Annotated in this window: 101 protein-coding genes, 5 tRNA genes, 1 other RNA gene and 1 pseudogene (2 of these 108 cut by a window edge); 57 read left to right on the top strand and 51 right to left on the bottom strand. The window is 58.3% G+C overall.

Annotation, left to right across the window (positions count from 1 at the left end):
- The 4 genes from moaC to NW808_RS02895 all read left to right on the top strand — a co-directional run.
- On the top strand, positions 1-246 hold the end of the coding sequence (moaC, locus tag NW808_RS02910; RefSeq protein ID WP_011429090.1) for a cyclic pyranopterin monophosphate synthase MoaC. It extends 849 nt beyond the left edge of the window; the window shows 246 of its 1,095 coding nt (coding positions 850-1,095); its start codon lies off the left edge, out of view; its stop codon occupies positions 244-246.
- Positions 185-484 carry a MoaD/ThiS family protein gene (locus NW808_RS02905; protein WP_346426097.1) on the top strand — a complete coding sequence of 100 codons (300 nt, stop codon included), beginning with the start codon at positions 185-187 and terminating at the stop codon, positions 482-484. The genes moaC and NW808_RS02905 overlap by 62 nt, the downstream gene beginning before the upstream one ends.
- Positions 485-970 carry a molybdopterin synthase catalytic subunit gene (locus tag NW808_RS02900; RefSeq protein ID WP_011429088.1) on the top strand — a complete coding sequence of 162 codons (486 nt, stop codon included), beginning with the start codon at positions 485-487 and terminating at the stop codon, positions 968-970. It abuts the gene before it with no gap.
- 33 nt (positions 971-1,003) lie between these two features.
- Positions 1,004-1,078: transfer RNA gene (locus NW808_RS02895), tRNA-Arg, on the top strand.
- A 44-nt stretch (positions 1,079-1,122) separates the two neighbouring features.
- Here the strand turns inward: NW808_RS02895 and NW808_RS02890 are convergent.
- On the bottom strand, positions 1,123-2,628 hold the full coding sequence (locus tag NW808_RS02890) for a DUF697 domain-containing protein (protein ID WP_414420224.1): 1,506 nt from the start codon (positions 2,626-2,628) through the stop codon (positions 1,123-1,125).
- Between the two features lie 101 nt (positions 2,629-2,729).
- Complete coding sequence (locus NW808_RS02885) at positions 2,730-2,903, bottom strand: hypothetical protein (protein ID WP_414393095.1); 174 nt, start codon at positions 2,901-2,903, stop codon at positions 2,730-2,732.
- Positions 2,904-3,066: 163 nt separating this feature from the next.
- Between NW808_RS02885 and NW808_RS02880 the strand changes: the two genes are divergently transcribed.
- Both NW808_RS02880 and NW808_RS02875 read left to right on the top strand, forming a co-directional pair.
- Positions 3,067-4,800, top strand: a complete 1,734-nt coding sequence (locus NW808_RS02880) for a phospholipase D-like domain-containing protein (protein ID WP_414420223.1) — start codon at positions 3,067-3,069, stop codon at positions 4,798-4,800.
- 33 nt (positions 4,801-4,833) lie between these two features.
- Positions 4,834-5,715, top strand: coding sequence for an arginase family protein (locus NW808_RS02875; RefSeq protein ID WP_414420222.1), 882 nt, complete (start codon positions 4,834-4,836; stop codon positions 5,713-5,715).
- 121 nt (positions 5,716-5,836) lie between these two features.
- Here NW808_RS02875 and NW808_RS02870 read toward each other — a convergent pair whose 3' ends face one another.
- The 3 genes from NW808_RS02870 to NW808_RS02860 all read right to left on the bottom strand — a co-directional run bounded on the left by NW808_RS02870 (position 5,837) and on the right by NW808_RS02860 (position 9,152).
- Positions 5,837-6,463: a GerMN domain-containing protein gene (locus tag NW808_RS02870; protein WP_414420221.1), complete on the bottom strand. Its 627-nt coding sequence runs from the start codon at positions 6,461-6,463 to the stop codon at positions 5,837-5,839.
- A gap of 257 nt (positions 6,464-6,720) precedes the next feature.
- A complete protein-coding gene (locus NW808_RS02865) occupies positions 6,721-8,529 on the bottom strand; it encodes a hypothetical protein (protein ID WP_414420220.1) in 1,809 nt (602 codons plus the stop codon).
- Between the two features lie 131 nt (positions 8,530-8,660).
- A complete protein-coding gene (locus tag NW808_RS02860; protein WP_414420219.1) occupies positions 8,661-9,152 on the bottom strand; it encodes a Tic20 family protein in 492 nt (163 codons plus the stop codon).
- Between the two features lie 266 nt (positions 9,153-9,418).
- Here NW808_RS02860 and NW808_RS02855 point away from each other — a divergent pair, with 266 nt between their 5' ends.
- From NW808_RS02855 to NW808_RS02845, 3 genes are all read left to right on the top strand, one after another.
- Positions 9,419-9,877: a hypothetical protein gene (locus NW808_RS02855; RefSeq protein WP_414420218.1), complete on the top strand. Its 459-nt coding sequence runs from the start codon at positions 9,419-9,421 to the stop codon at positions 9,875-9,877.
- Between the two features lie 124 nt (positions 9,878-10,001).
- Positions 10,002-11,027 (top strand): ferrochelatase, encoded by a 1,026-nt coding sequence (gene hemH, locus NW808_RS02850; protein ID WP_414420217.1) that lies wholly within the window; start codon positions 10,002-10,004, stop codon positions 11,025-11,027.
- Between the two features lie 140 nt (positions 11,028-11,167).
- Positions 11,168-12,505, top strand: coding sequence for a CCA tRNA nucleotidyltransferase (locus NW808_RS02845; RefSeq protein WP_414420216.1), 1,338 nt, complete (start codon positions 11,168-11,170; stop codon positions 12,503-12,505).
- Here the strand turns inward: NW808_RS02845 and NW808_RS02840 are convergent.
- Positions 12,502-13,263 (bottom strand): response regulator, encoded by a 762-nt coding sequence (locus tag NW808_RS02840; protein ID WP_414406028.1) that lies wholly within the window; start codon positions 13,261-13,263, stop codon positions 12,502-12,504. The genes NW808_RS02845 and NW808_RS02840 overlap by 4 nt on opposite strands.
- A 174-nt stretch (positions 13,264-13,437) precedes the next feature.
- On the opposite strand from NW808_RS02840, the gene NW808_RS02835 reads away from it, so the two are divergent.
- Complete coding sequence (locus tag NW808_RS02835; RefSeq protein ID WP_414420215.1) at positions 13,438-14,340, top strand: 4-hydroxybenzoate solanesyltransferase; 903 nt, start codon at positions 13,438-13,440, stop codon at positions 14,338-14,340.
- Here NW808_RS02835 and NW808_RS02830 read toward each other — a convergent pair.
- From NW808_RS02830 to ndhN, 3 genes are all read right to left on the bottom strand, one after another.
- Positions 14,337-16,139: a R3H domain-containing nucleic acid-binding protein gene (locus NW808_RS02830; protein ID WP_414420214.1), complete on the bottom strand. Its 1,803-nt coding sequence runs from the start codon at positions 16,137-16,139 to the stop codon at positions 14,337-14,339. The two genes, NW808_RS02835 and NW808_RS02830, sit on opposite strands and share 4 nt — an antisense overlap.
- A 15-nt stretch (positions 16,140-16,154) precedes the next feature.
- Positions 16,155-17,159, bottom strand: coding sequence for an LdpA C-terminal domain-containing domain (locus NW808_RS02825; protein WP_414406005.1), 1,005 nt, complete (start codon positions 17,157-17,159; stop codon positions 16,155-16,157).
- Positions 17,160-17,223: 64 nt separating this feature from the next.
- Positions 17,224-17,679, bottom strand: coding sequence for an NAD(P)H-quinone oxidoreductase subunit N (gene ndhN / locus NW808_RS02820; protein WP_414393074.1), 456 nt, complete (start codon positions 17,677-17,679; stop codon positions 17,224-17,226).
- Between the two features lie 171 nt (positions 17,680-17,850).
- Here ndhN and msrB point away from each other — a divergent pair, with 171 nt between their 5' ends.
- Positions 17,851-18,261, top strand: coding sequence for a peptide-methionine (R)-S-oxide reductase MsrB (gene msrB, locus NW808_RS02815; RefSeq protein WP_414410563.1), 411 nt, complete (start codon positions 17,851-17,853; stop codon positions 18,259-18,261).
- Between the two features lie 26 nt (positions 18,262-18,287).
- The gene (locus NW808_RS02810; RefSeq protein WP_414420213.1) at positions 18,288-19,091 is read left to right on the top strand and encodes an FTR1 family protein; all 804 of its coding nucleotides are present in this window, start codon (positions 18,288-18,290) and stop codon (positions 19,089-19,091) included.
- Positions 19,092-19,149: 58 nt separating this feature from the next.
- Here the strand turns inward: NW808_RS02810 and NW808_RS02805 are convergent, their stop codons facing one another.
- The 8 genes from NW808_RS02805 to NW808_RS02770 all read right to left on the bottom strand — a co-directional run bounded on the left by NW808_RS02805 (position 19,150) and on the right by NW808_RS02770 (position 26,880).
- Positions 19,150-19,362 carry a CP12 domain-containing protein gene (locus NW808_RS02805; RefSeq protein ID WP_011429904.1) on the bottom strand — a complete coding sequence of 71 codons (213 nt, stop codon included), beginning with the start codon at positions 19,360-19,362 and terminating at the stop codon, positions 19,150-19,152.
- 177 nt (positions 19,363-19,539) lie between these two features.
- Positions 19,540-20,247 (bottom strand): energy-coupling factor ABC transporter ATP-binding protein, encoded by a 708-nt coding sequence (locus tag NW808_RS02800; RefSeq protein WP_414420212.1) that lies wholly within the window; start codon positions 20,245-20,247, stop codon positions 19,540-19,542.
- Between the two features lie 20 nt (positions 20,248-20,267).
- A complete protein-coding gene (locus NW808_RS02795; protein WP_414420211.1) occupies positions 20,268-20,534 on the bottom strand; it encodes a hypothetical protein in 267 nt (88 codons plus the stop codon).
- Positions 20,535-20,612: 78 nt separating this feature from the next.
- The gene (locus tag NW808_RS02790) at positions 20,613-21,503 is read right to left on the bottom strand and encodes a hypothetical protein (RefSeq protein WP_414420210.1); all 891 of its coding nucleotides are present in this window, start codon (positions 21,501-21,503) and stop codon (positions 20,613-20,615) included.
- A 206-nt stretch (positions 21,504-21,709) separates the two neighbouring features.
- A complete protein-coding gene (locus tag NW808_RS02785) occupies positions 21,710-24,976 on the bottom strand; it encodes a helicase HerA domain-containing protein (protein WP_414420209.1) in 3,267 nt (1,088 codons plus the stop codon).
- Positions 24,977-24,978: 2 nt separating this feature from the next.
- A complete protein-coding gene (locus NW808_RS02780) occupies positions 24,979-25,698 on the bottom strand; it encodes a hypothetical protein (RefSeq protein WP_414420208.1) in 720 nt (239 codons plus the stop codon).
- A 22-nt stretch (positions 25,699-25,720) separates the two neighbouring features.
- Entirely contained in the window at positions 25,721-26,740 is a 1,020-nt protein-coding gene (locus tag NW808_RS02775) for an endonuclease domain-containing protein (protein WP_414420207.1), read from the bottom strand.
- Positions 26,741-26,808: 68 nt separating this feature from the next.
- Positions 26,809-26,880, bottom strand: a tRNA-Lys gene (locus NW808_RS02770).
- A 100-nt stretch (positions 26,881-26,980) separates the two neighbouring features.
- Here NW808_RS02770 and ssrA point away from each other — a divergent pair.
- From ssrA to NW808_RS02750, 4 genes are all read left to right on the top strand, one after another.
- Positions 26,981-27,376: a transfer-messenger RNA gene (ssrA, locus tag NW808_RS02765) on the top strand.
- 126 nt (positions 27,377-27,502) lie between these two features.
- Positions 27,503-28,021, top strand: coding sequence for a DUF4330 domain-containing protein (locus tag NW808_RS02760; RefSeq protein WP_414410555.1), 519 nt, complete (start codon positions 27,503-27,505; stop codon positions 28,019-28,021).
- A 15-nt stretch (positions 28,022-28,036) separates the two neighbouring features.
- A complete protein-coding gene (gene lpxD / locus NW808_RS02755) occupies positions 28,037-29,068 on the top strand; it encodes a UDP-3-O-(3-hydroxymyristoyl)glucosamine N-acyltransferase (protein WP_414420206.1) in 1,032 nt (343 codons plus the stop codon).
- Between the two features lie 117 nt (positions 29,069-29,185).
- Positions 29,186-29,857 (top strand): Uma2 family endonuclease, encoded by a 672-nt coding sequence (locus NW808_RS02750; protein WP_414420205.1) that lies wholly within the window; start codon positions 29,186-29,188, stop codon positions 29,855-29,857.
- A 38-nt stretch (positions 29,858-29,895) separates the two neighbouring features.
- Here NW808_RS02750 and NW808_RS02745 read toward each other — a convergent pair whose 3' ends face one another.
- From NW808_RS02745 to NW808_RS02735, 3 genes are all read right to left on the bottom strand, one after another.
- The gene (locus NW808_RS02745) at positions 29,896-32,637 is read right to left on the bottom strand and encodes a class I SAM-dependent methyltransferase (RefSeq protein WP_414420204.1); all 2,742 of its coding nucleotides are present in this window, start codon (positions 32,635-32,637) and stop codon (positions 29,896-29,898) included.
- 4 nt (positions 32,638-32,641) lie between these two features.
- A complete protein-coding gene (locus NW808_RS02740; protein ID WP_414420203.1) occupies positions 32,642-34,123 on the bottom strand; it encodes a glycosyltransferase in 1,482 nt (493 codons plus the stop codon).
- 596 nt (positions 34,124-34,719) lie between these two features.
- Positions 34,720-36,798 (bottom strand): glycosyltransferase, encoded by a 2,079-nt coding sequence (locus NW808_RS02735; protein WP_414420202.1) that lies wholly within the window; start codon positions 36,796-36,798, stop codon positions 34,720-34,722.
- A 171-nt stretch (positions 36,799-36,969) separates the two neighbouring features.
- Here NW808_RS02735 and NW808_RS02730 point away from each other — a divergent pair, with 171 nt between their 5' ends.
- From NW808_RS02730 to NW808_RS02720, 3 genes are all read left to right on the top strand, one after another.
- On the top strand, positions 36,970-37,113 hold the full coding sequence (locus NW808_RS02730) for a hypothetical protein (RefSeq protein WP_414329082.1): 144 nt from the start codon (positions 36,970-36,972) through the stop codon (positions 37,111-37,113).
- 159 nt (positions 37,114-37,272) lie between these two features.
- Positions 37,273-38,592, top strand: a complete 1,320-nt coding sequence (locus NW808_RS02725; protein ID WP_414420201.1) for a 2OG-Fe(II) oxygenase — start codon at positions 37,273-37,275, stop codon at positions 38,590-38,592.
- Entirely contained in the window at positions 38,565-39,560 is a 996-nt protein-coding gene (locus NW808_RS02720) for a glycosyltransferase family 2 protein (protein WP_414420200.1), read from the top strand. The genes NW808_RS02725 and NW808_RS02720 overlap by 28 nt, the downstream gene beginning before the upstream one ends.
- 109 nt (positions 39,561-39,669) lie before the next feature.
- Here NW808_RS02720 and NW808_RS02715 read toward each other — a convergent pair whose 3' ends face one another.
- Positions 39,670-40,203 carry a type IV pilin protein gene (locus NW808_RS02715; protein ID WP_414420199.1) on the bottom strand — a complete coding sequence of 178 codons (534 nt, stop codon included), beginning with the start codon at positions 40,201-40,203 and terminating at the stop codon, positions 39,670-39,672.
- A 284-nt stretch (positions 40,204-40,487) separates the two neighbouring features.
- Between NW808_RS02715 and NW808_RS02710 the strand changes: the two genes are divergently transcribed.
- Complete coding sequence (locus NW808_RS02710) at positions 40,488-43,343, top strand: methyltransferase domain-containing protein (protein WP_414420198.1); 2,856 nt, start codon at positions 40,488-40,490, stop codon at positions 43,341-43,343.
- 81 nt (positions 43,344-43,424) lie between these two features.
- On the opposite strand, the gene NW808_RS02705 is transcribed toward NW808_RS02710, so the two are convergent.
- Positions 43,425-43,943, bottom strand: coding sequence for a phosphoribosyltransferase (locus NW808_RS02705; protein ID WP_414410548.1), 519 nt, complete (start codon positions 43,941-43,943; stop codon positions 43,425-43,427).
- A 59-nt stretch (positions 43,944-44,002) separates the two neighbouring features.
- Positions 44,003-44,917, bottom strand: a complete 915-nt coding sequence (locus tag NW808_RS02700; RefSeq protein ID WP_414393039.1) for a branched-chain amino acid transaminase — start codon at positions 44,915-44,917, stop codon at positions 44,003-44,005.
- Between the two features lie 162 nt (positions 44,918-45,079).
- Between NW808_RS02700 and NW808_RS02695 the strand changes: the two genes are divergently transcribed.
- Positions 45,080-46,513: a hemolysin family protein gene (locus NW808_RS02695; protein WP_414420197.1), complete on the top strand. Its 1,434-nt coding sequence runs from the start codon at positions 45,080-45,082 to the stop codon at positions 46,511-46,513.
- A gap of 4 nt (positions 46,514-46,517) precedes the next feature.
- Here NW808_RS02695 and NW808_RS02690 read toward each other — a convergent pair whose 3' ends face one another.
- Complete coding sequence (locus NW808_RS02690) at positions 46,518-48,053, bottom strand: aminotransferase class I/II-fold pyridoxal phosphate-dependent enzyme (protein WP_414420196.1); 1,536 nt, start codon at positions 48,051-48,053, stop codon at positions 46,518-46,520.
- 122 nt (positions 48,054-48,175) lie between these two features.
- On the opposite strand from NW808_RS02690, the gene NW808_RS02685 reads away from it, so the two are divergent.
- On the top strand, positions 48,176-48,742 hold the full coding sequence (locus NW808_RS02685) for a DUF2854 domain-containing protein (RefSeq protein ID WP_414420195.1): 567 nt from the start codon (positions 48,176-48,178) through the stop codon (positions 48,740-48,742).
- Between the two features lie 177 nt (positions 48,743-48,919).
- Here NW808_RS02685 and NW808_RS02680 read toward each other — a convergent pair whose 3' ends face one another.
- The 6 genes from NW808_RS02680 to pilM form a co-directional block, all read right to left on the bottom strand.
- Complete coding sequence (locus NW808_RS02680; protein ID WP_414329093.1) at positions 48,920-49,297, bottom strand: hypothetical protein; 378 nt, start codon at positions 49,295-49,297, stop codon at positions 48,920-48,922.
- A 319-nt stretch (positions 49,298-49,616) separates the two neighbouring features.
- Entirely contained in the window at positions 49,617-50,555 is a 939-nt protein-coding gene (locus NW808_RS02675) for an Ig-like domain-containing protein (RefSeq protein ID WP_414420194.1), read from the bottom strand.
- 70 nt (positions 50,556-50,625) lie between these two features.
- The gene (locus NW808_RS02670) at positions 50,626-52,794 is read right to left on the bottom strand and encodes an AMIN domain-containing protein (RefSeq protein WP_414420193.1); all 2,169 of its coding nucleotides are present in this window, start codon (positions 52,792-52,794) and stop codon (positions 50,626-50,628) included.
- 233 nt (positions 52,795-53,027) lie between these two features.
- Positions 53,028-53,780, bottom strand: coding sequence for a type 4a pilus biogenesis protein PilO (locus tag NW808_RS02665; protein ID WP_414420192.1), 753 nt, complete (start codon positions 53,778-53,780; stop codon positions 53,028-53,030).
- Positions 53,780-54,487: a PilN domain-containing protein gene (locus NW808_RS02660; protein WP_414420191.1), complete on the bottom strand. Its 708-nt coding sequence runs from the start codon at positions 54,485-54,487 to the stop codon at positions 53,780-53,782. The genes NW808_RS02665 and NW808_RS02660 overlap by 1 nt, the downstream gene beginning before the upstream one ends.
- Before the next feature lie 26 nt (positions 54,488-54,513).
- Positions 54,514-55,674, bottom strand: coding sequence for a type IV pilus biogenesis protein PilM (pilM, locus tag NW808_RS02655; protein ID WP_414420190.1), 1,161 nt, complete (start codon positions 55,672-55,674; stop codon positions 54,514-54,516).
- A gap of 179 nt (positions 55,675-55,853) precedes the next feature.
- Here pilM and NW808_RS02650 point away from each other — a divergent pair, with 179 nt between their 5' ends.
- Positions 55,854-56,972 (top strand): iron-containing alcohol dehydrogenase family protein, encoded by a 1,119-nt coding sequence (locus NW808_RS02650; RefSeq protein WP_414420189.1) that lies wholly within the window; start codon positions 55,854-55,856, stop codon positions 56,970-56,972.
- Between the two features lies 1 nt (position 56,973).
- Here NW808_RS02650 and NW808_RS02645 read toward each other — a convergent pair whose 3' ends face one another.
- From NW808_RS02645 to NW808_RS02635, 3 genes are all read right to left on the bottom strand, one after another.
- The gene (locus NW808_RS02645) at positions 56,974-57,906 is read right to left on the bottom strand and encodes a DMT family transporter (RefSeq protein WP_414420188.1); all 933 of its coding nucleotides are present in this window, start codon (positions 57,904-57,906) and stop codon (positions 56,974-56,976) included.
- Between the two features lie 142 nt (positions 57,907-58,048).
- A complete protein-coding gene (locus NW808_RS02640; RefSeq protein WP_414420187.1) occupies positions 58,049-59,167 on the bottom strand; it encodes a glycosyltransferase family 9 protein in 1,119 nt (372 codons plus the stop codon).
- Positions 59,168-59,263: 96 nt separating this feature from the next.
- Positions 59,264-60,055 (bottom strand): hypothetical protein, encoded by a 792-nt coding sequence (locus NW808_RS02635; protein ID WP_414420186.1) that lies wholly within the window; start codon positions 60,053-60,055, stop codon positions 59,264-59,266.
- On the opposite strand from NW808_RS02635, the gene NW808_RS02630 reads away from it, so the two are divergent.
- The 4 genes from NW808_RS02630 to NW808_RS02615 all read left to right on the top strand — a co-directional run bounded on the left by NW808_RS02630 (position 60,054) and on the right by NW808_RS02615 (position 62,192).
- Positions 60,054-60,191 (top strand): hypothetical protein, encoded by a 138-nt coding sequence (locus tag NW808_RS02630; protein ID WP_414410537.1) that lies wholly within the window; start codon positions 60,054-60,056, stop codon positions 60,189-60,191. The genes NW808_RS02635 and NW808_RS02630 overlap by 2 nt on opposite strands.
- Positions 60,192-60,393: 202 nt before the next feature.
- On the top strand, positions 60,394-61,653 hold the full coding sequence (locus NW808_RS02625) for a DUF4912 domain-containing protein (RefSeq protein WP_414420185.1): 1,260 nt from the start codon (positions 60,394-60,396) through the stop codon (positions 61,651-61,653).
- A gap of 103 nt (positions 61,654-61,756) precedes the next feature.
- Positions 61,757-61,830: transfer RNA gene (locus NW808_RS02620), tRNA-Met, on the top strand.
- A 65-nt stretch (positions 61,831-61,895) separates the two neighbouring features.
- Complete coding sequence (locus NW808_RS02615) at positions 61,896-62,192, top strand: BolA family protein (RefSeq protein WP_414393014.1); 297 nt, start codon at positions 61,896-61,898, stop codon at positions 62,190-62,192.
- Positions 62,193-62,196: 4 nt separating this feature from the next.
- Here NW808_RS02615 and NW808_RS02610 read toward each other — a convergent pair whose 3' ends face one another.
- A complete protein-coding gene (locus NW808_RS02610; protein ID WP_414420184.1) occupies positions 62,197-63,324 on the bottom strand; it encodes a PP2C family protein-serine/threonine phosphatase in 1,128 nt (375 codons plus the stop codon).
- A 396-nt stretch (positions 63,325-63,720) separates the two neighbouring features.
- Between NW808_RS02610 and NW808_RS02605 the strand changes: the two genes are divergently transcribed.
- The 17 genes and pseudogenes from NW808_RS02605 to NW808_RS02525 all read left to right on the top strand — a co-directional run bounded on the left by NW808_RS02605 (position 63,721) and on the right by NW808_RS02525 (position 82,209).
- A complete protein-coding gene (locus NW808_RS02605; RefSeq protein ID WP_414420183.1) occupies positions 63,721-65,559 on the top strand; it encodes a hypothetical protein in 1,839 nt (612 codons plus the stop codon).
- A 34-nt stretch (positions 65,560-65,593) separates the two neighbouring features.
- The gene (locus NW808_RS02600; protein WP_414420182.1) at positions 65,594-66,634 is read left to right on the top strand and encodes an NADP(H)-dependent aldo-keto reductase; all 1,041 of its coding nucleotides are present in this window, start codon (positions 65,594-65,596) and stop codon (positions 66,632-66,634) included.
- A gap of 121 nt (positions 66,635-66,755) precedes the next feature.
- Positions 66,756-66,833 (top strand): annotated as a pseudogene (locus NW808_RS02595) (S-layer homology domain-containing protein); the annotation flags it as partial.
- 18 nt (positions 66,834-66,851) lie between these two features.
- Positions 66,852-66,989, top strand: a complete 138-nt coding sequence (locus NW808_RS02590; protein WP_414410533.1) for a hypothetical protein — start codon at positions 66,852-66,854, stop codon at positions 66,987-66,989.
- A 122-nt stretch (positions 66,990-67,111) separates the two neighbouring features.
- Complete coding sequence (locus NW808_RS02585; protein ID WP_414420181.1) at positions 67,112-68,038, top strand: hypothetical protein; 927 nt, start codon at positions 67,112-67,114, stop codon at positions 68,036-68,038.
- A gap of 84 nt (positions 68,039-68,122) precedes the next feature.
- Entirely contained in the window at positions 68,123-69,343 is a 1,221-nt protein-coding gene (locus NW808_RS02580) for a DUF445 domain-containing protein (protein WP_414420180.1), read from the top strand.
- 27 nt (positions 69,344-69,370) lie between these two features.
- Positions 69,371-71,032, top strand: coding sequence for a bifunctional metallophosphatase/5'-nucleotidase (locus NW808_RS02575; RefSeq protein WP_414420179.1), 1,662 nt, complete (start codon positions 69,371-69,373; stop codon positions 71,030-71,032).
- Between the two features lie 135 nt (positions 71,033-71,167).
- Positions 71,168-71,896 carry a nucleotide exchange factor GrpE gene (gene grpE, locus NW808_RS02570; RefSeq protein ID WP_414410529.1) on the top strand — a complete coding sequence of 243 codons (729 nt, stop codon included), beginning with the start codon at positions 71,168-71,170 and terminating at the stop codon, positions 71,894-71,896.
- A 147-nt stretch (positions 71,897-72,043) separates the two neighbouring features.
- Positions 72,044-73,852, top strand: a complete 1,809-nt coding sequence (gene dnaK / locus NW808_RS02565; protein WP_414420178.1) for a molecular chaperone DnaK — start codon at positions 72,044-72,046, stop codon at positions 73,850-73,852.
- A gap of 74 nt (positions 73,853-73,926) precedes the next feature.
- Positions 73,927-75,108, top strand: coding sequence for a molecular chaperone DnaJ (gene dnaJ, locus NW808_RS02560; RefSeq protein WP_414411886.1), 1,182 nt, complete (start codon positions 73,927-73,929; stop codon positions 75,106-75,108).
- Positions 75,105-75,368, top strand: coding sequence for a sulfurtransferase TusA family protein (locus tag NW808_RS02555; RefSeq protein ID WP_414406188.1), 264 nt, complete (start codon positions 75,105-75,107; stop codon positions 75,366-75,368). Before dnaJ ends, NW808_RS02555 begins: the two co-directional genes overlap by 4 nt.
- Positions 75,365-76,423, top strand: coding sequence for a ribosome small subunit-dependent GTPase A (gene rsgA, locus NW808_RS02550; RefSeq protein WP_414420177.1), 1,059 nt, complete (start codon positions 75,365-75,367; stop codon positions 76,421-76,423). Before NW808_RS02555 ends, rsgA begins: the two co-directional genes overlap by 4 nt.
- Positions 76,424-76,550: 127 nt before the next feature.
- Positions 76,551-77,987: a hypothetical protein gene (locus tag NW808_RS02545; protein WP_414420176.1), complete on the top strand. Its 1,437-nt coding sequence runs from the start codon at positions 76,551-76,553 to the stop codon at positions 77,985-77,987.
- 45 nt (positions 77,988-78,032) lie between these two features.
- The gene (locus NW808_RS02540; RefSeq protein WP_414420175.1) at positions 78,033-79,019 is read left to right on the top strand and encodes a pentapeptide repeat-containing protein; all 987 of its coding nucleotides are present in this window, start codon (positions 78,033-78,035) and stop codon (positions 79,017-79,019) included.
- Positions 79,020-79,114: 95 nt separating this feature from the next.
- Positions 79,115-80,575, top strand: a complete 1,461-nt coding sequence (locus tag NW808_RS02535; RefSeq protein ID WP_414420174.1) for a sensor histidine kinase — start codon at positions 79,115-79,117, stop codon at positions 80,573-80,575.
- A 43-nt stretch (positions 80,576-80,618) separates the two neighbouring features.
- On the top strand, positions 80,619-81,422 hold the full coding sequence (locus NW808_RS02530) for a sensor histidine kinase (RefSeq protein WP_414420173.1): 804 nt from the start codon (positions 80,619-80,621) through the stop codon (positions 81,420-81,422).
- Positions 81,423-81,468: 46 nt separating this feature from the next.
- Complete coding sequence (locus tag NW808_RS02525; protein ID WP_414420172.1) at positions 81,469-82,209, top strand: response regulator; 741 nt, start codon at positions 81,469-81,471, stop codon at positions 82,207-82,209.
- Here NW808_RS02525 and NW808_RS02520 read toward each other — a convergent pair.
- Complete coding sequence (locus tag NW808_RS02520; RefSeq protein ID WP_414420171.1) at positions 82,188-82,406, bottom strand: hypothetical protein; 219 nt, start codon at positions 82,404-82,406, stop codon at positions 82,188-82,190. The genes NW808_RS02525 and NW808_RS02520 overlap by 22 nt on opposite strands.
- Positions 82,407-82,960: 554 nt before the next feature.
- On the opposite strand from NW808_RS02520, the gene NW808_RS02515 reads away from it, so the two are divergent.
- Positions 82,961-84,091, top strand: a complete 1,131-nt coding sequence (locus NW808_RS02515; RefSeq protein WP_414420170.1) for a hypothetical protein — start codon at positions 82,961-82,963, stop codon at positions 84,089-84,091.
- Positions 84,031-85,827, top strand: a complete 1,797-nt coding sequence (locus NW808_RS02510; RefSeq protein WP_414420169.1) for a glycosyltransferase — start codon at positions 84,031-84,033, stop codon at positions 85,825-85,827. The genes NW808_RS02515 and NW808_RS02510 overlap by 61 nt, the downstream gene beginning before the upstream one ends.
- Before the next feature lies 1 nt (position 85,828).
- Here NW808_RS02510 and NW808_RS02505 read toward each other — a convergent pair whose 3' ends face one another.
- From NW808_RS02505 to rnc, 7 genes are all read right to left on the bottom strand, one after another.
- Complete coding sequence (locus tag NW808_RS02505) at positions 85,829-86,329, bottom strand: ribonuclease H family protein (RefSeq protein ID WP_414420168.1); 501 nt, start codon at positions 86,327-86,329, stop codon at positions 85,829-85,831.
- A gap of 26 nt (positions 86,330-86,355) precedes the next feature.
- Positions 86,356-87,432, bottom strand: coding sequence for a phosphotransacetylase family protein (locus tag NW808_RS02500; protein ID WP_414420167.1), 1,077 nt, complete (start codon positions 87,430-87,432; stop codon positions 86,356-86,358).
- A 174-nt stretch (positions 87,433-87,606) separates the two neighbouring features.
- Positions 87,607-89,040 (bottom strand): TrkH family potassium uptake protein, encoded by a 1,434-nt coding sequence (locus tag NW808_RS02495; protein WP_414420166.1) that lies wholly within the window; start codon positions 89,038-89,040, stop codon positions 87,607-87,609.
- A 13-nt stretch (positions 89,041-89,053) separates the two neighbouring features.
- Positions 89,054-89,761, bottom strand: coding sequence for a potassium channel family protein (locus NW808_RS02490; RefSeq protein WP_414410719.1), 708 nt, complete (start codon positions 89,759-89,761; stop codon positions 89,054-89,056).
- 27 nt (positions 89,762-89,788) lie between these two features.
- Positions 89,789-91,135, bottom strand: coding sequence for an ATP-dependent protease ATP-binding subunit ClpX (gene clpX / locus NW808_RS02485; protein ID WP_414392971.1), 1,347 nt, complete (start codon positions 91,133-91,135; stop codon positions 89,789-89,791).
- 514 nt (positions 91,136-91,649) lie between these two features.
- Positions 91,650-93,683 carry an NAD-dependent DNA ligase LigA gene (gene ligA / locus NW808_RS02480; protein WP_414420165.1) on the bottom strand — a complete coding sequence of 678 codons (2,034 nt, stop codon included), beginning with the start codon at positions 93,681-93,683 and terminating at the stop codon, positions 91,650-91,652.
- A gap of 43 nt (positions 93,684-93,726) precedes the next feature.
- Positions 93,727-94,473: a ribonuclease III gene (rnc, locus tag NW808_RS02475; RefSeq protein WP_414392967.1), complete on the bottom strand. Its 747-nt coding sequence runs from the start codon at positions 94,471-94,473 to the stop codon at positions 93,727-93,729.
- Between the two features lie 173 nt (positions 94,474-94,646).
- Between rnc and NW808_RS02470 the strand changes: the two genes are divergently transcribed.
- The gene (locus tag NW808_RS02470) at positions 94,647-97,202 is read left to right on the top strand and encodes a DUF3536 domain-containing protein (RefSeq protein ID WP_414420164.1); all 2,556 of its coding nucleotides are present in this window, start codon (positions 94,647-94,649) and stop codon (positions 97,200-97,202) included.
- An 11-nt stretch (positions 97,203-97,213) separates the two neighbouring features.
- Here NW808_RS02470 and NW808_RS02465 read toward each other — a convergent pair.
- Positions 97,214-97,287: transfer RNA gene (locus tag NW808_RS02465), tRNA-Pro, on the bottom strand.
- Between the two features lie 108 nt (positions 97,288-97,395).
- Here NW808_RS02465 and NW808_RS02460 point away from each other — a divergent pair.
- Complete coding sequence (locus tag NW808_RS02460) at positions 97,396-97,857, top strand: HHL1-like protein (RefSeq protein ID WP_414411875.1); 462 nt, start codon at positions 97,396-97,398, stop codon at positions 97,855-97,857.
- A 69-nt stretch (positions 97,858-97,926) separates the two neighbouring features.
- Here the strand turns inward: NW808_RS02460 and NW808_RS02455 are convergent, their stop codons facing one another.
- From NW808_RS02455 to NW808_RS02440, 4 genes are all read right to left on the bottom strand, one after another.
- Positions 97,927-99,558 carry an alpha-D-glucose phosphate-specific phosphoglucomutase gene (locus NW808_RS02455; protein ID WP_414420163.1) on the bottom strand — a complete coding sequence of 544 codons (1,632 nt, stop codon included), beginning with the start codon at positions 99,556-99,558 and terminating at the stop codon, positions 97,927-97,929.
- A gap of 66 nt (positions 99,559-99,624) precedes the next feature.
- A complete protein-coding gene (locus tag NW808_RS02450) occupies positions 99,625-100,851 on the bottom strand; it encodes a type II secretion system F family protein (RefSeq protein WP_414420162.1) in 1,227 nt (408 codons plus the stop codon).
- Between the two features lie 157 nt (positions 100,852-101,008).
- Complete coding sequence (locus tag NW808_RS02445) at positions 101,009-102,151, bottom strand: type IV pilus twitching motility protein PilT (protein WP_414420161.1); 1,143 nt, start codon at positions 102,149-102,151, stop codon at positions 101,009-101,011.
- A gap of 59 nt (positions 102,152-102,210) precedes the next feature.
- Positions 102,211-104,271, bottom strand: coding sequence for a GspE/PulE family protein (locus tag NW808_RS02440; protein ID WP_414420160.1), 2,061 nt, complete (start codon positions 104,269-104,271; stop codon positions 102,211-102,213).
- A 148-nt stretch (positions 104,272-104,419) separates the two neighbouring features.
- Between NW808_RS02440 and NW808_RS02435 the strand changes: the two genes are divergently transcribed.
- Together NW808_RS02435 and NW808_RS02430 are read left to right on the top strand one after the other, a co-directional pair.
- Entirely contained in the window at positions 104,420-105,472 is a 1,053-nt protein-coding gene (locus NW808_RS02435) for a dipeptide epimerase (RefSeq protein ID WP_414420159.1), read from the top strand.
- 4 nt (positions 105,473-105,476) lie between these two features.
- The gene (locus NW808_RS02430) at positions 105,477-106,523 is read left to right on the top strand and encodes a DUF1611 domain-containing protein (protein WP_414410709.1); all 1,047 of its coding nucleotides are present in this window, start codon (positions 105,477-105,479) and stop codon (positions 106,521-106,523) included.
- On the opposite strand, the gene lpxB is transcribed toward NW808_RS02430, so the two are convergent.
- Positions 106,520-107,728 (bottom strand): lipid-A-disaccharide synthase, encoded by a 1,209-nt coding sequence (lpxB, locus tag NW808_RS02425; protein WP_414420158.1) that lies wholly within the window; start codon positions 107,726-107,728, stop codon positions 106,520-106,522. The two genes, NW808_RS02430 and lpxB, sit on opposite strands and share 4 nt — an antisense overlap.
- Positions 107,725-108,669, bottom strand: a complete 945-nt coding sequence (gene lpxA / locus NW808_RS02420; RefSeq protein ID WP_414420157.1) for an acyl-ACP--UDP-N-acetylglucosamine O-acyltransferase — start codon at positions 108,667-108,669, stop codon at positions 107,725-107,727. The genes lpxB and lpxA overlap by 4 nt, the downstream gene beginning before the upstream one ends.
- A 165-nt stretch (positions 108,670-108,834) precedes the next feature.
- On the opposite strand from lpxA, the gene NW808_RS02415 reads away from it, so the two are divergent.
- From NW808_RS02415 to NW808_RS02400, 4 genes are all read left to right on the top strand, one after another.
- Complete coding sequence (locus NW808_RS02415) at positions 108,835-109,080, top strand: hypothetical protein (protein ID WP_414392946.1); 246 nt, start codon at positions 108,835-108,837, stop codon at positions 109,078-109,080.
- A 92-nt stretch (positions 109,081-109,172) separates the two neighbouring features.
- A complete protein-coding gene (locus NW808_RS02410) occupies positions 109,173-109,736 on the top strand; it encodes an SRPBCC family protein (RefSeq protein ID WP_414420156.1) in 564 nt (187 codons plus the stop codon).
- A gap of 76 nt (positions 109,737-109,812) precedes the next feature.
- Positions 109,813-110,256 (top strand): 2TM domain-containing protein, encoded by a 444-nt coding sequence (locus tag NW808_RS02405; protein ID WP_414420155.1) that lies wholly within the window; start codon positions 109,813-109,815, stop codon positions 110,254-110,256.
- Between the two features lie 83 nt (positions 110,257-110,339).
- Positions 110,340-110,410, top strand: a tRNA-Gly gene (locus NW808_RS02400).
- 69 nt (positions 110,411-110,479) lie between these two features.
- Here NW808_RS02400 and hisN read toward each other — a convergent pair.
- Positions 110,480-111,331, bottom strand: a complete 852-nt coding sequence (hisN, locus tag NW808_RS02395; protein WP_414420154.1) for a histidinol-phosphatase — start codon at positions 111,329-111,331, stop codon at positions 110,480-110,482.
- A gap of 13 nt (positions 111,332-111,344) precedes the next feature.
- On the opposite strand from hisN, the gene NW808_RS02390 reads away from it, so the two are divergent.
- On the top strand, positions 111,345-111,938 hold the full coding sequence (locus NW808_RS02390; protein ID WP_414420153.1) for a biotin transporter BioY: 594 nt from the start codon (positions 111,345-111,347) through the stop codon (positions 111,936-111,938).
- A gap of 113 nt (positions 111,939-112,051) precedes the next feature.
- Positions 112,052-112,492 (top strand): hypothetical protein, encoded by a 441-nt coding sequence (locus NW808_RS02385; protein WP_414420152.1) that lies wholly within the window; start codon positions 112,052-112,054, stop codon positions 112,490-112,492.
- A gap of 72 nt (positions 112,493-112,564) precedes the next feature.
- On the opposite strand, the gene NW808_RS02380 is transcribed toward NW808_RS02385, so the two are convergent.
- Positions 112,565-112,681: a photosystem II reaction center protein I gene (locus tag NW808_RS02380; RefSeq protein WP_414362630.1), complete on the bottom strand. Its 117-nt coding sequence runs from the start codon at positions 112,679-112,681 to the stop codon at positions 112,565-112,567.
- Positions 112,682-113,080: 399 nt separating this feature from the next.
- Between NW808_RS02380 and NW808_RS02375 the strand changes: the two genes are divergently transcribed.
- Positions 113,081-113,402, top strand: the 5' end (the start) of a protein-coding gene (locus NW808_RS02375) for a lysophospholipase (RefSeq protein WP_414420151.1). It continues 590 nt past the right edge of the window; only the first 322 of its 912 coding nucleotides appear in the window; its start codon is at positions 113,081-113,083; the stop codon falls past the right edge of the window.

The raw sequence follows: 113,402 nt of genomic DNA, 5'->3' as shown, positions 1-113,402 counted from the left end.
AACCCCGAGCGCGGCTTCCCGGAAGCTCTTTGCGCCATCTATACTCCTCAAGCTGCAGCGGTACTAGAAAGGGCTTACGCGGAAGGGGTGTACTGCCCTGTGGAAATCCTCAGCAGGCAGCCCTGCACCCTAGTTACCCCCAACCATGAGGTCGAGCTCATGAACGTCAATACCGCCGAGGAGTATGCCACTTTCCAATCAGTTTGGGGTAGTTGCAGCCATGGTAACTCAATCTGTCCTAAGTAAGACCGTAACAATTCAATATGTAGCAGTGCTGCGGGAACAGGCTCAGCGGAGCAGCGAAGTGCTGCAAACCAGTGCAGCAAACTACCTAGAGCTCTATCAGCAGCTGCAAGCAAAGTATGGATTTTCGCTAGCAGCGGAGGACGTTAAGGTTGCTGTCAATCATGAGTTCTGTGACTTGACTAGGCCGATAGATGAAGGTGCCTTGGTAGTTTTCATTCCACCAGTTTGTGGGGGCTAAATGCTGCGTTTTCTAATTGTGGATAGCACCATCCAGCCAGCTGAACTCAGTCGTTTGCTCGTCAATAACACAGCGGGTGCCTTAGTAACCTTCGAGGGCTGGGTACGCAACCACAGCCAGGGCAAACCTGTTCTCAGCTTGGAGTACGAAGTCTACGAGATCCTTGCCCAGAAGGAGGGCGAGAAGATCCTCCGAGAAGCCCACGCCAAGTTTGGCCTCTGCGGTGCTGTTGCCTGTCACCGCCAGGGTCATCTTGCAATTGGTGATATTGCGGTTTGGGTTGGTGCTACAGCTGAACATCGCGGCGCCGCTTTTGCTGGAGCACGTTACATCATTGATGCAATCAAGGAGCGCTTGCCCATTTGGAAAAAAGAGTACTACTGGGGTGAGCCGCCGCGTTGGGTTTTATGTCAGAAAGCAAAGCCTTTGTTCCAGCAATTCCATAAGAACGCTATTGCTCGGCAGCCTTGCGGCGATACCCCCTAGCCTCTCTGCTAGTATCAGTGAGGTACCTGACCTGGGGCTGTAGCTCAGCCTGGATAGAGCAAGCGCCTCCTAAGCGCTAGGTCGGCGGTTCAAATCCGCCCAGTCCCGTCAGCCCTGCTGGTTTCCTAGCGGGTTCTTGGAAAAGTCTTCGGCTAGCTGCTGGAGCTGGAGGGGGCCTGGCGAGCTAACTGTCTGAGGAAAGCCAGGGGATGGCCGTTCTGGAGCTGCTGCCTCAGCCGCTCTTGCAGGAGCTCCTCCTGCCAGGGATCCCCTGACTGCAGCCACTCCAGGTAGCTGAGCCCCGCCACCCGCGTCAGATAGGCCCCGCTAGCTGCCTGCAGAGGGATCCCCATGAGCATCCAGGGGCTGGCTTTGAGGGCAGAGCTGAAGGCATGGGTAGCTAGCTCCAGTCCGCCCAGTTGCACAATCATTTGGGCCAAGCGGTGAGCAATTGCCTGAGCCTGCTGCAGGGTAATGCGGCGATCGAAGACCTGGTGCAGCTCTCCAATCATGCGGGCCTGAATGGCCACCCCCGCCAGGACATCCAAGGCAGGGAGGGGGGTTACCGCCAGAGCTGCAGCCGTTGCCCACTGCATCCGCTCCACGATCTGGCGGCCCCGTTGGCGGCGCTCTTCCCGCAGGGCTTGCTGGACAGCCTCGCTCAAGGTTCGGGTTTGCAGCAGGGCGTTGGCTAGGCGCAGATGGGATCCCTTTTGCTGCAGTAGGCGGGCCATCTGCTGGATGAGGGCGGCGGTATCAGGGGGCTGGGGCTCCCAGGTCTCCTGACGGGATCCGTCCGGGAAGCAGTAGCGGACTTTCAAGGGCTCGGGGTCAGCGGCAATGGCCACCACCTGCTCAGGAGGGATGACACCGGCAGTGCGGCGGCGCAGGTGGGTTAGGACGGTCTCCACATCTTCCGGCAGCATTTGATCCGTCTTGTTGAGGGCCAGGATAGTGGCTTTTCCCAACCGAGCCAACTCCAGCAGCTCCGCGTATTCTGAAGCCAGCAGATCCCCGGCCACCACCACAATCAACAGATCCGCTTTCTGGGCGAGGGCGCGGGCCTCTGCTTCGCCGGCACCGCCGATGGTCAATAGCCCAGGGGTATCGGTGAGGTAAATGGGGCTGTTCCAACCTTCCAGTTGATAGGTGTGAATGGAGCCCTGCTGGGTGGTGCCCAGAGTGGGGGCAGTTTCCCCAACCGGCCGCCCCAGCAGAGCGTTGATGAGAGAGGTTTTGCCAGCAGAAGCCGTGCCAAACACCACTAGGTGCAATGCCTCCTCAGCCAGCCGCCGATCGATCTCCTGTTTCTTGGCTTGCAGGGCACGGCGGCTGATGTCGTTTTGCAACTTCTGGATAAGGGAATCGACATCCTGCAGATCTGCCTGCACCTGAGCCCGCGTCAACTTAACCCGCCGCCGCGGCTTGGCCCCTGGGGTGGGCTCCCTTTGTCCTCGGCAAACCTGCTGCCACCAGTGGCGGACCACCAGCCCCGTAGTCACCGTTCCTCCCAGAATGCCGGCCACGGTCAGGTCGGCCAGCGGTTCCGAGTAGGAGGCGATAGAGCTGTGGATGCCGCCAACCCACTGCAGGTACTGGCTCAAGGCCACTAGTCCTAGCCCTGTCAATAGCCACAGCCAAGTGGAGCGCGACAACACTATGCCAACTCCCCGTCTGCCCAAATGTTTCCCTATCTCCCCCCAGCCGCTTCTTGAGCAGGGAGCGTGCTGTAGCTGAGCATACAGTCAATCGCTCTCAGCTAATTCAGGCCAGGGATCCCTGCCAAGACGCTCAAGACCCCTGGTGGCTCCGACGGCGCTGGCAAGAACTTACCCCCGCGGTAATCCAATAGCTGCGTCAGCAACAAATAGCCCACCCCCAAAGCAATGGCCAGAACTCCCGTAATAATGGCTACCCACTTGGGCCGTTCCACGCCGGGCCTCCTCAATCAACCGCTAGACTTATCTTATTGCCCCAAAGCTCTGGCGATGACGTAGATGAGGCCGTTGACGGCTCGAATGTAGGACGGGGCTTTATGCCCAGTTTTTCGGCAAAGTTCGGTATTCTGAAGGGGGTTGCTGCAAGGGGAAAAGGGGATGAACCGGATCCCGTCTTGGTGGCGGCAACTGCGCCGTTGGCTGCCCTGGGCCGCCCTGCTGTTGATCCTGGTAGCAGCTGGCTACGGGGTAGGCCCTCGGCCCTCTCCCCAAGAGCCAGAGCTGCCCACCCTGGCCCCTCTGCCGCAGCACCCTCGCATCCGGGTGGCGTTTAACCAAAGCCGCGAGAGCACTTATCGGGATCCCTATCGCCAGATCCACCGCTACGGCTACAACCTGGAGGAGTTGATTATCTCCCAGATTCGTTCTGCTCGGCGGTCGGTGGATGTGGCGGTACAGGAGCTAAACTTGCCCCTCATCGCCCAGGCCCTTGCAGAGCGGCGGCAGGCCGGGATCCCAGTGCGCGTGATTACCGAAAACACCTACGTGCGGGCCTGGCACCGGCTGACCCCTGCCGAAGTGCAGGCGCTGGACGAGCGCAGCCGTCAAAAGTTCGAAGAGTATCGCCGTCTGGTGGATGTAAACCGGGACGGGCGGTTTTCCCCCGAGGAGGTTGCTAGCCGGGATGTGTACGCCTTGCTGGATAGAGGCCAGGTGCCCTGGCTGGACGACACCGCCGACGGCTCCAAGGGCAGCGGCCTGATGCATCACAAGTTTGTAGTTATCGACGGGCAGCGGGTGCTGACTGGCTCAGCCAATTTCACCCTCTCCGATATCCATGGGGATTTCGATGCTCCTGGCAGCGTGGGCAATGCCAACCACCTGCTGCTACTGGATAGCCCCGAGCTGGCCCGCATCTATACGGAGGAGTTCAACCTCATGTGGGGGGACGGGCCGGGAGGGCTGCCCGATAGCCGCTTTGGCGTGCAAAAGCGCAAGCGACCCCTGCAGACGGTGTTGATTGACGACGCCGTCGTGGAGGTGCATTTTTCCCCCGCCAGCCGTTCCCTGCCCTATGAGGCTACTTCTAACGGCATTATTGCGACCACCCTGGCCCAAGCGCAGAAGCGGGTGGATCTGGCTCTGTTTGTCTTTACCGACTCTGGCATTGCCAACCAGCTCCGGCAACTGCACCAGGAGCGCAAGGTGGAGATCCGCGGCCTGTTTGATCCTGGCTTTGCCTTCCGCGACTACAGCCGCACCCTGGAGATGTGGGGGTTGGCGCTCCCGGACGAAAACTGCCGCCTGGATCCGGCCCGCCTGCCCTGGCAGCAGCCCCCCCAAGCCATAGGCATACCCAACCTCGCCCCCGGCGACAAGCTACACCACAAGTTCGCTATTCTCGATCCCGGCACCCCCCAGGCCACGGTGATCACCGGCTCCCACAACTGGTCAGTCTCGGCCAACCACCTCAACGACGAAAACCTCTTGATTATCCGCAATAGGCAGGTGGTGGATCACTTTGTGCGAGAGTTCGAGCGGCTCCTGGCCGAGGCCCGCTTTGGCCCCAGCCGTCGCTTGCGGGAGGAAGTAGAGGAAGCAGCCCGCCGCTGCCCCAACCCCCTTCCGCTTGCCCCTACTTCCCCCACAGTAGAGCCGGAGCTGCTAGAGGCCACCTCGAGGTCCTCCCCTTCGCTAGCTACCCCCAGTCCCCCTCGCGTTAACTTGAACACAGCCACGGCAGCCGAACTGGAGCAGTTGCCTGGCATCGGCCCAGACCTGGCGCAACGGATTATCGAGGCCCGCCCCTTTTCTTCTTTGGAGGATCTGCAGCGCGTTAAGGGCATCGGCCCAGCCAAGATGGAGCAATTGCGGGGTCGAGTAACTTGGTAGGGATCCCCCCTTTGGCAAGCAGAAACGCCGCCTATGGCCCAGTGGTCCCTCCATCCCTGCTCCCAGTCCAGCGCCAGGGTTCTCCTCATTCCCACTGCCTTTGGCCCGGATACCCAAGCTCCGTTGACCATCCTCAATGCAGGCGCAGAACTGTGTGCTTTTGAGCCGCGCTTGGGGATCGATGTGGATCAGCTGGCGGTGGCGCAGTTGCCGGGGCTGATGGATGAGCCACCCTATGGCCTGTGTGAGGCAGCAGTGACCCAGGCCTGGCGACGACAACAGTGGCCGGTCTTGTTGCCTTCGGTTCTAGCAGCCAGTTGGGGGGCCATTCGTGCCCTTTGGAAGCACTACTTGAGTCTCAGTGTGGTGCATTGCAGCGCTCATGCCAACTTCATGCCCCCCATAGAGATGACCCAGCCAGATCAAGATATGAGCTACGGCAACGGCGCTTGGGTAGAGCTGCTCTACCAGCACGGCCTGCCGGTAGTGCACGTGGGGCTGCGCAGCAGCAGTGCCCGCGCCTATGCTTGGCTAAGAGACCACCACAGCCCCATTTTCTGGGCTCAAGAGGCCTGGGATCCGCAGCAGGTCGTCGAGGCTTTGCCGGAGCAGCCAGTGTTTTTGGTGGTGGACTGTAGCGTGCTGGATCCCTCGCTAGCACCAGCAGTGCACCACCCAGAGCCAGGGGGGCTGAGCTGGTTTCGGTTGTTACAAACTTGTGAGGCCATCTTCGCTGCTCGTCCTGTGGTCGGCGTTTCCCTGGGAGGGGTGGCGGTAAGCTCGGCAACGCGACCAACTGCCCGCATTGCAGCTCGTCTTCTCAATTGGCTGCTGGCCTGTTACGGCCTCTACTCTCTGAAGCTGGATCCCAACCCCGCTAGTCTCGAGCGGCTGGAAAATGAGTCTGGCATATGAAGTCTTTCGCAGGTGTTCTTCCGGAGTTGGGGTCTACCAGCAGCACCTTTTGGCCCAGCTTCACCGTTGGTTGGCCAAGGGCGGACGCTGGAGATAGCTTCACCCCCGAGAGCATGGCTGCTTAAGAGGCCGATGCGGCTGACGGCTCTGCCTTGGATTCTGCCGGAAGCGGGAAACTGGGCAAGAACGAGGCCCGCGTCAAGGGTTGGTCAAGAATCAGCCCTTCTCCCCCTAGCACTTCGAGGGCCTGTCCCTCCACGGAGATCCAAACCCGTGCATTAGGGTTTTGGCTAGTAACCGTGTAGAGTACCTGGGCAATCCGACCCATCATTGCGGTGGATCCCCCCCCTTGCGTAAATTCGGGGGAGAAGTTCAAAAAGATATCGTCGCCTTCCACCCGTACATCCAGCACCCGCGTCTGGGGAGGAATAGCGGTGGTGAGGCGGGGATCCTTGGGTCCAGCGATCAACTCCTCTAGAGCCCTACGAATAGCCTCTTGGGCATCCAAGGCGCGAAGGGAGCGCTCCTGCTGCACGTAGTGGATAGAGTTGTCAACCGTGGTCAGCCAATACAGGGAAAAAGTTTGCCGCGGCCCCCTGCTGTACCACCAGGCTCCTCCCACAAGCCCCAATCCCACCAAGAAGCCAAGCACTCCCACCTGCAAGGCCTGGCCACGTCGTCGGCGGGGGCGTTGCTCTCCCTCCTTGAGGAAGCCGAGTTGGGCAGGACGCCCTTCGTAGTGGCTCATTGCTGCCAATCCCCCTGCTTACCTAGCTAGCTCCAGGGTAGCGAAGAAAAGCTTCCTCTGCCGGGAGACAGGCCCAAGAGAAACTCAATTGACGTTCTCCGCAGGCCTAGAGGGGGATCCTTTCCCAGCTTGCTCTCTCAAGAGCAAGGGGCAACTACCGTCAGCTCGAGCCGGGGGAGATCCCTCTGGGGGGTAGTAGCCGGTTGTGGAAGCAGGAAGAAAGAAAAGTCCGCTCCAGAAGAGTGGCACGGCAGGGCCTACGCCGCCTTGGTCAACCTCAACCAACGCACAAGCCGCCGCAGCTCTACTAGCAGCACACCAGCTACACCGGTCAGGATCCAGCCCAGCCACTCGGCTGCCGTGCCCAGGTAGCGCACTTCCACGCGATGCTCTCCCGGGGGAATCCGTACCTGCAACAGCCCCCACCCGTCGTGTTCGGCAGCCCTAAACTGTCCATCAATTTGAACTCGCCAAGCGGGATAGTAAAACGTGCGCAAGACTACGGGCTGCTCTTGAGTCGTGGGATTGATGGCGCGAAAGCGGCGATAGCCATAGCGCCACTCTTCCACCTGTAGCCGCGCGGCCGGATCCCCCAGCTCGCCTTGCCACTGGAGCAGCGGATCCACCTGCGGGGGCGGCATAGGCAGCGTGGCCTGGCGGGGCCGGTATTCCTGCACATCCACCAGCGCCAGCCCATCGGGAAAGCGCCAGTGCAGGTGCAAGAAAGCAATGCCGGGCCTCTCTTGGGGCTCCTTGGGAAACTGCTTAGCTGTAGCCAGCTCTTGAAAAGTTTGAACAAGCTGCGGATCAAAGCCGGCCTTGGACAAGAGTTGAAAGCCCTGCCAAGTTTGCACCCCCATAGCTAGTCCGATCCCCACCAGCAAGAGAAGCCGCAGGCGCCTTTGCCCCCATCCCCAACCCGCTAGAGATCCCAAAAGCCAGGGCACGGTTACCGCCGTCACTGCCATCCAGCGCCAGGAAAATTGAATGCGTTGCAGGGGCAGAAACCACTCGTAGAGCCAAGCCAGCAGATCCGTCGTCATCAGCAGCGCCACTAGGCTAGCCCCAAAGCTGTAGAGCAAGGTAGCTCTGGCAAGGGATCCAGCCGCATCAAAACTCCTCCCCGGCCGGCGGACCAGCCATTCTAGAAAAACTAAGATCCCAACGCCCACCACAACCGCTGCCATCCAGACCCAGTACCCCACCAGGTTGCTCTCAAACCAGTGCTCTGTCCAGCGCGGCTGAAGCTGAGTTAGCCCGCTCAGCATTAAGCGATGCTGGGGCATGTATTCCTCGGCAAAGTTGACAAAATCCACCTGGACATGGCGCTGATCCCAGAAAGCCGGCAGCAAATAAAAAGCCGCCCACCCCAGTCCCAGACCAAATCCCAGGTAGCAGCGTCCCACTCTGGGCCAGAAGGGATCCCTTCCCCCCACCACCCACGGTAGGGGCAGCCAAACCAGAGTAAAAATCAGCAAAGTGGGCAAATGGGACAGGGCCAGTAGGCCATAGCTAACGGCCAACGCTCCAATTGGCCAAAGGGACTGAGGCCGGCAAATCACCTGTAGCGAGGCCCAGAAAACCCAGGGGGAGACGGCAATGGCCCACACTTCTCCAATTGCACCCCGTTGGTAGATATCTACCAACCAATAGGGGCCGGCCATGCTCAGCAGGGCCAAGACCAGCGCCAAAGCCCAAGGAAGCACCTGCCGCAGCAGAACGTATAGCCCCAGCCCAAAGACCGCCATCGCTAGACCCATGCTGGCCACCAAAGAGCCGGGCAGGTCCAGCCCCAGGGCGCGAAAGGGCAGGGTGGCTACCATACACAAAGGCGGGTAGAAGGCAAAGGTGGGATTGCCGTAGCCGAAGTTGGAGTACTCCAGCCAGCGGGGGTAAAACTGCCCGCCGAAAAACTGGCGCTGATACTGAAAGGCCCAACTGAGGTTGAAGTGGGTGGAGTGAGTCATGGGATAGCCTTGCTGCAGCATTGGCCAGAGCAGGGCCAACACTCCGGCCAGCAGCGCAAGCCCGACCAACAGCCCCGGTTGGCGCAACGCTTTCACCATTTCCAAGAGCCCGCCTTTCGCGCACCGGGCGGATGTTTTCGATAGCTCCAGGCTGCAGGGCAGCTTCCGGCTTCTGTGGCAGGCGTTAGCCAAACAGACAGCCTTGGGCCCACCTCCCTCTTGGCCAGGAATTAATAGCGAATCCAAGCATAGGCAGCCTCAGAGAGCACTGGCACCTCAGCGTAGCGGCCACGCAGGTTCTGGGACCAAGCGTAGAGAGTAACAGCCATCACTCCCAGAAGGGCAGTGTTGGCCAAAATGCTGCCCACTGCCCCTAGCGCTAGGCTGCCAAGGAGCCTACCCAACACCTGCAGCAGCACTTGCACCAAGAACAGGGCAATGTTGAGCAGCAGCGCCTGCATGGTATTGAAGCGAACAAAGTGGGCGATGCGGCCGTTGCGGATGACGAAAAAGAGGAGGGCAAAGAACAGCCCCATCCCCAGCCAGCCTGTGACCAGAGGCAACAAATGCAGTAGCGGTAGAAAGATAGGGATCAGTCCTGGCAGGGATTGAAACAGCCCCAAGGGGACAAAGCCCAAGGGCAAAGCCGATACCAAAGGCAGAAGGTAAGGAAGGGATCCCCACAGCCGATCGCTGGGAGTGATGGTGCCGCGCCAGGTCATGTCCTCGAGTCCCTCAGCTCACTGCAGTGGTCGCTAGAGTCTGCTTGTTTGGGCAATGCCGCTCCCTTGCCAGAGGAAAAGGGCAGACAAGCCTTGGGCCCATTGTAGTCGATGGGTTTGGGGGGCTCCACGGGCTGGCTCGAAAGCCAGCTTCCCTTTTTTTGCGGCAAGACGTTCAGGGCGAGCATTCCAGCCGTTCGCGCAGCGGGACAGAGTCCTTTCTGGACTGGTATAATCGACGCCAACTCTCGGCTGTGCAGAGGTCTATGAAAATCTCATCCTCTCCCCCTACTCGCCTCGTCGCCGCCTTGCTCTGGAAGGCCTGGTCTGGGCTCATCGGCTTTCTCAACGACCGTCTGTTGCCGGAGCGCTTCCACGTTCGGCCTGAGGCTTTGCCGGAGTGGCTGGCACAACTCTGGGGTCGCTATCTGCGTTACCGACAAGCCTCTCGTCCAGGGAAGATCCAGTTTCGCGGCCTGACGGTGGATCCCAGCCAAGGGGAATCCTCAGCTTCCCTGGTCGGGTCTAGCTTGCTCCGCTACCGTGGCTGCCCTCTGGAGAGGGTTGCCCACCCCCTCCCCTCTCAACCCATTCCCGAAACCCCTTTTGTGCCCCCCTACTGGAGGCTGCTCAATACGCTGCGCTTGAAGTTGAGCCTGGCCGATGTCGATAGCTATTCGGTCACGCCGGCCCTACAGCGGGTTTACCGCGGCCAAGAGTTCTAACGCCAGCCCAAGAGCAGCGGAGTAGAGGGCGGGGATACGCTTCGACCCACGGAAAGCTGAGAATTCCTTTCTCGCTAGGGGCTAAGACCTTCTACAGTGGATAAGGAAGGTCGTTGAGCTTGTTATGTCCAAATGCGGCGTGCTCCTGCTGAACTTGGGGGGGCCAGAAACGCAGGCTGATGTGCAGCCCTTTCTCTACAACCTCTTTGCCGATCCGGAGCTCATCCGGCTGCCCTTTCCCTTTTTGCAGGGGGCATTTGCCTGGGCCATCTCCATCCTGCGAGCGCCCAAATCCCGGCGCAACTACGCTGCCATCGGGGGGGGATCTCCTTTGCGGCGCATCACCGCTGAACAGGCCCGAAAGCTGCAGGCCCAACTGGTGGCGGCGGGCTACGACGTGCCAGTGTATGTCGCCATGCGCTACTGGCACCCGCTCATTGAGTCTGTGGTGCAGCAGATCAAGTCGGACGGGATCACCCGCCTGGTGGTGCTGCCGCTGTACCCGCAGTACTCCATCAGCACAACTGGCTCCAGCTTCAAGCTCCTGGATCGCCTCTGGGCCGAAGACCCAGAGCTGGCCCGCATCGAGCGCCGCCAGATCTGTTCCTGGTACGATCAGCCCCAGTATGTCCAGGCCATGGCTAGGGCCATCCGGGAGCAGTTGGACGCCTTCGAGGATCCCCTAGAAGTGCATGTGCTCTTTAGCGCTCACGGCATTCCCGAAAGCTACGTCACCCAGGCCGGGGATCCCTACCAGCAAGAGATGGAGGCCTGCGTCGAGCTCATCTGGCGCCAGGTGGGACGCCCAAATGGCTACACGCTCTCCTACCAGAGCCGGGTGGGCTCGCTGCGCTGGCTGCAGCCCTACACCGAGAGAGTAATCCCAGAGCTAGGCGCGCGGGGAGTAAAGCAACTGCTGGTGGTGCCGATTAGCTTTGTCTCAGAGCACATCGAGACCCTGCAAGAGATCGACATCGAGTATCGAGAGCTGGCCCACCGGGCTGGGATCCGCGATTTTCGCCGTGTGCCCGCCTTGAACGCCGACCCGCTATTTATTGCTGGCCTGGCAGCTCTGGTGCAGCCCCATCTGGTTCCTTCAGCACCTGCTTTTGTGCCGGCTGCGGCGGGCAGCTCGCTGCTGGAGCGTTAGGCAAAAGGACTCTAGGCGGGGGGCAGGCCACAGTTAGCACCTGTTTTTGCCCAGCGGTTAGGTACAGGCACGGCCTGGCCAAGTACTTGTGCTCTGGGGATCCTAGCCTTTAAATCAAAGTTTCCCCCTGTGCAAAATCGATGAGCGAAGCCCTGCTGACCGAGTGGCTGCTGACCTATTTCCGCCAGCGGCTGCCCTTTCCCAAAGAGTGGCTGCCCCAGGGGAGCTACTGGGTGGGGGGATCCCTGCGGGATGCCTACCTGGCTTGGCTGCGAGGCCAGTCTGGAGACTCCAAGGGGCCAGTGGATTTGGATTTAATGTGTCCGGCGGATCCGGTGGGGTGGGCAGCAGGGGTGGCGCGGCGGCTGAAAGCCGGCTTTGTGGTGCTGGATGTGGAGCGACAGATTGCCCGCATCGTGCTGGGCCAAGGAGGGGCTTCCCCTCCCACAGCGGCGACGGTGGACGTAGCCCTGCAGGCGGGCCCCACCCCGGCGGCGGATCTGTGGCAACGGGACTTCACCTGCAATGCCCTGGCCCTGGAGCTGCGGGAGGGGCAACTGTTGGATCCCACAGGGGGGCGGGCGGACATTCAGCAGGGGTGTCTGCGCATGGTTCACCCCGACAACCTCAGCGCCGATCCGGTGCGGCTGTTGCGGGCCTATCGCCAAGCAGCCCAACTGGGGTTTGCGCTGGATCCGGCCACGGCAGAGGCGATTCGCCAGCGGGCTCCCCTCTTGGCCAATGTGGCAGCAGAACGGGTGCGGGCCGAGGTGGTGACCCTGTTGGAGACGGGGATCCCGGGCCTGGCCCACCTGCAGGCAGCCGTGGCGGCAGGTCTGCTGGCGGCTTGGCTGCCCCGCCTAGCCCCCCAGAGCCCTGGCTTTGCCCAGGCCCAAGCCGTCTGGCAATGGGCCGAGATCTGGCAACCCCAGTACCCCCGCACTCTGGCGGAGCTGGCTCAGCCTTTGGCGGATCGGCGCAGCAGCCTGTTGGCGACGGTGTTGGCAGCCCTGCTGTGGGATCCGGCAGGCACCCCTGCCGAGACGGTGGAAACCGAACTGGAACGGCTGCGCTTTAGCCGGGCCGAGATGCGGGCCGTCCAAAGGCTGCACCAGCTTCTGCCCCACTTCCAGAAGCTTTTGGCCAGCTCCCCCACCCCTCCCCAGCAGTGGCGGCTCTACCAGCAGGCGGGATCCCTCTTTGGCGGCCTAGCCCTGCTGGCTGCAGCCACCGGCAGCTCGGCAGAGACGATCCAGCTTTGGCTTAGCCGCTACGAAGATCCCCAGGATCCCCTGGCCCATCTGGTGCCCCTGCTGGATGGCCGCGACCTACTGCACACCCTAGGCGGTCAACCCGGCCCCTGGGTAGGCCAGCTGTTGCAAGAGCTCCAGGAGGCCCAAGCTTGGGGCCAGATCCAAACCCGCGCCGAGGCCCTTTCCTTTGCCCGCCGCTGGCGCGAGAGAAGCTCCCAAACCTAGCCAAAGCGATAGCCAAAGCCGCGCACCGTTACCAAATACTCGGGGTTACTGGGATCCACCTCCAGCTTTTCTCGCAGCCAGCGGATGTGGACATCCACGGTTTTGCTGTCGCCCATGTAGTCGGATCCCCAGACCCGCTCCAGAAGCTGTTCCCGCGTCCAGACGCGGCGGGGATGGGACATGAACAGCTCCAACAGGCGGAACTCTTTAGGCGAGAAACTGACCTCCACCCCCCGCACCAACACGCGGCACTCCTGGGTAAACAGGCAAATATCCCCGTAGCGGAGCACTGTGGCCTCGCTGGTGTAAGCCTGCTGCCGACGGCGCAACACAGAGCGACAGCGGGCAATCAGCTCCCGCATGCCAAAGGGTTTAGTTAGGTAGTCGTCGGCCCCCAGCTCCAGGCCCACCACCCGGTCAGTCTCGCTGCTTTTGGCCGTCAGCATCAAAATAGGAAGGGTGTTACCCTCCCTACGCAACAGCCGGCACAGATCCAAGCCATTCAAACTGGGCAGCATCAGATCGAGGATCATCAAGTCCAGCCGCTCGGCTGTATGCACCAGCTCTAGTGCCTCCCGGCCGTCGGCAGCTTGCAAGACTCTGTACCCCTGTTCTTCCAGAGCAAGGGCAACGGTTTCCCGGATCGCATCCTCATCCTCCACCACCAGCAGAGTCTCCTGAAGGGGGGAAGCTTCCTTGGCTTGGGGAAGTTGACTGGTCATGGAAAGCAAACTCCGCCTCGCTTCATCACCCTCAATGGCAGCCGCCCGCTAGGATATCAAACTTCAGGGTTGGCCAACAGAGAGGAGAAAAGGTGTCAAATCGCGATTCGAGGTTCCAAGACGTCAGGTTGAACCCCGAAGGTTCCAACATCGGTTGGTTCAGGATGATTTAAGATTGGGGTGGAGCCGAAGCCACTGGCGCGGCCGGGCATGCTTGCTTCTCTTTCTGCACTCTGGACTACTGGCGGAGCAATTTTACGGTTGCTGCGCTGGCACAAGCCGGCAGGACGCTTGATTTTGATGATCCCTGCTCTGTGGGGAGCTTTCCTAGCCGGACGCGGAGCGCCGCCTTGGCCATTGGTCGGGATTCTCGTTCTAGGCAGTTTGGCCGCTAGCGGGGCAGGCTGTGTAATCAACGACCTCTGGGATCGGGACTTGGATCCGTTGGTGGAGCGCACCCGCACCCGCCCCCTAGCCAGCCGCGAATTGAGTGTTGGCGTCGGCATCGCAATGGCGTTGCTCTGCTTGGCCTGTGCGGGAGGGCTGGCGCTGTTGCTCAACCCCGTTAGCTTTGCCCTCTGTGTGGCAGCGGTGCCGGTGATTTTGCTCTACCCAGGGGCCAAGCGGGTTTTTCCAGTGCCCCAACTGATCCTGGCGTTGGCCTGGGGATTTGCCGTGCTCATCAGTTGGACAGCGGTGAGAGGTCAGGATCCCCAACTACCCCTGTGGGAGGAGGGGCTGGGCTGGCTGTGGCTGGCCACGGTGCTGTGGACCCTTGGGTTTGATACGGTTTATGCTCTCTCAGATCGCGAGGACGACGAGCGAGCTGGGATCCACTCCAGCGCCCGTTTCTTTGGCCGGCAAACCCCAAGGGCGGTGGGGCTCTTTTTCCTAGGCACCACCATTGCCCTCTTGGGGGTGGGGCTTAGCCTGCAGTTGCACGCGATCTATTTCCTCAGCCTGGCAGTTGCCGCCGGCCTCTGGGCTCGGCAAACCTGGCAGCTTCACCGGGTCCATTCCTCCCCCGGCCTCTACCCAGCTATCTTTGGCGAGAACGTGGTGCAAGGCTTTATCCTGCTGGCGGGGATGATTGCCGGCTGCCGGCTAGCCTAGTTGGGATAGATGCGCAGGCGGCGGTTGGGCTCTTCGCCAAAGCTCTGAGCGCGCAAGTGATAGGACTCAACCAGCTGATGCTGCAGCTTGCGGATGTGGGCAGAGCGGGGTAGGAGCTCCACTGGCTGCGACTTGGGGATGACGATTTGCTCCACCGCCAGGCGAGCTTCTTCCAGAGCTTCTGCTTCTTCTGCGGTGCTAGCCTGAATAAACAGCTCCAGGTCTGACTGGGCCCCCTCCTCACTTTCAATGTTGAGGATGCGGCGCAGGGCGCCGGCCAGAGCAATCAGGGTATTGGCCTTGACGGTATGAATGGGGATCTGGCGGGAGTGGGCCAGTTGCTGAATCTTGGAGCGGCTGCGCACCTGGGATCGCAAAGCCAAGACAATATCGGCCTCATCCAGGTCTTTGGTAACCTGCGCCGGCAGCTGCAGGGTCCGGATGACCTGCTCTAGGTGGAAACGGCTAACCCCATAGGGGTAGATCCTCAAGGGCCCCTCTGGGTCTTGCGGGAGCTCCGCCTCCTCCTCAGATTTGGACTCTGACTGGGAGTTAGCTAGCGGCTCCGCCGAGGAGTCTTCCTCCTTCGCTAAGGGCGAGCTAGGCTGCTGCAGACGGGTTGCAACCGGTTCCAAAGGTAAAGGCTCCAGGCGGCCGGAGGATCCCCAAGTGCCCCCCCCAGCAAACAGGGCAGTGTCGGCAGGGGGCCACTGGGGTCGCAAGAGGCTTGAGCGTCCGTTCATGCCAGTGGTACTGCGCACAATCACCACTTGGCCGCGTTCGTCCAGGCTGCGTATTTGGATTGACGCCTCGCGGTTACGTAGGAGGCAATCCACTGTGGCTGCCACATCTTCGTGGATGACCCAGCGATGCCGCTCTAGCATCTCCACCGCAATCTCAAAAGTCGGGGGAGCCTTGCGCTCCAGGACACTCTTCTGACAGCCCCGCCGCCGTGCCTCCTCGTCCCCCAGCGTGACGGATTGGATCCCGCCTATTAGATCCGAGAGGGTGGGGTTTTTAATCAGGTTTTCGATGCGGTTGCCATGGGCAGTGGCCACCAGTTGCACCCCTCGCTCGGCAATGGTGCGGGAGGCTAAAGCTTCCAACTCTGTGCCAATCTCGTCGATGATCACCACTTCCGGCATGTGGTTTTCCACCGCCTCGATCATCACCTTGTGCTGCAACTCTGGGCTGGCCACCTGCATGCGTCTAGCCCGACCGATCCCTGGGTGGGGCACGTCGCCATCCCCGGCAATCTCGTTAGAGGTGTCGATGATGATGACCCGTTTGTGCAGCTCGTCTGCCAAAACGCGGGCAATTTCCCGCAGGGCAGTGGTTTTGCCTACTCCTGGCCGGCCTAGCAACAGCATTGAGCGGCCCTGCTCCACCAGATCCCGGATCATGTTGATGACACCGACCACGCAACGGCCCACCCGACAGGTAAGGCCAATGATCGTGCCCTGGCGGTTGCGGATGGCGCTAATCCGGTGCAGTGTTGAGGCAATGCCAGCCCGGTTGTCGCTGCTAAACTCCCCCACTTGGCTGATGACCAAATCCAGGTCGGCGCGGCTAACTACTTCCTCGGAGAGGTACTCCGCAAAGCCGGGGAAACGGGCTTCCGGGCGGCGGCCCAGATCCAGCACCACCTCCACCAGCTGATTTAAGTGAGGGTGCTGCTGCAGCCGCTCCCGGATGGCTGCGGGCAGAACGTCCAGGAGCTTGTTTAAGTCGTCGTTGTAGAGGACTTGTCCGGGAAAGGAGGTGGGTTCCCTGTTCAAGGGCTGGGCTGGGAAACTCATGGTCAAGCGACGCTGTCAAGCACTGGAAAAACAGCTCGGTCGGAGGGCAACTGGCCGCTGCTTTACCTGCTGCACCAACTGCTTGGCTAACAGGATCGCTGTGGTCAGGCCAGATCCTTCCTCTAGATGGGCAGCCACCAACTGGCGGGCATAACTGCCAAAGGCGATCCCCGCCACTGGCCAGCAGGGATCCAACAGCGACACTGTTTGCGCATTGGTTCCACCTGCCAATTGCACATAGCCAGGTAGGCCCATGTCCAGCACCTTGCGGGCCAGCTTTAGGGTGGCCTTGCTGGTGCCAGCCCCAATATCTCCGCTCATGGGCCGGCCGTCCACCTGCCAGATCAACACCTCCGGCACGGGATCCATCAGGGTTAGCAAATCCCGCAAATAGGCCTCAAGGCCCGGACCATCGTTAAAGCTAATCGAGACGGCCTGCAGCCGTCCCAGCCATGGCTTCAGGGCTCTCCACACTTGCTCAAACTGCTTCTGCCGGCCGATACAGGTGTGGATTTCTACTGCCTGAACGCCCAGCTCCACTAGAGAGGGCAAGACCTCCGCTACTGCCACCTGATAGCCAGAGGTAACAATGCGCCGGTAGGGACAGACGGGCTCGCAGCGGCCACAGCCGTAGCACAGCTCCGCCTGGATGTAAACCCGGGCAGAGGGGCCTAGAGGCACCAAGGCATGGGGCGGACAGACCGCCACACAAGGCTGTGGACACTCGGCAGGGCAGGTGGGCTCTGTCAGGACTGCCTTGCGGAAATGGACATCCTCGCCGTCGTTAAGGCTAACCATCAGCCAAGGGGATCCCGCTTGCGGGTCTTCTGCTTGGGCTCGCTGGATCCCTTGTTGGGCAGCTCGGACAATAGCCGGCTCAGCGGCAACGTCGATGCAATCGGCCCCAGCTAGGGTGTAGAGAAAGGCTAACTCCCGAATTGAGGGCAAGTGGTGGAAACTTGCGCCACAGATGAGCTTGAACCAAGTGCCCTGGTGCAGCGAGGCTTTCGGCAAGGTCACAGGTACAACTAGCCACCAGCAAGGCCGCCTACTTGAGATGGTAGCAAAGAATCTAAGCCAATCCTCAGGCGCTCTGCAGGGCGCTCTCTAAAGGTTGCCAGCGAATTGACCGCTCTCGAGCCAGCTCCACCACAAATTTCACGCCCTTGTCTTCTTGGCTTAACTTCACCAAGTAGGAGAGTTCTTGCCGGCTGAGGACATGCCCTTCGTAAAACCAAAAGACCAATCCCTTGGCCTTGGGGGGCAAAGTGGCCCGGTACTGCTCAATTAGCGAAGGGTAGAAGTAGGTGCGCCGCTGCGACTTGCCTAGGGTGGCAGGCCGCACCCCATGGCTGCGCGTCAGATAGCTGGCCAGATCCCCAATTCCCTTGCTAGAGAGGGTAACCACCTCATAGCCGGCCCCGCGCAGCCGCCGCAGGTAGTGTCCTTCGGATCCCCCTTCCGGCGTGACAAACATGGCCAAAGCCCCAGCCTGCTCGAGCTGTTGCACAAACTTGGCACCTGAGCCGACTAGCAACATAAGAAGCTCCGTCTTTGCCTGCGCCCATTGTAGCGGGAGTATGCCCCTAGCCGAGGATAGAAGTTTCCGATAGAACTCCTAGAAACTCCCCGGTTCTCCCCGACGTGCCGAAGAGCGGAGGCAGAGCAGGAAGAAGCGTTAGAATTGAGGACGACAGGAGAGCAACCACCAATGGCTCAACCAAGCTACCCCGTAACCAAAAGCGACGCCGAGTGGCGGCAGCTGCTTACTGAAGAACAGTACTACGTGCTGCGTCAAGAAGGGACTGAACCCCCCTTCCGCAATGCCTACTACAACAACAAGGCCCCAGGGATCTATGTCTGCGCGGGCTGTGGGCAGGCGCTGTTCTCTTCAGAAGCCAAATACGACAGCGGCACCGGCTGGCCCAGCTTTTGGCAGCCAATTGCTCCAGGGGTGATTGGCACCAAGACCGACTGGAAGCTGCTTGTGCCCCGCACCGAGGTGCACTGCTCCAACTGTGGCGGTCACCTGGGGCATGTGTTTCCGGATGGCCCCCCGCCAACAGGCTTGCGCTACTGCATCAACTCGGCAGCTTTGAAGTTTATTCCAGCCAACGCCTAGGCCTTTAAGCCGCCTGCCGGCTGAGCATGTCGGACTACACTTTCCTGGATGCTACCTCGATCCTGCTGCGGGAGGGTCTGGAAGCCCTTCTGGTGCTGTTAGCTCTGGTGGCGCTTCTTGGGAAGAGCGGGCAGTCGGCCCAGCAGCGCTGGGTGTGGCTAGGAGGAGCGGCGGGTCTATTGGCAGCGGTGCTGCTTGGTCTCTTGGTCAAGCTGTTTTTCCAGCAGCTACTTACCCATAGCCGCCAGGAGGTGCTGGAGGGGATCACGGGGCTGGTGGCAGCAGGTCTACTGTTTTCGATCAGCCTCTGGCTGCACCGGCGGTCGGCCACCGCTGCCTGGCAAACTTTCGTCCACGAACAAGCTCAAGTAGCCCTTGCCAGCGGTCAGGTTTTTTCCCTAGCTTTTCTGGCCTTTACAGCCGTGTTTCGCGAAGGGGCGGAAACGGTGGTGTTCTACGTGGGATTGGCGCCTTCCCTGCCGGCTCGGGATCTCTGGCTTGGAATTGGCTTGGGAGCTTTTCTGCTTGCAGGAGTGGCAGTTTTGCTTTTGCCCTTGGGTCTAAAACTGCCCTTGGGGGCTTTTTTCCGGGGTTTAAGCCTGCTGATCTTTTACTTGGGCTTTAAGTTCCTGGGCAGCAGCCTCCACGCTTTGCAAGTTGCAGGCTGGCTTCCGACGACCCCCTTATCCGGGATCCCGAAGCTGCGCTGGTTGGGGATCTATCCCACTTGGCAGACGCTGATCCCGCAAACGGTGCTGCTGGGAATAGCCTTTGTCTTTTGGATGAGGCTATGGCTGCGGGCTGATTCTGCTCAAAAGCTCTCTCCGTGAGAGAAAAACAGAGCCCGCCCCTAGAGAGCTGGCAGGCTGCTGCGTTTTAACCCAGAAATCAGGTGTCGTAAACGCGGCACTCGACGGCGTCGGGGTTTTCAGCACAGTGCTGCTCGAGGCTGCTGGGGGCCTTTGGCTGGTGGCTGCGGGCTGCCAGCACCTCCTCTACCGCATCCCAGGCTGCACGGCAGTGGGGATCCCCTTCGCCGTACTCAGAGCAGACTTTGCGCGCGTTCTCCAGCTCTTTGGCAATGACTTCAGACAGTCCCATATTCTCAAGCTCCTTTCGACCGGCAGGGCTCTTCACCCCTGGGTTGGTTGACGCAGATTGTCCACGGATAGGTTGAAGATGATACCGTTGGCCAACCAATCGCAGTGAATCTACTACCTACTATTCTATGTAGCCCCCGCCGGAGGGTGTTGCCATCCTTTTGCGATCTCTTTGGGATCACCTCAAGCCGCCAAACAGTTGGCTAATCTGCTGCCGCACCTGTTCCGGGGATCCCTGTTGGCGTACCTGTCCTTGCGCCAGAAAGATCGCCCCGTCTGCCCATTCCAGCTCTGCCAGCCGATGGGTGACCCAAAGAGCAGTGATCCCCTCTTGATCCACCAGCTGGCGGACGCAGCGCAGCAGATCCCTCTGGCTATCGGGATCCAAGAGGGCCGTCGGCTCGTCCAACAGCAGTACTTCACAGCGCTGGGCCAACGCCCCGGCAACTGCTACCCGTTGCTTCTGCCCACCGCTGAGGCCGTGGATAGGCCGGCGGATCAAGTGGCGCAAGCCTACCTGCTCCAGGGCCCTTTCCACCCGCTCCTGGATTTCTTCCAAGGTGAGGGGCTCTGCCCCCAAACCAAAAGCTACATCGGCCCCCACCGTTGGCATAAACAGTTGCTGATCCGGGTTCTGAAACACGTAGCCTAGCCGCCCCCGCACCTCCCAGAACCCCGCCAGGGGCTGGGGATGGGTGAGCACTCCCGACAGGAGCTGCAGCAAGGTCGATTTGCCGCTGCCATTGGGCCCCAGCAGCATCCAGAGCTGGCCCTTGGGAACAGCAAAGCTGCACTCCTGCAGGACCGGCGGACTTCCTGGCCAGGCAAAGGTCAAGCCCTCTACCCGGATAGCCAGCGGGGATTCTCTCCCAGTGAGGGAACTCATAGACCCCTAAGAAGCTGGCCTTAGCCCTGCAACTGGGCCAAGAAGCCAGGGCGGACTCCCATGGGCGCGGTGCCGGACTTGGAGGTTATTTGCACACCACAGAGCTCGCCAGTTAGCAAGAACACCTTCTTGCCCGTGCGGTCGCAGGTCAGCTCTAGGCTCTGAGGGGATCCGTTGCGAAGAGCCTCAACCACACTTTGATAGGCGCGGTTGGCCGCTTCCTCCTCTTTTTGGTGGATGACGATCGGGGTAGGATTCCCTTTCAGGAGCAGTTCCAGAGTGTACATGGCTGACCGTTCCCGTAGTGGGCTGTGGACACCTGATCCCAGTATCGCAGGTTAGGGCGAGAGCTGGAGATCCCTGCCCTAGGGACAGGGGAAGGTGGGAGCGGGATCCCCTTCATTGAGGCCGGCAAACCAACTAGAAAGGACAGCTGGCAGGCACAGGCCGGGGTTGCCCCCAATGTGGAGCCGTTCTAGCCGCGGCAGTTCTGCCAAGAAGCTGGGCAGCTTGCCTGTGAGCTGGTTACGGGCCAGGCGTAGATCCCGCAATTGCTTAAGCTGGGCTAGCTCGGGGGGTATGGGTCCGCTGAGGCGATTGTCCGACAGGTACAGATTTTCCAGGTTGCGCAGTTGCCCCAGTTGGGGCGGAATGGACCCAGAAAGCTGGTTGCGATCCAAAAACAGCCCCTTAAGAGAGCTGAGCTGGCCGAGTTGGCTAGGAATGCTGCCACTGAGCTGGTTATCTTGCAAGCAGAGGTTTTCTAGGCGGCTGAGCCGACCTAGCTCTGGAGGAATGGATCCAGAGAGCTGGTTGTGATCCAAAAACAGTCCCCGCAGCTTGCCCAGTTGTCCTAGCTCCGGTGGAATGGGGCCAGAGAACTGGTTGTAGTCGAGAAAAAGCTGTTCCAACTCCCTCAACTGCCCCAGCTCGGCGGGGATAGGGCCGGAAAGTTGGTTGTAGCTTAGGGACAGAGCCCGCAGCCGGCGAAACTGGCCGATCTCCGGTGGCAGGGATCCCCTTAGCCCGCGGCGATCCAACACCAACTGGACAAGGCACTGATCTCTATCAAACAGAGCTACTTCCTCCACCACCACCTCAGGCCGGCCCATTGCGGCCAAGATTTGCCGGAGGAAGAGAGGATCCTGGCAGGAGGCAGCAGGCCAGGCCATCCTCCCCCAGCTCAGCCAAGCCCAAATCACCCCTAGACCCAACACCCACCACCGCTGCTGAGCTTTTCCTAGCCCCTGCCCCATTGCCCTGCTCCCGAGGATCCCTGTTCCCCAAAGTGGCCGTGCCAGCCTCGAGCTTGCCCGACGTTGCCTTAAGGGAGCATAGCTCCAGAGGCCTCCCAACTGCCAGGCAGCCTCAGGAATTGGCAGCAGCAAGTTGCCAGGGAATAGAAGAGCAATGAGAAGATTGCCGCGACAGCCAACAGCGGCAAAACTGCTAAGATGAGGGCCTAGAGCTTAACTGCCTGGGAGCGCTGGATCACCTCAGCTTCGCTTAGAGGGGTGGGGGCGTGAAAAGACAGGCACCAGGGAGTTTGGATTTTGCAGGGCGGCTGAAGCTGCTGCGAGGAGAGATAAAACTGCCCCACCTTTAAGACAGCCACATCTTCTCCGCTTCCTCCCCGCTGGGCAATTTGCTCGCGCACTACCTCAATGGCTGCTGGAGACGTGACCCGGCCAAAAAACTGGGTGGAGCAGTTGGCAACAATATTGTGGTCGATGCTCTTGGGTGCTTGGGTAGCAAAAATGAGACCCAAGCCGTATTTGCGCGCTTGGGCGGCCAGGCGCAGGAGGCTTTGCTTGCAGGGGGTAGTCCCCTGGGAGGGCACAAAGTCTTTGGCCTCGTCGATGACCAGCAGCCCGCGCACTGGCGCTTCTGGCGGGGCGGGGTTTTTCTTGATCCAGGTAAACAGCGCCATGGCCAGTTGATTGAGAAATTGCTGCTGTTCCCCCAGGGTGGGAAGGCCCACCAAGTTGACAACCGACACCCGGGTTTTGCCGTAGTCTGAGCCCAGCCCCAACAAGATGGCCGGATCCAACGCCATCCCCTGTTGATGGAGCAACTTGTTGTTAACCATGGCAGCCTTGAGGAGATTAGCCATCTGCAGCGCCAGTTGCGGCGCCTTGCTGATACCGGCTCCTGCTTCCGGAGGCAGGTCCGCAAGGAACTCGGCAAAGTCAGCTAGAGATCCCGGCTGGTGGGTGGCAAAGTACTTCAAAGCTGCCTTGAGAACCCCCCGCTTCAGCTCGTCGCTGACGGTCTTGCCGGGGGCCACGATCTCCTGGAGGGCGCCCCAGGCCATGTCGACGGCTTGCTCCAGCTCTTCGGGATCACCGGCCAGCGCAGCAAAGTCCGGCAGGGGGGCAAGGGTGAGGGGGTTGCCCGCCGCCAGCCCAGGGGTCCAAACCACCACCTCGGTTTGGGCAAAGTAGCGCTCTGCCTTGGCTTGATCCTCCTCTGTCCAGCCTTCGGGAGCGGCAGGCCAGGGATCCCCCAGCCGGGCCAAGTCGTTGGCTGCATCGATGACGATGGAAGGGATCCCCTGCAAGGCTGCCTCTTCCACCATTCGCCTCAAGAGCACCGTTTTCCCCGAGCCGCTGCCAGCCAAAATCACAGTGTGCCGCACCAGCTCCTCGATGGGCAGAAAAACTGGCTCACCCTCCCGGTTGGCTATCCAGCGTCGTCCGACAAACAAACCTGGCGAAGGTCTCGGCGGCTGCAAGTCTTGCTTGGCTTCAGGAGCTTTGCCGTTGCCTGCCCTAGGAGGGGAGGAAACTCCCTTTTCCTCAGGCTCAGCTCTCGTAGCCCAGTCAGCCGGGATCCCTTCCCTCAGCCAGGCAAGGATTTTGGCCAGCCCCGAATCCAACTCAGCATTTGCCAGGTGGGTAAGAGGTCGCCGTTCCGCCAGCCAATCTCTAAAATCGCGTCTGCTAAAATCGCGTCTGGATTTGAGCTGCTCTAGGGCCAGCAGAACCCTGATTTCCCTTTCACTGGGCCGCCAGTGGATCCCACCCTCCTCAAGGAACTTTTGCCACAGTTTCTGAGTACGTTCGCCTCCTGGTAGGGAGGTAGTGCGCACCACTACCAACTTGCGAAATCGCAGGGCCGCGTCGATCCCGGCTGCCGTTCTAGCAGCTACTAAGCGAGTTTGGAAAGATCTAGGATTAGCTGATTGAATAGCTGTAAAACAAAGGTGCCTTTCCCGCTCGTTTGCCTCGTAGAAGATTAGCCGCAAGCGAGAATGCAGAGGCGAGAAACTTCTGGCTCCAGGGAAGTCAGTTTCCACTTGGCTGCCAATACTAGCCGGCAACTTTTCCTGCCAGACGAGAAAGTCGCACAGAGAAGCTAGGGGCTCTTTCCATATCTCGCTCTCGTTTTCCTGTAAATACGGGGAAATATCAACCTTTTGCTTGGCCTCCTCAAAGATTCGATCTAGTTCCTTCAGTGGAGGGGGACTTGGAGTGATAGGAGCAGAACTTGGGACACCTAACTCGATAACTATCCCTTTCTGTAGGCATTGCTCCCTGTGCTCATGACATTTCTGGAGGAGCTGCCGAGGATTGTTCCTCTCCGGCAAGGACTGGAAGAACTCCGGCTTAAACGGGTAGGAAGGATAGGGAGGGATAAAGCCCACCTTGTGGTAGGCAGCCTGCAGGCGAGGAACAACAACTGCCTCAGCGACACTGGCCGAAAGAAGATGCGTCAAAGTTAAAGGCGGCTCAAAGCGTCCTGTAAAGGTTGCAACAGCTGTTTTCGTTAGAATTTCCCAAGACTGGTCTAGGCACGAGATGATGATAAGGGATCGGGAGAGGCAGTCCCGTAGCCCAATGAGGCCACCTGCGATGTTATGAATGATGTTTTGGGAAGCTTCTCTTTCTGTCTCTGGCGAGAGCTCCTGCAAGGATGACGAAGGACTAGGACTTGTATGAGATTGCACAACAATGGGATCCAACTGATCCAAAGCAACTACAGTGGGTCCCCTTAGGCTCATCAGCCAAGAAAGCCCTGCAACAACTTGACTAGGATTTAAGCTGGCGTTGGTAAAACCGAATTGTCGGGCAACCTCTGATTCCACACCTAGGCCCTGTATCCAGCTAGTACCTATTGACGCCAGTGAAAAATCATTCGAATTAGCTAGAATGGCAGCTCGTACACAATCTTGGTACTCGATGGTGTGCTTGCGATCTTGAGTGAATAGCCATTGCAGAGTTTGTCTAATGACGTCGAGCAAAGATTCGTGGGAAAAACTGGCGATCTCCTTCGCCTGCTTGGGAGTAGAGAGAGCTCTCAGAAAGACCAGATCGAGAATTTTTTGGAGCTGGCTAGTGCCATCAGGCTCTTCCTGAAGCAGAGAGGTGAGGTAGCCCTGGATTACGGTTTCCCAAAAGTCTTTCACATCGGTCATGTCCACTAGGACAAATCCCACCCCTTTTTCAAAGCAGTGCTGTCTTAAGACCCTGAGAAGGTGGGTTTTGCCAGAGCCACCATTGCCAAGCACAGGGATTCCAAAGGGTGTCTCCATCTGGGGAGATTGGATTAACTTCTCCAGCCGGCTGAATAGCTTCTCCCTGACATCCCGGTTAAGCTCAGGAACGTCAAAATCCGGAGGTTGCCAGATTTTTCTAAGATGAACTGTCCAATCAAAATCAACCTCCTTGAGGGCTTCTAGAGCTTTTTGTTGGTTGATTGAGAAAGAGGTACTTTCCTTGGAAGTCATGGCTAGTTCCTAACACGAAGAACGTGCTTTTTGTAGCCGTACAGGTCAATAGCGGCGGCTTCGATTTCAGGAGTAATGGACAGAGGATCGTCCAGGTTCATCAGCACTATCTTGGCTTGGCGGTTCAAAGTCAGGAGCGCCTGATCCAATAGCCAGGAGGGAACATCGGGAAATCTTTTACGCAAGTCGGATAAGTAGACTAGGTAGTAGCGCCCTCCCATCTCCTCGCAGGTGCGAAAGACCTTCTCGAGGAAGTTAGGATCAACCTCCCCTTCGCTAACTTCCCAGGGCTGCGTTTGCCCAGTAGGAACAGGGGCTGCTCCACCGAGAGAGGGTCTGTTTGCGCTCCGCGCCGCTATCGCGAACGCGCCACTCGGTCGTAGGCCTAGAATCCGCGCCAAGGGAACGTTCTCCCGCTGTGCGTAATCCACTAGGGTTGCCAACGCCTTTTGCAAAACGGCTGCTGCCTCTGGCGACTTGGAACGGGCAATGGCCGTTGGAGGTGTGGTAGAAGCCCAGTCCCAGGCCTTGTCAGTCAGCACAAGCCGGGTTATCCTCCTTCCCTTTTCGACTACAGTCTTGCATTCAATGAGGCCCTTTTCCTCCAACAGCTTGAGCTCTTTGGCCCTATGCTTTGGCTTCACTTGCGACTTGGTCGGTTCTTCCCCTGTTAGCAGGAGCTTCCAGAGCAAGATTTCGCTTTTGGGCAACAAATCGCTCATTTCCCCAACCTCCAGCCCTGCCTCAAAGCCGGCTCTGTTGCAATTGAACCACCTTGCGGATCATCTCCACCGCCCGCTCGCAGTCGGACATCACCAGCTCATTGGGAATCCGCAACACCAAGTAGCCGGAGATGAGCAACTCGTAGTCCCGCAGGCGATCCTGGTAGTAGTGGTTTGGCTCGCGGTGCTCTGGCCCATCCACTTCCACCACCACCTTACCCTCCCGCCAAAGCAGATCCGCTCGGAAAGTGCGTCCGTTAACACTTTGTACAGTTTGGTTGAATTCCAGCAAATTCTTTAACTGCGCATCTGCTGCCACCCGGTCGGCCAGCTTTCTCTCAGCGGGACTGAAGGGGTGAGGGGATCCCTTGTAACCCACCACCACCTGTACCGAGCTGTCGAACTCCTTTAGCCTCTCAGGAAGCGGCAGTCGAATGGCACCGTAGCTCACGGAGGCCAATTCGGGGTGATCAGTCAAAGCGCTCGGCACCACCAGCACCAGCCGTGCCTGACTGTGGTCAGCCAACCAGATAGCTGCCTTGGCCAAGCCGAGTAAGTAGCTGGGCGCCGGCTCCGTCTCGTCGGTTGCCAAAGCCAAGGTCAGCTCGCGAGGGGCAATGGCCTTGGCCAGTTGCTGCACCTGGATCGCCCGCTGGATCCCTGGCAGCAGAGGCAGGCGTTGCTGTTGGCACAAGTGCATGGCCGCCTTGAGCCAGGCGTTGGCAATGGTGGGATCCTGTTTTGCTGGTAGCTCTTGGGCGCGGAGACGATTGTGAGCTTGAACCTCTGCCGTTGTGCCCGGCTCAAACTTTTCCCCATACCAATAAGGCCAGAGGGATAGAGCTACCCTCGCCAGCACCTGCAGACACTCATCGAGGATGGCATCCTGGGCAGGAATTCGGTGCCAAAGCTTGGAGACAAAGACCGTCTCTCGAGTTTCAGCCTCCTCCGCCAGGCTCGCTAGCGCCTCCTCCACGCACGGCGCCAGCAACAGCTTGACCTCCCCCTCTTTGCCTAGGTCTTGCCACGAAAGAACGGCCACCTCGACTCTCCCACCTGCCTCCTGGAATCCTAGCCTAGGCCAGGCCGGGGGGAGAGGGTATCGCAAGCTGGGTCGGCAGGGATTCGAACCCTGGGCCAATCGGTTAAAAGCCGAGTGCTCTACCGCTGAGCTACCGACCCGAGTTTACACTTTCGTTATGATAGCAGGACTTTTGTCACATTCGCAAAGACTCTAGCCGGATCCCCGAGAGTTTTGCTAGTCTAGATATAAGCTAACCCCGGGGCTGTAACGGTTTCGACGGGGTGGCGAACAAGGGTTCATGATGCAGGTCGGGCTTGAGCTTATCCCGTTACCACTAGGCTCAACAAAGTAGGTGCGAACAACGTCGTACCTTTTGCTCGTAAAGCAGCTGCTCTGGCTGCCTAAGGCTCAGTAAGAGAAGTCTGAGCTCGAGGATCCTCCCACGATCCCGTTAAGTGGGCGGGTCACAACCCCAACGGGTGCAGCTCTCTTCTCCGGCTCCGTCGAGGGAGAGCCTAAGCTTAGGCGGAGATCTCCCATCGCCGGGATCTAAACGGCGATCCCCGCCTTGAGGGTCAGAAAGGCTAAGCCTGTGAAGGAGTGAGCCCCCAGTACCCATCTCGGACACGGGTTCGACTCCCGTCAGCTCCACTCCCTTGCCGGTTGGCTGCCACTGGTTACCTAGCGGTGAGCGCGCGGGTGGCTGCACTTGGCCGACGACTGTGTTTCCTAGTAGTAGGGCACCCTACAATAAAGCAGGGTGTTGGAAAAGAGGTGGCGATGCGGCTCGTCGATGAACGGGGGCGTCTGCTGGGGAAGGTCAGCCTTCTGGATCTGGGGGCGCTGGCCATTGTAGTAGCGGCGATTGTGGCTGTCCTGTTTTTCCCCGGGCGGCAGGTGGGCAGCGTCGTCCAGGTGGGGGGTGGCCCCACGCTGCCGGTGGAAGTGGATATGATTGTGCGGGGAGTCAGCAGCCGATCCCTGGAACCTTTTCAAGCAGGTCAGAAGGCTGACTTGATTATCCGCAACCAACCCTACGGCCAGGTGGAGGTGGTGCGGGTGGAAAACGTCAGCCGCACTGTGCCGGTGGTTTTTCCCGATGGACGGGTTGAGAACTTGCCTGACCCAGAGCCCTACCGCTTTGATCTGGTGTTTACTTTACGGGGACGGGGCCAGCGGACAGAAAATGGCATTGTCCTAGGCAACAACCGCGTCAAAGTCGGCCTTCCCCTGGAGCTCGAGACCTTTAGCTACAACTTGCGTGGAACCGTGATGGATGTGCGGCTGCTGCAATCGTAGAGGATCTCAAGCCCAATGCAGCTACAGGAGATCGCCCAAAAATTGGGATGCCCCTACGAGGGAGATCCCACCCTAGAAATTCACGGCGTGGCTAGCCTAGCAGAGGCGCGCCCAGGAGAGCTGAGTTTTCTCAGTGAAGCCCGCTACCTACCCTTGCTGGAGCAGACCCAAGCCAGCGCCGTCATTGTGGAGGAATCGCTGGTTCTGCCCCGCCCCATTGCTTGCCTGCGAGGGAAGGATCCCCGTCTGCTCTTTGCCCAGGCCATCGAGCTGTTTTACCAGCCCTATCGCTTGCCTGTTGGGATCCATCCCACCGCTGTGATTGATCCCAGCGTTGAGTTGGGAGAAGGTGTGGCCATTGGGCCGCATGTAGTGGTGATGGAGGGGGTGAAAATTGGCGACTACACCCAAATCCACCCCAACGTAACCATCTACCCCCACGTGCGGATTGGATCCCGCTGTCAGCTTTTCGCCAACTGCGTCATTCACGAGCGCACGGAGATTGGGGATGATTGCCTAATCCACAGCGGCGCTGTCATCGGCGACGACGGCTTTGGCCACATTCCTCTTCCCAACGGCTCCTGGCGGCGCATGCTGCAGGCAGGCCGGGTGGTGCTGGAAGACGGCGTAGAGGTGGGCAGCAACACCACCATCGACCGGGCCGCTGTTGGCGAGACCCGCATTGGCCGGGGCACCAAGATTGACAACCTAGTGCAGATTGGCCACGGCGTGAAGACGGGATCCCACTGCTTGATCGTGGCTCAGGTGGGCATTGCCGGCAGCACCCAATTGGGCCACCACGTCATCTTGGCTGGGCAATGCGGCCTGGCTGGGCACCTGCATATTGGCGATGGCGTACGCGTGGCTGCCCAGACAGGAGTAACCAGCGACGTCCCCGCTGGTCAAACCGTGGCCGGCTACCCCCACCAACCCATTGCCGAATGGCGCAAGAGCATGGCCGTCCAGCGGCACTTGCCTGAGCTGCAACGTACCTTGCGCAAGCTGGAAGCTCGTGTGGCCAAGCTGGAACAGAGCAGTGGGACATAGATGGGGATCCCTGCCGATGGCTAATTCACTTGCTTGCCCCCAACGCAAAGATGCTAGCCCAAGAGAAACTGCAGAAAATCACTCCCCTCACCCGCGAGCAACTAACTGGCAGAGCTCATGCCTTCGGCCCAGGGGCTGCTCAGCGATGAGCCCGAAATGGAACACTCTCTCCACGCCTTGCAGCTTCTAATTCTGGTGAGCTGCCTCACCCGCATCTGGCAGGATCGCAACGACTACTTCCTGTCTTGGAACCTTACCGTTTACTACAGCCGCGACCAACTCAAAACCAAAGACTTCCACGGCCCAGATCTGTTTTTGGTCAAAGGGGTAGAAAACCGCCCCCGCCCTTCTTGGGTGGTGTGGGAAGAAGGGGGGAAATATCCAGACTTGATTGTTGAGCTGCTCTCCGAGTCCACAGCCAAAGTGGATCGAGAGGAGAAGCGGGAGCTGTACCAGAGGATTTTCAGAACTCCAGAGTACTTCTATTTTTCTCCTGAGACCCTGGAGTTCATGGGTTTGCGGCTAAGGGGGGAGAAATACGAGGAGATTCCGCTCACAAAGGAGGGGTGGCGGTGGAGCGGGGTGCTGGGATTGTACCTGGGGATTCACAACCAGCAGCTTCGGTACTTCTTCCCCAATGGTGAGCTGGTGCCTACTCCTGAGGAAGCAGAGAAAATCGAACGCCAACGGGCTGAGCAAGAGCGGCAGCGGGCTAAACAAGAACAGCAGAGAGCAGAGCACCTGGCCCAGAAGTTGCGGGAGCTAGGGGTGGATCCAGACGTCCTGTAGGCAACCAACCAAGCAACTCAAGACAACAAGGTGGATCCCTAGAAGGTTAGTACCAACACGGGCAGCTTCTGAATAGCGGGCCGTAACCCCTTCGGAAAACGCTCGCGCTTTAGGGGATAGCGATAGTTGAGTTGGGGAATCAGCCTCTCCCATTGATGGGGGTTCAAGCCAGCTACCACTGAACAGAACGGCTCTCTACTGAGCTCTAACCCCTCTTCCATGAGCCTGAGAGCTATGTTGCCTGCAGCTATCTCCAGAGTTTGATTGGCCAGTTGCGGATCCGGGTCTCCCAGGAAGATCAGGGCATAGTCTTCTGGGTCGGGGCTACGTAGAATTGACTCCAACAGAACCTCCAACTCTTGCACAAGCTGCTCTGTCTCCATCTCCCAGTAGGGGAAAAGACCCACGTTAATCTTGCTTAGACGGATCCCTTCTGGTTTGAAGGTTTGTATCAAACCATCTGTGATTACCGGCCAGTTCTCAGAGGGACTTAACCATACAGCACTAGGCCAACCCTGAACCTCTAGGCTATCTGGCTTCCATCCATATGGTTCAGCTACACTGTGCAGCCGGAAGAAAACTCCAAGCTCCTGCTCAAAGTCATGGACAGCCTTTGCACACCCTTGCCAGTCTTGATAGTCATCAACCTGGATGAACCCCCTGGGATTAACTTGATGGTAGAGATGACGGAAAATATCCATCGTCGACTGATACCAGTCTGCATCCGCATGCAGCAAGGCAATCTCGCCCACCTGCTCTCGATAAACAGGCAAGGTGTCGGAAAAGAGCCCCGGCACAGGAACAATGAGATCCCAGACCCCCAGTTCCCTGGCAATGACCTCTAGATTCTCTGAAACGGGTGCTGCTAAAGTACCTGCTCCAAAGCCCGTATCATTGGCAGCAACTCCTCGGTAATCGATATCCACTTCTGTTGGCTCGGGCATACCCGAGAAGGTATCAAAGGCGTACAGCTTGCGAGGCCGACGGCTGTAGTTCTTAATCACCCAGGCCAGCAAAGCTGAGCTTCCACCCCTGCAAACACCACATTCTACAAAGTTCCCAGGAATGTCTTCTTCACAAACCTGCTTAGCCAGTGAATAAAGGCTCCAAAGACGCTCAAAGCCCAGCAAGGTAAAAGATTTAACTTTCTCTAGCACCCTAGACAACTCAAGGTTACAGACCGGATAGTCCTTGAGGTGCTCTGGCAATGTCCAATTCACAGCAGGGTCTGGAATATGCTCAACGGGCTTGACATTGCCTCGCCAGGCCACTCCCATAATTTGCATGGTCTGGTAAATCATCGTGTTCCAGCCCCTGTCTCTCAAGTAATTCAAACCTTCAGCCACATCCGGCGAGGCTAGATTATGAAACAGAATCAAGGCATCCTCAGCAGCATAGCGCTCTGCCACTTGAGCATCCTGCAAGGGGGCTGGTGAGGTGTGGTCTCCATCGATAAAAATCAGAGACCAGCGGCGATTCTCTGTCTTGGCGATCTCCTCTACCTTTGCTGGGCTATAGCCAGGGTAGAGATTGACATTAGAGCGAACTCCAGCCGAGCGAAGAGATTGATCCACACTTCCATAAATCTGGGGATCGGCCAGAGCAGGATCTACCACATCGAGAATAACTCCTCCTGCCGCCAGGTGCGCAGTTGACCAACCTAGCCAACAGCCGATCTCTAGGGCGTTTTTTCCTCGTAGCTTAAGGGCAGTATTGTACAGAATATGAGCCTCGTCTCGACTAACAAAGCCGATGGTAGGTTGACGCAAATCCGCAGTCCAAAGGTGAGGAACTTCTTTCCGTAGATAAGGCCAGGGATGAGGCCCTGGATCAATAGCAGTCATTAGAGGGAAGCTGTAGTCGAGATATATTTTCTTTTGATTAGCTGATACATAGTCATACCTTCTGATTGGAGAAGAATGGCTTCTAGGGTACCAAAGACTGGCTTCAACTTTGAAGCCATCGGTAGTATGAGCTACATGAGTTTTTCTATCCTTAGCTTTATAGGAAATGTGTAGAATCCCTAAAGGGATGTAAGGCTTCCAAGGCTCAACCCAGAGCTTTCTTTTTGGATCCCATAGAGGTAGTTTACTATGAACTGTCCAGTTACAAAACAATGGTAAAATTTGAACGTTATCTATCCCTAAGTCATTATGAATAGCCAGGTTTAGAGAATACTGATCTGAGTATAGATCGAGGCTCATAGAGATAGCTTGGCTCAGTCTGTTTTTCCATGCTACCCAGTGAATACTGGAATTACTTCCAGAGAATACACCATCATTTAGAACTGGTCTTATGTATAGGTGGTTATATACATCTCCAAAGTACTTGATGTATCCCGAGAGGTGAAAAGCTTGATGCGAAAATGGACAGGGATCGAAGAGAGTATTTAGCAACTCAGGAACAACTGCAAGGTTTTTGTATCTTGCTCCCAGGGTAAGAAGCTCAATTGCAGACCAGTCTTGCACCCAAGCATCTGCATCAATCCAAATATAAACTTCATAGCCTGGAAAGTATTCAGGAAGGAAAGGCCTACAAACTAGTGCCTTGAGATACTTGGGTTGTCTATCAATGTCGGGAATATCATAGTTCCAATCTGGCTCAACAATGTGGTCAACGTACTGACCTATCCATTGCAACTGCTCCGGTGTACAGCCTACATCCAAGAATCCAATATCTACAGAGTGCCCCTGAGGTTTCTCTCGAATAGAGAGAATAGTCCCCTGAACCAATTCAAAAAACTTGCTGTCAGCAGCCGTAACGATAATGGTTGAGTTCATAACCTTAAGTCTCTCCTCCAATGCTTAAATTGTTGTCGACAAAGCAAGCCCTGCTTAGATAGCAAAGGACTCCTCTTTGGCCTGCTACAATTTCTCCCTGCCAGAGGAGATGGGTAGGATCCAACATCTGGTCAATCTGCTTGCGGTCTTGCTCAGAAGTAAACTCCACGTAAATCACCTTGATGTCTTTGAGCTGCTCTTGCAAGCTGGTCAACACCTTCACCTCCTCTCCACCTGTAGCCATCCTGAGCACATCGATGGGCTCCAAACCCAACTCCTTGAGGGCTGCCCTGGCTTCCCGGAAAGGGAGCACCTGCTCCACTCCCCACTCGGCCTGAGGATCCTCCGGCCAGAGGCGACGGGTTCTGCAGCTATCCTGCCCCGCTAGCCCCACCGGATGCACAAAGCAGTTGCCCAGGCCAAGAGCATTCTGCTGCAGCAGGTGCAAGGCCAAGGGATCCACCTCAAAACAATGAATGGCCGCCTCAGGGCAGAAACCCCGAAAACAAACGCTACCAAGGCCTACCCCAGCTCCGATGTCGATAACCGTCTGCACCTGACTAGACAGAAACACAGGAAAGTTAAGATACGTCCTCTCGTAAAAAACGGTGTCTGGGTAGAGCCTTACCGAAAACCTGAGTTTGCCAAAGTCAAAGCCAGTCAACACTGCTTCCATTAACTTACTGGCATTGGCCAAAAGAAGTTGGTGGTCCTCTGCCAAGACAAAAGCAAAGTTAGCCCTCACAGGCCGCCCCAGCCGCTGCAAGTCCTCAGCTGTGCACACCACCGCATCAAAACTAGGCCAACTGGCTGGCTCCCCTCTCACCTCGTGAACTCGCTCGGGCACTCCCTTCTGCTGCAGCAGGGCACAGGGATCCCCAAACCCCTCTTCCACGTACAGCTCCAGCCGCGGCAAGTCCAGCAAGTCTGCGGCTATCACCCCAGGACAGCCTCGGCCAACAAATACCCTCAGTCGCTCCTGCACGCGATGCAGCTCTTGAATGGGCTCGTAGATTCCTAGTCGTGTGTCTATCCAGGCAGAGCTGGCCGTGCTGACAAAGTAGCGCACATCAGAGCGGGGCGAGTAACGAAAGGGCTCCGGCAGCTCTCCCCCAAACACCCAGTCCAGCAGGTTCTGAATGCGGTGGCGGGGATGCCAGTGTTGGTCGAAAGTGTGATAAGCGCGGCGGGCAATTTGAATGGCTTCTTGGGGATGGTCTAGGTAGTAGCGAACTTTTTCCAGGAGTTCGGCTTCGGAGTTGTAGGTGTCGCAGTAGGTGCCGGGCGCCAAAAGTTCGTCCAATCCTGAGGCGAAGGAGAGCTGGTCAGTAAGCAGAAAGCCCCCCGCAGAAATCACTTCCAAGTTCCTTAAGTTCAGATCCCCGTTCAGGCTGCAGTTGAAAGAGATTAACGAGCTACCAAATATTAGAGGATTGTGGACTCGAGTCTCTATAAGTAGAGGTAGACCCAGTTTTTTCAAGGACATGATCAACTTAAGACGTCTGTAATGATAAGAGTTAAAATTAAGGTTACCCACAAACGCAACTCTAATTTCTTTCTTTTCTATCCAACTGGAGCTGGTGAGACAAGCGGAAATGAAAGGCAGCCAAGCTAGCCTTTGAACTCCTGCTGCTGCGAACCAGTGGAGGTGCTGTCGGTCATAGGCGGTGGCAACATAATCAAAGGCTTCAGTGGCCCAGTAAGTTAGAAGGTGGGTGATAGGGAGCACATGATGATGCGTATCTCCGGCTAGCAAGACGGTTGGGCAGCCAAATTTTTTCGTGTTGAAAGGACTAGTCAGATCAACACTCGATGTCCAGACAATCACCAAGTCAAATTCTTTGTCTTCAACTTGATCTGAATACTGGACAAATTCATAGAGGTCAAAGTCTTTGTCAGGACACTCAACTAAGCTTTTTGGAACACTAAAAAAACCGAATATCTGTCTTCTAACCTTTCCTTTCGGACATAGAGTTACTTGACGCTCTGAAAGAGTGAGAGGTGGGATATAATCAGGTGGAGTCATCCAAACTAGTAGAACTCGAGGATTCATCAGTCTCAGAGCTTCCTAAAGATTGCCTTCTAAAGATTACCACTGCTTTCGTAGAATATGCATCTATTCAGATAACATAAGCACCCGTAGTTACCTTGAGAAACTTCCTCCTGCCAGAGGAGATGAGAGGGATCCAGCATCTGGTCAATCCGCTTGCGGTCTTGCTCAGAAGTAAACTCCACGTAAATCACCTTGATGTCCCTAAGCTGCGGCTGCAGGTTAGCCAATACCTCCACCTCATCCCCACCCGTAGCTACCCTGAGCACATCGATGGACTCCAAACCCAACTCCTTCAAAGCTTCCCTGGCTTCTCGGAAAGGGAGCCCCTGCTCCACTCCCCACTCGGCCTGAGGATCCTCCGGCCAGAGGCGACAAGTTCTGCAGCTATTCTGCCCCGCTAGCCCCACCGAATGCACAAAGCAGTTGCCCAGGCCAAGAGCATTCTGCTGCAGCAGGTGTAGAGCTAGGGGATCTACCTCGAAACAGTGAATAGCCGCCTCAGGGTGAAGAGTTCTGAAACAAGCGCTGGCCACGCCCACCCCCGCTCTCACATCCACGACAACCCTGACATCAGAAAGAACAGAAACAGCAGGCTGATAGATGCGGCTCAGGCTGGCTACTGTCCCTTCATACTCAAGGCCTTCGTACCCCCGCAACCAAGCTGACGGAGCAGAGCTGCCCTTTTGGATTAAGTCAATGAGAAAAGTTTCTGTTATGTTTCCCGCATTGGCAAAGAGGAGCTGCGTGTCTTCTCCCAGGATGAAAGCAAAGCTGGTTCTCACAGGCCGCCCCAGCCGCTGCAAGTCCTCAGCTGTGCACACCACCGCATCAAAACTAGGCCAACTGGCTGGCTCCCCTCTCACCTCGTGAACTCGCTCGGGCACTCCCTTCTGCTGCAGCAGGGCACAGGGATCCCCAAACCCCTCTTCCACGTACAGCTCCAGCCGCGGCAAGTCCAGCAAGTCTGCGGCTATCACCCCAGGACAGCCTCGGCCAACAAATACCCTCAGTCGCTCCTGCACGCGATGCAGCTCTTGAATGGGCTCGTAGATTCCTAGTCGTGTGTCTATCCAGGCAGAGCTGGCCGTGCTGACAAAGTAGCGCACATCAGAGCGGGGCGAGTAACGAAAGGGCTCCGGCAGCTCTCCCCCAAACACCCAGTCCAGCAGGTTCTGAATGCGGTGGCGGGGATGCCAGTGTTGGTCGAAAGTGTGATAAGCGCGGCGGGCAATTTGAATGGCTTCTTGGGGATGGTCTAGGTAGTAGCGAACTTTTTCCAGGAGTTCGGCTTCGGAGTTGTAGGTGTCGCAGTAGGTGCCGGGCGCCAAAAGTTCGTCCAATCCTGAGGCGAAGGAGAGCTGGTCAGTAAGCAGAAAGCCCCCCGCAGAAATCACTTCCAAGTTCCTTAAGTTCAGATCCCCATTTTGGCTGCAGTTAAAGGAAATCAGAGAATGGGCAAACCATTTGGCTGCCTCTTGGCGGTTGGCTGTTTTGATGAGGATGGGCAAATCTGCATTCTTTATGGCTTGAACCAGCCGGCAACGCCTGGGATGGCGGGATCCCTGTTGGCCGATAAAGACCACTTGATTTTCTCTATCTTCCACCCAATCGTGGGTAACAGTGCGCATGGAGATAAGAGGCAACCAGGCAAGATTCTCAGCGCCTGCTGCGGCAAACCAGTGCAAATGCTGGAAGTTATAGGCAGTAGCGACGTAATCAAAGCCTTCAGTAGCCCAGTAGGCCAAGAGATGGTTGATGGGAAACTCCCAGTGGTGGGTGTCTCCAGCCAGTAAAACAGTTGGACAGCCAAACTTTTTGGTATTAAGAGGATTGCTGTAGTCGAAGCTCGAAGTCCAAACAACAACTAGGTCAAACTCCTTGTTTGTAATTTGCTCAGACTGCTGCACAAAGTCATAGAGGTCATAGTCTCCCTCTGGGCACTCCACCAATTCCTTAGAGAGATTGACAAAGTTTAGTCCAAAGCCCTTGGCTTTTCTCTTGGGGCAAAGACTGACCTGCCGATCTGAAAGCTGCGGGGGCGGGATATAGTCTGGCGGAGTTGGCCAATTGAGGAGAATTCGCGGAGCATTGGCCTTGATGTCTTGCATTTCTCGACTCCCCGAGTTGAGCGTCAGGTTCTTCTAGATCCTACAGGCTACTAGGATTGGACACAACAACAAGGGATCTCTGTTGCCCTGGAAAACGATAAGCCGAGCATAGGTTATAAGCAACCCCATGGATCCCTGTCTGCAAGAGCCGAATCCAGTTTACCTGCCTGGATGGCCCCTACCCAAGACGAGCTCTCCTACGACAATGGCATACCCATGGAAAGCTGGCGGCACACGTGCCAGATGGACTTGCTCATCTCCACCACCCATGCCGAGCAAGGTTTTGAGGCTGTACCCAGCGAAGTGGGAGGGTAGGAGGCCACCTGGATTCTGTGGGCCACTGCCGCTGGGGAACTGATGCCTGCCAAGGCTGAACTGGAGCAGCAAAGGGCTAAGCGCCTGGCCTAAAAGTTGTGAGAACTGGGGGTGGATCCGGGTACATTAAGTTAGAGCAGACGTCAGGGATCCCTCCCCATGGATTGCCAAGACCTTGCTCAGGATCTTCTCCTAGAACTGGAGCAAGCTCAGAGTCTCACCCAGCTCTTAGATTGGGCTTTAGCCTGCCTTCCTAGCCAGCAAATCTTCTGCCAGATTGGCTGGGAAGAGTCCGCAGCTGTTTTGCAGGCAATGCTTCGCTATCCTGAAAAGTTAGCAGTGATTCTACGGAATCCCCTACAGAGCTCATCCGAAAAGTCAATCAGCACAGAAGATATCCAAACCCAAATTTCTCAGTTGGGATTAGAAGAACGGGTTCTACTCCTAGAAGGCCCCATCCCTGCCCTTTTGGCAGATCTCGGTCAATGTTTCCCAGAGACCCAGATTGGCGTTTGTTTCTGGACTGAACTCACGGACTACCGTACCTGTCTGCTTCAGTCTTTGCTACTGCGGGATTACTTGGCCGACTCAGCCCTGTACTTGGTCAACCATTGCCACTACGGAGCCATAGCCCAAGCCAGCCTAGATTTGATGGGGGTGGATCCCAGCTTTCACCTGCAAAAGATTTTTCACAATCTGGGTCAAGGTATCTATCTCCTAAGCTGGGATCCCCAGCGCAAAGGCTTAAGCGAACGAGACCTGGCTTACATCCAAGCAACTGCCCCTGGATTATTGCTATCTACCAGTCCACTGTTCCTCACCTTTGCTCAGCCGGATCCACCGGAGCCAGCGCGGTTTTATCCCTGCAGGTACGTTAAGCTAGATAACTTCCTACCTGCTGAAGTCAACCAAGCAATTCTAGAGCATGCCATCGCTCACCAAGATAAGTTTATCCTCTCCAGAAGCTATAGCCAAAACAACACCGAAGCTGAGTCACTGAAGTTTCGGCGATCCTTACGTCTGGATTATGCTTATTTTCAAGAGTATGGATTCCTGCTGAGAGAAAAAATTGCGGCAGTGGCTCCCGATATCTTTGTTAAGCTTGGTATTGAAGATTTTGATATTCAAATCTTTGAAATGGAGATGGTTGCTAGCCATGATGGTTGCTACTTTACCATGCATGCTGATAACTCCTACCCGCAAACCGCTTTTCGACAAGTGAGTTGTGTATATTACTTTCACAGAGAACCAAAGCCCTACCGAGGAGGTGAGCTGCGTATCTATGACACGCAGAGGCAGAAGCCACACCCACCAATCCTGTACGGAACCTATGACGAGGTGATCCCGACCAACAACAGCATCGTCTTTTTCTCCAGCAGCTGTCTGCATGAGATCCTGCCAGTGTTCAGCCCTAGCCAAGCCTTCGCTGATAGCCGCTTCACTATCAACACATGGCTAGGATCCGAGCAATACACCTAAAGGCTTGCAGCTCCACTATGGCCAGAGTTTGTATTGTAACCACTGTTCGGGATCCAGGCGTGTGCTTGGAGTCGTTCATTCGCTATCACCTTGCCCTTGGAATTGCCCATATTTATATCTTCTTTGACGATCCAGAGGATCCCGCTATTCAGGTGGCACTTCAGTTTTCCGATGTAACGGCTATTCCCAACGATGAAGCTTTGCAAGTCCAACAAGCATTGGGGAATGTTCTCTACCCAAAATATGGCCCTCATGTTGGCTATGAGGTCATGGCTCGTCAGATCCTTAACGTAGAAACTGCTATACAACTTGCCCTGGATCAGGGCATGGACTGGATTCTTCATATTGATGGAGATGAGCTTTTTTATCCTGGCCAGATGATGGCTTTGGATTGGTTTGATCAAGTAAGCGACGATATATTCCAGGTTACGTTCCTAAACCACGAAGCAGCTCCCGAAGCGTTTGAGATCGAAGACTACTTCCGCGAGGTCACTTTATTTAAGAGAAACCCTGCTATTTTGGATCCCGGATTCTATACCCAGTTTCAGAAGATCTCTAGTAAGAGTCAATACTTTTTGGCTTACCAGAATGGAAAGTCAGCAGCTCGGATCTATCCCTCTCTTCTGCCTAACAGCGTACATAGCTTTGATATTCCAGGGGATCATACTCTAGTAACGTCGTCTCCCTCTATTTTGCACTACTTGAACTGCGGATTGCAGAACTACTATAAAAAATACGCCCAACTGGGAAACTTTCCTGACTACTGGTGGCGCTCAAAGTCTAATCCTATTCGGGTTCCCTTTCACTTGGCCTCACGGGATGCTTACTGCTCGGGAGATAGAACTCGCATGGAAGCTCTCTATCAGGAGTTTATACTTTACAACAATTCTGAAACCAACCAGAACCTCATCGAAAAGGGTATTCTTACTCGCATCTCCTACCCATCACAGTTACTGTCCTCGCTCTAGTTCACTGGTTTAGCCTAGAGCCCTTGCCTACTCTTGAGGGAGACTGGAGCAACTGAAATAAAAAAGCTCCCCACAGGGAGCCACGGAGTACATAAAGTAGAGATAGAAACTAGTCAAAGACGTTGCAGCTCTTACCAACAAAGGTAGACTCAGTAGCCACAACTGTCTCCGCTGATCCCAGCCCAAGGGAGCATTTAATTCTGCTGCCAGAAGCGGTGATGTACTTATCGTTATTTGCTGTGGTGTCCCAGCGCATTCCCTGAGGCGCAACAGAAGAAGTAACGGTGGCCGCTGGTGTCTCGTAGTTGGGAGCGCTCCACGGGTCATTCATGTATTTATCCTGCTTACTGCCGCAGTAGTCTGTGGGGCAGCCGTACTTAATACTAGTGTAGCTATTAGGATACTGGGAGAAGTCCAGCCGATAGACTTCAGAAGCACGACCTACCTCAGTAAGAGCTGCCTGGGCTTCAGCCGTACGGGAGCGGCGTACTTGGTTGAGGAATTGAGGAATTGCCACCGCCGATAGAATACCGACGATTACAATCACCACCAGAAGCTCAATCAGGGTGAAGCCCTTAGACGCAGAGAGGATATGCTGAGCTAGCTTGGCCCGAAACAGAGACTGACGAGACTTCGCACTCATGGTACTCGATCCTTTGACAACCTAGAGAGTTAACCGTGCAGGTTACCTGCCGCTATTAACTTACCCCGCTGGCGGGCAGTTCATAACAGTCCCCTCCCACGGAGTGCAATTGCGGATCTCTGCTAGGCGCAGCCCAAAAACCGGTGGTCTAGCTGAGCTGGCTGCAGCGGGGCAAACTAGGACTAGTGATCTCCTTCCCACCCATGAACCCTACACTGCAAGCCCAGATCCTGGAAGCTAGGCAACTGCTTCAGCAGGCTCCCAATGCCTTTGCAGAGTGGCTGGTGGCTTTCTACCGAGAGCAAGACGCAAAGGGTTGGCGGGAGTTTTTGCGGGGCTTCTGTGACCTCCCCTCATCTTCATTGGCTGATGAGTCGGCTTCTCCCTCTGAGCCAGAGGCAATCACCCTATCGGCGCTGGAGCAGGCCTTGGTTGCCAACCGGCTGAACCTTGCCTACCAGCTCTACACACCTTTGGTAGAAGCAGGAATCCTGCCGGCGGAGAAGGTGGTAGAGGTGTTGCTATCCTTGGCAGAAAGCCTGGAAAAAAGCTCCACTGAAGATTCGCAGCAACAACGTTTCCAGGTTTGCCTGAAGCTGCGCGAGCTGGCTTTTGAGCTGGATCCATTCCGGCGGGACAACACCCAAGTTTTGCTGATGCGGGCTCTGCAAGCTCAAGACGAGCTGGCCGTGGGCTTTTACGGGCAGGCTTTGGCGGAGCAATTGGCCAGTTTGGGAGAAGAGCAGACCCTAGACATTACCCAGGAGCCCCTCCTGACTCAACTTCTCACTCGGCTATGGGATGACGGCTACCTGGATTTGTTTTTTGAGGTGGCCACAGCTTTACAAGCTCGTCTTTTGGAGGACCAGAAATCCGGATTTGCTGCTCTCCTAGCTCAGCTAGCTCAGGCAGCAGATCCCAAGCAAGCCGAACGCTATCAAGGTTTGTGGACAATAGAGGATCTGATCGGCGACTTCTTTCAAAAAGCAGCTCGTGCCCTCTTCCAGCACTCCACCAGCGATGGCTATTCGATTCTGGGAGAAGCTCTTCTTAGTGCATCCGATAGTCCCCAAGCTGAGGAGAACTTTACCCTGCGCCTATCTCTTCTCTCAGAATCCATGGAAAAGCTGATCCACGCCGCTCGGCCAGACCGGCTAGAGCTTGCAATTCAAAAAGTTATTGATCTGCTCTCCTCCAAATCAGTTGACCTAAGCTCCCTAGAGGTCAACGACGAAAATCTCTTTGAGAGCCTGACTATCGCTAAAGCTATTCTTTTTCGCCTCTGCTTTTGTTGGAGCTATTTGACGGACAATCGGCCTCTAATTCGTCATTATCAGCAGCTTGCTGGCAGAGTCTTTAACGATTGCCTCAGTCTAATGGCTTCTCAACGAGATTTTCTTTGGTCAGAGTATTGGCAAAAGAACCAGCAAGAGTATCAGAAAGCTGAGGGAAAAGGACGCAAGCTGCGGATAGGTTTTCTGGGGAGCTGCTTCCAGCGCCACTCAGTGGGCTTTCTCAGTGAGGCTATTCTAAGAAATCTATCTCGCGTTTTGGTCGATGTAGTCTATTACTACTACCAAGGGTGGAAAAGCGAAGAGATGGCTAGCCATGACAACATGTACCAAAAATTTCGCTCTCACGAAAACCTTCATTTTCACTTTTTCCCAGAGGAAATCAAACCACCTCAAGTAGCTGCCCAAGCTCGTGAGGATCGCATTGACATCATGGTTTTTATGGATTCCATTACCAGCTACGACGCCAATATCGTAGCGGCCTTGCGGGCAGCTCCTATCCAAATTGGCTGGCTTGGTGGAGATGCTGTCGGTTTGCCGGAATTTGACTACTTCTTTGCCGATCCCCATATCCTTCCTGAGGAGGCCCAAGCTGACTACCATGAAAGAATTATTCGCTTGCCCAGCTACTGTGCTGTTGATCATCTGGACGTCTGTGCTACCAACGAGGTAGACTTTAAGACTAGTCTGAGAATAGAGCCGAAAAATGTTGTTTTCCTAACCGCAGCTAGTGCTTACAAACGTACTCCCAAATGTATCGACGCTCACCTGCAAATCTTAAAGGCCGTTCCCAACGGAGTTTTGATTGTCAAAGGATCAGGAGAAATTGCTACGGTTATTAGACACTACCAGGAAAGAGCCAAAGAGCTGGGCGTTCTCGATCGCGTCCGATTTCTTGCTCGAGCCAGCAGTGTGGAAGAGCATCGTGGCCAACTAGCCTTAGTGGATCTCGTTCTGGATACCTTCCCCTACACAGGTGCAACCCACACCATGGAAGCTCTCTATATGGGTGTGCCAGTCCTTACCCTAGTGGGCAGGCATTACTATGGCCGAATGAGTTACAGCCTGCTGAAAAATGTTGGCCTCGAGGATTGCATCACCTGGTCGGTGGAGGAGTTTATTGAGCGTGGGATCCAGCTAGGCAATAATCCAGAATGCTTGGCTAAAGCTAAGCAAACTATTCGAGATTCATATCACAGATCAATAGTATGGGATCCAAAGCGGTTGGCTAAAGCCATGGAGAGAGTTTTCTTCGAGCTAGCTTATGAGCATCAACTTATTCAATCTATTCCTCCTCTAGAAGATTGCCAAGCTGAGCCCAAGCCCGCTGAGTCTATTCGTCTTCATATTGGAGGTAAGCAGCCTCATCCAGACTGGAAGATTCTAGATAGTCAGGTAGGAGACCATGTGGATTATGTTGGAAGCGCCATTGATCTCAGTCAATTTGAAGATAACTCTATAGAAGCCATCTACGCTCCCTATATTCTGCAGCGCTTTAACTACACACGTGAACTACCTACTGCTCTCAAAGAGTGGCACCGGGTTTTGCGCTTTGGGGGCCAGTTGATGATCAGTGTCCCAGATATGCCTACTCTCTGCCGTCTTTATCTGAAGGATGAAGTTTCTTTAGAGCAGAGGTTTCGCATTATGCGTATGATGTTCGGTGACCAAGTAGATGAGCAAAACTACCATAAAGTTGGCTTCTCGTGGGAATACTTATTTGCTTTACTTGCTCAGGTAGGTTTCAGGGTTATTCGAAAGGTGGACAGATTTGGGCTGTTCAATGATTGCAGCGATATGGTCTTTCTCGGGGAACCAGTTAGCCTAAATGTAGTTGCAACTAAGTAGGGGTGCAACTTCAGCAACCGGAATACGGTGTGTTGAGCTGCTTGTCGATCTAAAAGCTTACTCAGGAGTTAGATTTGCAGTTTAACCCAAAGAGCGCAGGGACTCCATTAGCTGCTTGGGTGTCATCTGCTCGTAGGGTTCGAAGGGCTGGTGAATCCAAGGGTTATCGGGCAAATAGTCCACATAGTAATCCGGTTGATAGATGGAGGCTGCTTTGTACCAGAGTACACCGGTGCGGATTTCCTCAATGTAAAAGCCGTAGTGGTGCTTGAGCCAGTGGACAGAGCGCTTCAGGGTCATGCCGGAATCGACCAAGTCGTCCACCAACAACACGTGGCTGCCCAGGTTGGCGGTAGTCATGGCCAGATCCCGCGAGAAAATTAGCTGCCCTCGCTGGCGATTGCCAGGGCCGGAGTAGGAGGAAGCAGCAAGAATTGCTAGAGGGAGATCGAATAGGCGGGCCAGAGTGTCGCCAATGCGCAGCCCGCCCTTGGCGATGCAGACAATTTGGTTAAACTCCCAGCCGCTTTCGTAAACCTTGACGGCCAGCTCTTCGATTTTGCGGTGGTAGTCGGCCCAGGTGATAGAAATCTCGTGCAAGGGATCCCTCTCCAGCTCTAACTATCTATATCGCATCTAGCCAGCCTGGAGATGGCAACCTAGTTCAGGGGGATCACCTTTACCCAGTGGGAATAGGCGGGATCCCGGTTTTCCATGATGGCTGTGAGCTTCTGCCGCAGTTGCTCGGTAATGGGGCGGGACGACGGCAGGACGTACTGCTCGATCTGGCGGATGGGCGTGATCTTGGCGGCGGTGCCAGTGAGGAAGGCCTCGTCAGCGATGAACAGCTCTGACTTATCGACAGGGCGTTCTTGGGTGGGGATCCCTAGGTCGCGGGCCAAGGTGAGGACGCTGTCGCGGGTGATCCCTTCTAGGATGTCCTGGTCGAAGCTGGGGGTAATCAGCACGCCGTTGCGCACGATGAAGATGTTCATGCCCGAGGCTTCGCTCACTTTGCCCTGGGAGCTGATTAAGATAGCTTCGTCGAAGCCAGACTGTACTGCCTCGGTCTTGGCCAGGGAGGAGGTAATGTAGGCGCCAGTGATCTTGCCCCGCAGCGGTAGGCTGCGATCCTCCTGGCGGGCCCATGAGCTGATGCGGCAACTTACCCCTTCCGGCGAGAGGTAGTCTCCCAATTCCAACCCGTACACGAAGAAGTCTTTCTCGATGTTGTGCAGCCGCGGTGAGATGCCCAGGTCGGAGGTATACACCAAGGGGCGGATGTAGAAAGAGGTGGAAGGGCGGTTTTTCCGGATCAGCTCCACAATGACCTGCTCGATCTTCTCCGCAGGCAAATCGAAGCAGAGTAGGCGAGCACTTTGGCTCAGCCGTCGGCAGTGGCGATCCAGGCGAAACACCAGCACTTGATCCGGATTTTGCGGATCGGGGATCCCGCGCAGGCCGCCAAACGCTGCCGTTCCGTAGTGCAAAGCATGGGTGGCAATGGAGATCTTTGCCTCGGCAAAGGGAACGATCTGGCCCTGAAAGTAGGCGTAGGGCAGAAAATCGGGCATGGTCGGCACCTACTGCAGCAGGAAAAGGGGTAGGAATATTATCGCCGATTGACGCAGCAGCGGGAGTCCGCCGTTCTCTAGCCCACCTGACGGGCGCCAGAAAATCAAGGGCCGGAGGCGCTCTAAGCTAGAATGCTGTCTATCCGTCTTGCTGCTCCCCTAATGGACGACCCTCCTTTAGGCTCGGCCCCTAGCTCTAAGCTTGCGTGGGGAGAGGCGTCTCTCAGTCTCCTCTGGATTATTGCCCTTCTCCTCATCAACGCTTTCTTTGTGGCGGTGGAGTTTTCCTTGGTGTCGGCGCGGCGCTCCCGCATGGTGCAGTTGGCCGGTGAGGGGAACCGCCAGGCGGCAATGGTCCAAAAAGCCCAGGAGCAGTTGGAGTATGCCCTCTCCACCGCCCAGTTGGGCATCACCCTAGCTAGCGTCCTGTTGGGCTGGATCGGGGCTACCCAAGTGGCGCCGACGCTGTTCTTGGCTCTGAGGCAACTGCCCTGGTTGCAGGGTATGGATCCCGCTCTTGTGCAAGGTGGGTCGGGGGTAGCGGTATTTTCGCTTCTCACCTATTTGCAGATCGTGTTGGGGGAGCTGCTCCCCAAGACTCTGGCCATTCTCTACTCGGAGCCAGTTGCCCTAAAGCTGGCCTGGCTCAACCGACTGGTAAGCCGCTTTTTACATCCTTTTGTGGAGCTCCTGCGGTTTTCCTCCCGCTGCGTGCTGCGCCTTTTGGGCGTCCGCGTTCCGGAGGCTACTTCTTTTTACAGCACGATGACGGTGGAGGAGCTACAGCTGCTGATTGCCTCGTCGGTGGAGTCGGGCAACATCGAGGCGGAGGAGCGGGAGCTGTTGAGCAACATCTTTGAGTTTGGCGAGACAGTGGCCAGCGAGGTGATGATCCCGCGCACCAGCATCGACGCCGTGCCCGAAACCGCCACAGTCCAGGAGGTGCTGGCGGAGGTGGCCGAATCAGGGCATTCCCGCTACCCGGTCTACGGCGAGTCTTTGGACGACATCCGGGGGCTGATTCACGTCAAGGAGCTCATTGGCGAGCTGGCCAAGGGATCCTTGGATTTGCACAGCCCCATTGCTCCCTTCATTCGGGAGGTTCACTTTGAGCCGGAAAACAAGCTGATCGCAGAGCTCTTGCCGGAGATGCAACGGCACCACTGGCCGATGGTGGTGCTAGTGGATGAGTTTGGCGGCACAGCGGGCCTGATTACCATTCAGGATTTGGTGGAGGAGATCGTCGGCAAGCTCTCCGATGGGCCGGATCCCAAAAGGAAGGAGCCGGACATCGAGGAGCTGGACGAAAACACTCTCCTTATCCAGGCCCAGTTGGACATCGAAGAGGTCAACGAGCGCTGCCACCTTAACCTCCCCTTGCATGAGGATTACCAAACGCTGGGAGGCTTTTTGATTTACCAGATGCAGAAGATCCCGCGCGTAGGGGAAAGGTTTACCTACCAAGGCCTCGAGTTCCAGGTGGTGCGCATGGAGGGGCCGCGGGTGGATCGGGTGAAGGTTGTCCGCCATCGCCGCAACTCTCCCAGCCCCCTGCCAGCACTCCCCCCTGCCCAGACGGCGAAGCCTGGCAGTTGAGGAGCTAGGTTTTGACGACTTTGAGGGTCTGCAGCCGCACGTCTTCGGGGCCGTTGATGAAGCCGCCCGCCTCGTGCACCAGCAGCAGATAGTCCACTGCCTCTTGGGTTACCTCTTCGCCAGGCACCAAAATGGGGATCCCAGGCGGGTAGGGGGAAATGATTTCGGCACAGATGCGGCCCACAGCTTCTTGAAAAGGGATCCGCTCGATGGGGGCAAAAAAGGCCTGCCGCGGCGAGAGCCGTTGGGGCGGGAGGGGGGGGCGTTTCAATTCGGCCAGGCGCCGCAGTTTCTCGGCCATTGCCAGGGAAGGCGGGGATCCCTGGGCATACTTCGACAAAGCCGCAAAGCTCTCCACCAGCCGGTCGATATCCCGCTGGGTATTGCCGAGGCTAACAATAAAGACCACGTTGTGCAGGGTAGACATCTCCGGCTGCACGTGGAAGTGCTCGTTGACCCAGTCGTGGGCGTCGAAGCCAAAGAGGCCCAGCCCCGACACCGTCACGGTCAAGCGGGTGCGGTCCAGATCGAAAAAGCCGGGAGTGGAGCCAATGCGCTCCGGGCCGAAGCAGAAGATGCCTGGGATGCGGTTGAGGCGGGCGCGGGCCTGATCCGCCAAAGCCAGGGCTTGGCCCAGGAGAACTTCCCCTTCCAGGGCCATCTGCCGCCGCGCCACGTCCAGCGACATCATGAGCACGTAGTTAGGGCTGGTGGACTGCAGCAGCTGCAGGATGTTGCGGACTCGGTTGGGATCGACTCGGGATCCCTTGAGGTGCAGCATCGACGCCTGGGTCATGCCGGAGATGACTTTATGGGTGGACTGCACCACCAGGTCAGCCCCGGCTTCCAAGGCGGAGAGGGGCAGTTCTGGGTGAAAGCCAAAGTGGGGCCCGTGGGCTTCGTCCACTAGCAGAGGCAGGTTGTGGGCATGGGCAATGGCTGCCAGCGCTTCTAAGTCGCAGCAAACCCCATAGTAGGTGGGGCTGACCACCAACACGCCCTTGGCGTCGGGGTGCTGGGCCAGCGCTTGCTCCAGGCTAGCGGGGGTGATGCCGTGGGCAATGCCCAGCTCCAAGTCAAAATCTGGCTCAATGTAGACGGGCACGGCCCCAGAGAGGATCACGCCGGCGATGGCCGACTTGTGACAGTTGCGCGGTAGTAGGATCTTGTCCCCTGGGTCGCACACCGCCATCACCAGGGTTTCTACGCCACAGGTGGAGCCGTTGACCAAAAACCAACTGCGATCGGCGCCGTAGGCCGCTGCAGCCAGCTCCTGGGCCTCCCGGATCACCCCATCGGGATCGTGGAGGTTGTCCACCTCCGGCAGCTCCGTCAGATCCGCTCGGAAGACGTTCTCTCCCAGAAAGGCTCGCAGATCGGCAGCGATCCCACGTCCCTGTTTGTGGCCTGGCGTGTGAAAAGGAGCCTTATCCAAGCTGCAATAGTGGCGGATGGCCTCAAATAGAGGTGCTCGCTCCTGGGCTTTGCGATCCAGCGAGCGCAAGCAACGAGAGGTTTTGGACAGATTGGACAGAACCACAGACCACTCCTCAACACACCAGGTGGGCATTTTGTGATTATCCATCCCAATGGAGGCTAAGTCCACCGCTGGCGCTTTTCCTGCTAGCCTGGGTTTTCAGGTGGCCTTTCTTCCTCTCCTGTATGTTTGAAAAACTGCCCTTCCCCCTGAGCACTCTCGTGTTGCTGGCCGGGGCTGCCGCCATGGCTTGGGGCTTTGCCCACTACAACGATCCCAACCTCAATCTCATCGGCCTGTTTGCCGGGATCCCCTTGCCGTTGGGAGGGATAACCATGAAGGTAGTGGAACTCAAGCCAGTACCTGCCCTGGCCGCCCCTTCTCTCGAGGTGATCCAAGCCCGCGCCCAGCAGGCCACGGAAATTCAAAAGCAAGTCCGCGCCGATATCACCAAATATAGCTACGGGGCTAATGCCCACCTGGAAGATGCCCTGGAGTTTCTGGGTCTGCGCGGCCCTCTGGAAGCAGATCTGCCCAAGGTGAGAGGGTGTAGAGAAGAACTGCGAGATGGCCGGTATACCTTGGTGCTTCTGTTCGATTCCCCCAAGGTTCCCTTCCAACAATGGCAGGAAAGCTACCAGAAAAAAATGCAAGGCTTCTTTGGCCGAGATGTGGAGGTGCAACTGGGGCAGCCCCAAGAAAATCAGGTGGAATTGGCGCTTGTTGCCCGAGGTGGATCCCTGACCACCTGAGCAAGGCTTAACCTTCCACCTCATCTGTCAGTTCCACGACTTTTTCACGGGTCGGCTCTTAGAATCAGAGCATCTCATAGGGAAGGTGTGTTGAGGACTGAAACACTAGAGGAAGGATAACCAGGGATCCCATTGGCTGGGATCCCTATTTTTTTCCATCGAGGGGGCGGGAAAGAATTAACGGGATCCCTCTCTGAGCAGCACAAGGATAACCCCGGCAATGATGCTAATCGTGGCTCCTGCGATCAAGCTGGTTGCCAGCCGCTCTAGCCGCTCCCCAACCGATTGAGCAGTGTCGAACTTGAAGCCCAACTTATCGACATCGGCGGAAAGTTTGCTGACACTTTGGGAGAGGTTATCCACCCTGTCGGTCAGGCTATCTACTCGGTTAGTCAGGTTGTCTACTCGATCCGTGAGGTTATCCACCTGCTCGGTCAAGCTATCCACCCGGTGAGACAACCCATCGACGCGCCCCAGCACTTCCCTCTGCTGGTTCACCAAAACTTCTACAACACGCTCAATCCGGTCTAGCCGATCCTCTGTGGGGGTTGTCATCAAATTGATCTTGTAGGTTCCTAATCTTAAAGTAAACAAACGAGCAAGGGATCTTTGTTGGTAAAGACTCTCCAGCCCATCAGGCTAACTCTTATGGGCCTCAGCCGCTTGATCCTGAATAATCCAGGTACGCAGGATTTGAATTTCATCAGCGCTCAAGTGACCTAGGCGATCCATGCCGGTGCCGTTGCGACGAATATATAGGCCAATTCTGGGGATCCACTGCGTCCGATAAAAGATCCGGGAGACTCTCCCTGGGGATCACTCACAGGAACCCTGGGCGTAGGTTCAGCTCCTTCCCTGCCCTGCGACAACAAACTCAGGGCATCCACTCCCCCCCATTCAAACGGATCCCTGCAGCTCGCTGGATGACAGCATGACGAGCTAACCAACGCGGTTTGAGCAACTCGCTATTTTCCGATCCCGGCGTTACATAACGCATCACCGCAGCATAACTATCTAAAGGGCTGCGCCGCATCCAACCGGCCTGCTGATGACAACCTACACAACTGGCTTCTAGCAAGGGCTTAATATCTCGCTGGTAACTGTACCGAGGCTCGGTGCGGAAAGTCAATTCTATGGGCTTTTGTAAATCCAGCTCTTTGGCTGCAGGCAAGAGTATTCTGTAATCTGTGCTGTAGCTGAGTAGCTGTAAAGGCTGAAAGATCAGCTCGTTTCCCTGAATGTCAAAGGCCACCTCCACAGGGGGCTGGATCCCGAAGGCTAGACCTGTTATTCCGGCTGGAAGCTGTCGATCAAAACGCAGATGGATATTTTGGTCAATTGGGATCCCTCTTTGGCCGTTGGAAGGATTGCTGGAGACCAATGTAATTCCATTTGCAAAGGGAGCAGTAGATTCTACCTGGGCTTGCTGCAGCGGTGCTCGCGGCTGTAAAAGAGCCAACGTATTAGGATAAAAAGTGCTAAATTGTTCCAGTTGAGCAGGAGAGGGGGCCTGCTGCCAAACGCTACGAGGCATTCGCACTGTGAATAGGGGTACTTGTTGTTCCCCAGCTTGTCCCAATACCTCCAAAGTGATTTGCTCTGACTGCGGTTGAGCTTGAAATTGTTGGGCCAAAGCTTGCCAAACCAAAGGACGCGATTGTTCCACTAGTTGTGAATAACTCTGCCCTTGTACCGATAGAGAAATGCGATGGGTTTGTGTCCAGCCTACTCTTGCCCATGCCAAAATCAAAGCCAGCCCGAAGCTAAGCAGCAAGGATCCCAGCCTGACCCAAGGTCGATAGCGAGAGTTCAAACTCAGCATTGATGCACAATTCATCTCATAAAAGTGGATGGCCAAAAACGATGAAATTCTGTATTTCGCCTTAATCTTCCAATATAACTGGAGTAATCAAGACGACAACCTCACTTCTAGTATTTGTTGTGTTTTGTCTGCGGAAGAGGGAGCCAAGTAAAGGAATTTCAGAAAGAAGTGGGACTTTATCAACAGATACTCGATCTTCCTCTCGTATCAATCCTCCAAGAAATAGTGTTTCTCGATCTTTAAGTCTGATTTGCAATGTTCCGACAGAACGCTGATTGAGCAAACTAATAACAGTGCCATCAGAAAGTGTAATTTGACTGCCAATAGATGAGATCTGTGGAATAAGGTTCAGCGTAATGTAGCCGTTATCATCGATCCTGACATTCTGAATGAGTAAATTGACTCCCGCATTTCCTTTCTCAAAAACGACAGTTGATATGCCAGTCTCAGGATCTGTTTGCACTCTCCTATTGGTGATAACTTCTTGGCCAACCACAATAGCTGCGCCAGTGTTATTCGCGACTACTACTTTTGGATCGGCCAATATCTTAGCTGTTCCTGAAGCAATGGCTGCATCTATACGAGCTGCTAGAGATTGCTGTAATCGATTCAAGGTGTTAAACACAAGTGAGCCTCCGGTCCCTGCAGCAGGAACAGAACCAACATTAGGAACTGAGGATCCTGCAGGTTGGTCAAGAGGAGTTCCACCGAAGACAGTGTTATCTCCAGACCCCAGAGCAAAGTTGCCAGATGCACTACCCAGTGCAACTCCTAGACTAGAATTATTATCTAGGTTGATCTCAATAAACCTAGCACTAATTAAAACCTGTCGACTTCTCAAGTCAATTTGCGCAAGATATGCTGCAATTACATCATGTTGGGCAGGTGTGGCAACAATAGTTAGCGAATTTGTTCTTGGATCTGCTTGAATGGCTGACTCTTGAGCTAAAGGGATATTTGATGCTTCCAGAATGGCCAAAATTCTACTTCTGATTTCGCTCGGCGTGATACTCAATTGTCTGGCCTTGATTTCAACTGTTCCTCCTCCCCCTGCAGTACCGGCAGCAGCTAAATCGAAAGTTTGCTCTGTCTCTTCGATTCTCAGTTGATTGAGTCTGTACGTCTTGACGATCTGCTGGACAACTCCAGGGAGTTTAGTGCCGATAAAAACCGTTTGCCCTGAACGAGATGCTTGAAGTCCCTTCAGGCGCAAAATAAAGTTAAATGTTTCTTGTAGAGGTGAATCAGCCACATCTAAGGAAATCGTCAGGTCTGGAGGGACGTCATTGAGAACTACGTTCAGTCCAGCTCGACGCACCAACAAGCTCAGCACATCGCCCACAGGAGCATCTTTCAAGGTCAAGCTAATCCTAGCATTGGATCCGAGATCCACTGTAGGTGGATCAGGCAGGATTGTGCCAACGGCAATATCGCCAGCAGGAGGAGCCACAGCTCTCCCCTGGAAGGGGGATCCAGTGGGCAAGCTTCCTGGCGGCAATTGCGGTTGGTTAAGCTGGCCCACGGAGGGCACCTGAGAAATGACCGGCTTAGGAGAAGCTGGCTGAGGAGTAGGAGCTGTCTGAGCTGGCGGGGAAGAGGGGGAGTTTTGGGCAAGAGGCTGAGGAGTAGCAGCTGCCACGGGGGGAGAAGGAGAGTTTTGAGCAGCCGGAGAAGAGGCAGGGGTTGCCGGTGGGGCACCAGGCTGAGCTCGAGTTGGCGAGGCTGGTTGATTGGGCACTACTTCTTGGCTGGGCGCTGCAGCTACAGGAGCTGGCAGGGCAGAGGGCAAGCCCTCAAACTCGAAGACTAACTGCGTTGGGCTGCGCTGGGCCAGCAAGCCTTGGGGAGCTGCTGTAACACCGGCAATTTCTACCCGCACGCTGTCACTACCTATTTGCTTGGCTTCGATGAAGCGCACTCCCGGCAGGGGAGAATCCTGACGATAGCGGCCTTGACCTCTATCCAGTTGGGCATTGGCGATATCCCCAATCCAAGACCGGCCCTGTTGGGTAAAGAACACCTGCGGACGGGCGCCCCCCGTGGTTTGGATCTCCAGTCTCATGCGGTTGCCGTGGGGCACTAGCCGAATATCGGTGATACGGCTGAGGCTTTGCGGATGGGTGGAGGTCAATTGTTGGGCAGCAGCCTCATCAGGCCGGCTTTCTACGGCCAACAGGGGCAGAGAAAGGATCAAGCTCAATGCCCACCCCCAAGCAACTCGACGGCTCATTATCCTCACACCTCACTCCCTTGTCCAAGCATGTTCCTGCCTGACCCTCAGCACAGGTCTAGGCCGTGCTTCCCTAATCAAAGCCGAAATTTCGGCTTTTGCCACTACCTGTAGAGGCTTTTTTCTCCAATCTTCCCTACAGTCACACTAGATAGATGTCCCTCACCTCTGGGTTGCCCCTTGCGACAGAGCCCGCTGTCAGCCACCAGAGCCTAAGCAGGGTTCAGGCTGACCTATTGACCGGGTGCTGGCTGCTCTGGTTCAGATTGAGTAGGGGCGGGCTGTCCTGGTGCAGGGGAGGGTTGTCCTTCGGGCGCAGGGGCAGTACCCAAGGGAATGTCTTTGTTGTAGTAATAGGCGGTTAAGTCGAAGGCGACGTTCAGCTCCCCCCTCCCTTGAACGGGGGTGAGGGAGAGGTTGCTCACGCGAAACAGAGCCCGAAAACGCTCGATGTCTCTCATGAGGTTGATAATGTCGGCGTAGGGACCCTGCACTGTGACGCGCGTGGTCTGCACCTGGATGGCTGGAGCAATGATTGCGGGCACTTCGGGGTTGTCCGAAGAAGCTGGCGCCAGAGGAGAGGGGCTGAAGCTGAGCAACTGACTGTTAGGTTGCCCCTGCACCAGTCGGTTGAGATCGATCAGCTGAGTGTCGGCATTTTCAGGAGTAGCGAACAAAGCGCTGAGCTGTTGCTGCTGCCCGCGAGCCCTCTCGATCTGGTTGGGCAGATCCTGCAAGCTGGCAATCTGGCCCTGCACCTCCTGCAACTGGCTGGTTTTTTGGGCCACCTCTCTTTCCAAGGCTTGCACTTCTTCGATCAGAGGACGGAGTTGGGTGAAGGCCAGAAAGCCCGCCATGCCCACACCCAAGATTCCAATCAGAAGTCCAATGCGAATGGGAGTTAGCTCGACACCCAGCAGTACCGGCGGCCCTGCTGGAGGTGCCATCAGTTGTTCATCGTGAAAACTTTCCAGCGAGCCAGTCATCAGTTCGCCTCCGCTTGACGCAAGGTACGGATCTTTTCAACTAGGCCTATTGCTCCCCGCTGTTCCAGCTCACGGGTAAACTCTGGGTCGGGATCCCCGATAGTCCGAACAGTAACTGTTATGCTGTAAGCAACGCTGGCTTCAGTTTCAGGTGTGCCCTCCGCTCGAGAGGCGCTGTTGAGAACGGCGCTGGTTACGAAGTTGGAATCCAGCAAGGTGAGCAAAAAGTCGTTCACCAAGGGAAAATCCAGCGCCTCTCCTTGTATGTTTACGGTGTCCCCAGAAGCGCTGATGTTGGTTATCCACACCCCTTGGCCAGGGATCCGGCGCCGCACTTCCTCCAAAATGGCTGACCAGGGCTGGATGGATCCTAGGAAAGAGCGGAAGCCCTCCGTCTGGGCGCGAATGGTTTGTAATTCTTGGCTGAGGCCCTGGAGTCGGGTTAACTCGGCATTGGCTGTGCTGAGTTCCCCTTCGAGGCGGGTTCGCTCTGCCCTTAGGGCATCTCTTTGGCGCAAGAAGTGGGCCTGGAAGTACAAAAAACCCCCCATGGCCACGGCAGCCGCAGCAAACCCCAGGCCAAGGGCCAGGGCCCAGCTCCCCGCTCCTGCGGCAGTGGGTGGGGCAGCTATTGCCTCTGCCCCTGTCTGGACGGAGGCGGGAACTTCCGGTCTTTCTTTAAGAAAGTTGATCTCTGGGGTGTACATCTGTCGCCTCGCTTAGGTATTGCAGGTCATCCCTTGCCGGCTTCCCGCATGGCCAGACCCAGAGCTACTCCCATCGCCGGGCGCTCCTCTAGAGGCACCTCGATGGCATCCGGCACAAGGATGTTGCCAAAAGGATCCGCCAGCTCTACAGCCATGCCCAACGACTGAGATAGGAAAGCATCCACCTGGCCGATAGTGGCCCCGGAGCCGGCCAGAAAGACCTTCACCACGGGGAAGTTGCTTTCCGTGCTCGTGAAGAAGTCAATGGAGCGCTTCAGCTCATCGGCCAAGTCGGTAACAACACGCGCCACTGCGGCCACGCCTGGGTTCCTGGAAACCGCTTGCCCACCGCCAAGCAAAACCTCGTTGGGGTTGAGCAGGGGTAACCTCAGAGTTCGCAACAGCTCGCCAGTGCGACTGAAGGGCAAACTGAGAGCCTGGGTCAGCACCTGCCGCATGTGGACGGTGCCGATGTTAACCGTGCGGGTAAATTGGGGGATGCCGTTGACCAAGATGCTGATCTCGCTGCTGTCGTAGCCGATGGAGCTGAGCAACACTGCCTCTTGAGGGCTGTACTGGAGGAGCTGGTCGCGGATGGTGCGAATGAGGGAGAAGCTGGCCAGCTCCACACAGCGCGCTTTCAAGTTGGCTGCTTGCAGCACCGCCAGGTAGTTGTCCACCACCTCCTTGGGGATTGCCACCAGCAGCACCTCGATGCGCTCAATGCCATCCTGGGAAAGGTCAAGGCCCAGGGGTTGGTAGTCCACATCCGCCTGATCCCGCGGGTAGGGGATGTAGAGTTCCGCCTCCTGCTCCAAAACCACCCGCCGCAGTTCATCGGCAGGCAGATCAGCCGGTAGGCGAAGGAGGCGAACAATGGCCTCCCGCGCCGGCACCGCGGTTGCCACCGGCAAGTTGGTGGGCACCTTGTACTCGCTGAGCAAGTTAGCCAAGCTCAGGCCAACGGTGTTGGGATCGAGGATGCGCCCCTCGGCCATCGCCCCCTCGGGCATTTCCACGCTGTGGTAGTGAGCCAGCCGATAGCGGCCACTACCCTGCTTCTTGAGTTGGGCAACGGCGATGCGCTCGGGGTTAATCTCCACCCCAAGCATGGTTTGGGCTTTGAAACCGCCGAAGAGGCCGAACACGCTGGGAAACCCCACCCTCTGCGCCACTGCTAGACGCATACTACCCAATCTGTTGGGGGGTTACCACCATTTGCCGTTGACTGCCAGCGAAGATTTGTGCTAGCAGGCTCTCCTTATCAACCCCTTCTAAGCAAGCAAGGCCTGCCCGTGACTACACCTGAGGTGGGAAAGGCAGAACTTGCGGCTAGAATCGTAGTCTGTAATTGCCCCTTTTGGGAATGAGAACTTGTGAATTTGACCTTGCGATCCCGGCGCCGGCCCGCCTGTACCGGGGCAGGGGCATTCTGGGGACTGTACCTCTGACGGTTCTGGGATCCCGGGTGTTGGTCATTGGGGGGGAGCGATCCCTGGCCGTGGCAGAGCTGCCCCTGAAGCGCAATTTTGCTCGGGATCCCGCCGTCCAGGTTTACTGGACTACCTACGGGGTTGACTGCAGTGAGTCGGAGCTGGCTCGCCTGCAGGCACTGGCCACAGCAGAATCGGTAACCGGCATTTTGGGGGTAGGAGGCGGCAAGGCCCTGGACACGGCCAAGCTGGTGGCCCATCGTTTGAAGATTCCAGTGGTAACGGTGCCCACCTCTGCCGCCACCTGTGCTGCCTGGAGTGCCCTGTCCAACATCTACTCCGATGCAGGCGCCTTTCAGCGGGATGTGGCCTTGGATCAAGCTCCCGCTGCCCTGATCCTGGACTATGAGCTCATCCTGCAAGCCCCAGCGCGCACGCTAGTGGCCGGGATCGGAGACGCCTTGGCCAAGTGGTACGAGTCTTCTGTAAGCAGTGGCAACTCGGAAGATGCCTTGGTGATTGCTGCTGTGCAACAAGCCCGTGTCCTGCGGGATCTGCTGTTCCAGCAATCCTTGGCGGCCTTGAGGGAGCCGGGCGGAACTGCTTGGAAGCAAGTGGTGGATGCCTGCATTTGCCTAGCGGGGATCGTCGGCGGATTGGGAGGGGCCAAGTGTCGCACCGTGGCCGCCCACGCTGTCCACAATGGCCTTACTCATCTGAGGGGGCACCGGGCCACCCTGCACGGGGAGAAAGTGGCTTTTGGCATCTTGGCCCAGCTCCGCCTGGAAGAGATCTTGCAGGGGAGCCAGTTGGCGCTGGCGGCCCGCACTCAGTTGCTGGAGTTCTACCGCCAGGTGGGACTTCCCCTGAACTTGCGGGATCTACAGCTAGATCACCTGGGATCCGCCGAGCTGCTGCACGCTGCCCAAGTGGCCTGCCAGCCGGGATCGGATATCCACCACCTACCCTTCCCTGTTAGCCCCGAAGCCCTGCTGGTGGCCCTCACCACCACTGACGTGACCAGCTCCAGCCCCGTCCTGCCACGGGTGTAAGTCATTGTCCTTGGCAGGCTCCCCTGCTACGAACTTGGCGGGCCTCGCCGTATGCCGCGGAGGTGGCGCCTGCTAAAATCAGGGTTCCGCCTACCCAAGTCCACCCATCCGGGATCTCGGCAAACACCCAGAACCCGAGCAGGCTAGCCCAGAGGAGGCGGGAGAAATCCAAAGGCAGGAGCATCGTTACGTCGGCTAGCTTGTAGGCTTGGGCAAGGGCCACCTGGCCAAGGCTGCCCAACAGTCCCATCGCCACCATCCACAGCCACTGCTCTGGCGATGGCCAGGTCCAAACCCAAACGGCAGCCAAGAAGGAAAGGGGAGTCTGCAACAGGCCCATGTAGGCAGTGATCGTGAGGCTGGACTCGGTGCGGGCGAGGATCTTAAGCACGATGATCACCCAGCCAAAAAGCGCCGCCGCTACCAAGGCTAGCCCTGTGCCCAAAGAGAATTCGCGAAAGCCCGGCCTCAGCATCACCAAAGTCCCGACAACTCCTAAGCCCAAACCCAGCCAGCGCGAGGGGCGCATCTGTTCTCCCAGCACCCAAACCGCCATCATGCCAGCAAACAAAAGCTGGACAAAGCTCAGGGCCGTGGCCTCTGCCAAAGGCAACAGGCTGGCCGCCCAGAAGGAAAGCAGCATTCCCAGGGTGCTAATTGCCGAGCGCAGGAGGTAAAAGCTCATCTTGGCAGTGTGCAGAGAGTGGATCCCTGCTCGCAGAAGCAGCGGTACCAGGGCAAGAAACCCGAAGAGGTTGCGCAGAAACACAATCTCAAAAGGGTGCAGGGCGGGAGTGTTGAGCCGGATGATTACCCCCAAGCAGGCAAAGCAAAAGGTGGCTAGCAGCTTTAGGGCAACTCCTTGCCAAGCCCTCTTGTTTCTTTGCTCAGCAAGGCGGCTCCCTTGATGGCTGTACCTCCTCCTTGGAGTCACAGCTTACACCCAAATGGTTTAGGGACAGAGTTTTCGGCATCAAACTCTCAGCTTAACCAGACTTTTAAGGATCCAGCCTGCGCTCCTAGGCACCCTCTGCTGTCTACCAGACTGCTCCAAGGGGCAGGGCAAAACGGGACCCCTAGCTTTTCTTGAGAATCTCCTTGAGGTAGCCAATGACCGTTTCCGGCTTGAGGTGAACCATACAGGGGTGGCCTTCCACTAGGCAGGCTTCGTTTTTGAACTTGTTTTCTGCGCAGACCCGACATTTATAGGGAGTCTGGGTAACGTAAACATGGGGCAAGCGAGGTGCCCACAGTCGCACGGGGCTAGCTCCATCGCCGTCGGCATCGTTGCCAAATAGAGCAATGGTAGGACAGCCTACAGCTGCCGCAATGTGCATTGGCCCCGCATCCACGGAGATACAGACCCGCGCCCGCTTCAGGGCCCCCGCCAGCTCGAGGAGGGTGGTTTTGCCCCGCAAGTCAATCATCTCCGTTTCAGCCAGCAGTTGCTCCTCGCCGTCGCCGTGGTAGAGGGATCGCTGTAGCTCGGGGGCGCTACCTACTAGCCCCACCCGCAAGCCCTGGCCCTGGCACCACTGGATTACCTGGCGCCAGTATTCAAGCGGCCACATCTTGGCGCGGCGGGTGGTGGTGATGTGCACGAGGACCTCCGGCACCGGAAAATCGGGATCCCGGCTGGGGAGCTCTAGGCGGAAGAAATCCGTCTCTACATAGGCCAGGCGGCAGAAGATCTCGGCAATGTAGTTGCTGGTGAGGATATCTCTATAGCGCTGCAAAAACTCCGGGCTGTTCCAGTCGTCGTCCTGGAGCATGCGCTGCACCGGGTCGGAGCCGGGATCCAACTTGCGGCGAAAATCCAAGGTCAGGCCAGCCCCGGCAATGTACTGGGGTCGCAGAGCCGTTACCGCCACCAGGTTGAGCTCGCTAAACTCGTCGCAATTGATGGCCAGATCGTAGGGACCAGCTTGAGCCACGCGATCCCGCACAGCGGCCGCTAGGGCCTCGAGGTAATCGGGGCGGCGGCTGTAGAGGGGGAAACTGAAGTCGATGTAGGGGCAGTGGAGCTCAAAGTCGCGGGTAATTTCGCTGCCAAAAAAATCCAGCACACAGCCGGGGTATTTTTCCTTGAGGCCACGCAAGAGGGGGATGGTGACCACAAAGTTACCCACCTTGCTGGAAGAAAATACCGCTAGATGTGGCCGTTCCCGCAGGGGTTGGTTGGCAAACCGTTGCATAGGGCTATGCCGTTTGGGTCGGTGGTGCAGAGCACTCTCGCTAGGCTAGCATCCCCAGGCCAGCCTTCCAGCCAAGTCCTTGGGGAGGGGCTATACCTAGGGCAAGCTGGCTTGGCTGCCATCCCAGATGACCACCACAGCAAAGCGATCTAGAAAGCCATCGGCGGCGTTCATCTGGCGCAGATTGAAGGCATCTTCGGCAGAGATCACCAGGTCATAGCCCAAGGTGCGCAGGGCGCGGATGCGGTGGGGCCGCTCCCCAATGCGGTTGACTAGCGAGCGGGCCTGCTCTTCCGAGGTGGCGTAGGCGGCTGTGCCCTCGCTGCCCACAAAGGCGGCGTTGAGATCCTGGCCAAGGTTGATGGGCGGGTAAACAGGGTTGCCATCGGGATCCAAAAGGCGCATCGACTGGCTGGGCAGAAAGTCCAGGCCGCGGGCATCGACCAGCAGCCCTGTTACCTGGGGCTGGGGCCGCTGGGATCCCGCCTCCAAGCCAGTTCCACCCCCTGGCCCTTGGCCTGTGCCCACCCCTGAGCCAGGACTGGAGCCGCGCACCCCGCTCTGGCCGCTGCCAGGCCCGATTACTCCCCCTTGCCCAGACCCCAAGCCACCGCCGCCGGCGCTCATGTCCAACTGGCGCAACAAGTCCAAATTGAAAATCGGCCCTTCTGACCCTGCGTTCTCGTCAGGAAATAGCTGGTCGGGAGTGACCGAACGCCAGGGCGCTTCTTGTTTCTCAAGGGTTGGGGTAGGGGATCCCCCCTGCAGGCGGTGGAGGGGAGGAAACAGCGTCTGCGCCTCGACCGCTTCCCCCGGCAAGACAAGTCCCCCTGCCAGGAGTCCCAGGGCTGCCGCCTTGATCCGGATCCCTGCACCTTGAGTTCTCATGCCCACACCTCTTGGCCTGAAAATCCGCAGCCGCTCGTTCCCCCATGCTATCCAGGCGGGGGTGGTTCGGCAGGGGATCGCGCGCAATCCTCCTTTCTTTTTGATCCCCAGCGATCCCCAAGCTCTTGACCAATAGGAAGAAATACGTGAACATAGGGTCATCATTACTGATCCCCGCTGATCCCAACCTGTAGTCATCAGCGGTTGGAAGACGCAAAGCCGGCGGTCACCCCAGTAGGCCAGGGGTTGCGCTTAGCCGCAAGTTGGGATCAGCCTTATCGGTTAGCCAGTTGAGTGTGCGCACAAGCCCGATTTGTTGAGGAGAGGAGGCCCCGACCATGCCACCAGAGCGGATCCCCTTAGAAGAAATGACCATCCGGCAGTTGCGGGAAGAAGCGGCCCGCTATCAGATCCCCAAGTACAGCCGCATGACCAAAGACCAGCTTATCGAGGCCATTCGGGAGGCTCAAGTCAAGGCTGGCCGTCCTATGGATGCGATGCCGGAGCCCAGCGGGCAAGAATCGGTTACCCAAACGAAGTTTGTGGGTCCGGAGGTTGCCAGCAAGCCGGATCTGGCCGATGTGGATAAAGGGCTGGGGGATCTGCCAGGTGGCTATGGCGAAAGCCGCATTGTTCTGCTGCCGCGGGATCCCCAGTGGGCCTACGCCTATTGGGATGTGCCCAACGAGGCCAAAGAGAGCAAGCGCCGCGAGGGAGGTCAGCAGTTGGCGCTGCGCCTCTATGACGTAACGGATATCGATTTCGACCGCCAGCCGGCCCACAGCATGCAGGAGTACCCCTGCGACGAGTTGGCGCGGGAATGGTACCTGCCGATCCCGGTGAGCGATCGCTCCTACCTGGTGGAGATTGGCTACCGGACGGCGGATGGTCGCTGGCTCGTGTTGGCCCGCTCGGCGGCAGTGATGGTGCCGCCAGTCTTCCCTTCTGACTGGTTTGAAGAGCACTTCCTGACAGTGCCCTTTGACATGCCCCTCCAGGGCCGCACCCTCTACCAGCTCACCGAGCCCTACAAGCGCAGCGCTACCGGCATGGGCGTGGTGGCCTACAAAGGCGACGAGCCGCAGCGGGAGAGGACGGCGGATCCCTTCCTGGACATGGTGGGGGCTTTCGAGGCGATGCGAGTAGCGGGATCCCTGTTTGGCAGCCGCCAACTGGTGCCAGAGCAGGCCATCAGCTCGTTCATCGTTCCGTCCGGGGTGGGCATGATGGGCATGGCAGAAGTGCCTGCTGCTCCTTGGATGGCCTCTGGCTCGGGGTTGGGGCTGTTCTCGGGCGCTTCCGAAGTGCTACCGCGGCGCTCCCGTAAGTTCTGGCTGGTGGCCGATGCCGAACTCATCGTCTATGGAGCCACGGAGCCCGATGCCACCGTCACCATCGGGGGGCGCAAGATCCAGCTCAACCCTGATGGCACTTTCCGCTTCCACATGGCTTTCCCCGACGGCAACATCGATTTTCCCATCTTTGCTGTAGCTGCCGACGGCGAGCAAACCCGCGAGATCCACATGACCTTCGATCGCCGCACCCTCTCTCGCCGCACCAACACCAAAGAGGAGGCCCTTGAGGAACTGCTGCCCTAGAGGTTCTGCTCTTGCCCTTCCCCCTGGTTGCCAGGGGGATTTTTTTGGTCGGTAACCGAGGACTTGCCGACCCTGGAAGAAGCAGGCTAGAGTAGAAAAACGACGCGGGGTAGAGCAGCCTGGTAGCTCGTCGGGCTCATAACCCGAAGGTCACTGGTTCAAATCCAGTCCCCGCTATAACATCTGCAAACAGGAGGAGAGCTTCTTTACGTTGTCTTGGGCCAAAGCCAGGAAGACGGCGCATGGATTCGCGGGAAATCGAGGCGTTGATACAGGCTGCCCTACCCGGCGCCAAAGTGCATGTAGAAGATACAGTGGGCGATGGCAACCATTTTCAGGCTGTTGTTGTAGCTGAGCAGTTCCAGGGCCTGTCCCTCATCCAACAGCACCGGCTGGTGAACGAGGCCTTGAAGCCCTACCTTCAGGATGGCCGTCTCCACGCCCTAGCTCTCCGTACCTTTACTCCTAGCCAGTGGGAGGAGCTTCAGGGAGCGGATCCCGGTTCAGCTCTTCAATCATCCCCATTCCCTCCTTCTTGAGCTACTAGCCAAAGCTGATACGGAGCAGAGAAAAGTCATCTTCAAGAGCCGCCCTGCCGCGGAAAGATTGGATGTGTTGCAGAACGTGATCGACGCCAATGCAGGCATGGGCGCCTAGGAACGACTTCCAGTTCTCTATCCCCCAGATCCCTCCTTCCGAGCTGGACACTTCGTAAACCCCGTCGCTGAACACGTAGAGACAACTGTTCGCCGGGATCCGCACTTCGTCCCTAGCAAAGTCCTGCTCGGGCCAAACGCCAATGGGCAAATTGGGTGTCTTCAGCTCTAGGGGGATGGGATCCGATTGAGCAACCAACAGAGCGGGGGGGTGGCCAGCACTGGCAAAAGAAAGCAAGCGAGATCCCGGCTGGTAAACCCCATACCAGAGGGTGAAGTACATGTCATGGTGGGATCCCATTTGGAAGGACTGGTTGAGGGCGCGCAACACAGCATCTGGCTGACGCAGGTCGGTGTCGGGCAGGCTCTGGGAGCGCAGCTGGTTCACCACCGACACGGACAAGAGGGCGGATCCCACCCCGTGCCCTGAGACATCCAGAAGGTAAATAGCTAGGTGATCCTCGTCCAGCCACTGGTAGTTAAACGAATCGCCCCCCAGCTCCTGGGAGGGCAAAAAGCACCACTCAATCGCTATCTGGTGAAGGGGGAAGTGAGCCGGTTTGGGCAAAAGCGAGCGCACATAGCTAGCTGCTTCGGCCAACTCCGCCCGCAGTCGAGCAGTTTGCTGCTGCAGGTCATAGCTGAGCTGGTGCAAGCGTAGCCCAGCCCGCACCCGCGCTCGCAATTCATTGGGATCGATTGGCTTGCTGAGGAACTCGTCTGCTCCAGCATCTAGGCCCTGGATGCGGTCTTCGACTTCGGTGCGAGCGGTAAGCAAAATGAAGAAGGTGGTGGAAAACTTGGGATCAGCCTTGATGCGCCGGCAGACTTCCAGCCCATCCATATCAGGCATCATCCAGTCGCAGATAATCAGCCCTGGGACTAGGAGATGGGCCTTCTCCAGCCCTTCCGAGCCATTGCTAGCTATCTCGACGGTGTAGCCCTGCCGCTCTAGGGATCGCTTCAACAGCAAGCAAATGGTGGGATCGTCGTCAACAATCAGAATAGTCGTCATCCCTGCCCTCCTATCCCCGAGGCCGAAACCGCGTTCAGGCGCTCTGCCAGAACGCCCCTCTCCTCACTCGCTTTATCTGGTCGCTAACCCGCAAGGAGGGAGTTGCCGCCAGTTAGCCCGCTAGCAGTAGTAGAGGTTGCTTCCGCAATCCCCTCTATCTCTCTCTGACGCTCCCAAACCGTAATTGCCCGCTACCCAGAAACTAACTTTCTCAGGATACTGAGGAATGGGGCTAAAGACCTTCCAGGATGCCCTTTCCCTTTGCCGCCAGGGAGAGTCGCCAAGTCCCTTGGGAGATGCAGATCACACCTACCTGGGAATACTTTCTTCTATAGTCTACCTGCAGATTCGAGAGCGTCTAACAGTCCCTTCTCCCTCGCGTTGGGGTGGTGTCCCATGAGTGCATCTCCACGATGGCCATCTTCTTCTCCACTTGAGGATGGACGCACCGCCCCGCCGCCCATGCCAACTGGAGCCCTCGAGGGGGAGATTCGTCTGGAAGACCTGGACGAGAAGCAATGGCTGGCCAGCTTATCGTCGGTGGTGCTTAACCCTGCAGCTTGGAGCTGCTTCAGCCTTAGCGAAACCAGCCGCCTGCTGCGACCTTTGCAAATTTCCCCTGATCTAACAGGAACTCTCATCCTCTCTCCCAACGCCACCGCCGAGATTGTGTACAAGTTTCTTACGCGCGACGGTCGGATTGGAACCATGAAGGGGCTGATCTCGATCGAGTCCTTTCGCAGCGAGCGGCTGTACTCCGTTTACGAGCAACTGCGTATTGAAAAAGTCATACCGGTTTTTAGCGAGTCGGTCGTCGTGCAAATCGTGGATCAGCTAAGGCCGATTTTTGCCCGCGACTTGGACGAACTGCTCTGGCAAGAAAGCTTTTACTTCACCCCCCAAGATCTGCGCCAGCCGGAGTTTTGGCTGCGCGGCCTGCGGCCGGAGGCGATCCCACGCCGCTTTCGGCCCCACCTGCAAAGGGTGTACTCCCACATCATGGGGGTGTGTCGCAGCCTGCCCAACATCGCTTTTCAACTGTGTCTGCGGGCCTACTTGGAGTACAACGACGTCAAAAACCACCATCTCCTCGCCCTGCTGCTTAGCAAGTATTTCTATACGCTCTACCGCATCGGTGGGCTGGACGGCTGGGAAAGTCGGGATCCGGTGGAGGTGGGATCCCTGTGCTCTTCCAATCGACGAGCTCGGCTGCGGGCTCTTTCTCACTTGCTGACTCTGGACAACGACAGCGACGAACCGCTGGCAAGCCTCGGGAGTCCAGGGCCGGGCGGCAGTTATTTCAGCGGAGAGTGGGAGCCTGCTGCTAGCGAGGTGCCGAGTACGGAAGAGATTGAAAAGCTACGGCAAGATGTGGAGGCAGCGCGCAGCCAGGCCGCTGAGGCCCAGCAGTTGGTGGCTCAATATCAGGAAGAGAAAAAACAAGAGCTGCTCAACCGCCTCCAGGATCCAAAGAAGTTTCTCCTTTTCAGCCTCCATCAATTTTTCGACACCCTCTTGGTCTCCCTACCCGTAGAGGTGAAAAGCGAGTACGGGTCAGCTTGGGTGCCGCGCACCTCGTACCTGGACGAAAAAGACCGGGACAACCTGACCGAGCATTTGCACTGGATCACCAGCGAGGCCTATTTGCTGAGCATCCCCTTTGCCGAGTCAACCATCATCGGCTACTGGCGGGTTTTGGCCGATTCGTTCTACAGCCAATGGATTTTGAATCAGTACAAGCAGTTGCAAAGCTACGGAGTGGATCTGGAGCAGCAGGGCATCCAAATCCTGGAGCGAGAACAATTTTTGCATGAAGTGCAACTGCGCTTTGCTGCCCGCCACCGCGAGATCGTGACTCAAAATGTGGAGAAGATCAGCCAAATTCTGGTGGATAGCCTGGCCAAGCGGGTGGCCCTTAACACCAGCCAGCAGAGCTTTCAGGCGATGCGAGCCAAATTGACCACCGTTTTGGATATGGAGATCTCCCGCAAAGATATGGGGGAAGTGCGGCGGCTGATCGACTACTTTACCGATGTGTTTTTGGGCAAGCAGGAGGAGTTGCGCTCGCCCTATCCGGTGGGCACGATTTTACAGGTCAAAGCGGCCATTGAAGCTCGCCCCCCCGACACTCGCAGCCGCATTGGCCTGGAAATCTTAAACCAGATCTACCGCGAGTACGTCCCTGTCCTGCAGCAGGCGAGGGATCCCACAGGCAGGCAACTGGCCTCAGAATAGGGCTACGTCTCGGGTTAGGCGATCGAGAGTCCCCATGCGCTACCGCCAGCTTGGCCACAGCCCTCTCCAGGTTTCAGAGATCTGCCTGGGCACCATGACGTTTGGTGAGCAGAATACCCAGGCCGAGGCTTGGGAGCAGCTCGACTACGCAGTGGAGCACGGGATCAACTTCATCGATACGGCGGAGATGTACCCGGTGCCAGCGCGGGCGGAGACCCAGGGAGCTACAGAACGCTACATCGGCGAGTGGCTGCGGCACCAACCCCGGGATCGCCTCATCATAGCCACCAAGATCACCGGCCCCGGTCGGCCCTGGCACTGGATCCGCGGCGGGTCTTTGTCGATCACCCGCGACAACCTCAAACAGGCAGTGGCCGGCAGCCTCAAACGCCTAAAAACCGACTACATCGACCTCTACCAAATCCACTGGCCGGATCGCTATGTGCCGCTGTTTGGGGGCGTGGCCTACGACCCTTCTCAAGAGCGGCCCACAGTTCCCATTGCTGAGCAACTGCAGGGGCTGGCGGAACTGGTGCAGGAGGGCCTAGTGCGCTACATTGGCCTGAGCAATGAAACCCCCTGGGGACTCTGCGAGTTCTGCCACGTGGCCGAGCAATTGGGCTTGCCCAAGGTGGTCTCGATTCAGAATGCCTACAGCCTCCTCAACCGCACGTTTGAAATGGGCTTGGCGGAAGTCTGCCGCCACGAGCAGGTGGGGTTGCTGGCCTACAGCCCCCTGGCCTTTGGGCTGCTGACGGGCAAGTACCTAGGGGGCGCCAAGCCGCCGGGATCCCGCTTGGTTTTGTTTGAGAGCTTTGGCCAGCGGTACCGCAAGCCCAATGTGGAAGAGGCCGTAACCGCCTATGTCCAGATTGCCCGCCGGCACGGCCTGACCCCTGCCCAGTTGGCTTTGGCCTTTGTGCGCAGCCGTTGGTTTGTCACTAGCACCATCATCGGGGCCACCAATCTCGCCCAGCTCAAGGAAAACCTCAGTTGCCTGGAGGTGGAGCTATCGCCTGAGATCCTGGCGGAGATCGAGGCGGTGCACCAGCGCTACCCCAATCCTGCCCCTTAAAACGGCTGGCAAAACCGGCAGCCGGATAGAACTTTTTGGAAGGTTTCCCTGATCTGAGTGCGCAGTTTGGCTCGTCTTCTTCAACCCTTCTGATATCAGCACCTAATGGGGTGCTTAGTACATTGCCGGGCTCAATGGACAGCAGATTATCGGCGGCTTCCCGGACGGCACCTTTCGCCCCAACGATGTCCCCAGCCGCGCCCAGGCCATCACTGTCTTGACCTGCGCTGCCACTAACGGCAAGCTCCTTGAGGATCCCGGCCAAATCGACGCTATCCTGGCCGGCTTCGAAGACGCCAACCTGGTTCCCAACTTCGCCCCTGCCCCCATCGCAACAGCGGTTCAGGAAAACTAGCGGACGTGCCCGGCCAATAGGCCTTAATAGTGCTTCTTGGCCCTTGCCACCCCTACCTACATCTAGGGGGGTGAGGCCAGTCAGGATGCTAAGCTACTGCCAGGTGTGACTGGATGGGATCCATGAGCTCAGCGTTGCGGCCATTTTTGCTGTCGTGGCAAAGGGTTGGCTTGGGGTGGCTGGTGGGCGGAGTGCTGTGGGCTGCTGCGGCTACTGCAGTTGCTGCCCAGCAGTTTGAGTTTACTCCCCAAGCTCCTCAGCCCAGTCCCGTCCCCACCCTCCCTCTGCTCAGCGACCCGCCCGGTTCCACGGCTCCGCAAGCCCTGCCGCCGGTGCCTCAGGTGCCGCAAATGCCGCTGGATCCCACGACCCCGGTTTTGGATCCAATCCCGGTGGTGCCCGCTCAAACAGCCCCAGGTGAGCAAGCTTCTCCAGGCGAAGCCTATTCCTACCAGCGGCGGCCCGACCTTAGCCCAGGGGGAAACCGGGCCGGAGCCACGCGGGGCGAGCTGCCAGCCGGTACCCGCCTTCTCCTCACAGTCTACCGCCCCATTACCTTCCAGCCCTACCAGGCCATCAGTGCCCATCTGGAGGTCGCTGAGCCGGTGGTGGATCGCTTTGGCCAGGTGGTGATCCCGCCAGGGAGTGTGGTGTGGGGCACCTTCGAGCCGGTCTACCAAGAACTGAAGCTTTCTAGCCGGGAGGTGGAGGGCGCCAGTTCCCAAGAGCGGGTTGTCGGCAGCCGCTTTGTGGCTCATCGCCTCACCATTGGCTCTTCCACTTATCTCGTCAGAGGTCAGTCTTCTCTGCTGCCGGTTGGGCTGGATCGCAACACCGATATGGGCACCACCGTCGCGCGGGGAGCGGGCTACGGAGCAGCGGGCGGGTTGGCCTTAGGGGTGCTCACCGGGGGATGGGGTTTCTTGCCCATCTTGGCCGGCAGTCTCGTGGGCGCAGCTGCCAGCGCTACCAACATTGACCGGGTGGTGACGCTGCAGCCCAATACCCTGGTGGAGCTGGAACTCACGGACAGCCTGATCATCCAATAGCGTGGGCAGTGTTACCCCGGCTTGCTGAGGCCGGAGCAGTCAGCGGCAGGTCGGTAGAGTAGAGAAGAGCCCCTAGATTGCCCCATGGCCGTCTGGACCTACGTTGTGCCCCCCTTGGCCGGGCTGGTGATCGGCTACTTCACCAACGACATCGCCATCAAGATGCTCTTCCGGCCCTATCGCCCCTACCGGGTCTTCGGCTGGCGCATTCCCTTTACCCCCGGCCTGATCCCGCAGAATCAGCCCCGCCTGGCCAAGCAGATTGCCAAGACCATTATGGGATCCCTGCTTACGCCGGAGGAGCTGCACAACTTGGCTCGCAAGCTGCTGCAAACCGAGCGCATGCAAGCAGGGATCCGCTGGCTGCTAGGGGTGGCTTTGGATCGGCTGCAGGATCCCCAGCACCAACAGCAAACGGCGCAAGTGCTAGCTCGCATCCTGGCGGATCTGTTTAACGAGTCGCTGCCTCGCCTGGTGAAGGTGCTTGCCCGTCAGGAAACCTTTTTGGAGGGGCCAATTAACCAACTGTTCGACCAGGTGCTGCTGGAACTGCGCCTCAATGCGGAGCAGGCCCGGCAGCTTTCGGAGTGGATCCTGAACCAGGCGCTGCCCCCAAAGGTGCTGCGGCAGAACCTAGTGGACTTTCTTACCGATCGCAACATCGAAGCCTTGGATGAAGAGTTTCGCGAGCGGGCCACCGGCTCCTACTGGGTGGTAGCCAACTTGTTTGGCCTCAAAAACGCCCTGCTGCGTCTGCGCGCCTATTGCCTGGAAGATCCGGAAGGTGCAGAAGCCCTCTTGGCGGATCTGCTCAAAGACCTCAACGCTTCGCGCCGCCTGACAGAGCTCTTGCAGAACCTCTCGCTGCAAAACCTGCCCCTTTCTGCTGTGCGCCAGTTGCGCCGCACCCTGCGCGACGGGATCCAAGACTACCTGCGCTCCCAGGGAGCCGATGCCATTCGCAGCTTGGGAGAGAGGATTGACTGGGAAAAGGTAGCCAGCTTGGTGTTGGGGCGGCTGCGCAGCTCCAAGGCCGTAATGGCTTCCATCGACCAGATCAGTGCCGATCTCGCCTTGATCCTGGAGCGCTACCTGGAGCGCGACTTAGAATCTCTCATGATGCAGGTGATCCCCGTGTTGAACTTGGATCAGGTGATTGCTGACAAGGTCAACGCCACTTCCCCTGCTGAGCTGGAGCGGGCCATTCAGCAAATTGTGCGTCAGGAACTGCAGGCCATCGTCAACTTAGGAGGGCTGCTGGGATTTCTGGTTGGCTGCGTACAAGTGCTGTTTTTGCTGAGGTGAGCTGTTGGCTGCCGTTAGGATAGTGGAATGAGGTTAACAATTCTCCACACCTCCGATCTCCACGCCAACCTGCATCCCTGGAACTACTTTACCGGGAGCCCTGCAGAGCACGGCCTAGCTAAGGTAGCCACCCTGATCAAGGAGGTGCGGGCTAGCAGCCAAGACCCGGTGTTGCTCATTGATAGCGGCGACACCATTCAGGGATCCCCCTTAGGCACCTACTACGCCCAGGTGGAGCGGGCCTCTCCTCACCCCATAGCCCAGGCTCTCAACGCCCTTGGCTACGATGCCTTCACGCCAGGCAATCACGACTTCAACTTTGGGCTGCAGGTGCTGCAGGATTTCGCCGCCGACCTCCGCTGTCCCACCCTCTGCGCCAATATTCTCCGCCACAACGGGGATCCCCTCTTCCAACCCTACGTCATCCGGGAAGTGGGCGGGATCCGCGTTGGCCTGTTGGGGCTGACCACTCCCCGCATCGACACCTGGGAGCGTCCCGACTACATCGCAGGGCTGCGCTTTGCCCCCCTGCTGGAAACGACCCAGCACTACCTGTCGCTGCTGCGGCCTCAGGTGGACGTGCTGGTGCTGATTTTGCACAGCGGCCCTGACCAGTTGCCCCCTCTGCGCACCCCCGAGGCCTGGCTTAGCCTGGAGCGCTCCGGCTGGGTGAGCAACAAGAGTCTGGCAGGGGAAAACGAGCTGCTGGCTTTGGCCCAGCTTGAGGGCATCGATGTCATCCTTTCCGGCCATACCCATCAGACCATTGCGGGCTTAGGGGGAGCTAAGGCCCTGGTTGTCCAGCCCGGCTACTGGGGTAGCCACCTTTCCCAAGTTTCCCTAGAGCTGGAGCGCCACGGCAGTGGCTGGCAAGTGGTTCGCAAAACCGCCCAGTTGCTGGCGGCAGAAGGGATCCCGGCCGATCCCCAATTCCTAGCCCTCACCGAGCCCTACCACCAAGCTACCTTGCGCTACATCCGCCAGCCTATTGGCTATGCCTGCTGTGCCTATCGCGGCGGGCTGGCAGCCCGTTTGGGAGCCAATCCTCTAGCGGAGCTGCTGCATCAGGCCCAACTGCAGGCGGTGCGGGAGGCCGGCCTCTCGGCGGAGCTCTCTCTGGTTAACATCTGTAGCAATGCGGGGTTGGCGGCAGGCCCCATCTTCCTGCAAGACGCCTACAGCCTCACCGTCTACGACAACACCCTCTGCCTTCTGGAGATCACCGGCGACATTCTGCGGCGCGCTCTCGAGCAGACGGCTGGGTATTTTCGCCAGTTGGATCCCAAGCACCTGCCAGCCGATCCCAAGGCTGTCGTCGCCCCCGAGGCTCGCGGCTACACCTTCGACCTCTACCACGGTATCCACTATTGCTTTGACCTCACTCGGCCCGTGGGCGAGCGCCTGGTCAGCTTGCAATTTCGCGGCCAGCCGGTGCAACCGGAGCAAACCTTTCGCCTAGCCATCAACCACTACCGCGCCGGTGGAGGCGGTGGCTACAGCATGTTCCAGGAAGCCCAAATGCTCTGGATCTCTGCCGAGAGCATCCGCGATTTTCTCGCTCGCCACATCCGCACCCATTCCCCCCTCCAGCCCATCTACAGCCACAACTGGCACCTCATCCCCAACTTGGCCGAGATCTACTTTCCCCGGAGCTTGGATCGATCCCAGGAGAGTCTGCTGGTGGGCTAGAGCCACCAACGCCACAACTGGCCGCTAGAGCAGCCGGTAGAATACGATCAGCATAGAGCCTGGTTTGGCTGAGTACAGCAGTGGTTCTGAGGCGCCAAACTCGGCAGTTGTGGCTACTGCTTGGTGCTTGTCCTTATGACTGCTGAAGAAAAGCAACCGATGCCCCCAGAAGAGACCTATCCTGAGCTCCAGGAAGAAGAAATCAACGTGGAAGCAGAGCTGGAGAAGCTCATTTTGGAAGACCGTGAAGCAGAGGTCGGCACCTCCCCTAGCGAGGCTTCTCCAGATCTCAACGAGACCCTCAGGCAGCTCCAGCAGGAGTTGGAAATAACGCGCCAGAAACTGAAAGAGAAAGAAGACTCCTACATACGCCTTTACGCTGACTTTGAGAACTACCGGAAGCGTACTCAGCGAGAACAGGAGGAGCTTAGCCAAAGGGAACGACGGCGATTTGTGCTGGAGATCCTGCCGGTTGTAGATAGCTTTGAGCGGGCCCAGCAGCAGTTAAGGATCGAGACTGAGCGCGAGCGGGAACTGCACAACAGTTACCAGAGCGTCTATCGCCTACTGGTGGAGTCTTTGAAAAAAATGGGCGTATCCCGCATGAAATCAGTGGGCCAGCCCTTCGATCCCAGCCTGCACGAAGCCATAGCCCGCCAACCCAGCAGTGAGTACCCCGAAGATGTGATAGTTGCCGAATATCGGCCAGGCTACAAGCTGGGCGATGTGGTGATTCGCCATGCCATGGTAGCTGTCTCTGCGGGCAGTCCTAGCCCTGAGCCTTCTTCGCCAAGCGAGGGGGCCAACCCTCAACCCAGCGCTGAAGATACCCCTGATTCTTCCCAAACTGCTCCCAGTCCCTAGCAAAACTGCTTCCATGAACCTTGACAAGTAGAGCCTAACCCCCTTCAGAGAGCTACAGTGAAGGTGAAAGCACCACCTGAAGGTTTCTGGGGGACTCTGGGCAAAATGATTCGGTGGGATGGCGTTTGATGCGCGGGAAAAAGGGCTATGGGGAAGGTTGTCGGGATTGACCTAGGGACTACCAACAGCTGTGTGGCCGTCTTGGAGGGGGGTCAGCCCGTGGTGATTACCAATGCTGAGGGAGGGCGCACCACCCCTAGCATCGTCGGCTTTGCCAAGAACAATGTCCGCTTGGTGGGACAACTGGCCAAGCGCCAGGCCGTCACCAATGCAGAAAACACCATCTACAGCATCAAACGCTTTATTGGCCGCACCTTTGCTGAGACCGAAGAAGAGCGGAGGCGGGTTCCCTACAAGGTGATCCCTGGCCGGGACAACATGGTGGAGGTGGTGGCGCAGGATCGCGCCTACACCCCCCAGGAGATCTCCGCCATGATCCTGCAAAAGCTAAAGGCCGACGCGGAGGCCTACCTAGGGGAGCCAGTGACCCAGGCCGTGATTACCGTCCCTGCCTACTTCACGGATGCCCAGCGCCAGGCTACCAAAGATGCCGGTACTATCGCGGGGCTGGAGGTGCTGCGCATCATCAACGAGCCGACAGCGGCAGCTCTCGCCTACGGGCTAGACAAGCAGGATCAGGATCTGCGCATCTTGGTCTTCGACCTGGGTGGGGGTACCTTCGATGTCTCTGTGTTGCAGGTGGGCGGCGGCGTGTTCGAGGTAAAAGCGACGGCTGGCAACAACCACTTGGGCGGGGATGACTTCGACCAGCGAATTGTGGATTGGCTCATCCGTCAGTTTCTCGAGACGGAAGGGATCGACCTTTCTCAAGATCGCATGGCCCTGCAGCGGATGCGGGAGGCGGCGGAGAAAGCCAAAATCGAGCTCTCCAGCACCCAAGTTACCTTGATCAATTTGCCTTTTATCGCCGCCGACGACTCTGGCCCCAAGCACCTGGAAGTGGAGCTAACCCGCGCCAAGTTCGAAGAGCTGGTGCGAGATCTGGTAGAGGCCACCGTCGAGCCTACTTTCCAGGCCCTGCAGGATGCGGGCCTCTCCCCGGAGGACATCGACCGCGTGCTGCTGGTGGGAGGATCGACGCGGATCCCGGCTGTTCAGGCGAAAATTCGGCAAATCTTCAAAAAAAATCCAGATCGCTCTGTCAACCCCGACGAGGCAGTGGCCCTTGGCGCAGCCATCCAGGCAGGCGTGTTGGGCGGAGAGGTCAAAGACCTGCTCCTGCTGGACGTGATCCCTCTCTCCATTGGCGTGGAAACCTTGGGGGGGGTGTTCACCCGCATCATCGAGCGCAACACCACCATTCCCACCAGCAAAACCCAGATCTTCTCCACAGCCACTGACGGCCAGACAATGGTGGAAATTCACGTCCTGCAGGGGGAGCGGGCCATGGCTAAGGATAACAAGACCTTGGGCCGTTTTCAGCTAACTGGGATCCCGCCAGCCCCTCGCGGAGTGCCCCAGATTGAAGTCTCGTTTGATATCGATGCCAACGGTATCCTCAAAGTCTCAGCCCGCGAGAAGAGAACAGGGCTTGAGCAAAGTATCACGATCACCAACCACGGCGGCCTCAGCAGCAGTGAGATTGAGCGGATGCGCCGGGAGGCGGAACTCTACGCGGAAGAAGATCGCCGCCGGCGCCAGTTGGCGGAAGCCCGCAACCAGTCAGACAGCCTGCTCTACAACTACGAAAAGACACTGCAGGACCATGCTAGCCGCCTCAGTGAGGCCTGCCGCCAGCGGGGGGCCCGGGCAGCGGGCACATTGAGGGCACTGCTGTCAGATGATAACGTAGACTTAGCGACTTTGCAGAAGGCAATGGAAGAGCTGAGGGCAGCGCTCCTGGAGATGGGGAGCGAGATTTATGGCCCTCGCTGAGCAAAGTTGCCGTTAGGTCGTCTAGCCAGTTGTGTCTTCAGCGAGTTTGAGCTTTCTTTTTCTGAAGCGTTTCTATGGCCCGCGACTACTACGAAATCTTGGGGGTTAGCCGTGGTAGCTCCAAGGAGGAGATTAAGCGCGCCTATCGCCGGCTAGCTCGCAAGTACCACCCCGATGTCAACAAGGAGCCAGGGGCTGAGGATCGCTTCAAGGAGATCAACCGCGCCTATGAGGTGCTCTCCGATGACGAGCTAAGGGCCCGCTACGATCGCTATGGCGAGGCAGGGCTAAGCGGAGCAGCAGCAGCCAGTGGGTTCCAGGATTTTGGTGGCATTGGCAGTTTTGCTGACCTGTTTGAGAGCTTTTTCACCAATTTTGCCGGAGCAGGGATCGGCTATGCCCGTAGCCGCCAAGGGCCGGTACGGGGGGATGATTTGCGTTTTGACCTGAAGCTGGAGTTTCTTGAAGCCATCTTCGGGGGCGAAAAGCAAATCCGCATCAGCCACCTGGAAACCTGTCCTGTCTGCGGGGGCAGCGGCGCTAAACCGGGCAGGGGTATGAAAGCCTGTCCCACTTGTGGCGGCATTGGCCAGGTGCGACGGGCCACCCGAACGCCCTTTGGCAGTTTTACCCAGGTCTCCACTTGTCCCACCTGCGGAGGAAGCGGCCAGGTGCTGGAGGAGCCCTGCTCCCACTGCAACGGAGAGGGAGTGATCCAGACTACCAAGAAGCTGCGCATCAACATCCCTGCTGGCGTGGACAGCGGCACCCGTTTGCGGGTTGCAGGCGAAGGAGACGCCGGTCGGCGTGGCGGCCCGCCAGGAGATCTCTATGTCTACCTGTCGGTCGAGCCGGATCCCGACTTCCAGCGGGATGGCCTCACCATTCTCTCCGAGGTGCGGGTGAGCTACCTGCAAGCTATCTTGGGAGCCAAAGTCTCAGTGCCCACGGTAGACTCAAAAGCCGGCCTAGAGGAAGAAACGGAGCTAGTCATCCCCCCTGGATCCCAGCCAGGCACGGTGCTGGTTTTGGAGGGCAAGGGGGTGCCGCGTCTTGGCAACCCAGCGGTGCGGGGTGACCACAAAGTCACGCTGGTGGTGGAGATCCCCACCCGCCTCAGCGCAGAAGAGCGAGAGTTGCTCCTACGCTTGGCTGAGCTGCATGGAGAACGCACCAACAAGCGGGATAGCTTCTTGAGCGGGCTGTTGCGTGGGCTAGCCCAAATGCCTGGCCATCGGGAGCGGGAGGAAGAATGATGGCAGAGGCAGTTCCCCCCCAAGACGTAAAGCTGGTTCTGGATCAGCGCGGGATCCCCTGTCCGCTCAACTACGTGCGCGCTAAGTTGCGCCTAGAACGCATGGCCCCGGGGGAGCTGCTAGAGCTGTGGCTGGATGCAGGGGAGCCCCTGGAGCAGGTGCCCAAGAGCTTGACGATGGCGGGCCATTCCATTGAAGGGCAACAAGCGGCGCCCGAGGGATATTACATCCTCTGGGTACGCCGTGGGAACTTGGCATGAGCCACCGGAGGGAGGGGCAGGGATCCACTTGCACCGGCTGGGTGCGAGCTGCCCAGGCCAACTTTTATCGCGTGCGCATCGATCCCGAGCTGGCTGACCTCTTTCCCGAGATCGAGGGGCATTTCCCCGCCCAAAAGCCGCTGCCGGCAGAGCTCCTCTGCACAGCGCGGGCCAAGCTCAAAAAAGGGGGGCAGCAGGTGATGGTGGGAGACTGGGTGGAGGTTAGCCTGCCCCCAGTGGCTGCTCCTCTTTGGCCAGAGCGGGGGGCGATTGAGGCCATTCTGCCGCGGCGAACTCAGCTGTCGCGGCCGGCCATTGCCAACGTGACCCAGGTCCTGGTGGTGGTGGCTCTGGCGGATCCGGAGCCTGACCCCGACGCCCTCAGCCGTCTGCTGGTACAAGCAGAGGCCAGCCACCTGCGGATTCAGGTGGTGTTCAACAAGTGTGACTGTGTCGAAGCGGCGGTAGCCGAGGAGTGGCGACAGCGTTCGCAGCGGTGGGGATACGAGCCCCTGTTGGTCAGTGCCCTGACTGAGGCCGGGATCCCCGAGCTCCGCCGTCGTTGTCGGGATCAGATCTCCGTGGTAGCCGGCCCCTCGGGGGTAGGCAAGTCCAGCTTGCTCAACCGGCTGCTGCCAGGTGTTCAGCTGGCCACCCAAGCGGTGTCAGAGAAGCTGCGCCAGGGGCGGCACACCACTCGCCACGTGGAGCTGTTCCCTCTGCCAGAAGGCGGTTGGATTGCCGATTCGCCGGGGTTCAATGCTGGCGAAGGGATCCCGCCGGTTTCACCTCAGCAGCTAATCCACTGCTTTCCGGAGGTGCGGGAGCGACTGGGCACCTGCCAGTTTCGCGATTGCCTGCACGATCGGGAGCCGGGTTGTGGGCTGCGGGAGCTGGACTGGGAGCGGCGAGCGTTCTACCTGCAGCTTTTACACGAACTCCAGGAAGCGCAAGCGGCAAGTTTCAAGCCAAGCGGGGAAAGACATCACTTTCCCTGCCGCAAGCAGAGCCGTCAGGTCCTAACCAATCCCGAACTCGACTGGCAGGAGGATTGAGGCAGCCTCTGCCGCAGCCAAGGTTATTGTCTCCGCCGCTTGCTTCATGATGTGATGATGGTGGTACCTCTTGGGCCATGCTCCTCCAGAAACAGCCTAAGCCTAAAGCTCTCGCGTAGCAGCTCTTATGGCTCTCTCGGATCCCCTTGGCCTTGTTGTGCAGGCGGTGCAGCAGGGCGGGTACGCAGACCGAGTGAAAAAGCTGGTTTACTTCACTTGCACCCGCACTTGGACCAACGACGCCAGCAAGCTGAGCGAAGAGGAGCTAAGGGCCCTGTTGGAGCAGCTCTGCCGTGAGCATGCGACCCTTGAGGACCTGGGCCAGCGTTTTCGCGACGCCATCCATTGCCTTAACAAAAAGGCGGAATACGCCCGCATCGCCAAGCTGCTGCTGAGCAAGCTCCAGCCCCTCTACCAACCTTCTCAGCTACCCCAAAGGGATCTCAGCAGCTCAGCCAGGGAGGCTCCTCCGCTGGAGTACGGCGGCCTACGCCTGCACAAGCAGGCCTATGATCCGTTTGAGCTGCGGGCTGGGCTGATGCAGCAGACCAGTCCGTTGCGGGCCAAGCTGGTTCTGTTTACAGCGCTGTACCACAAGCTAGAGCCCACAGGGCAAGGGTTGGCGACCCTGAGGCGCTATAGCCTCGACGAATTGCTCAAGGCCCTCTACGAAGCCTGCAACTCCCCCCAGGAGCTAGAGGCGCGGCTGCAGCAGGCGGTGCGGCAACTCCAGGAACCTGAGCAAGATGCCCAGGCAGCCAATGCCCTGCTGCAGATGTTGCAGCCCCTCTACGCTTATGTGCCCCTAGAAACGGTTGCCGGCGGGGGGCTGGCTGCCGAAACCCCCACTGCTGATCTCGACTGGCTACAAGGGGAAAGTGCGGCTGGGGGGGTGGAGTCCAGTGGCATGAGCTGGCTGGAGCCGGAACTTTCCCTAGCTGGCCCTCCTGCCATCGCAGCCCAAGAGCTCCCAGAACCCTGCCGCCAACTGCTGCAGCGCAGCGCCGGATCCCTGATGGTTACCCTCGAGAACACCCTAAGCGACTTGGGCAATGCCCTGGACGAGCTCCTGCAGGACGAGGATCCAGCCCAATACCTCACCCTCAAGCACCAGGTGCTGCGCGGCTTTCTCAAAGACTTTGAGGGATCCGCCGCCTTGTTTAGAGGGATCCTCGAAAAGCTGGAGCAATCCGAGTGGCGCTTGCTAAGGCCGACAGAAGAAGGGGTCGAGACGCCACCTCAGCCAGGAGATCCCTATGCGGCCCTGCGGCAGGTGCTGGCCAATAGCGATCTGGCCCAGCAGAAGCCTCACCTGCAGCAGGAGGTCATGCGCTTGGTACGGCGCAGCAGTGGCACGCTCAAAGCCGCCATTGAAAATGCTCTGAGCGAGTTGGGACAAGCCTTAGAGGAGCAGTTGCAGAGCCATCCTCTCGAGGAGGCCCTAGTTCTCAAGTACCAGACCTTGCGCGCCTTTTTGCAGGAAATCGAGGCTATCTCGACCAAGTTCACCACCTTCCTAGCGCGCATGGAGGAGGCGGAGCGCCGTCTGTTTGGCCTGGCCTGAGAGTCGGGCCTCTTAAAATGGCTGCTAGAAGCGGACCAGCCTGCTATGGATGCTAAAGATCTGCTCCGGCTGTACCGAGGGGGTCGCACTTCCTTCGTAGGCGAGAACCTGGCCGCCCTTGACCTCAGCCGAGCCGATTTAATTGGGATAGACCTCTCCCAGGCCAACCTGCAGAGAGCTAGCTTCATCTTTGCCTACTTGGGGCGAGCCAAGCTAAGCAAAGCCAACCTGGTGGGAGCCGACCTCAGTGGAGCCAACCTCAACCAGGCCGACTTGAGCGAGGCAGATCTCAGGGATGTTCAACTGCACGGTGCCACCTTGCAAGGGGCGGACTTGCACCGGGCCAACCTGAGGCTGGCCCTGTTGATTGACGCCAACCTCATCGATGCCGATCTCCGCTGGGCCGACTTGACCAGCGCCAACCTGGAGGGGGCTTGCCTGCGTGGAGCCAATCTCCGCTACGAGAGCCGCCGAGGGGCGGTGTTGCGTAGCGCCAACCTCAGCCGCGCCGATCTTAGGGGGGCCAACCTATCGGGAGCAGATCTGACGCGGGCCAATCTCAGCAGGGCCAACCTCAAAGAGGCTAGTCTAGTTGGGGCGCACTTGCAGGGGGCCAACCTGCACCAAGCCTGCTTGCAGGGAGCCATCCTCAGCAACGCTGACCTAAGGGAGGTTTGCTGTTTGGGCGCAAACTTGCAAGGGGCGCAGATGGGAAAGGCCAATTTGAAGGAGGCGAAGCTTAGCCAGGCCAACTTGGCAGAGGCCAACCTTAGCGAAGCAACTCTAGAGGGTGCCGATCTTTTTGCTGCCTGTCTGTGCTCGGCCAAGCTGGCGCGGGCGGATCTGAGTCGAGCCAATCTGGCTGGAGCTGATCTGCGGTCTGCCAACCTTGTGGACGCCTACTTGGGTCGCACCAACCTAGAAAATGCTGATCTCAGCAACGCCCTCCTCACGCGCGCCGATCTGAGCACGGCCAACCTCAAGGGGGCCAACTTGCGTGGAGCCACGCTTCCCGATGGGCGAACTGGCTAAGGCGGGGATCCACCCCGCTAAAGGTGAGGTTTTCCGCTGTCTGAGGGGCATGGCAACCGCTACTCTACCAGGGGAGGGGTGGGAGCAGAGGGTCCGTGAACAGCCGCCGATTTCTGTCCCTGCTGGAGGCCCTTTGGGCTGAGCTGCCCCTGCCAGAATGGTTGCCGGGGGCAGGGGGGCGCGTCTGGCAGCAGGCGGTGGCTGCGCTGCTGCGGCTATGGCAGGAGGTGGGTCAATTTGGCGTGGTTATCGGCGGGCCGGTACCCTGGTGGCCTTTTTGGATGATAGGGGATCCGCCGTCCCTGGAGGCGTTGCCATGCCGCCCCGGAGAGCTTGCGCGGGAGACCCCCTGGCTGTTTACGCCGAATTTGCCGCCGGAGTCTATCCCAGCTCCTGGCCACACCGTGATCCCTCTCTTGCCCCAGGATCCACTGGTGGAGGAGCCATTTCTGCTGCTGCTTACGCCTGCTTTTGCCGTGATAGCCGTCCAGGGGTACCACCCCCACACCCGCCAAAGGGGAATGATGCTCTCTTTCGAGCCGGAAGTGGTCCGGCGGGCCTGGCAGAACTTGGAGGAACGGGTGCAGCAGAGCAAACCCGAGCAGCTAGCCGCTTGGCGGGAGCTGGCTCTCCACTACCCCCTGACCAAGCCTCCTGGGCGGGTGCTGGCTCGCTTTAGCAGCTTTCTCCTGCTGGGTTCACTCGCTGAGGCGGGATCCCCGCCTGCCCGCCTGCCTCCCGCCAGAACCGAAGGGGAAAGCCGGGCAGCCCGACCCAAAGAAAAGTCGCAGAAGCCCCCTTCCGCTGTGGCAGAAAACACCCGCACCCCTGCTGCGCCAAGCTCCCAGAGCAGCCTCTCGGAGGCGGAGCTATTGCGAGCTCTCATCCACGAGATCCAGACTCCCCTCAGCACCATCCGCACCCTGGCCAGTCTCATCCTGAAGCGGCAGGACCTGCCACCGCGGGTGCGGGAATACGTGGAAAAGATTGACCGCGAGTGTACCGAGCAAATCAACCGCTTCAGCCTCTTTTTCCAAGCCACTGAGACAGTGATGCCCCCTGCTGGGAAAGGGGAGGGGCGCCGACTGCAACTGGAGCCGATTGCGCTGGTGGATCTAGTGCGGCAAAACCTGCCGCGCTGGCAAGACCAGGTAGAGCGGCGGGGATCCCGCTTGGAGTTGGAGATCCCTGCCGAGCTGCCCGATGTGGTCAGCGATCCCAAGGCCCTGGAAGCGGTGCTATTTGGAATCATCGACCGCTTGGCCCGCAGTACCCCCGCTGGCAGCCACATCCGCGCCCAATTGCTCAGTGCTGGCGAGCTGGTGAAGCTGCAGTTTCAGGTAAACACCCCCGAGGGGAGTGACACCTCTAGCTTGGAACTCAAGTCTCCTCAAGCAATTGGCCAGTTGCTGGTGGTGCAGCCAGACACTGGGGCCATTAGCCTCAGCCTGCCAGTGGCCCAAACCCTGTTCCGGGCCTTGGGGGGCTATCTCACTGTGCGCCACCGGGCTCGGCAAGGGGAAATTCTCAACATCTACTTACCCCGCCAGCTCTAGTCCGGATCCCAGGCTCGAGGAGATAGGGCTAGGATCCATTTATGTGCCCCAGGAGAGCCGAGAGGGGGGATCCATGCCAGCAAGAAAAAAAGTTGCCCAGCCCCAGCCAGAGCCTGAGCCTGCCTACAAGGCCAGGGCTGCCAGCCCAGGAGAAAGGATCACGCTGCCTGTTCAGCAGCTTTCCACCCTCATCCACCAGATGCGCAACCCAATCACGACCTTGAACATGCTGGCCAAGCTGCTGCAAAAGCACTTGCCCCCTGAAGATCGCAACCACTGGATTGGGCTCAGTATCGAAAAAGAGTGTAAGCGCCTGCAAGACTTACTGGGCGAGTTCGAGCGCCTGGATGGAGTTCCAGGCCCCCTGCAGCTCCGACCCCTCGCCCTAACCGACTTGCTCCAGGAGTGGATCCCTCTCTACCAAGCCCTGGCAGAGACCCAGGGGCATTGCTTCCAAGCCGTTTTGCCCTCCTCGCTGCCCCCAGTTCAGGCGGATCCCCGGGCTCTGCGCCAGGTGTTGGACAACCTCATCGACAATGCCTGCAAATATACCCCTCCGCCAGGCACCATCCAGCTTAGGGTGGAGGTTAGGCCTGCAGAGGAAGAGGCCAACGGCCCCGCTCAGCAGGAGGTGTGGATTGCCGTCTGTGACAGCGGCCCCGGCATCCATCCCGAAAACCTGGAGCGGATCTTCGATCCGTTTTTTCGCGCCGATCTCACCAAGCCCGGGCAGGGTCTGGGGTTGGCCATCAGCCGCGACTTGGCTACCCAAATGGGAGGAGATCTCCAGGTGGAAAGTTCCCCCCAAGGCTCCTGCTTCCGCCTCCGCTTGCCCACGCCCTCCTAGAGGTTAAACCTCTGCAAAACCTTGAAAGCTAGCCAGGAGTTGTACAATGGCCCCTTCTGACCACGCCAAACCCGAAACCGCCACTGGCAAGTCGGCCCGCATCCTGCTGGTGGATGACGAGCCGGGCCTGCGGGAAGCGGTGCAAGCCTACCTCGAGGACAGCGGCTTCGAGGTGATCCCGGCTGCCAACGCCCAACAGGCTCTGCAACTGCTCAGCACGGCCCAGCCCCAGCTAATCATCTCTGACATCATGATGCCGGGCATGGATGGCTACCAATTTTTGGCGCAATTGCGAAAACTCGAGCCCTACAGCCATCTGCCGGTGGTATTCCTCACCGCCAAAGGGATGACCGCCGACCGCATCCAGGGCTACCGGGCCGGCGTCGATGCCTACTTGCCCAAGCCCTTCGATCCAGAAGAGCTGGTGGCCATTGTCTCCAATCTCATTGAGCGCTCCCGCGCGGCTAGCCCCTCGGAAGTGGTGGCCCGCGAGCTGGCCTCGATTCGCGCCCTGTTGTCGGAGCGTACCCTGGCTGCCGCTCCTCCTCCACAGCCCTCCGCTCCTACCTCCTTGCCTCCACCCATCAAGGTAGAGCTGACGCCACGAGAACAGCAGGTGCTGGAGAAGGTGGCGGAGGGGTTGATGAACAAGGAGATCGCCAAGCAACTGCAGACCAGCGTGCGCAATGTGGAAAAATACGTCACCCGCCTCTTGAACAAGACGGGCACCAGCAGCCGCACGGAGCTGGTGCGCTACGCCCTCACCTACGGCCTGATCCGGTTGTAGTCCGCTTCCATTACTTGCGCTCCCGCCTCCTGAACCAGCCGATCCCCAGCCCAGGCTTGCAGCTCCTTCACCTCTTCCGGTTTGGTGGAAAAGGCCAGCGCCAGGGGCGCCGACGGAGGAACCAGCGCTGTCTCTGGCAGAACATCGTCAGGAAGCCTGAGCTGACAGGATCCCAGAAGCCAAGAGCTTCCAACCACAATCAAGAGAGGGGGAGAGTTTGGGGACGAAACTGGAGACGAAGCTGAGGCTGCGTGATAGCTACTTAGGCAGCTAGTGGTTGTAGCCAATCGCAGCACTTGGGCAGAGGCCCACGAAGCCAAGTTCTTGAGTAGAAGTTGCGCCTAGCACCATCTTCCCTTTAGCCTTAGCAAACCGAAGCGCATGGAATACTTGCCCCGTGCGCTACCGACGAGATTGGAATAGTGAGTATCCGAAGAGGTAGTTCTACCTTCCCTAGGAGTCCTCCCTTTTCCAAAAGTTGAAACCCTTGCTATGCTTGGGCAGAGTCACTTTCTCCGCCTGTAGGGAAGAGCACTAGAGGTTACTAGCTGTGACACAAGCCAAGAACTTCGAGCAGTTAGGAGCTTTATCTTGGCAAGGATCTTACTCTGACTTTTTTGCCCAAGCTGAGCAAGAAGGTATCCCTTCAATTCTCCTGGGGACCATTGCTCTATCCATTGCCCCTGAGTTTGCGGAAAGGTATGGGGGTGGATCTCCGGAAGGATTGCTGTGGCCACAGGCAAGGCGATTTTTGCAGGTTCTTTCGATTGTCTATCAGCCTGTTGCAGAACGCATGCGGCAGGAAGCCTTGAAGCTGCCCGCACGCGACTACCAGCGACTCCAGCTCCTGGGACACAGCCTTGACTACTTCGCCAAAGCTGGGGAAGAGGATTCTGTGTGTCTAGTGCTGAAACAAATCCTAGAAGATTGGCCACCCGACGCTTTTGCCAACTCCCTTTATGATCCTCCGCTGGGAGAGGAGGTGGCGCGCCTGTGGCTATTCCAGATTACTCGATATCTTTACGACCTCTTTCAAGACGAACCTGATGCCTTTTCATCTCAAGTTAGTTCCCTCTATCATTTCTACCATCGAGAAGCTGCTGTTGCTTATAGTCATTGGGTCGGTCAACAACGAAAAAATGACTCTGCTCAGCCAGAGTGGTACATCCCACCAGAGATTCGACTGGATGAACCTTTCGGGACGGCTCTTGCAGAAATCTGCAGGGATTCTTCTCTGCAAGTGGTAGTCGAGATAGGAGCAAGTAGTGGCGAGGGATCTACAGCTGTTTTGCGCTACGCCCTTCCTGACTCTGTTCGCATCTACAGCATAGAAGCTCATCCTGAGCGCTACAAAGAGTTGGCTAGAAGGGTAAGCAAGGATCCCCGCTGCATTCCCATTCACGCTGCTGCCCAGCCTAGGATTGCTACAGTGGAGGAGGTGGAAGAATGGCTGAAATCTTGCTCCAGCTTCTGGGTCCCCTATAGCCGAGAGCAGGCTCTGGAATGGCACCAGGAGGGACAAGATTTACTCAAGTCTGTTCCCACAGATGGGGCAAGCCGAGTTCCCAACCCCGACCTTCTTCTCATTGACGGCGGCGAGTTTACAGGCTGGTATGACCTGCAGGTTTTTTTAGAGCGAGGTGCTCGTCCCAAGTATATTGCCCTGGATGACATCTTCGCTTTTAAGAACAGCCGTTGCTTGACGGAGCTCTCCAGCTATGGCTACCGACTCATTCGCTGGGGAAATGCCCGCAACGGCTTTGCCATCTTTAAGGATATTAAAGCTACCCTTCCTATTCATTTCATTTCTTCACCATTGTATTGGATGGACAACCCTACATTGAGCGCCACTACTCTGTCCTCTGTCAGTTGGATAGGTTAGGGATCCCCTGGCAATGGGTGGTAGTTGAGGGCGTTGCTGCCTTGCGGCATGACACAGGGTGGAGTTTGGCCAACGGTGGCCGGATCCCTGAGGAGTATGCTCAAGGGCACAGCTTAGATGGCACAGTTGAATACTTGAGAGACTTGGCGGCCAAGGATACCCGTGTTCGGCTGGTTCAGAAGCCTGATGGCCAGTTTTGGGATGGCAAAATCGAAATGGTCAGGGCAGCTCAGCCTGATTATCCCTGCTTGCTGTGGCAGTTGGATGCTGATGAGATTTGGACAGCTGAACAAATCCGACGGGTGCATCGACGATTTGAAGCAGACCCCAGTTTAGAGGCAGCTCAGTTCTACTGTCGCTACTTTGTGGGCCCCAATCTTGTGTTGGACAACAAAGGCAAGTGGGGCAACAACCCTCAGATGGAGTGGTGGCGAGTTTGGAGGTGGGATCCCGCTGAGTGTGAGTGGCAAACTCACGAGCCGCCCATATTAACCCGAAATGGACAGGTTCCTAAGAAGGTTTTGACTGCAGACCAAGCAGAAGCAGAGGGCTTAGTGTTTGACCACTATGCCTATGCGTTGCGAAAGCAGGTGGAGTTTAAGGAGTCCTACTACGGCTATCAAGGGGCCGTAAAAGCCTGGGAAGAGCTGCAAAAAGCGGAAAAGCCCTGCTCGCTGCAGCCCTTTTTCCCCTGGGCATACGGGGATCCCTTAGTGGTAGAGGTGCGGGAGCGCCTTCACCTGTTTGTGGACGGAGTGTTCTTCCAATTTGCCCAAAGTGGTATTGCTACGGTTTGGCGCAACCTACTGCGGGAATTGCCCTGCTTTGGGATTCGCGTTACTTTCTACGATCGGGGCGGCATAGGAGAGCTACCCCAAGGTGTAGAGAGAATGCAGGGACATCCCTTTAGCTACGCCTACTGGGATGATCCTGAGTTGCGGCAAGCCTTTGCTTGGTCGGGGGCGGACGTTTTTATGAGCACTTACTATACCTATCTAGCTCCTGACGTTCCTCAGGTGCTCCTGCTCCATGACATGATCCCTGAAGTACTGGGTTCTGATCTGTCAGACCCCATGTGGCGCCAAAAGCACGCCGCCCTTGAAGTAGCCACTCGCATCATAGCGGTTAGCCAAAACACAGCCCGTGACCTCCTTCGCCTAACTGGGAAAGAGGCGGTGGTAGCTCACCCCGGAGTTGACACCAGTGTGTTCAAGCCGGATCCCTCGGCTACCCCCAAACACTGGCTACTCATTCAATGCTCGCAAGGAACCTACAAACGACACGAGTTGTTCTTCGAGGCTTATCAGCAGTGGTCTTACAAGCCCTTTCCTGTCCTTTGCACCTATGGGTCGTTTGTTCCAGAGACCTACCGGCAAGCTGCAGCTCCTCAGCCTGTCTTCAGCGCTCGCCTAGATCTACAGGGCATGGTTCATGCCTACCAGAATGCTGTAGCTCTGGTTTACCCAAGTGCCTATGAAGGATTTGGGCTACCGGTATTGGAGGCCATGGCCTGTGGAACCCCTGTCATCATCTATCCCAACTCTGCCTTGGTGGAAGCGGGAGGAGATGCTGCGTTCTACGTAGAAGATTCCCTGGCAGATACGATGGTTCAGGTCTTGGATCCGAAGCTGCGCGCTGAAAAAATCAGCAAAGGCTTGGAGTGGGTCAAGTCTTTTACCTGGGAGCGCATGGCCAGAACGGTTCAGGAAGTCTTGCACTCTGCCGTGAGGCGATGAATTACTTGGGTCGGGCGCGGGCGACCAGCTTATCCACATACTCGTTCCAGCGCAGACCCCGATGGGCTGGGATCCAGACCACCCGCACCTGAGGGCACTCCTGCTTGAGTTGATATAACTCCTCAACCAGATCCAAGTTTTCCACTGGCCCTGTGCGCCGCCGCCATCCCTGGGCTGCCCAGCGCTCCATCCAATCGTTATAAGTCTGCACGCAAAGGTGGGAGTCGCTGTAGATGGTCTCTACCGCGTTGCCCAGCGTATCCCGGCAGTATTGCAAGGCCCGAATGAGGCCGGTCAATTCCATGCGGTTGTTGGTGCTGGCGGGATCCCCTCCCCAAAACTCTTCCACAACCTGGTTGTCTCGAACCACCACTACCGCCCATCCCCCTGGTCCTGGGTTGGGAGAACAGCCCCCATCGGTAAAGATGCCGCTGTGGGGACATGCAACTAGCTGAGGAGGCTGAGCTACAGAGGTCTTGCCTGGCTGGGAGATCTTAGCCATAAGTGGAAAAGCGCAGGACAGCTTTTCTAGGCGCCCGACACCGACGCTAAGGGTTGTGTCAAGCCCAAACGAGCGTAAAGGCGAGAAAAGTCAAAGTTTGCTGACATGAGTTCCTGGATACAGCGGACTTTCACCTCCTCGTGCAGGGGGATTTGGCCGAAAAGCCGTTCGATGCGGTTAATGGTAGTGAAGGTATCCAGATCTACCGAGAGGATCGGCACTTCCAACTCCTCTGCCCGCGAGCGAACGCGGGGATCAAGAGGTAGCTTGCCGGTCAAGATCAGGCAGAGGGTGGAAGTCTCCAGGGCAGCCAGTTGAATGTCGGTGCGATCGCCGCCGGTGATGACTGCCTTGTGTTCCAGGTTGCGGAAATATTTCAGGGCAGCGTTGACGTTCATCGCTCCCACGGCGATGTTTTCCACCATCAAATCCATCCGGTCCGGACAGCAGAGCACCTCCGCTTCCAGTTGCCGCACCAGCTTGCCGACGCTGACGCTGCGCAAAATGCGATGGGAGGGCAAAATGCCCAGAACCGGGATCCCTCGCGCTTCCAGAAAAGGTCGGACGACGACCTGGGCTGGCCCCATTTGGTCGGGCGGCACATCGTTGAGCAACACGCCGCACAGGTGGGATCCCAGTTGGCGGTGGGCAAAGAGAAGAGCATCGACCGCCGAAGGGGAACGGTAGCGGCTGACCAGCAGCACTGGAGCATTCAGAGCTTGGGCCATTTTGGCCAAGGAAAGGCCGAACACCTCTCCCTCGTAGAGATCGGCTGGGCCCTCTAGCAGAACCAAATCCGCAGGGGATGCCTTGACAAACTCCAGCAGAGAGGCAACCGAGCGAGCTGAATCCGGAGGAGACTGCCGCAGGTGAGCCAGCCAAGCTGCTTCGTCAAGCTGAAGGAGCATGGGGGGCATCTGGCTCAGCCGCAGGGTTTCCGCTATAAAGCGCACATCCGGATCCATTCCTCTGTCGCCTGTTCCGAGCGGCTTCCCATAGGCAACTTTCGCCCCCTGCTGCTGCAGATGCTTAGCCAAACCCAAGATGGCTGATGACTTGCCGCTGCAAGGCTCCGTCGAGCCGATAAGGAGGAACTTAGACACGCAGAGCTCCTGAGAGGTCAGGGACACCAAGGGTGTGGCTGAAGCCACTTGTTTTGTTACTCAGTCTAACGGAAACGGCTTGGGGAAAAGCTTGCTTCAGGGCTGCTTCCCATCCCAACTACAAGCTAAGACGCCTCCTCTTCCTTCAAGTTCCCCAGGGCCGAGAGCAAGAGGTTAGCCAATTAAGATCGCCTCTTCGGGGTAGGTCACCAGCGGACGGGGCTGCTGTTGGGCCAGAGCCAAGACAATGGTCAGCGCCCCCAGCCGGCCCCAGAACATCACCAAGACGATGAGCAGTTGGCCGAAGAGGTTGAGCTCCCCCGTGAACCCCGTCGAGAGGCCACAGGTAGCAAAAGCAGAAATAACCTCGAAGAGCACCGGCTCCAGCCTGCTGTTGTGGTGGGTAATTAAGATCAGCCAAGTTGCCAATAGCACCACGAACAGGGAGACCGTCAACACCGCTGCTGCCTTGCGCACCATCGAGGGATCCAAACTGCGCCCGGCAATCTGAGCGCTGGGCAAGCCGCGGGCGTAGCCCCACAAGGCCAGCACCAACACCGCTAAGGTGCCAGTGGTGGTGCCGCCTCCCATCGAGGCCGGTGCCGCGCCGATAAACATCAGCGTCATCAGCAGCAACTGGCTTGCTGGTGTCAAATCCTCAATCGGGATCCCGGCAAACCCAGCAGTGCGGGCCGAAACCGACTGAAAAAACGCCAGGCCCAGGCGGCGAGGCCAGCTTAGCTCGCGCAGAGAGCCGCCAGGCAAACTCTCGGCCAAAAACATCCCCAAGCCGCCTGTGCAGAGCAGAACCACCACCACAACCAGAGTGATGCGGGTGTGCAAAGAGGGGCGGTGGCCCCGCGGCCAGGTCAACAAATCCGACAAAACCGGGATGCCCAGGCCGCCGATAAAAATGAGAGTGCCCAAGATCGCCAGCGACAGTCCATCGGTGGGGATCCCCTCTTGCCCAAATAGATCAAACCCGGCATTGCAAAAAGCAGAGACGGCGTGAAAAATTGCCAGAAAAACCGCCCGACCCGGGCCATAGAGATCCCGCCAGTGCACCCAGAGCAGCAAGGCCCCCCCCAGCTCAATGAGGGTAACCCCGATCAGCACCCGCCGCGTCAATTCCAGGATTGCCCCCGGATCGATCAGGCCCAGGGAGTTGCAGAGGGCCAGGCGATTGAGCAGGGAAATGCGCCGCCCAAGCAGTTGAAACACCACCACCGCCACCACCATGAAGCCTACCCCGCCAATTTGGATGAGGAGCAGCAGCAGGATCTGGCCTAGGAAAGTGAGATCCTCTGCCGCCACAATCGTCGAGAGCCCCGTCACGCTCAGGGCCGATGTGGCCGTAAACAGGGCCTCATTCCAGCTCAAGGGATCCCCCCGGCCGATCCCCGGCAGCTTAAGCAGCAAAGTCCCCACCACCACCAACAGGCCCAGTCCGACCACCAACCGTGATGGCGGTGGCAGCGGGCGACGCCTGTCTCCAAAAAAGAGCCGCTGTAAGGGGTTGGCCAGCAGCCGAGACTGAGAAGAAAAGCGGGGGGAACTCCAGCGCTCAGCCCCCTCCGGTTGCAACGGCGGGACGCGGCCCTCTCTCATCGAACCTTTACCCCTACATCTCATTCAGCCGCGAGATGTTGGTGTTGGCCCCCAGCACCACCAGCAGATCTCCCTTCTCCAGAACATAGTCTGCTGGCGGCGAGACCACCAGCGATTGTTTTCGCTTCACGACTAGAACCGTGATGCCAAAGCGGCGGCGCAAGTCCGACTCCGCTAGCGTATGACCCACCAGGGCCTCCGGCACCTCCAGCTCAGTAATGCTGTAGCCGGGCTCCAGCTCCAGTTGATCCAGGATCCCTGGTGCTGTTAGCACCTGCGCCAAGCGCCGCCCTGCCTCCTGCTCCGGCAGCACCACCCGATCTGCCCCTACTCGCAAGAGAATCGAGCGCTGCCGCTCCGTGGAAGCCTTGCAGATAACATTACGTACCCCCAGACTCTTGAGGGCTACCGTCGTCAGCAAATTGCTCTCGAAATCGCTACCAATGGCCACCACCACCGTGTCAAAGGAGGGAATATCCACCGCCCGCAGGGCGTCTTCATCGGTGGAATCCAGCGCCACCACCTGCGTCAGCTGGTCCGCCAGGCGCTGCACGATCTCGCGGCTGCGGTCGATCCCCAAAACGTTATGCCCTCGCTCCATCAGCGTGAGGGCCAAACTTGTGCCAAAGCGCCCCAGCCCAATTACCGCATACTCTCGCTCTGCCCGCCCCATCCACCCCCTGAGCCTTTCTGCCAAAACCAGACATCGATCATAAGCCATGCAGCCGGGCTCGGCAGAGCTGTCATCTTAGGCAGACTCCGGCTTGGGCAAGGTGGAGGGGTGAGGGATCAACTCGCCCGTAGAGCGACGCTCCACCATCTCGGCGGTAATACGCACGTGCTTGATGTCGCGCCGCGAGGGAACCTCGTACATCACATCCAGCATCAGCTCTTCCACAATCGCCCGCAGCGCCCGTGCCCCGGTTTTGCGGCGGTAGGCCTCCTTGGCAATGGCAGAAATGGCAGCTGGCTCAAACTCCAGCTCCACTCCGTCCATGCGCAACAGCTTCTGGGCCTGCTTGAGGATGGCATTTTTAGGCTGCGTCAAGATGGCCTCGAGGGCCTTCTCGTCCAGGGGATCCAGCGTAGCCACCACTGGCAGCCGCCCGATGAACTCCGGGATCATGCCGTACTTGATCAAATCCTCCGGCTCCAGCGCCTTGAGAGCATCGGCTAGGCGTTGCTCGCGAGTAACCGCTGGTTGATCCCCTGGCTTGATGAACCCCACCGATCTTTTGCCAATGCGCTGCTCGATGATCTTCTCTAGGCCGACAAAGGCCCCTCCACAGATGAAGAGAATGTTGGAGGTATCCACTTGAATGCAATCTTGGTAGGGGTGCTTGCGACCTCCCTGCGGAGGCACGTTGGCAATCGTCCCCTCAAGCATCTTCAGCAGGGCCTGCTGGACACCTTCCCCGGAAACGTCGCGAGTAATGGAGGGGTTTTCGCTCTTGCGGGCAATCTTGTCGATTTCATCGATGTAGACAATGCCGCGCTGGGCTTGCTCCACATCCATGTCGGCCACCTGCAGCAGGCGCAGTAGGATGTTTTCCACATCCTCCCCCACATAGCCAGCTTCTGTAAGGGTTGTGGCATCGGCAACGGCAAAAGGCACATCCAGCAGGCGGGCCAGGGTCTCAGCCAAGAGGGTCTTGCCAGATCCAGTAGGACCAATGAGAAGGATATTGGACTTTTGCAGCTCCACCTCCTCCAGCTCTGCCAACCCAGCGCTGCCAGGATTGGCTTTGGCAGCTAGCCGCTTGTAGTGGTTGTAGACTGCTACCGATAAGATCTTCTTGGCCTTCTCTTGGCCAATCACGTACTGGTCGAGATAGCGCACAATCTCCCGCGGCTTAGGCAACTGAGCCAAAGAAGGCAAGCCGCGCGGGGGCTTTTTAGGAGCTTCCCGCCGTCTGGCAGCAGGAGCTGAGGCTGGCGAGCTGTTGCCGTTGTAGAGCTCCTCCTCCAGAATTTCGTTGCATAGCTCCACACATTCATCGCAGATGTAGACCCCTGGCCCTGCAATCAGCTTGCGTACCTGATCCTGAGACTTGTTGCAGAAGGAACACCGCAATTGGGAGTCATGCTTGGCCATGGGATCCTCGTCGCTGTTGGCTGCTGAAGTAGGTACCCGAAAAAGTGGCTTGCCTTCCCTCGCCGCAGGGTGAGATGAGTTGGCTAGAAAGGCAAATAACCTGGTGAGCCAAGTATTCCTAGTCTAACACTTCCATTGCCAGGGATCCCTTCTGGCGCTGCCTGGCTTGAGCTTACCTTAGAGGGGGAAAAGCCCATAGGAAAACCGCTCGACTTGACGCCGAGCGGCGGATGGTGTGAGGAGTGAACGGAAACATGCGTCTCCGCTACTTCTATGATAGGAGAACATCGCCGGCTGCTGCCAAGGGGACTGGCGGGGAAGAAGAGGGCTCTGCACTGTTCCTGAGCAAGGCCAAGGCAGGTCTTGACACGTGTCTGTTGCATCCAAAAGGGGAAGGGACTGCCCTTGTTTCGTCCGCTTCCCCTTCCGGCGTTCACTCCTCACAGAGTTGAATATAAACCATCTCCAAGGCCAGGACAAGCTGGGCCGCCTAAATTTTTCCCTGAGGCTCCACTTAAGAATGGGGATTGCCAGGATCCAAGGCCAACAGCTCCGCTTCGCTCAGCAGGGGGATCCCCAATTCTTGAGCCTTTTTGAGCTTGGAGCCAGGGTCTGAACCCACCACCACGTAGTCTGTTTGGCGGCTAACACTGGCGGTTACCTTGCCGCCGCGGCTTTCAATCCAAGCCTTGGCCTCCTGGCGAGACAGGGTAGGCAGGGTGCCGGTAATCACAAACTTCTTCCCAGCCAGCACCTGAGCAGCTATAGGGGACTTTTGCTGAGGCAGGGCAGGGATCCCTAACTCGCGCAGCTCCTGCAGGAGCTGCTGGTGGGCTGGATCGGCAAACCAGGACACCACTGCCTCGGCAATTTCTCTTCCTATCCCGTAGATTTGGGCGATGTTCTCGATGCTGGCCTGGGCCAAGAGTTCAGGAGTGGGGAAGTGCTGGGCCAAAGTTTGGGCAGTTACCACTCCCACATGGGGGATCCCCAAGCCGTAGAGCACACGCTCCCAGGGCTGTTGGCGGGAGCGCTGGATGGCTTGTACCAGCTTCTGGCTGGAGCGGGATCCCATCCCCTCCAAGCTTTCCAACTGTTCCGGGGTGAGGCGGTAGAGATCGCTTACGGTGCGCACTCCTAGCTTTTCCACCAACTGGGCTACTCGCTTTTCCCCTAGGCCTTCGATATCCAGAGCGTCGCGGCTAGCCCAGTGCTGCAGTTGACCCCTAATCTGGGCGGGACAGTCGGGATTAGGGCAGCGGGTTATCGCCTCGCCAGCAGGGCGAACCAAAGGGGTGCCGCACTCGGGACAGTGGCTGGGCAGGCGATAGCGAACGGCATCGGGGGGGCGCAGCTCCTTGAGGATCCCCACCACCTCAGGGATGATCTCGCCTGCCTTGCGCACGATGGCGGTGTCGCCAATGTGGACATCCAGCTCCTCGAGGCGATCGGCGTTGTGCAGGCTGGCGCGGCTGACGGTGGTGCCGGCTAGCAGCACCGGCTCTAGCTCCGCCACTGGTGTAACGGCCCCAGTGCGGCCCACGCTGGCCACGATGGCGCGGATGCGGGTGGGGACTTCCTGGGCAGGGTATTTGAGGGCAATGGCCCAGCGGGGGAATTTTTGCGTAAAGCCGGCCTCCTCTTGCAGCCGCAGGGAGTTGAGTTTAACCACCACCCCATCGCAGGCATAGGGAAGCTGGGCCTGCCGCCACCGCTCGTAGAACTGGGCCACCTCTTGGAGGTTCCGGCAGACCTGGGAAAGAGGATTGACAGGCAATCCCAGTTCTTTCAGCCGCTGCAGACACTCCCACTGGGTTTGGGGAGGATCCCCGGCAGGCCACCCCTCCGGCCAGTGGAGAGCATAGGCAAAGAAGCTAAGCTTGCGGGCGGCAACCACGCGGCTATCCAATTGGCGCAAGGTGCCGGCGGCGCAGTTGCGCGGGTTGGCAAAGGGAGGATCCCCAGCGGAGCAGCGCTCGCGGTTGATGCGCTCGAACTCGGCAAGGGGAAGATAGGCCTCTCCTCGCACCTCCAGGACTGGCGGGGGATTGGCGGTTGCCAAGCGCAGGGGAATGGAAGGGATGGCACGGACATTGGGGGTGATGTCTTCGCCCACTTGGCCATCGCCGCGGGTGGCCCCCCGCTGGAGCAGCCCATCCACGTAGGTCAGCGCCAGGGCCGCGCCATCGATTTTCAGCTCGCACACGTACTCCAGCTCCCCTTCTTCAGGAGTCCGCCCCAGCAGCCGCAGCAGGCGCTCCTGCCATCCTTTAAGCTCTTCCAGGTTGAAGGCATTTTCCAAGCTGTAGAGGGGAACGCGGTGGGAAACCGTAGGAAACTGCTCAGCGGGTTTTTCCCCTACCCGCTGGGTGGGGCTGTCGGGGGTAATCAGCTCGGGATGGGCCTGCTCTAGCTCCTGCAGCTCGCGGTAGAGGCGGTCGTAAACGCTGTCTTCCAGGATGGGGGCATTGTGGACGTAGTAGGCGATGCTGGCTTTTTGCAGCAGGGCGCGCAGCTCACGGGCGCGTTCTTCCAGTTTGGGATCCATACCGTCGTATCCAGCTAGCCCCTAGGGGAGCACTACGCTTGTTCTAGCAGCCTTGGGGAGGCGTATCTGCCAATTTTTGCTCCTGCAGGTATTGGTAGGCTTGGGCGGCAGCGGCCATTTCCGCCGCCTTTTTGGAGCGCCCCTCGCCGCGGCCCCAGCATTGGCCTTGGCCCCAAACTTCCATGGTGAAACGGGGCGGGTGCTCCTGGGCAGCCACGAGGCGATACTCTGGCAAAATGCCCCACCAGCGCTGGGTTAGCTCCTGCAGCGCAGCCTTGGGGTTGCGACGAGTGGGATCCTGGAACCACTGCTCTACCCGTTGGCGAAAGTAGGGATCCAGCCAGGGGTGCAGCCGGGACAGGGTGTGGATGCCCCAGCTTAGGTACAGGGATCCCAGCAGGGCCTCAAAAGCATCCGCCAAGCGTCGTGCCCGACCCGCCAAGTCGTTTTGGCAGCTAGATCCCAGCTCGAGGTAACGCTCCAGGCCATGCAGATCCGCCAGTTCCGCTAGGTGAGCATCGCTGATGAGATCGGAGCGAATTGCTGTTAGTTCTCCTACTGACAGGTGAGGATAGGACTGGAACAAGAACTCAGTGGCCAAAATCCGTAGGACGGAATCCCCCAGAAACTCTAGCCGGTCGTTGTTGCGCTGGCCATCCCGGGAAGGGTGAATCAAAGCCTGATCCAGTAAGTCCCAGCGCAATTGCTCCAGCCAGGTGGGATCTTTGAACCCTAGGCGAGCTAGCAATTGCTCCAGCAAGCGACGACGGGGCAAGATGAGTTCAACCATACAGCTCAAGCCAAACTTGCAGCCCTTGAGGGAGGAGGGCAGGAAGGCAAAACCGCCCTTAACCCCCTAGGCGCTGAGTTTCTGTCCAAATCATACATAGTCGCTGCTGGGGATCGCGGTAACGTGGGGATAGGAGCCTAGAGGCTCCAAGGGCAAGCAAAGAGTGCGGTCTCATGCTGCCGAGTGGCTCCAAAAACCCCGCCCAGCCAGCGGCCCAGTCTGGGCAAGAAGTTGAGTCTCCAGGCCCGCGGACCCCAGCTCCCTACGTGGTGTTGCATGGCCATTTCTACCAGCCACCGCGCGAGGATCCCTGGCTGAACCGCATTGAGCGCCAGCCCAGCGCCCACCCCTTCCACGACTGGAACGAGCGCATTCTGGCGGAGTGCTATCGGCCCAACGCCTTTGCCCGCATCCTTGATGAGCAAGGGCAGGTGGTGCGCATTGTCAATAACTATGAGTTCATGAGTTTTAACTTCGGCCCCACCCTCCTTGCCTGGCTGGAGGAGCACGACGTTGAGGTCTACCAGCGCATCCTGGCCGCCGACCGTCTCAGCGCCGAGCGGCTGGAGGGAAAGGGCAATGCCATTGCCCAGGTCTACAACCACGTCATCCTGCCCCTAGCCAATGAGCGGGACAAGTACACGCAGATCCGCTGGGGAATCGCCGATTTCCAGCATCGCTTTGGCCGCTTCCCCGAAGGCATGTGGCTGGCGGAAACCGCTATCGATGCAGCAACGGTTAAGGCCTTGGTCGACTGCGGGATCCGCTTTGTCATCCTAGCCCCCAGCCAGGCGCAGCGCATTCGCCCTTTGGGGCAAACGGAATGGATCGATGTCAGCCAGGGCCAGATCGATCCCAGCCGGCCCTATCGCTGCTTTACCCCCGACCGAGGCGGCTACCTAGATGTTTTTTTCTTTGACGGCCCCATCTCCCGCGACCTTGGCTTTGGCGATATTGCCTACAGCACCCAGGCGCTGGCGGAGCGGCTCCAGTTGGCCATTCGCCCCGACCGAGAAGTCCAACTCATCAACTGTGCCACGGATGGCGAGACCTTTGGCCACCACAAACGCGGAACAGAGCGTACCCTGGCCTATGCCTTCTGCGAGGAGTTTCCCCGCCGAGGCTGGCAAGTGGGCAACTACGCCCATTTCCTCAGCCACCACCCTCCCACCTGGGAGGTGCAACTAAAGCCAGTTACTGCCTGGAGCTGTGCCCATGGGGTGGGGCGGTGGTCACGGGACTGTGGCTGTGGGGCAGTGCCTGGCTGGCACCAACGCTGGCGGCAACCGCTGCGGGAGGCCCTCAACTGGCTGCGGGATCAGTTGGCCGAGATCTACGAGACGGAGGCTAAGGCCTACCTGCGGGATCCCTGGCTGGCTCGGGATCGCTACATCGAGGTGATCTTGGATCGGGAGCGCAGGGAGGCATTTTTGCAGGAGCACCAAAGCCACCGCCTCACTGCCGAAGACCGGGTGCAGGTGCTGCGCCTGTTGGAGATGCAGCGCTACAGCCAACTGATGTTCACCAGTTGCGGCTGGTTCTTTGAAGAACTCGCTCGCCCTGAGGGGGTGCAAATCCTGCGCTATGCGGCGCGGGCCATTGAGTTGGCAGCGGCTGCCACCAAGGTAGATCTGGAGGAGGAGTTTCTGCTTCGCCTAAGCAAGGCCCCCAGCAACCTCGAACTCTACAAAGACGGCCGAGGAGTTTACCAAGCTTTGGTGCGCCCCCGCCGGGTTAGCCCGCAGCGGCTCGTGGCCCAGCACGCCATGCTTTCCCTGGTCAACGGCGTACCTCGCTCCTCTGGGTATGTGCTGGAGCCGGTGGATCAGGAGCGCCTAGCTATAGGAGGATCCACGCTACTGGTGGGGAGGGTGAAGCTCTCTTTTCCCACCACCTCTGAAGAGCACGACCTCACCTACGCTCTACTCCACCTGGGCGGCTGGGACTTTCAATGTGGCGTCAAGCCGTTTCCAGGGCAGCGCGGCTACGAGCAGTTGAAAGCCAGTCTGCTGTCTAGCTCCCGCAGCCGCATCCAGCTCGTCCTAACCCTGCAAGAGCTGCTGGGACCGGAAACCTTCGACCTCAACGCCCTAACGGAGGAAGACCGGCAGCAGATGTTGCGCTGGCTTACCCAGGACACGTTGGAGCGCTTGGCCCAGCTCTATCGCCAAACCTACCTGGAGAATTACGGGGTTTTGATGGCTTTTCGGGCCGATGGCCTGCCGATCCCGGAAGAGCTGTTGGCCGCCGCCCAGATTACCCTCAACCAGCGCCTATTGAGCAGCTTACGGGCCATGGAAATAGAAGAGGGCAAGCGGGATCACCTGCTGGAGTTGCGAGCAATTGCCCGCGAGGCAGAGCAGTTGGGGTGTCAGTTGCGGCAGGAAGAGGCAGCCCGGGTCTTGGATCGGCTCTTGCAGCGGGGGATGTGGCAGCTGGCCCAGGCAGCCGACTCGGAAACCCTCAGCGAGCAGCTCCACAACTTGGAAGAGTGGCTGCAACTGGCTGCCGATCTGGGCCTGCCCATCCGCTTGGATCGCCTCCAAGAGCTCTACCTACTGGGATTGGAGCGCCGGCGTTCAGAACTACTCCGCAGCAGCCTAGAGCGTGCCCCTGGCCGGATCCCTGCCGAAACCCTACGCCGCTTGCTTCAGCTGGGACAACAGCTTCGCATTAATGTCAGTGCCTGGCTACAGCAGCTACCGCCCCCGGCCGCTACCGAGGGCTAGCCCAGCTCCCATCGGGATGACAGGATTCGAACCTGCGGCCCCTTCGTCCCGAACGAAGTGCGCTACCAAGCTGCGCTACATCCCGTAATCCAACTTACAGCGCAACAATTCTAGCACGCTGACTAGCCAAGCACGATCCTCGCCGAGCCAATCTGCGCTAAGCTGCAAGAGCCCACCTTTCCGTAGGCGAGGTATGCCTCAGCCCAAGGGTTTTAGCCCCTCGCAGCCCGAAAAACAGGCAGCAAAGACCAAAGCCGCCAAGCGCAAGGAAGCAGCCAAACGCTACGACGAGCTGAAAGCCAAAGGAATGCCGGAGTTTGCCATTTTTGCCCGGCGCCGCCAGGCTGAGCCCGGCAAACCCAACCCTTGGCTGCCTGTGGGATCCCTGGCGGTCAGTCGCTCCAGCGCCATCCACCAGGCCATCTTCCAAAACGAGGAAGAGCTTAAAAAAGCAGCCGTCCGCCTCTTTCCCCGTCTTGGCAAAGTTAAAGACGAGCTGGAATTTGGCTTTCGCCTCAAAGACAAAGAGTTTCAGGACGAACCTATTCAGGTGGCAGTCCGACCCCAGCCTTCGCCCTTTCAGCTTTGGATGGACAAGGTGCGCAGGTGGCTGGGCCTGGGCAAAAGAGCTACCCAAACCTCCAAGAAAGGCTAGGTGTGGCAAATGTGCTCCCTGTCGCAGGAAGGGCTGGGGGAGCAAAAGAAGCACAGCCCTTGGGGAGAGCTAGGTGACGACGTCCGGCTGCTGCCGACCAGTGCGGGCGCGGATTTGGGCAAAGTGATCCGCTAGCTGGATCAGCTCAGCCAGGGCCGCCTGGGGATCCAAACCCTGCCGCCTGGGATCTGGCTCAAACCGCTCCAAGTACACCCGCAGGGTGGCGCCGTGGGTGCCGGTGCCAGAGAGGCGATAGACGATGCGCGAGCCATCCTCAAAGCCGATGCGGATCCCTTGGTGGCGGCTGGTGCTGCCGTCTACGGGATCGGTGTAGCTGAAGTCATCGGCATAGGCCACCGTCTGCGCGCCAAAGCGCTGTCCCACCCAGCCGGACACAGAGCGCCGCAAGTGCTCCATCAGCTCCTCGGCCACCTCCACCGGCAGCCCCTCGTAGTCGTGGCGGGAGTAGAAGTTGCGTCCGTAGGTGCGCCAGTGCTCTTCCACAATCTGCCGCACCGACTGCCGCCGCACGGCGAGGATGTTGAGCCAAAAGAGAACAGCCCAGAGGCCATCTTTTTCGCGGATGTGGTTGGAGCCGGTGCCGAAGCTCTCCTCGCCGCAGAGGGTGACTTTGCCGGCATCCAGGAGGTTGCCGAAAAATTTCCAGCCCGTAGGGGTTTCGTAGCAAGGGATCCCCAGCTTGGCCGCCACTCGGTCTGCTGCCTGGCTGGTGGGCATGGAGCGGGCAATCCCGGCCAGCCCCTCCCGGTAGCCGGGCACCCAGTGGGCGTTGGCAGCCAACACTGCCAGGCTATCGCTAGGAGTTACGTAGAACTGGCGGCCCAGGATCATGTTGCGATCCCCATCCCCGTCGGAGGCAGCGCCGAAATCGGGCCCATCCTCCCGAGACAGCAGCTCCACCAGGGCGCGGGCATGCACCAGGTTGGGATCCGGGTGGAGGCCGCCAAAATCCGGCAGCGGCTGGCCGTTGAGGACACTGCCCTGGGGCGCTCCTAGAACTTTCTCCAGGATGGCGTGGGCATAGGGGCCAGTGACGGCGTGCATGGCGTCGAAGGCGATGCGAACCCCAGAAGCCAGGTAGTTGCGAATGGCATCAAAGTCGAATAGACGCTGCATTAGATCCAGATAGTCGGCCACAGGGTCGATAACGCAGACCGTCAGGGATCCCAGCCGTTGCTCCCCCAGGCGATCCAGATCTACGTCTGGGGCCTCTAGGATGCGGTACTCGCGGATCCGCTGGGCGCGGGCGTAGATGGCCTCGGTCACCTTCTCCGGGGCGGGGCCGCCGTTGCCGATGTTGTACTTGATGCCAAAGTCTCCTTGCGGACCGCCGGGGTTGTGGCTGGCTGAGAGGATGATACCGCCGTAAGCTCTGTATTTGCGGATGAGGCAGGAAACCGCTGGCGTGGAGAGGATCCCCCCTTGACCTACCAACACCCGCCCAATGCCGTTGGCTGCCGCCATCTTGAGCAGGATCTGGATAGCCTCTCGGTTGTAGTAGCGGCCATCTCCCCCAACCACCAAGGTTTGGCCGGCAGATCCCTCGAGGACGTCAAAGATGGATTGGACAAAGTTCTCCAGGTAGTGGGGCTGCTGGAACACCTGTACCGGCTTGCGCAGGCCGGAAGTGCCAGGTCTTTGGTCAGGGAAGGGGGCAGTGGTGACCGTGCGGACGCTCATACCCTAGGCTGGCGAAACTATCCCGTTCCTCGAGGCAGAACTTGGCCAGAGCGGTACCTGAACCTGCTACTTCACTAGCTCGAAGATGTTGAACATGGGCAGGTACATGGCCACAATGATGCAGCCCACCATACCACCCAAGAACACAATCATCAAAGGCTCAAGCAAGCTGGTCAGGGCGCGCACTGCCTCCTCCACTTCCAGCTCGTAGAAGTCGGCTGTCTTCATCAGCATGGCATCCAGCTCCCCCGTCTCCTCGCCGACGCTGATCATCTGAATGGCCATCAGGGGAAACACCTTGGCCTTAGCTAGGGCAGGGGCGATCTGCCCCCCCTCCGAGATGGATTGGCGAGCGGCGTCGATGGCGTTGGCCACCACCTGGTTGCCTGAGGTGTCCCGCACAATTTCCAAGGCAGTCAGCACCGGCACGCCAGAGCGGGTGAGAGCGCCAAAGGTGCGGCAGAATCGGGCCACCGCCGATTTCTGGACCAGATCTCCAAAGAGCGGCAGTTTCAGGGCCAGCGCGTCGATGGTCTCCTTGCCAGCCGGGGTGCGGTAGAAGCGGCGAAAGGCAAAAAAGACCATGACCAGAAAGCCCACCAGACCCAAGCTGTACTGGGGTGTGCGTAGGAACTTGCTGACGTTGATGAAAAACTGAGTAAAGCCAGGCAGCTCCCCCCCCAAGTCGTTGTAGATGCTCTCAAAAGTGGGCAAGATGAAGAGCACCATGCCCAAGAAGATCAAGATGGCCAAGATGGTTACCACCACTGGGTAGGTCATGGCTGACTTGATCTGCTTCTGCAGGCGATCCATGTCCTCCAGCAGTTTGGCCAGGCGGTTGAGCACCTCATCGAGCACGCCGCCCACTTCCCCTGCCTGCACCATGCTGCAGTAGAGGCTGTCGAAAGCATCTGGATAGGGGCGGATGGAGTCGGAGAGGTTTTTCCCTGCCTCCACCTCTGCACGGATGGCCCTCAGGTATTTTTTGAGCTTGGGGTTGCCAGTCTGCTCCTCCATGATGGTGAGAGAGCGAACCATCGACACGCCGGCGTTGATGAGAGCAGCAAATTGCCGGGAGAACACCGCCTTGTCCCGGATGTCGATGGACTGCAGCATCGAGAAACCGAAAGACGTATCCAGGGAGAAAAAGGGCTTCTCCTCCTGAATGTCCTCCGGTTTGGCGAAAATCCCCTCGCGGCGCAGCCGTGCGCGAGCCTCGGTCAAGTTGTTGGCCACCACCGTCAGGCGTACCGGCTGACCGGCCTTTAACCCCCGAACCTTGTAGCGCGGCATGGCTTACCCCTGCTTGGATGCTTTCTAAAACTCCGGAGTGGGATCCCTTGGCTCAGTCTTGCAACCTTAGCCAAACCGCCCCTCTCCCCCAGCTAGAGCTTAGCTACAGATGAGACCGGCGGCCAGAGGTTGGCGGGGAACTTCCAGGCAGGGATCTCTAGCGACGGACAGCAGCCGCTGCTGGCCGCTGCTGTTGAACTGCCGCGGCTGGGGAAGGCCCGACGACGTTGCCCAAAAGCCGCTGCAACTCCTCAGGACGAGAGGTCTTGGACATGGCCGTCTCGAAGTCAATCTTGCCCTGCAGGTAGAGGTTGGCCAGATCCTGCTCCAGGGTTTTCATGCCCTGCTTGCCGCCCGTTTGAATGGCCGAGTAGATCTGGGCCGTCTTGCCCTCCCGAATGAGGTTGGCGATGGCTGGGGTGACCACCATGATCTCCTGCACCAGCACCCGGCCTGGCTCCCCTGGCTTGGGGTTTAGGCGGCGGGCCAAAGTTTGCGAGAAGACGGCCTTGAGGGAGTTGGAAAGCTGCACGCGAATCTGCTGCTGTTGCTCTGGCGGGAACACGTCTACTAGGCGATCCACCGTCTGGGCAGCCGAGCTGGTGTGCACCGTGGCAAAGCAGAGGTGTCCGGTTTCGGCGGCGGTGATGGCCAACTGGATGGTCTCCAGATCCCGCATCTCCCCAATCAAAATCACATCCGGATCTTCCCGCATCGCCGCCCGCAGGGCATTGGCAAAGCTCTTGGTGTCTTCGCCCAACTGCCGCTGGTGGATGATGCTGCGGATGGGGGTGTAGATATACTCAATGGGATCCTCAATGGTGAGGATGTGCTCAGCTCGCTCGCGGTTGATGAAGTCAATGATAGCGGCCAAAGTGGTGGATTTGCCGGATCCCGTTGGCCCGGTTACCAGCACCAGGCCCCGCGGCAGTCGCGCAACTTCCTTGCAGATGTCGGGCAAGCCCAGCTTGTCGATGCTGGGGATTTCCGAGGCCAGAGCTCGCATAGCACAGGCATAGCTGCCCCGTTCGCGATAGACGTTGACCCGGAAGCGCCCGATCCCGCGCACGCCGTAAGAGCAGTCCAACTCCCAGTTCTGCTCCAATTGTTTTCGCTGGGTGTTGTTCAACATGCTGAAAATGAGCCGCTGCACCTCCTCAGGCGTGAGGGGATCGTACTCTGTTGGCTGGAGTTCGCCATTGATGCGGAAGTAGGGAGGCAAGCCGGCTGAGATGTGGATATCGGAACCGCCCCTCCGGATAATTTCTTCCATCAGGTCTTCGATCATCAGTTGCTTCATAGGACTTCCCTCTCCAATCAATGGCGTGAGTTGCTCTGTTGAAGCTAACAAGAGTCAAACTAAAACTTCGGCGTCAAGCAGTACGGACAATCCATCCACTCCACCCGCAGGGCAGCACCGCAGTTGCGGCAGGTGCTGAGGGCCTTGGCGCGAGCCTTCAGCTCGGTTTCCAAGCCTTTGTCGGTGAGGACAACTCGATCCACCTCCTCTAGCGTGGTTAGCCCCTGCTTCACCAGCATCAGGCTATAGGCCAACAGGGTCTTCATGCCGCTTTCAACTGCCGCCTCCCTAAGCACCTCGGTGGGAGCCCCCTTGTTGATCAACTCAGCCAAGCGGTCGTTCATGCGCATGAACTCGTACACCCCCACCCGGCCTTTGTAGCCCACGCCCCCGCAGTTCTCACAGATGGGCTTGCCGGTGGCCTTGCGCTGTTCTACCTCTTTGGGGGAGAGCTTGTTGGCTTTGTAGAAGGTCAGCTGTTCGTTGTCGCCGCTGAGGCTAAGGCCATAGCGGGCCAGCTCCTCAGGGGTAGGGTGGTACGGGATCCGACACTCAGGACATACCCGCCGCAGCAGGCGCTGGGCCAACACCCCCAGTAGGGAACTGGAGATCATAAACGGCTCGATCCCCATCTCCGTCAGGCGGGCGATGGCACTGGGGGCATCGTTGGTGTGCAGGGTAGTCAACACCAGGTGACCGGTGAGGGAGGCTTCGATGGCGGTTTTGGCCGTCTCGTGGTCGCGGGTTTCTCCCACCAGGATGACATCCGGGTCCTGCCGCAGAAAAGCGCGCAGGATCATAGCAAAGTCCATGCCCTTCTCCCGGAGAACCTGCACCTGGGTGATCCCCGGCAGGGTGTACTCGATGGGATCCTCGGCGGTGCTGATGTTGATGCCTGGATCATTTAGCTCCGCCAGGGCCGAGTAGAGGGTGGTGGTTTTCCCGGATCCAGTGGGCCCGGTTACCAGGATTAGACCAAAGGGTCTCCTCACAACCTCCTTGAAGCTGGCAAGGGTCTCTGGGTCGGTGATCAGCTTATCCAAGCCCAGTTGAGTGGCGGAGTTATCCAGGATGCGCAGGACAATCTTTTCCCCATAGCGCGAGGGCAGGGTGCTAACGCGGAAGTCCACCTTGCGCCCTTTGAACATCCGCCGAATGCGCCCGTCCTGAGGCAGGCGCCGCTCGGCAATGTTCAGGTTGGCCATGATCTTGAATCGAGCGGTAAGAGCAGGAATGATCTTTTTGGGGAAGTTCTCAAAAGCCTGCCGCAGCACCCCGTCCTTGCGGAAGCGAATGCGCAGGTTTTCTTCCTGCGGCTCGATGTGGATGTCAGATGCCCGTTCCTGCAGGGCCTTGATCAGGATTTGGTTGGCCAATTTGATGATCGGGGCATCGTCTGCCGATTTGACCTGCTCCTCCAGGGATCCCTCGCCAACCTCCTCGTCGACGGCAGTACCCTCGATGCTGTCCAGATCAAGCTCAGCCGGGTTGACTACCACCTCTTCTTCTTGGGCAGGGGCAACCACGTCGTTGATACCCTTAGTGGCCAGCAGTTCCGCCTGTGCATCCATGTAGCGGTTGATCAGGGTCTCGAAGTCCTGCTGGGTGAAGACCCGCCGCTGCAGCTTTAGCCCTTGGATGCGGAAGCGCCGCTGAATGTCGTCTAGCGCCTGCAGGTTGTCCGGCTTGACCATTGCCACCACGACCTGGCTGTCTTGGCAGCGAATGGGCAAGAACTTATAGCGGTTGCAGATATCAAGGGGCAAGAGCGACTCAATGAGCTCGCTCATCTCCGCGAGATCCACCGGCTCCAGGTCGGTGTCGAGAGAGGGGATCCCGTAGATAACTTTGAGCTCAAAAAGCTGCTGTCGCTTGTAGGCCCGCTCCAGGTCAGGTGTGAGCTCCTTGCCTACAATGTTCTTGACCGCCAGGGCCAAAACTTTGCTGCCGCCCTCTCGATCCGCTTTGAGGGCATTTTGAATGTCTTGGATTTGCTTATCGTCGGCAAAGCCCAGCTCTTTTAGCTTGCGTCCAAAGGGGGTGATGCTGGCATTGGCAATCGCTAAGGCTTTGCTCACGCTGCTGCGACGGGAGGTCAAGGGGGGAGGAAGATCGCTCATAGGCAGTAGCTGGGGCACGCACGATGTGTCCATATTGACTGTAGTTGACCCCCAAGGTCAACGGTAGGGGCAGGAGACCTCACTGGCCCGACTCTGCAACCTGATGGAAATCTAGAAGGGAGAAAGTCGACCCACCTTTAGACTGCTCATGCGGCTTTACGTTGAGCCCTTCACTGTTCACAAGCGCTATGCCCTCACCCTTAGCCGCGGCACCTATACAGAGGCCACTTTGGCCTGGGTGCGCGTTGAAGAGGAGGGGATCGAGGGCTGGGGAGAGGCTTGCCCCTTCTCGGTGAGCGAGGACTGCCACCAGTCTTTGGAGGACATCTTGGCGGGTTTGGAGGTGGCTAAAGGGATCCTACGCCGCTATTCCCCCTGGGAGCGGCAGGCCGTCGAGGCGGAACTGCTGCAGGCCGGGATCCCCTCGGCAGTGCGGGCGGCAGTGGACATAGCCCTGCACGACTGGATGGGCAAGCGATTGGGGAGGCCCCTCTGGCAGCTGTGGGGCCTAGATCGCTCCCGCATTCCGCCTACGACCCTAACCATCGGCCTCTCCACCCCTCAGGAGGCGCGCCAGCGGGCTCTGGCTTGGATGGAACAGATCCAACAGGCGCGGGCCTTTAAGATCAAGCTGGGCAGCGAACTGGGCCTAATGGCCGATCAAAACCAGCTCATTGCCGTGCAGGAGGTGATCCCGCTGGGATCCCTGATTACGGTGGATGCCAATGGGGCTTGGACACTGGAGCAAAGCCTGAGCATGAGCAATTGGCTGGCGGGGCAGGGGGTGAGCTACCTGGAGCAGCCCCTGGAGAGGGGCCAGGAGGCGAAGCTGATTACCCTGTGGCATGAGTCGAAGCTGCCCATCTTTGTGGATGAGAGTTGTTTTGACAGCCGCGACATTCCTGCCCTAGCGGATCGGGTTCATGGCATCAACATCAAGCTCATGAAGTGCGGCGGCCTTAGCGAAGCCTGGCGCATGATCCACACAGCCAGAGCCCATGGGCTACAGGTAATGCTGGGCTGCTACAGCAACACCGCTTTGGGCAACACGGCAGCGGCCCACTTGGCGCCGCTAGCGGACTACGTGGACTTAGACAGCCACCTCAATCTCGTCGACGATCCCTTCTCCGGGGCTTCGGTGCAGGAGGGCTGTCTCATCCCCACCGACCGACCAGGTCTGGGGGTGGAGTTGCGGGAGTAGGACCATGCTCTCCAGTCAAACTCGGGTGGCCATCCTGCTCCACGGCGGCCTAGCAGGAGAGTACGGCAAAACAGGGCTGGGGCTATTGCGCTATGGGCCTTTTCCAGTGGTGGCCGTCATCGATCGGGAGCAGGCGGGGAGATCCCTGGCCCAACTCACGGGCATTGCCAAAGACATTCCCATCGTAGCCTCGGTGCAAGAGGCGCTGGTTTACGGCCCCGAGGTGTTGGTGATTGGGATCGCTCCTTCCGGCGGCCAGCTGCCCCCGGAGTGGCGGGAGGAGCTGTGCCAAGCCCTGCAAGCCGGCTTGTCTTTAGCAAACGGGCTGCACACCCCCCTAGCGGAAGATGCCCAGTTGCGGCAGTGGCTGCAGCCGGGAGCTTGGATCTGGGACATTCGCCGCGAACCCCCTGGTCTAGGAGTAGGGAGGGGCCTAGCTCGCTCTCTCCCCTGTCGGCGGGTACTGACGGTGGGCACCGACATGGCTGTCGGCAAAATGTCCACCAGCCTGGAACTGCACCGGGCCAGCCTGAAACGCGGCCTGCGTTCTCGTTTCTTGGCCACCGGCCAGACGGGGATCCTCATTAGTGGCGAGGGGGTGCCTCTGGATGCAGTGCGGGTGGACTACGCCAGCGGCGCTGTGGAGCAATTGGTGTTGCGCTATGGCTTCGACCACGACATTCTGCACATTGAGGGTCAGGGATCCCTGCTCAACCCCGCTTCCACCGCCACCCTGCCTCTGCTAAGGGGATCCCAGCCTACCCATCTCATCCTGGTGCACCGAGCTGGGCAGACCCACATCAAGGGGATGGACGAGGTGCCCATTCCTCCCTTGCCTAAGGTGATCGAGCTTTACGAACAAGTGGCTGCGGCCGCTGGCGCCTTTGCTCCTGCACCGGTGGTGGGGGTAGCCCTCAATACCTTCGGTTGGGAAGAGGAAGCGGCCCTGGCCCAGATCCGCCAGGTGGAAGCAGAGACGGGCCGGCCCTGTACCGATGTGGTGCGCTTTGGGGCCGATCCTTTGTTGGACGCCATTCTCTCAGCAGGCTAGCCTAGAGCGCTCGGAGCCTGAGCTTCCTTGGAGCTGGTCTCGCTGTCGAGCACTTCCAAAATAGCCTTGGCAGCGCGGGCCAGAACTCCTGGCTCCCCCAGAGCTGCCCGCATGGCGGCGTAGTCAGCCTGCAGTTGGGCGCGGCGCTCGGGCCGGGTCAGCAGCTCCAGCGCCAGTTGGGCAATCCGTTCCGGCTGGGCCTCCTCCTGGAGCAGCTCCGGCACAATGGGACGCATAAGCACCAAATTGGGGGGAGCCATAAAGGGCACCGACACCTTTAGCCAATGGCGGGCTAGCCAAAAGGTGAGCGGGTTGAGGCGGTAGATCACCACTTGCGGGATCCCCAAGATGGCTGCCTCCAGGTTGACGGTGCCCGACTTGGCCAACACCAGGTCAGCAGCCGCCAAAAGCAGGTGATGGGCCTTTGGAGGGGAAGGGCGAGGCAAGAAAAGGGTGAGATCGTCCAGCCCATAGCGGCGGGCGGCTCGGGCAATTGGGGCAGCAAAATGGGGCGAGGCCAGCGGCACCCAAAACTGCACCTGGGGCAGACGAGCCCGCAGCAGCCGCGCTGCCTGAAGCAGGACAGGCAAAACTGAGCGCAACTCCTGACGGCGGGAGGCGGGCAGCAGCGCCACCACCGTTGCCTCCTCCGGGATCCCCAACTCCGCCCTGGCCTGCGCGCGACCCGGTACCGTAGCCAAAATATCCAGCAGGGGGTGGCCGACATAGCAAACCTGGGCGCCTGCTGCGGCGTAGTAGCGGGCCTCCTCGGGGAAAATGGCCACCATCAGCCGCATTTGCTGGGCTAGGTGGTAGGTGAGGCGGCTGCTGGGCGACCACACCCATTCCTGGGGGGCAATGTAGTAGACGGCAGGGATGCGCCGCCGCTGCAACAGGGAAGCCACGCGGCTGTTGACGCCGATGTAGTCTACCAGGATGGCTAGATCTGGTGGATCTTGCTCTAGGAAGCGGCGGATCTTCCACTCCGCCCACAGCGCAGGGAGGACGAAGGGAAGGGCCTCCAGAATACCGATGGAGCCAATTTCAGTTGTGCGGTGCAGCAGCCGGGCTCCAGCAGCAACCATCTCCTCTCCCCCAACTGCCGTGATGCGCAGGTGCGGACGCTGGCGCAGCAGCTCGCGGATGAGATGGCCAGCCTGCAGATCCCCGGAGACTTCGCCGGTGCAGACAAACAGATGGCTCACAGGTCGTCCCCGTCCTCAGCATCATCTTTGCTGCGACGCAAGGCAGGCAGAGGACCACGCCGTTGCGGCTGGGAAAGGGAATCTTCCAAAAATTGCAGCAGGTGTAGCAGGGATCCCGTCTCGTCCACCAGCTCTTTCCCCTCTAGGGAGAGGATGCTCTGCCCGTTCTCGGTTCGCAGGCTCTCCCGCAGCGTTCGCAGCGCCTTTTCCAAGGGCAATCCGGAGCGGTAGAGCAGCCGGTAGGCTTGGCGCAAGGCCGGCAGGGATCCCTCCATCCCCTTGGCCCGCCGCAGCCCCACCAAGTTGAGGCCACGAATGCGGGCTGGATGCCCCTCCACCAACAGGTAGGGTGGAACATCGCGATCCACCCGACTCATCGCCCCCACCATGGCCAGGCGCCCTACCCGGGTAAACTGGTGGATCCCGACCATGCCGCCGATGCGCGCCTGGGACTCGATGTGAATGTGGCCAGCCAGGGAAACCGCGTTGGTGATCACCACTTGATTTTCGATAACGCAGTTGTGGGCGACATGGACATAGGCCATCAACAGGTTGTAGTCGCCAATTATCGTCGCCTCCCCCTCGTTGGTGGCTCGGTTAATGGTGACAAACTCCCGAATGCGATTGCCCCTGCCAATGACCAGCTGCGAGGGTGCGCCGTTGTACTTTAGGTCCTGCGGCTCTGTGCCCAGCACCGCTCCTGGAAAAATCTGGTTGTCCTCACCAATCTCCGTCCAGCCGTCGATCACCACATGGGCCCCCACCACGGTGTTGGCACCAATGCGCACATGTTCGCCAATAACAGCATAGGGGCCCACCTGCACCGTCTCGTGCAACTCAGCCTTGGGATGGATCACCGCAGTGGGGTGAATCCGCTGCCGTGAGCAGTGCGGCACACTTGCGAAGTCGGGAGGGGATCCTGCTGAAGCCAACACACTCATCTCCAACTAGCCAGCAACTGGAGCAACGCTCCCAACTCTTTCTTCTCCCCAGCTCACTCAGGCTGCTTGCAGGCGCTGCATGGCTCGATTGTACTCTTGATTGGGAAAACAAGGACGGCTCGGCTGATCCTCAGAGGCCAAAACTAAGCTAGGGGGGAAAGCACGATGGTACTGGAGACACTGCCGCTGGTTGCCGCTGTAGCCATCGCCATTTTTATGCTGGTCTTCTGGGTGCGGGTAGTTCGAGAGGCCATCTGGACAGCGGTGGGGATCGTGATCCTCCTAGCCGTTTTGTACGTGGTCTTTAGAATCGGCCCGCAGCAGGTGCTCCAGGAGCTGCGAGATCCCTTTGCCCTCCTCGACCAAGTTTGGCAGGTAATCCTGAGTTGGTTCCGGGCTCTTCTTTCTTAGGATCGTTATCCCCTATACAATGCTCCAGCAGGGGAACTCAGCCTGTTGAGGGGCTAGCAGCCCCTGCCTTAGTTTTCAACCCTTTTCTTGCCATGCCTTCCAGTTTTGACCGGGATCCCCAGGATCACCTAGAAGCTCCTGCTCTCTTTAGCGGGAGGGAGTTCTCAGACATTGAGGTAGAGGTAGAAGACTTGGGGGAGCGCCGCCGCCAAGTGCAGGGCCGCATCTTGATCCCAGTAGAGCGCCGGCAGGTCTGGCAGGTTTTAACCGATTACGACCATCTGGCGGAGTTTATTCCTAACTTGGTGGAAAGTCGCCTCCTCGGCAGCCAGAATGGCCGCAAACTGGTGCGTCAAGTGGGATCCCAGCAAGTTCTGTTTGCCCGGTTTTCTGCAGCGGTGGTGCTGGCTATCGAGGAAGTGTTTCCCCACCAACTGCGCTTTCAAGAAGTAGAAGGGGATTTCCTCATCTTCGAGGGGTTTTGGGAGCTAGCCGACTGGCTAGACCAGCAGACCCTGCTCACCTACCACCTGCAGGTGCAACCGCCGCGCCGCATGCCGGTTGGCCTAGTAGAACGGCGCATCCGCCGCGATCTCGCCCTCAACCTGCAGGCCATTCGGGAGCGCTGCCTAAGTCTAGGGGGATCCTCTCCCTAGCTACCCTTGGCTGGGATTGGGGAGCTGCCAAGTCTGCCTGCCCTAAACTAAGAGTCGTCAGGTTTCCTATCGTCAAATGTCCAGATCCCGCTACAGCCAAGAGGACGTGCAGCAAATCCTGCAGCGGGCCATCGCTCGCCAGCCGCGCCTTGGTGAGTTTACCCGCTCGCAACTGGAGGAGATGGCTGCCGAACTGGGGATCTCTCCCCAAGAGCTGGAGGAGGCCGAGCGGGAATGGAGAGCCTGGCAGCAACTAACCAACCAACGGCGTGAGTTTCAACGCTACCGCCAGCGGCAGTTTTACCAATTGCTGGGGCGGTATGCCATTGTCAACAGCTTCCTAGTAGGCTTGGATTGGCTCTCCGGCGGAGGGCTGTCTTGGTCGCTGTTTATACTGATGAGCTGGGGCCTGGCCGTCGCCCTCAAGGGCTGGAGTACCTACCAGACGGAAGGGGAACGCTACGAAAAAGAGTTTCGGCAGTGGCAGAAAAAACGCCAAAAGCAGCTCCAGCGTCGATGAGACACCCCTTGTTTTGAAGGGAAGCCTCTTGAGGGGGTACCCTCGCCAGGTGCTATTATTACTGGGCAGAAGCAAACACCTGTGCGGGCGTAGTTTAATGGTAAAACCGCAGTCTTCCAAACTGCTGTTGACGGTTCGATTCCGTTCGCCCGCTTGTACTCAAGATCTTTTAGAGATCCAGGCTGCAACCCAGCCCCTAGGTTGGGGAGGCCGGACTGAGGGCTTAGCCAAGGGAGGGGTGAGGTTCGCCTCTCTCTTGAATAGCAGCCAAGGCCTGTCGATGGAGCGTCGGGTTGGCTGCCGCCAACACTTCTCCTCTAGAAGTGCGGGTTAAGGGATCCCCCGACCAATCGGTAATCACGCCGCCGGATCCCTCGATAACGGGCACAAGAGCAGCAAAGTCGTAGAGGGCGAGGCCGCACTCCATCACCAGATCGATGTAGCCGCTGGCCAAGAGGCCGTACTGGTAGCCGTCGCCGCCGTAGGAGGTGATGTGAACCAAACGGCTGAGCTGCTGAAAGCGCTGCTGCTGGTCTGGCTGAGCAAACAAATCAGGAGTGGTACAGCTCAAAGAGGCGCGGCTGAGGTCGGTGGTGGCTTTGCTGCGACTAAGCTGTTGGGTGGAAGGGGTTATCCAGCGGGTTGGTTGTCCCTGCACCCCCACCCAGCGCTCGCGCAACACCGGCTGATCGATGATGCCCAAGATGGGACGATCTTCTTCTAAAAGGGCGATCAAGGTGGCGAAGGTGGGCTTGCCAGTGGAAAAGGCGATGGTGCCATCCAAGGGATCCAAAACCCAGGTATAAGGGGATCCGGTCTGGTGGAAGCCAAACTCCTCGCCAAGGACGTTGTGCTCCGGCACGTGGGCGGCCAGCAACGCCCGCATTGCCCGTTCTGCTTCCCGGTCGGCTATCGTTACGATAGGGGATCTAGCCTCTTTGTACTCGGCCTGCAGCTCCCCGCGAAACAGAGGCCGGATCACCGCTCCGGCTGCGTCGGCTAGAGCCTGGGCCAAGGCAATCCACTCTGGCTTAACCACTCTCTTGCCTACCTCGTCGGTGTTCTCTCCTAGCATAGGGAACTCGGCTATGCGTGCTGGCCGACTGTTAACCCCTCTGGAATGGCTCTGGACCGCAATTGGAGTGATCTTGACCATTTTGGGCACCCTAACCCAGGTGAGCTTGCCGCCTCAGTGGCCAGGGGTGGGAGGATATAGCTTTTCCCTGCAAATCGGCGGCATGCTGCTAACGGCCTGTCTGGCGGGACCGGTGGCGGCAGTGTGCGCCCAGCTTGTCTATCTAGGCTTGGGATTGGCAGGGCTGCAGGTGTTTGCCCAGGGAGGGGGGTGGCAGTACCTGTACCAGCCCGCCTTTGGCTATTTGCTCGGGTTTTTGCCTGCGGCCTGGGCCTGCGGGACGATGGCCTTTCGACAAAGGGATCCCCACCTGCTGCCCAGCATCTCTGCGCCGGTGCGTCTGCAGGATTTGGCCGCCGCCGGTTTGGTGGCCCTGGCCCTGGTTCACCTGACCGGGATCATCTATCTCTTGGCTACCCAGCCCTGGAATGGAGAGTTGCTGAAGTTGCTTCGGCTCTACTCCGGCTATACCCTGCCAGGACAGCTTATCGTGGTTAGCTTCGCTGCTGTGATAGCCCTAATCCTGCGGCGCCTGCTGCTGCTTTAGCGCAAAGACTCTCTATGGCTGGGACGGGAAAAAAGGGTGATCCAGAAGCGGGCTTGCTGCAGGGCAAGGGGTTTCATCAGGTTTCTGCAAAGGCTTTGTAGGGAAACGAAAAGATGCAGCGCGCTGCTCTGACTCTTGCGGCCATGGGCCTTTTGGCTACGGCGTTGACCGCCTGCAGCAGTGGTAGCAGGCTTGGGGGATCGATCCTCATCCCACCCCAGAGCCCAACTGTTTCCTTCATCAATCCGCCTACCTCTGTGCGGGTGGGCACTTCCACCCCCGCCTTTACGATACAGGTCAGTGTGCCCGGCGGTGCCCGCTCAACCCAGTTTGTGGAACTGGAAACCTTTAACCCGCTTGGCGCGCGCGTGCAAAGAGAAGCCTTTAGCCCGCAGCAGGTTGGCTGTAGCCCAGGTGCTGCTTTCTGTAGCTTCAACACCGACTTCCGGGTTGCTCCTGGCGATCCTGCCGGCGTTTGGCAGTTCCGCATCACCGCCTTTGACCAGCAGAATCGCTCTGGATCCCAAACCCTGCTCATCACAGCGCTGCCGTAGGCAAGCCAGGCCGCCGTGTTGGGTTGAAAGCTACCGCAGCGGGGATGCGTTGGGCACCCCCTCAAGGTTCCCTCACTCCAAATCCCGACGGTTGGGGTTACGGGCCGGATCGTTGCTCAAGAAGCCAAAGACAAACAGCCCGACAAAAAAGATCACCACTGCGTAAACCGAGATTTTCAGTAACAGCATAGTTTCAACAACCCATTTCCAACTAGACAAAGCCGACAAGCAACAGGGCAATGGTCAGGGCAAGGGAGAAGCCGTAGCGACGGGATCCCGTCAACTTGAGGCTTGGCAAAACTTCTTCACAGGATCATACCTCCCCAGCGCCTCTTTTTAACCCGAAAACTCTTTCCCCCCTGCTCCCGGAAAAAGCAGAAAGCTTGACCTGACACGGATCCCCGGCAAGAGGCGAAATCGTTAAGAAATGTTTTAAAGCGAAAAGCAACATGGCAGTCGCTCAGCGACAGGGGAGCGGGAAAATGGGATCTACGGCTTTGCCGGCTGGTATCTCATCTGCCTATGCCCTTCGACTTGTCCAGTCATCCAGGTCGTCAGTTAGGTCACTGGGAGGCTCCAGAGGAGCGGTTGCCAAGTCAGACAAGACCTCCGTCGCCTCAAGAGATCTATCGATCCCGGGAACTGCAGCTTTCGGACGGCACTGCGGTTTTTCTCCGCCACTGGTCACCGGGATCCCCGCGCGGGCGGGTGTTGCTGTTGCACGGCAAAGGGGATCACAGCGGCGGGTTTGGCCCCTTGGCGGAAGAACTAGTGGCCCGGGGCTGGGAGGTTTTGGCGCCTGACATGCGGGGATTTGGACGCTCAGATGGCATCCGCTGTTGGATCGAGCACTTTAGTCAGTACCAGGCGGATCTAGAGGCAATCGTCGAGCAAGTTTGGCCCCAGCCAG

Origin of the sequence: Synechococcus sp. W70.1, from assembly GCF_047461515.1 — a bacterium.
Taxonomy (GTDB): domain Bacteria; phylum Cyanobacteriota; class Cyanobacteriia; order Thermostichales; family Thermostichaceae; genus Thermostichus.
Note: the sequence above shows the minus strand (reverse complement) of the source record. Positions and strands in the feature narration are given on the sequence as shown.

What these genes read in the sequence shown, in the direction of transcription:
- NW808_RS02905 (WP_346426097.1), top strand. Translation starts at nt 185, where the DNA reads ATGCCACTTTCCAATCAGTTTGGGGTAGTTGCAGCCATGGTAACTCAA.
- NW808_RS02900 (WP_011429088.1), top strand. Translation starts at nt 485, where the DNA reads ATGCTGCGTTTTCTAATTGTGGATAGCACCATCCAGCCAGCTGAACTC.
- NW808_RS02880 (WP_414420223.1), top strand. Translation starts at nt 3,067, where the DNA reads ATGAACCGGATCCCGTCTTGGTGGCGGCAACTGCGCCGTTGGCTGCCC.
- NW808_RS02875 (WP_414420222.1), top strand. Translation starts at nt 4,834, where the DNA reads ATGGCCCAGTGGTCCCTCCATCCCTGCTCCCAGTCCAGCGCCAGGGTT.
- NW808_RS02870 (WP_414420221.1), bottom strand. Translation starts at nt 6,463, where the DNA reads ATGAGCCACTACGAAGGGCGTCCTGCCCAACTCGGCTTCCTCAAGGAG.
- NW808_RS02865 (WP_414420220.1), bottom strand. Translation starts at nt 8,529, where the DNA reads ATGGTGAAAGCGTTGCGCCAACCGGGGCTGTTGGTCGGGCTTGCGCTG.
- NW808_RS02860 (WP_414420219.1), bottom strand. Translation starts at nt 9,152, where the DNA reads ATGACCTGGCGCGGCACCATCACTCCCAGCGATCGGCTGTGGGGATCC.
- NW808_RS02855 (WP_414420218.1), top strand. Translation starts at nt 9,419, where the DNA reads ATGAAAATCTCATCCTCTCCCCCTACTCGCCTCGTCGCCGCCTTGCTC.
- hemH (WP_414420217.1), top strand. Translation starts at nt 10,002, where the DNA reads ATGTCCAAATGCGGCGTGCTCCTGCTGAACTTGGGGGGGCCAGAAACG.
- NW808_RS02845 (WP_414420216.1), top strand. Translation starts at nt 11,168, where the DNA reads ATGAGCGAAGCCCTGCTGACCGAGTGGCTGCTGACCTATTTCCGCCAG.
- NW808_RS02835 (WP_414420215.1), top strand. Translation starts at nt 13,438, where the DNA reads ATGCTTGCTTCTCTTTCTGCACTCTGGACTACTGGCGGAGCAATTTTA.
- NW808_RS02830 (WP_414420214.1), bottom strand. Translation starts at nt 16,139, where the DNA reads ATGAGTTTCCCAGCCCAGCCCTTGAACAGGGAACCCACCTCCTTTCCC.
- ndhN (WP_414393074.1), bottom strand. Translation starts at nt 17,679, where the DNA reads ATGTTGCTAGTCGGCTCAGGTGCCAAGTTTGTGCAACAGCTCGAGCAG.
- msrB (WP_414410563.1), top strand. Translation starts at nt 17,851, where the DNA reads ATGGCTCAACCAAGCTACCCCGTAACCAAAAGCGACGCCGAGTGGCGG.
- NW808_RS02810 (WP_414420213.1), top strand. Translation starts at nt 18,288, where the DNA reads ATGTCGGACTACACTTTCCTGGATGCTACCTCGATCCTGCTGCGGGAG.
- NW808_RS02805 (WP_011429904.1), bottom strand. Translation starts at nt 19,362, where the DNA reads ATGGGACTGTCTGAAGTCATTGCCAAAGAGCTGGAGAACGCGCGCAAA.
- NW808_RS02800 (WP_414420212.1), bottom strand. Translation starts at nt 20,247, where the DNA reads ATGAGTTCCCTCACTGGGAGAGAATCCCCGCTGGCTATCCGGGTAGAG.
- NW808_RS02795 (WP_414420211.1), bottom strand. Translation starts at nt 20,534, where the DNA reads ATGTACACTCTGGAACTGCTCCTGAAAGGGAATCCTACCCCGATCGTC.
- NW808_RS02790 (WP_414420210.1), bottom strand. Translation starts at nt 21,503, where the DNA reads ATGGGGCAGGGGCTAGGAAAAGCTCAGCAGCGGTGGTGGGTGTTGGGT.
- NW808_RS02785 (WP_414420209.1), bottom strand. Translation starts at nt 24,976, where the DNA reads ATGACTTCCAAGGAAAGTACCTCTTTCTCAATCAACCAACAAAAAGCT.
- NW808_RS02780 (WP_414420208.1), bottom strand. Translation starts at nt 25,698, where the DNA reads ATGAGCGATTTGTTGCCCAAAAGCGAAATCTTGCTCTGGAAGCTCCTG.
- NW808_RS02760 (WP_414410555.1), top strand. Translation starts at nt 27,503, where the DNA reads ATGCGGCTCGTCGATGAACGGGGGCGTCTGCTGGGGAAGGTCAGCCTT.
- lpxD (WP_414420206.1), top strand. Translation starts at nt 28,037, where the DNA reads ATGCAGCTACAGGAGATCGCCCAAAAATTGGGATGCCCCTACGAGGGA.
- NW808_RS02750 (WP_414420205.1), top strand. Translation starts at nt 29,186, where the DNA reads ATGCCTTCGGCCCAGGGGCTGCTCAGCGATGAGCCCGAAATGGAACAC.
- NW808_RS02745 (WP_414420204.1), bottom strand. Translation starts at nt 32,637, where the DNA reads ATGAACTCAACCATTATCGTTACGGCTGCTGACAGCAAGTTTTTTGAA.
- NW808_RS02740 (WP_414420203.1), bottom strand. Translation starts at nt 34,123, where the DNA reads ATGTCCTTGAAAAAACTGGGTCTACCTCTACTTATAGAGACTCGAGTC.
- NW808_RS02735 (WP_414420202.1), bottom strand. Translation starts at nt 36,798, where the DNA reads ATGCAAGACATCAAGGCCAATGCTCCGCGAATTCTCCTCAATTGGCCA.
- NW808_RS02730 (WP_414329082.1), top strand. Translation starts at nt 36,970, where the DNA reads ATGGCCCCTACCCAAGACGAGCTCTCCTACGACAATGGCATACCCATG.
- NW808_RS02725 (WP_414420201.1), top strand. Translation starts at nt 37,273, where the DNA reads ATGGATTGCCAAGACCTTGCTCAGGATCTTCTCCTAGAACTGGAGCAA.
- NW808_RS02720 (WP_414420200.1), top strand. Translation starts at nt 38,565, where the DNA reads ATGGCTAGGATCCGAGCAATACACCTAAAGGCTTGCAGCTCCACTATG.
- NW808_RS02715 (WP_414420199.1), bottom strand. Translation starts at nt 40,203, where the DNA reads ATGAGTGCGAAGTCTCGTCAGTCTCTGTTTCGGGCCAAGCTAGCTCAG.
- NW808_RS02700 (WP_414393039.1), bottom strand. Translation starts at nt 44,917, where the DNA reads ATGCCCGATTTTCTGCCCTACGCCTACTTTCAGGGCCAGATCGTTCCC.
- NW808_RS02695 (WP_414420197.1), top strand. Translation starts at nt 45,080, where the DNA reads ATGGACGACCCTCCTTTAGGCTCGGCCCCTAGCTCTAAGCTTGCGTGG.
- NW808_RS02685 (WP_414420195.1), top strand. Translation starts at nt 48,176, where the DNA reads ATGTTTGAAAAACTGCCCTTCCCCCTGAGCACTCTCGTGTTGCTGGCC.
- NW808_RS02680 (WP_414329093.1), bottom strand. Translation starts at nt 49,297, where the DNA reads ATGACAACCCCCACAGAGGATCGGCTAGACCGGATTGAGCGTGTTGTA.
- NW808_RS02670 (WP_414420193.1), bottom strand. Translation starts at nt 52,794, where the DNA reads ATGAGCCGTCGAGTTGCTTGGGGGTGGGCATTGAGCTTGATCCTTTCT.
- NW808_RS02665 (WP_414420192.1), bottom strand. Translation starts at nt 53,780, where the DNA reads ATGACTGGCTCGCTGGAAAGTTTTCACGATGAACAACTGATGGCACCT.
- NW808_RS02660 (WP_414420191.1), bottom strand. Translation starts at nt 54,487, where the DNA reads ATGTACACCCCAGAGATCAACTTTCTTAAAGAAAGACCGGAAGTTCCC.
- pilM (WP_414420190.1), bottom strand. Translation starts at nt 55,674, where the DNA reads ATGCGTCTAGCAGTGGCGCAGAGGGTGGGGTTTCCCAGCGTGTTCGGC.
- NW808_RS02650 (WP_414420189.1), top strand. Translation starts at nt 55,854, where the DNA reads ATGAGAACTTGTGAATTTGACCTTGCGATCCCGGCGCCGGCCCGCCTG.
- NW808_RS02640 (WP_414420187.1), bottom strand. Translation starts at nt 59,167, where the DNA reads ATGCAACGGTTTGCCAACCAACCCCTGCGGGAACGGCCACATCTAGCG.
- NW808_RS02630 (WP_414410537.1), top strand. Translation starts at nt 60,054, where the DNA reads ATGCCCACACCTCTTGGCCTGAAAATCCGCAGCCGCTCGTTCCCCCAT.
- NW808_RS02635 (WP_414420186.1), bottom strand. Translation starts at nt 60,055, where the DNA reads ATGAGAACTCAAGGTGCAGGGATCCGGATCAAGGCGGCAGCCCTGGGA.
- NW808_RS02625 (WP_414420185.1), top strand. Translation starts at nt 60,394, where the DNA reads ATGCCACCAGAGCGGATCCCCTTAGAAGAAATGACCATCCGGCAGTTG.
- NW808_RS02615 (WP_414393014.1), top strand. Translation starts at nt 61,896, where the DNA reads ATGGATTCGCGGGAAATCGAGGCGTTGATACAGGCTGCCCTACCCGGC.
- NW808_RS02610 (WP_414420184.1), bottom strand. Translation starts at nt 63,324, where the DNA reads ATGACGACTATTCTGATTGTTGACGACGATCCCACCATTTGCTTGCTG.
- NW808_RS02605 (WP_414420183.1), top strand. Translation starts at nt 63,721, where the DNA reads ATGAGTGCATCTCCACGATGGCCATCTTCTTCTCCACTTGAGGATGGA.
- NW808_RS02600 (WP_414420182.1), top strand. Translation starts at nt 65,594, where the DNA reads ATGCGCTACCGCCAGCTTGGCCACAGCCCTCTCCAGGTTTCAGAGATC.
- NW808_RS02585 (WP_414420181.1), top strand. Translation starts at nt 67,112, where the DNA reads ATGAGCTCAGCGTTGCGGCCATTTTTGCTGTCGTGGCAAAGGGTTGGC.
- NW808_RS02580 (WP_414420180.1), top strand. Translation starts at nt 68,123, where the DNA reads ATGGCCGTCTGGACCTACGTTGTGCCCCCCTTGGCCGGGCTGGTGATC.
- NW808_RS02575 (WP_414420179.1), top strand. Translation starts at nt 69,371, where the DNA reads ATGAGGTTAACAATTCTCCACACCTCCGATCTCCACGCCAACCTGCAT.
- grpE (WP_414410529.1), top strand. Translation starts at nt 71,168, where the DNA reads ATGACTGCTGAAGAAAAGCAACCGATGCCCCCAGAAGAGACCTATCCT.
- dnaK (WP_414420178.1), top strand. Translation starts at nt 72,044, where the DNA reads ATGGGGAAGGTTGTCGGGATTGACCTAGGGACTACCAACAGCTGTGTG.
- dnaJ (WP_414411886.1), top strand. Translation starts at nt 73,927, where the DNA reads ATGGCCCGCGACTACTACGAAATCTTGGGGGTTAGCCGTGGTAGCTCC.
- NW808_RS02555 (WP_414406188.1), top strand. Translation starts at nt 75,105, where the DNA reads ATGATGGCAGAGGCAGTTCCCCCCCAAGACGTAAAGCTGGTTCTGGAT.
- rsgA (WP_414420177.1), top strand. Translation starts at nt 75,365, where the DNA reads ATGAGCCACCGGAGGGAGGGGCAGGGATCCACTTGCACCGGCTGGGTG.
- NW808_RS02545 (WP_414420176.1), top strand. Translation starts at nt 76,551, where the DNA reads ATGGCTCTCTCGGATCCCCTTGGCCTTGTTGTGCAGGCGGTGCAGCAG.
- NW808_RS02540 (WP_414420175.1), top strand. Translation starts at nt 78,033, where the DNA reads ATGGATGCTAAAGATCTGCTCCGGCTGTACCGAGGGGGTCGCACTTCC.
- NW808_RS02525 (WP_414420172.1), top strand. Translation starts at nt 81,469, where the DNA reads ATGGCCCCTTCTGACCACGCCAAACCCGAAACCGCCACTGGCAAGTCG.
- NW808_RS02505 (WP_414420168.1), bottom strand. Translation starts at nt 86,329, where the DNA reads ATGGCTAAGATCTCCCAGCCAGGCAAGACCTCTGTAGCTCAGCCTCCT.
- NW808_RS02495 (WP_414420166.1), bottom strand. Translation starts at nt 89,040, where the DNA reads ATGAGAGAGGGCCGCGTCCCGCCGTTGCAACCGGAGGGGGCTGAGCGC.
- NW808_RS02490 (WP_414410719.1), bottom strand. Translation starts at nt 89,761, where the DNA reads ATGGCTTATGATCGATGTCTGGTTTTGGCAGAAAGGCTCAGGGGGTGG.
- clpX (WP_414392971.1), bottom strand. Translation starts at nt 91,135, where the DNA reads ATGGCCAAGCATGACTCCCAATTGCGGTGTTCCTTCTGCAACAAGTCT.
- ligA (WP_414420165.1), bottom strand. Translation starts at nt 93,683, where the DNA reads ATGGATCCCAAACTGGAAGAACGCGCCCGTGAGCTGCGCGCCCTGCTG.
- rnc (WP_414392967.1), bottom strand. Translation starts at nt 94,473, where the DNA reads ATGGTTGAACTCATCTTGCCCCGTCGTCGCTTGCTGGAGCAATTGCTA.
- NW808_RS02470 (WP_414420164.1), top strand. Translation starts at nt 94,647, where the DNA reads ATGCTGCCGAGTGGCTCCAAAAACCCCGCCCAGCCAGCGGCCCAGTCT.
- NW808_RS02460 (WP_414411875.1), top strand. Translation starts at nt 97,396, where the DNA reads ATGCCTCAGCCCAAGGGTTTTAGCCCCTCGCAGCCCGAAAAACAGGCA.
- NW808_RS02455 (WP_414420163.1), bottom strand. Translation starts at nt 99,558, where the DNA reads ATGAGCGTCCGCACGGTCACCACTGCCCCCTTCCCTGACCAAAGACCT.
- NW808_RS02450 (WP_414420162.1), bottom strand. Translation starts at nt 100,851, where the DNA reads ATGCCGCGCTACAAGGTTCGGGGGTTAAAGGCCGGTCAGCCGGTACGC.
- NW808_RS02445 (WP_414420161.1), bottom strand. Translation starts at nt 102,151, where the DNA reads ATGAAGCAACTGATGATCGAAGACCTGATGGAAGAAATTATCCGGAGG.
- NW808_RS02440 (WP_414420160.1), bottom strand. Translation starts at nt 104,271, where the DNA reads ATGAGCGATCTTCCTCCCCCCTTGACCTCCCGTCGCAGCAGCGTGAGC.
- NW808_RS02435 (WP_414420159.1), top strand. Translation starts at nt 104,420, where the DNA reads ATGCGGCTTTACGTTGAGCCCTTCACTGTTCACAAGCGCTATGCCCTC.
- NW808_RS02430 (WP_414410709.1), top strand. Translation starts at nt 105,477, where the DNA reads ATGCTCTCCAGTCAAACTCGGGTGGCCATCCTGCTCCACGGCGGCCTA.
- lpxA (WP_414420157.1), bottom strand. Translation starts at nt 108,669, where the DNA reads ATGAGTGTGTTGGCTTCAGCAGGATCCCCTCCCGACTTCGCAAGTGTG.
- NW808_RS02415 (WP_414392946.1), top strand. Translation starts at nt 108,835, where the DNA reads ATGGTACTGGAGACACTGCCGCTGGTTGCCGCTGTAGCCATCGCCATT.
- NW808_RS02410 (WP_414420156.1), top strand. Translation starts at nt 109,173, where the DNA reads ATGCCTTCCAGTTTTGACCGGGATCCCCAGGATCACCTAGAAGCTCCT.
- NW808_RS02405 (WP_414420155.1), top strand. Translation starts at nt 109,813, where the DNA reads ATGTCCAGATCCCGCTACAGCCAAGAGGACGTGCAGCAAATCCTGCAG.
- hisN (WP_414420154.1), bottom strand. Translation starts at nt 111,331, where the DNA reads ATGCTAGGAGAGAACACCGACGAGGTAGGCAAGAGAGTGGTTAAGCCA.
- NW808_RS02390 (WP_414420153.1), top strand. Translation starts at nt 111,345, where the DNA reads ATGCGTGCTGGCCGACTGTTAACCCCTCTGGAATGGCTCTGGACCGCA.
- NW808_RS02385 (WP_414420152.1), top strand. Translation starts at nt 112,052, where the DNA reads ATGCAGCGCGCTGCTCTGACTCTTGCGGCCATGGGCCTTTTGGCTACG.
- NW808_RS02380 (WP_414362630.1), bottom strand. Translation starts at nt 112,681, where the DNA reads ATGCTGTTACTGAAAATCTCGGTTTACGCAGTGGTGATCTTTTTTGTC.